Source organism: Streptomyces sp. bgisy130, from assembly GCF_057708345.1.
Map to the genome: position 1 here is coordinate 1 of NZ_JBYISA010000029.1, position 89,732 is coordinate 89,732.

An 89,732-nucleotide genomic window follows, 5' to 3' on the forward strand; every position below is an offset into this window, starting at 1 on the left:
TTGGGTGTCCAGCGCGTTCGACAGGTTGATCACCATGGCGGTCAGGGAGAGCCAGGTCTGCCTCTCCTCGGCGTTCAGCCAGCGGGGTTCATGTGTGTCCATGACCTCATCCTAGCTTGATCCTTCAAGTCAAATTCACCCCACTTCACTTGACGCTTCAAGTTTGACGCACTAGCTTCGAGGTTGAAGGTTCAAGTTACCGGATGGGGAACCCCCTGATGGGAGCCCTACGTAGCCCCAGGCTGCAACTGCGGCGAGAGCCGCCTTCTAAGGTCTCGCCCTTCCTCCGGGTGATCTCGTAGACAAGGAATCGACATGATCAACCGCCGCAAGGTCCTGAGGGGCGCGGGCGCCGCTGCCCTGGGCGCCCTCGTCCTCACCGCGGTAGCCACCGGAACCGGCCTGGCATCCGCGACCACGGGCGACTGGGAACTGTTCGGAGACCCGGCCTCCACCTCGCAGACCGAGTCGTCCTGGCCGACCAACCTGACCCATGAGGAGCGCAAGAATCTGGAGGCCTTCGACGAGCTGGACTTCAACGTCTACTCCGGTCAGAAGTGGGACCGGGTCGGTGAGAGCCACGCGCAGAACATCCGCGTCCACTGGCCCGACGGCCACTACACAGACGGCCTCGACCGGCACATCGCCGACATGAAGAGCCAGTTCGTCTGGGCGCCGGACACGCGCATCACCGAGCATCCGAACCGCATCGCCAAGGGCAATCTGACCTCGGTGACCGGCGTCATGCAGGGCACCTTCACCCGCCCCATGCCCGACGGCAAGGGCGGCTTCATCCAGCCGACGGGCAAGAAGTTCTCCATCAACATGGTCACGGTCGGCATCTGGAACAAGGACGGAGTGATGAAGGAGGAGTTCCTCTTCTGGGACAACCAGACCTTCTACCAGCAGATCGGCCTCGCCTGACCCGCGCGTGGCCCGGCGATGCAGGAACCGCCGGGCCACGCAACAACGAAGGCCCCCAACCCCTGCCCCACCGTGAAAGGCGATCGCCATGACGAACCACACCACCAACCCCGCCCAGCCCTCCACCAGACTGTCCGACCTCAGCGCCGGTCTCTGGGTCCTGGACGCGACCAAGTCATCAGTGGAGATCAAGCACAAGTCGATGTGGGGGCTGGCCACGATCAAGGCCGCCTTCATCAAGCTCAGCGGCGAAGGCGAAATCGGCCCCGACGGTTCCGCGCACGGCACGCTGACCATCGAGGCGGCGTCGATCCTCAGCAAGCAGGCCAAGCTCGACAACCACCTGCGCTCCGCGGACTTCTTCCATGTCGAGAGGTATCCGACGTTCACCTTCACCGCCGCCCGCGTCGTCGCCGACGGCGCCGGAACCGCCAAGGTCACCGGCCGCCTCACTGTGCTCGGTACGACCCGCCCACTCACCTTCACCGCGCGCGCCACTGCCGCCGGCCCGAACGATGTGACCCTCAGCGGCGAGGTCGCCATCGACCGCAACGACTTCGGGATGGGCTGGAACAGGGCCGGAATGATCAAGGGCCTCACCACCGTCACTCTCACCACCCGCTTCACCCACCGCTAACCCGCCGTTCCCGGAGCCGGACCTGTGGTTGGTCAGGATCAGCTGGTGATGGTCCGCGAGACGCTTTCGTCCAGGCGAGTCCGACGCATCGCTCGAACATGGGCTTCGGACGACGTTGTCCAGCCGGACTGCGTAGGTGTGCCAAGTCCAGGCCGGCCCCTGTCCGTCAACGGCCCGGTCGGCGCCACATTGGTTTTCGGTCTCGCGCACAGCCGGCCGGATCCCGGACGTCGCCGGGAAACCCAGGTCCGGCGACGGTCACCGGCCCGCTCCGGCCGCCATGCGGTGTGCCATCTCGTGCACCGACTGGGCGTGCAGTTCGAACAGTGCTCTCAGGTTGATGGCGTCCCCGGTGATCTCTCGCTGTACGAACAGTCCGTCGGCGCCCGCGATGGCGTACGTCGTGAGCGTATGGATCTCGGCCTCGGCCAACTCGGGGAAGAGGGTTTGCAGCATCTCGGTGACCTTCCGGCGTGCGACTTCCCTGGCCTGGAGGAACACGGTCCGGCCTCGGGGTTCGGTGGGTCGCCGCTCCAGGGCGAGCATGAGGCCGAGGCGTAGGAAGTCGGGCGCGTCGACCAGTGACTTGGCCACGTTCGCGGCCATGACGGTGACCCTCTGAAGGGACGTGCCCGTCTCCTCGCCCGGCAGTTCGACCGCGGCGAGCCAGCTGTCGAAGCTGCGCTCGATGACCGCGGCGATCAGGTCGTCCTTGTCCTTGAAATGCCAGTAGATCGAGCTCGCGGGCAGTCCGCACTTGGCGCTGACGGCCGCGATGGACGTGCCCTCGTACCCGCGCTCACCCGCGATCTCCACGGCGGCATCGAGGATGCGCTGCCGCGACTCCATTCCGTTCGCCCGCTTCCGGCGCGTCGTGTGGGGCCCGGTCATGGCATTTCCCTCCTGTTGTGTTCGCCCTTGACCGTATCCGGCGTCGAGCTTACTGTAGCGTTCATTCCAATTGGAGTGAACGCTACAGTAAGCTGCACGACGAGACGGCGACCGTCAGATCGCCGGTGAGAGAAGTCGGCGCCAGAAACGGCGCCGGAGACGCATGCGTACGACGGTGGCGGTGGGCAGCTGGGTCCCCGGCCGCGATTGGCCAGGGAAAGCGTCCTGCTGCTCTGGATGACCACCCGCCGTACGGGCGCCTTCGCCCTTGCGACCCCACGGCTGCGTCTCCGCAGCCGCTCCGCACACCCGACACCCTTCCAGCGGGCTTGGCCCCGGCCGACGCGCCCCGCCCGACCGCGAACACCAGCCAGTGAGGACGACACCATGACTCCGCATGCCGACCTGCCGATGATGCAGGAGACGACGTATGACATCGGCGGAATGAAGATCTTCGCCGCGGAGACGGGCGACGGTCCGCCCGTGCTGCTGCTGCACGGCGGCGGCCCCGGTGCCTCCGGCGTCTCCAACTACGCACGCAACATTGCCGAGTTGGCCAAGGAGTACCGGGTCATCGTGCCCGATCTGCCCGGCTACGGGCGCAGCACCAAGGGCGTCGACGGCGCCGACCCCTTCGGCTACCTGGCCAACGGTATCCGCGGCCTGATGGACGCACTCGGCCTGGACAAGGCCCATCTGGTCGGCAACTCCTACGGTGGCGCCTGTGCCCTGCGGCTGGCCCTGGACACCCCTGAGCGGGTCGACCGCATGGTGCTGATGGGCCCCGGCGGGGTCGGCAACACCCGTGCCCTGCCCACTCCCGGGCTCAACAACCTGCTGGGCTACTACACCGGCGACGGACCCTCGCGGCTGAAGCTGGAGACGTTCATCCGCAACTACCTCGTCTTCAACGCCGCCGAGGTCCCGGACTCCGCCATCGAGGAGCGCTACCAGGCCAGCATCGACCCCGAGGTGATCGCCTCCCCGCCGCTGCAACGCCCCGCCGGGCTGCGCACCTTGTGGAAGATGGACTTCACCCGCGACCCGCGCCTGAATCGACTGCCCGTGCCCACCCTCGTTCTGTGGGGCGCGGAGGACAAGGTCAACCGTCCGTCCGGCGGCCGGATGCTGGCCGACCGCATGCCCAACTGCGACCTGTACCTCGTTGCCAACACCGGGCACTGGGTGCAGTTCGAGCGCACCGATCTGTTCAACCGCCTGTGCGCAGACTTCCTGGCCGGCCGCCGATGACCACACATGACGCCTCGTCCGTCTTCGGTGCCGTCCACCTCGGATACATCGTCATCGAGACCAACCGCTTCGCCGACTGGCGCCGCTTCGGCACCGACGCCATCGGCATGCACCACGACGCCCTCTCCCGCAACCTGATGCGCTTCCGCCTCGACGACCAGGAATGCCGCTTCCTCATCCGGCGCGGCCCTGCCGAGGACGTCGTCGCCACCGGCTGGCACGTCGACGACCACGCCACCTTCGAACGCATCGAGGCCCGCATCCGTGCCCACGGTGTCCCGCTCACCGTCGGCACCGACGAGGAAGCCGCCCTGCGCGGCGTCGAGCGCCTGCTGCGTTTCCCCGGCCCCAAGGGCATCACACAGGAGATCTGCACCACCCCGGTGACGTCGGCCGAGCCGCTGCGCATGCTCGCCTCGGGCTTTGTCACCGGCGAGGGCGGCATGGGGCATATCGCGCTGACCTCCACCAAGCCGATGCAGACCCGGAGTTACTTCCACACCGTCTTTGACGCCCGCCTGACCGACTACATCGACGAGACCTTCAGCGGCGTCAAATTCAAGATTCGCTTCCTGCGCGTCAACGAACGCCACCACTCGATCGCGATCGCCGCCGCCCGCGGCCTGCCGATCGATGCGGTCCGCACCCGCGTGCAGCACCTCAACGTCCAGGCCGCCGGCCTTGACGACCTGGCCCAGAGCTACCAGCGCGTGCACGAACTCGGCTTCGACATGGCCCTGTCCGTCGGCCAGCACACCAACGACAAGGAACTCTCCTATTACGCCCGCACTCCATCGGGCTTCGAGTGGGAGGTCGGCTGGAACCCCATCGTTGTCGACGAGACCACCTGGGAGCCCACCACTCACCAGGGCATCAGCATCTGGGGTCACCTCCCGGTCGGCCGGACCATCATCGGCAAACTCGCCCAGTTTCAGGCCGCGGCCCGCTCTCTGGGCCGCCCGGAGAGCACGGTTCCGTCGCTGAGTGGCGCAGGCATTCCCGGCGGCTGACGGGTCCATCGCCCGGCAGCACCTCCTCCGCCACCCCGAGAGTTCCGTGAGGCGGAACGATCCGGCATCCGGCCGAAAGTAATCCAGGACTGCCACTGCCTTGTCCAGCATATTTCCCTGCCAGCTGTTCCGTGTCATGGAACATGTTTTGCCGTTGCTCACGATGCGCGCCTATACCTGGCATGCGTCACAGCGATGGCCCGCACGCCCGTACCGAGCCCCTCACCAGCTCCGCTCCCTTCTGGAGGTAACCCGCATGCCCATCCCGCAGCCCCTTGGCGCCGCTCCCGACAGGGGCGAAGCATGAACGACCATGAGTCCGCCGGTCCGGTGGCCGAGGTGGCGGCCGTCCTGGACAAAGCCGCCCGCGCCGGCGTCCCGTGCCCTCCGGTGCGTCATCGGCTGCCCGAGGCGGACATCGAGGCTGCCTACGCGGTGCAGCGGCTGAACGTCGATCGGGGCATCGCCGCCGGCCGGCGCCTGGCAGGCCGGAAGGTCGGCCTGACCTCGCCCGCCGTGCAACACCAGCTCGGTGTCGACCAGCCCGACTTCGGCGCCCTGTTCGCCGACATGGCGGTGCCCGAGGGGCAACTGATCGCCCCCGGCCGGCTGTTGCAGCCGAAGATCGAGGCGGAGGTCGCCCTGGTGCTCGTCGCGGATCTTCCGCACCGGGACCCGACCGTCGCCGACCTGCTGCGTGCCACGGCGTTCGCCCTGCCCGCGCTGGAGATCGTCGACAGCCGGATCGCCGGCTGGGACATCAGCATCGTCGACACGGTCGCCGACAACGCTTCCTGTGGCCTGTTCGTCCTCGGCGGCACTCCCGTACCGCTGGACCGGGTCGATCTGCGCGACGTACGGATGACCCTGACCAGGAACGGTGAGACCGTTTCACGGGGCACCGGCGCCGACTGCCTGGGCAGCCCGCTCACCGCCGCCCGCTGGCTCGCCGCCACCCTCGCCGGCCTGGGCGAGCCGCTGCGGGCCGGCGACATCGTCCTGACCGGCGCGCTCGGCCCGATGGCCGTCGCCGCCGAAGGCGACGAGTTCACCGCCCACATCGAAGGACTGGGCACGGTCACCACCGCGTTCGCTGCCTCCGCCACGGAAGGAACCGGAGCATGACCACGAAGGTCGCCGTCATCGGCTCGGGCAACATCGGCACCGACCTCATGATCAAAATTCTGCGGCTCTCCGACTCTTTGGAGATCGCCGCCATGGCCGGCATCGACCCCGCCTCCGACGGCCTGGCACGCGCCCGACGGCTGAAGGTCGCGACCACTCACGAGGGCGTGGACGGCCTGGTCGAGATGGACGAGTTCGCGGACGTGTCCCTCGTCTTCGACGCCACGTCTGCCGGCGCGCACAAGCGTCACGACGAGGTCCTGCGCACACTGGGCCGCACGGTCGTCGACCTCACCCCCGCCGCGCTCGGCCCCTACGTGGTACCGCCGGTCAACGGCGACGCCCATCTGAACGCGCCCAACGTCAACATGGTCACCTGCGGCGGGCAGGCCACCATCCCCATAGTGGCCGCCGTCGCCGCCGTGACCCCGGTCCACTACGCGGAGATCGTCGCCTCCCTCTCCTCCCGCTCGGCGGGCCCCGGCACGCGGGCCAACGTCGACGAATTCGTCGAGACCACCTCGTCGGCTCTTGAGCAGGTCGGCGGCGCGGCCCGCGGCAAAGCCATCATGGTCATCAACTCCGCCGAACCGCCCCTCATCATGCGGGACACCGTGCACTGCCTCGTCGGTGACTGTGATGACGCCGCCGTGACCGCCTCCGTGGAGGAGATGGCCGCACGCGTCCAGAACTATGTCCCCGGCTACCGCCTCAAGCAGAAGGTGCAGTTCGAACGCGTCGCCATGGACGACCCACTGCGCTCCCTTCTGCCGGCCGCCTCCCGGTCCGGCCAGGCCGCCAAGGTGTCGGTGTACCTCGAAGTGGAGGGCGCCGCCCACTACTTGCCCGCCTACGCCGGCAACCTCGACATCATGACCTCGGCCGCCCTGCGCACTGCCGAGCGCATGGCCGCCCACCGCACCACGAAGGTGGTTTCCCGATGACCGCGCCCCGGCCGAACACCCTGTACGTGCAGGATGTGACCCTTAGGGACGGCATGCACGCCGTCCGCCACCGCTACACCGTCGAACAGGCCCGCACCATCGCCGGTGCACTCGACGCCGCCGGAGTCGCCGCGATCGAGATCGCCCACGGCGACGGCCTGTCCGGCTCCAGCATCACCTACGGCGTCGGCGCCCACACGGACTGGGAGTGGATCGAGGCCGTCTGCGACGCCGTGACCCACGCGGTGCCCACCACCCTGCTCCTGCCCGGCATCGGCACCGTGCACGACCTGCGCCGGGCACACGCCCTCGGCATCCGCTCGGTGCGCGTCGCCACCCACTGCACCGAGGCCGACATCTCCGCCCAGCACATCGCCGCCGCCCGCGACCTGGGCATGGACGTGGCCGGCTTCCTGATGATGTCCCACATGGCCGAACCCGCCGAACTGGCCCAGCAGGCCAGGCTGATGGAGTCCTACGGCGCGCACTGCGTCTACGTCACCGACTCGGGCGGCCACCTCACCATGGACGGTGTACGCGACCGCGTCCGCGCCTACCGAGACGTCCTCGACCCGTCCACCGAGCTGGGAATCCACGCCCACCACAACCTCGGGCTGGGTGTGGCCAACTCGGTCGTCGCCGTCGAGAACGGCGTCACCCGGGTCGACGCCTCCCTCGCCGGCCAGGGAGCCGGAGCGGGCAACTGCCCCCTGGAGGCGTTCGTCGCGGTCGCCGACCTGATGGGCTGGGAGCCCGGCTGCGAGCTGTTCCCCCTGATGGACGCCGCCGACGACGTCGTACGCCCCCTCCAGGACCGCGAGGTGCGGGTGGACCGCGAAACCCTCACCCTCGGCTACGCGGGTGTGTACTCCAGCTTCCTGCGCCATGCCGAGACGGCCGCCCGCCGCTACGGCACCGACGCCCGCGCGATCCTCATCGAGGTCGGCCGCCGCGGGCTGGTCGGCGGTCAGGAAGACATGATCACCGACATCGCCCTCGACCTCGCCGCAGTCCGCACCACCGCCTGACGCGAAGGGACCGCACACGGTCAGCCGAGGCCGAGCCGGAAGCCAGACCTCATACTCCGGGGCTCGACCGCGGCCTGTCCGCCCGTTTCCGCCGCCCCGAAGCGTGGCCGCCCTGTGTGGTCCGCGGTTACACTCCGCCCGTGACCAGCGCGAAGGCGGGGCTCGACCGCCGGAGTCTGCTGAGGCTCGGCGTCGGCGGGCTCGCCGCCGTCCTGGCCGGGTGCGCGGCGGAATCCGATCCCGTGCAGCAGCTGCGGTTCGCCACGGGACCGCAGGGCGGGCCGTACCACGCCTTCGGCCAGGCACTGGCCGACGCCGTCGCCGCGAGCGGCCGCCGACTGAAGATCGTGCCCGTGGGCACCGCGGCGAGCGTGGACAATCTGCACCGGCTCGACCGGGGCTCGGCGGAGCTTGCGCTGGCGATGGCGGATGTCGCCGAGGACGCGGTGCACGGACGGGCCGAGTTCTCCCGGCCGGTCCCGGTCAGGGCGCTGGCCCGGGTCTATGTGAACTACACCCACCTCGTCGTCCCCGCGCACGGACCGGTCCGAACGGTCCGGGCACTCGCCGGGCGACCGGTCGCCGCGGGCGCGGCGGGGTCGGGTGTGCAGGTGCTGGCGCGGCGGTTGCTGCACGTGGCCGGGCTGACCGGGGACAGCGCGGTGCGCGAGCGGCAGCTCGGCCTCGCCGAGTCGGTACGGGCCCTGCGCGCGGGCTCGGTCGACGCGCTGATCTGGTCCGGAGGCGTACCGACGCCCGCACTGTCCGAGCTCGCGCGGACCGTCCCGTTGCGCTTTCTGCCGCTGGACGGCTTCGTGGGCCCGCTGCGCGAGCGCTACGGCCCGGTGTATTCGGCGGTCACGCTTCCCGCCGGGGTGTACGGACTGCGGGACGCGGTGGGCACCATCGGTGTCGGCAACTACCTGCTGGCTCGGGCCGATGCGCCCGAAGGCGTGGTGCGCGCACTGCTGCAGGTGGTCTTCGACCAGTGGCGCGAGCTGCTGCGGGACGTGACGGCAGGGGCGCGGCTGGAGCCCCGCTTCGCCCTCTCCACCGGAGGCGTGCCGCTCCACCCCGGCGCGGTCGCCTACTACCGCTCCGCCTACGGCTGACCGGCAACGAGACCGGGCAGCAGGAACACGACGGTCACTGCCTCCCCTCCTTCTCCGGCAGCGCGAGCTCCACCGCGAGACCGCGCGGTGCGTTGTGGCCGACGGCGAGCCGGCCGCCGCTGAGGCGGGCGATCTCGTCGGCGATGGCCAGCCCGAGCCCACTGCCGGGCGTGTTCTGATGCTGGGCGCCGCGGCCGAAACGCCGTAGCAGCGTCGGCAACTGGTCATCCGGAACGCCAAGGCCGTCGTCGGTGACACGTACGACGACCGTGCCGTCCCGCAGCGCGGCGCACACCTCGACCCGGCCGCCGGGCGGTACGAACTTGGCGGCGTTGTCCAGCAACGCGTCCAGGATGCGGCCCACGGCGTCGGGCAGGACCCGCCCCCGCAGACCGTCGCCGACGTCGGCGGTCAGCTCGATACCGGCCTTGCGGAAGACGGAGCCCCAGGCGGCCACCCGCTCACGCACCGCCGCCGACAGGTCCTGCTCGGTCAGTTCGGCGGTGCCGGACTCCACCCGGGCCAGCGCGAGCAGTCCGTCGAGCAGGTCCCCCAGTCGTTCGGCCTCGTCGAGTGCGCGGGAGACCTCGGCCCGGCCGGGGCCGGGGCGGAGGTGCGGTTCGATGTTCTCCAGCTGGAGCACGAGGGTGGCCAGAGGGTTGCGCAGCTGGTGGGAGGCGTCGGCGACGAAGTCCCGCTGGCGGTTGAGGGAGTCGGTGACCGCCTCCGCCATGGTGTTGAAGTGCTGTCGCAGGCGGCGCAGTTCGGGCGGTCCGGTGTCGTGGGCGGCGTGGCCGGAGGCTGCCGGCGGCCAGTCCCTCCACGGCCTGGTCCAGGTCACGCACCGGCCGCATCAGCCACCGGCTGATGCCCACCGCGACCAGGGCCGCCATGGCGAACGCGGCGAGCGCACCCGCGGCGATGAGCGTCGAGCGGACGGCCACATCCCGTCGCGCCGCGTCGGTGGGGGCGGCAAGCACCACTGCTCCGCTCACCCGCTCGTCCTGGCCCACCGGTTCGGCCAGCACCGCCGTGGACGGACCCCAGGGCCAGATCGTCGGCAGCTCAGCCGTCGGGCGGCCGGTCAGCGCCTGGCTCCGGGCGTCCACCGCCCGGTCGGCCGCGGCCGACCGAGCGCCCGTCCCGGCCCGTGCCACCGGATGCCCTGCCGCGTTCACGACCAGCACCCCGGCCCCGTACAGCTCGGTGTACCGGACGATTTCGGCGGACAGCTCGGCCCGGTCGGTCGGGGTGCGCACCCGGTCGGCGAGATCGGCGAACCGCGCGGCGTCGGCCCGCCGCTGGAGCAGCAGATGCTCGGTCCGGCTCCGCGCGAGGGTGCCGGCCAGCGGAACGGAGAGCAGCAGCACCGCCGCTCCCATGAGCACGATCAGCACCGCCAGCAGCCTGCGTCTCATGGGCCGTACTCCCGGCCCCCGTCACCCAGCTGGTAGCCGAACCCACGGACCGTACGGATCAGGCCCGGCCTGCCGGTCTTGGCGCGGACACCCGCCACATGGACGTCCAGGGAGCGCGAGGCGGTCAGGAACACATCGCCCCAGATACGGTCCAGGATCTCCTCGCGGGAGTGCACCTCGCCCGGCCGCGCGGCCAGGAACGCCAGCACGTCGTACTCCCGGCGCGTCAGTCGCACCTCCGCCCCCGTCACCGTGACGGAGCGGGCCGCCAGGTCGATCTCGACGTCCCCGGTGCGGACCCGCCCGCCGGATTCCCCGCCAGCTGCCTCCCTCCCGCCGGAGGGGGTGTCCGTGCGGCGGCGTACGGCATCGATGCGGGCCATCAGCTCAGCGGTCCGGAACGGCTTGACCACGTAGTCGTCGGCGCCCGCCCGCAGCCCCTGCACGATGTCGCGCTCGCCGCAGCGGGCGGTGACCACGATGACGGGTGCGCTACAGACGGCCCGCAGCCGCCGCAGCAGTTCGAGCCCGTCCAGGTCCGGCAGGCCCAGGTCGAGCAGTACGAACTCGGCTTCGTGCGCGTGCTGCAGGGCGTCCGAGGCTCGGCCGGCCCTGCGGACGGTGTGTCCGCGCTGGGCGAGGGCTGTGCCGAGGGCGTGGGCCATGCGGTCGTCGTCCTCGACCAGAAGTGCGTGCATGCGGGCCAACCCCTGTCATACCCCTGTCACCTGGGACAGTATGCCTTCTGGCATATCCCATCGGCGGCCTTCGCGGAAGAGGCCGACCTGACCGGATGCCGTGGTGCGGCCACCACCGCACCACGGCTTCGGGCCGCGTCCCGGGAAGATCACCCCCTGGCTTCCAGAGGAGCGTCCGGCACGGCGGCCGGCTCGGATGCGGCCTCCGCCCGGCTGAGCGCGACATCGCGGGTGTCCGGCATCAGCACGTACGTGATCAGGGAGACCAGCGCACACCCGGACACGTACCAGAAGAACATCGTCTCGTGGCCCGCGTCCTTGAACCACAGCGCCACGTACTCCGCCGTACCACCGAAGAGCGCGTTGGCGATCGAGTAGGGGAGTGCCACGCCCAGTGCACGCACCCCGGTGGGGAACAGCTCCGCCTTCACGGCCGCGTTGATCGAGGTGTACCCGGTGACGATCACCAGGGCGAGCAAGGACAGCCCCAGCGCCGACCAGTACGACGACGCGGACCGCAGCGCGGTCATGATCGGGTAGGTGCCGACGGTACAGCCGACCGCGAAGGTGATCAGCAGCGGCCGGCGGCCGATCCGGTCCGACAGCGCCCCGGCGAAGGGCTGGAGCACGGCGAAGACCGTCAGAGAGGTGAAGCTCACCAGCGTCGCGGTGGTCTTCTCCATGCCCGCGCTGCCGATCAGGTACTTGGTCAGATAGGTGGTGTACGTGTAGTAGGCCACCGTGCCGCCGAGGGTGAGCGCCATGACCAGAGCCGCCTGCCGGCGGTGCGCCCACAGTGCCTTCAGCGTGCCGCGGGTGTCATCCTTCCGGCCGCCGGCTCCCGCCACCTCGGTGAACGCCTCGGTCTCCTCCAGGCGCCGCCGGAGCCAGAAGACCACCACCGCGAAGAGCGCCCCCAGCACGAACGGGATCCGCCAGCCCCAGCTCGACAACTCGTCCTTGCTGAGGGTGTGCTGGAGGGTGATGAGGATGCCCAGGCCGAGCAACTGGCCGCAGGTCATCGACACATACTGCATCGACGAGCCCAGCCCCCGGCGCCCACGGGCCGACGCCTCGGTCAGATAGGTGGCGCTCGCGGCGTACTCACCGCCGATGCTCATCCCCTGCAACAGCCGCGCCAGCAACAGCACCAGCGCACCGAAGTAGCCCGCCTGCCCGTAAGTGGGTGCGACGGCGATGAGCAGGGCGGCCACCGACATCATGGCGACGGTGAGGGTGAGCGCGCTCTTGCGGCCATGACGGTCCGCGGCACGTCCGAGGATCCAGCCGCCGACCGGCCGCATCAGAAAGCCGACGGCGAAGATTCCCGCTGTATTCATCAGTTGGGCGGTCGGGCTCTCACCGGGGAAGAACGAGTCGGCGAAGTAGATCGCAAAGGTGGCGTAGACGAACCAGTCGTACCACTCGACGAGATTTCCGAGCGACCCGCCGACCAGGGCGAGACGGCGCTTGGCGCGCTCGCCGCCGGGTGGTGTTGCGCGCAGGCTGGCGGACGGTGACATGGCGGCTCCTGACGAGAAGGCCCTGGTGAGAGGGGTGATGAGGTGCCCAGAGCATGCGCGCACCGACAGCCCGGAACAAGGCCGGGCCGCCAGATCTAACCTCCCGCTAAGAAAGGGAACGGGACGCCACGGGCAGCCGGAGTCGGCGGCGGCCCCTTCCGTGAACTGCATCCGAGCCCTGCGAAGGAGCCCGGCAACACCTGGTCTCCCGTGACCAAGCAGAACAGTGACGACGGCAACAAGCCGGAGTCGCAGGACCGCATCGGCTTCATCCCTGGTAACGCCTGTTAGTGAGGCGTTATCGGTGCGCTAGCGATGTCCGTGAGAGTCATGTGCGTCAAAGGGCGCCGGCTGCGGCGCCGACCCGCGAAGCCGCTGCGCTACCTCTCTAGGTGTCCCACCTCTCTGGGCGCCTCACTCACCAGAACTTCGAACGAATGCGACGGGGACCGTTATGCGTGAATTCAGCCGCCGGAACATATTGGGACTCGGGGTAGGAGCGGCGGCCGCGCTGTCCGTCACAGGCTGCTCGTTCTCCGGGCCGTCGGGCTCTTCCGGCAAGGTCGGCACCGAGCCCGGGGCGCAGGCCAAGCCGATAGGTGACGGCTCGACCGCGTACACCGGAAAGCAGCCCAACCAGCCGCCCGCACCGGAGAAGCTGGAGCCGGGCCAGAAGCCTCCGCAGTTCGTCGTCTTCTCCTGGGACGGCGCGGGCGACGTGGGGGACGGCCTCTTCCCGCGGTTCCGCAAGCTCGCCAAGGACCACAACGCGGCGATGACGTTCTTCTTCTCCGGGCTGTACGCGCTGCCCGAGTCGAAGAGGCGGCTGTACCGGCCGCCGAACAACCCCGTCGGCGCCTCCGACATCGACTTCCTCACCGACGAGCACATCAAGGCGACGCTGAAGAACCTGCGCGCGGCGTGGCTGGAGGGCCACGAGATAGGCACCCACTTCAACGGGCACTTCGGCGGGACCGGGCCCGGTTCGGTCGCCCATTGGAAGCCCGCGCAGTGGGAATCCGAGATCCAGCAGGCCATGGACTTCGTCACCAAGTGGCGTACCAACACCGGTTTCACCGATCTCGATCCGCTGCCCTTCGACTACTCCAAGGAACTCGTCGGCGGCCGCACCCCCCAGCTGCTCGGCCAGCCGAATCTGCTGCCCACGGCCCGCAAGCTCGGCTGGCGCTACGACTCCAGCTCACCGGGCGGGCTCCAGGTGTGGCCCGGCAAGAAGCAGGGCCTCTGGGACTTTCCGCTACAGGGGATACCCTTCCCCGGCCACAGCTTCCCGGTCCTCTCGATGGACTACAACTTGGCGGCCAACCAGTCGCCGAGCAACGTCACCAAGGGTCCGCCGGCCAAGTACCCCCAGTGGCGGAAGGAGGCCACCGGCGCCTACATCGCCGGCTTCAAGCGGGCCTATGAGACCAACCGCGCTCCTCTCTTCATCGGTAACCACTTCGAGAAGTGGAACGGCGGCATCTATATGGACGCCGTCGAGGACGCGCTCAAGTACATGGCCGACGGCACACACAAGGACGTCCGGCTGGTCTCCTTCCGCCAGCTCTGCGACTGGCTGGACGCCCAGGACCCGCGGGTCCTCGCCGGCCTGCGCGGCCTCGGGGTGGGCCAGAAGTTCACCGGACGCGGCTGACGGCACGGGGAGCACGGGGGAGGGGGCAGCGGCCCCCTCCAGGGGCGTCGTGATCAGTTGACCGCGTGAATTCCAGCGGGTGGTGCCTGAGGTCCCCTCGCGGCCTCAGGGTGATGGCCGACGTCGGGCCGTCGGAGGCGACGGCCCACCGGCGTTTCTCCGAGTGGGCCGGCCTCTCAACTCTCAAGGAGGCGCCGACGCCACCACCCGCACGTACCCCACGGGTCTGCCAGCAGGAGGTGAGGGCTGAGAGGGACAAACCGGCGGTCGAATTCGGTATCGAGCCTGACGACACCACCGCCCGGCCCGGAGCTCACCCCCGCTCGGTCTCGTCCTCCGCCGGGCCGCTTATCGGTGCCGTCATCGGCAGCCGGCGCACCCCCGGGAGGAAGCCGTCGAGTTCGCCCGGCTCGAAGCGGCACATGCCGACCACGTGCCAGAACTCGCCCGCGATGTCGCCCTCGTACTTGTAGCCACCGGAAGACGTGAGCGTGGCCCAGCCGCCGGGCACCCCGATCAGGGTGGCCTGTAGGGACGGCTCGCCCTGGGCGGGCACGGTCCACAGCCGTACGGTGCCGTCCTCGCCGCCGGTGGCGAGCAGCGAGCCGTCGGGGCTGAAAGCGGCTGAGAGGATCCGGCCCGTGTGCCCGGTCAGTTCGCCGGTCTGCCGGCCGTCGCGCGGGTCCCACAGCCGTACGGTCCGGTCGTCACCGGCGGTGGCGACCAGGGGGCGGCTCGGGTGGACGGCGGCGGTCCACAGGCGGCCGGAGTGACCGCGGAGCCGCTGTTCCGGCCGGCCGTCGACCCAGATGATCGCGTCGCCGTCCCAGGACGCGCTGACGAGCCAGGCGTCACCGGGCCCGAAGGCCACCGTGTAAACCCGGTCCCGGTGCCCGTCGAGTTCGGCGGTCAGCCGGCTGTTATGGACGTCCCAGAGACGGACGACGCGGTCGTCGCAACCGGTGGCCAGGCGCCGGCTGTCGGAGCTGAACGCGATCGACCGCACCCGGCCCCGGTGCTGGGACAGCGTGGTGACATGGGTGCCCGTGGTGCGGTACCACAGGCGTACCGTGTCGTCGTCGTTCGCGGTGGCGAGCAGTTCGCCGTCGCCGCTGAAGGCCTCGGCCCACACATGGTCGGTCTCGGCGTCGATCTCCCGCTGGTACTCGCCCGTGGCGGCGTTCCACAGGTACACGTCGCCGTCGTTGCTGGAGGTCCCCAGGACGGACCGGCCGGCCCCGGCGGGGCTGAAGACCGCCGACACCAACCGGTCGCTGTGTCCGGTGAGTTCCCGGAGGCGGCGGCCGGTCGACGGCTCCCACAGCCGCACGAAGCCGTCGTTGCTGCTGGCGGCCAGGTACGAGCCGTCGGCGCTGAAGGCCAGCGTGCCGATCCGGCGGCCGTGGCCGCGCAGGATGCGCCGGCCCTGGCCACTGGCGGTATCCCACAGGCGCACCATGCCGTCGTTGCCGGCCGTCACCAGCAGGGGGCCGGACCCGGCACCGCTGAGACCGCTGCGCGGCCGGAACCGGCACGTCCACACGGAGCCGCGGTGGTCGGCGGGCTGTTGGCGCAGTGGGGTCACCGACCAGCCGGGGGCGTCGCCGGAGGGGTCGGGGCGGTCAGGGCGGCGTCCTGGGCCATCGGCACCCGCCGTGGCGGGCTGCACCCGCCACAGCCGGACCGCGCCGTCACTGTCGCCCGCCGCCAGCAGGCTGCCGTCCAGGTCGAACACCACCCGGTACACGGCACCGCCGCTCCGGCCGGGCTGCCCGACCGGGGTGCCGGACACCGGGTCCCACAGCCGCACCTGTCCGTCGGTGTCGCCACTGGCCAGCAGCGCGCCGCTCGGGTGGAAGTCCAGGGTGTAGACGCGCCCGGTGTGGCCGGTGAAGGTGTGGCGCAGCCGTCCCGACGCCACGTCCCACACCCGCACCGTGCCGCCCCGGCCGCTGCCGTTGTCGCCGGTGGCCAGCAGTGTGCCGTCCGGGCTGAACTGCGCCCGGTTGCAGACGCCTTCGTGGCCGGGCAGATCTCTGCGCAGCCGCCCCGTGCGGGTGTCCCACAGGCGGACGCCCGCGGCCGCGTCGCCGGTGGCCAGGGTGCGCCCGTCGGGACTGAAGACCGCGGTGAAGACGGGTGCCGCATGCCCGGACAGCTCGTGCCGCCGGGTGCCGGAGGCCGCGTCCCACAGGGTGACGGTGCCCTCCGCGTCACCGGTGGCGAGCAGCGTGCCGGTGGCGTCCAGGGAGACCGGCCACACCCCGCTCGGGTGGATCTCCAGCCGGTGCAGACAGGCACCCGAGACGGCGTCCCACAGCCGCACCGTGCCGTCCGCCCCGCCGGTGGCGAGCAGGCCCTGGCGGAACTTCACGGCGTAGACCCGGCCGACGTGCCCCTGGAGGGTGCGCAGCGCGGTGCCGGTCGCGGCGTCACACACCAGGACACCGCCGTCCTCGCTGCCCACAGCGAGCAGTTCGCCGTCCGGGCTGTACGAGACCGGCTCGGGCAACCGGACCGACTGCACGCCGAAGCCGTAGGGCACACCGACCGCGGAGGGGCGGAAGCCCGCGTCGACGGGCATGCCGGGAGCGGTCGCGGCGGAGCGCAGCTCGGGGCTGAGCAGGGTGTCGTCGTCGGTGGTCGTGTCGATCAGCGCGGCCCGGTTCCAGATGCTGCCCTCGGCCCGGATGCCGCGCAGGTCGGCGCGGATCAGCCGGGCCCGGCGCAGGTCCGCACCACGCAGATCGGCGCCGGTCAGATCGGCCTCGTCCATCCGTGCGCCGACCAGACGGGCCTCGCGGAGCACGGCTCCGGAGAGGTTGGCGCCGACCAGCTGGGTGTCGCTGAGGTCGGCACGGGTGAGGTCGACGCCGGAGAAGTCGCGGTGGGAGAGGTCCTCGCCTGCCAGCGCGGCACCGCGCAGGTCGGTGTGGGCGGGCACCCGGAGACGGGCGAGCACCTTGACCGCGTTGGCCCGCGCGACCTCGTCGGCCGGACCGCGCCGCCGCGTCTCCCCGTCGGCGTTCTCGTCCCCGCTGTCCAGGACCCGCTCCGCCCACTCCTGGCAGGTGCGGTGGTCGGCGAGGTCGCAGAGGAACTCGACGGTGAGCTGGCTCAACGGGCGGCGGGCCAGCAGCTCGTGCTCGCCGCGGGCGAGCCGGGACGCGGACTCGGAGGCGACCAGCCACTCCACGATGGAGCTGTGGATGAACTGGAACAGCCCCTCGTCGCTGCGCACCAGCAGACTGCCGGAGCCGATGGTGTGGGCGGCCTCCCGGGGGGACAGCTGGATGTCCGCGAGCCCTGTCAGCGTCGTCGCGACATCGGTGAGTTCGTCCAGGCTCAGGGTGCTCCGGCCGCTGGACCACAGCCGCAGCGCGAGCGTGGTGACCGCGTCCCACCGCTGGTCGAGGTTCATTCCGGGGGCGGCGCCCGCGCCGCCCTGGCCGCGCTGCTCCTCGAACTGGAGCCAGGAGGTCAGCACCTCCTCGTACAGCCCCGCCGCGCTGAGCGCGCGTCCGGCACCGGCGACGGCGCGCAGCCGGTCGTGGTCGAGGTCGGCGACGAAGCTGAGCAGCCGTGGGTTGCGGCACAGCGCCAACAGGTCGGGGATGCCTTCCAGGAGCCGTACCCGGCGGTCGGCGGACTGTGCGTCTCCGTAGCGGTTGGCCAGGTAGGTGCGGATCTGCTGCGGGGTGAACTCCTGAAGGGCGAGCACCCGGCGCTGCGGCAGCAGTCCGACCCGCTCACCGAGGGCGGTGAGCACCTGCGACTGCGACTTGAAGTGCTGGTTGCGGCTGCTGACGACGACCTTGGCGTGGTCCACGACGGCGTCGAGGAGGACCTGGAGCCGGTCGGTGGCCCGCTCGTAGCTGACGCGGTTGGCCAGTTCGTCGAAGCCGTCGAAGAGCAGGACGATCCGGCCCTGCTGGAACATGTAGCGGAAGGCCCGGAGGTTGACGGAGTCGACGCCGTGGTTGGCCAGGTGAGCGGCGACCAGGCCGTCCAGGGAGTACGCCCGGTCCAGGGTGTTCAGCTCGATGAACAGCGGTACCAGATGGGGCATCTCCTCCGGGATTCGGCGGGCGAGCTCCCGCAGCGCGAAGGTCTTGCCGTGCCCGAAGTCCCCCAGGAGCAGCAGGAACCGGCCGTGGTCGGCGTCGAGCAGCCGCAGCATGTCCTCGACCAGCCCGTCGCGCTCCTCACCGCCCGGCCGTTCGATCTCCCGGTAGCGCTGCGGGAGGTAGAGGTCGGGCCGGTAGCGCTGGTCGGTGCGCAACCGCTCGGTCTGGGCAGCGACATAGTCGCGAAGGTCCAGCAGGCCCTGGAACTCGGTGAAGCTGCGGACGCGGACGCCCCGGCGGCGGGCCCGCTCGCGCAGGTCGCGGGCCGGCGCCGGCCCGTCGTGGACGAGTTCGGCGTCGGGTTCGGTGTCGGAGGCGTGCACGTGGTCGAGGAAGCCGTCGATGTCCTCGGCGGAGGGGGTGCCGTGGCAGACCCCCACCCGCTGCTGCCGGACGAACCCGGACTCGGTCCAGGTGACCAGGAGTTGGGGCAGCCGGGCGGTGATACGACGCAGCTGGGCGCCTTCGTGGCGGGTACGGCAGACCTCGGCGACCCGGGCGACCAGCTCGTCGAGCGGGTCGCCGAGGGTCCGGGCCTCCACCCCGGGCTCATGGCCCGGCACACTCGGCTCCGCGGTGGGCGGTGCCGGCACGGCGGGCGCGCCCTCGTCGGCGCCGGGCTGCGGACGCGGCGGCCCGAACACGCGCTGGGCGCGCCGCCAGCCGGTGTCCACCTGCTCCGGTTCCGTGTCGGGCCGCTCGTGCCACCGGGTGAGGCCGTCGCGGGTGAGGCGCAGGAGCTGGTGCCGGGCGGGCCCGGCCGCGCCGTACACGGGAAGTTCCCCGGCGGTGAGAGCGAGGGATGACATGGCGGACGGCACGGACGGGCCGCGGCGGTCGCTGTCGGGGCCGTGCAGCAGGAGGTGGAGCCGGGGCGCGGTGAGCCGGGCGAGGGCGGCGGTGTCACGGAGACGGCCGGGGCCGTGCGTGGCGCCGGGGCGGTCCCCGTCCTCGTCGACCGGGTGCCGCAGCGCGCCGAGGCGCAGCCAGCCCTCCTCCTCGTACGGGCGCAGGGCCTGGGCGAACCACGCTGCCTGCTCGGGGCCGAGCCAGCCGTACTGGTCATCGGGCCGGTGGCTGTACGCCATCGAGGAGTTGAGGCCCGCGATGACCGTGCGCAGCTCCGGGACGGGGAAGAGGCTCCACGGCTGATCGCCGTCGAAGACGACATCGAGGCCCTGGTAGAGCTCGTGGAACAGCCGTGCGTAGTGCCGCCACTTGGGCCAGTAGGGCGGCTTGGGCTGCATCTCGTCGGCTTCACAGGTGCTGAAGTAGGCGCGGCAGGCGGCCTGGCTGACGTCCTGGCCGCCGGGCACGACGGCGAGGCGGTGCGGTTCGAGGCCGAGCAGCGAGCGCAGGCCGGTGAGGAAGCTGAGGGCCTGGTCGCACTCGCGGGGGCTCCCGGAGGCGGTGAGGTCGCCGGTGACGACGAGGAGGTCGGGCGCCGGCGCACCGGCGTCGGTGAGTTCGACCAGGTCGCCCCAGATGGCCGCCTGGAGTTCGGCCGGGTCCTGGCCGCGGCCGAAGGCGGGTCCGGCCAGGTGCAGCACGGTGACCGCCTCCCGGGCGTGGTGCGCACCGGACTCCTGCGGGTACTGCGGCGAAACCGCGGGGCGGCGGCGTCCCGCCCAGCCGGGGCGGCCGAGCGGCCGGCCGGATCCGGACACCGGCCGCGGGATGCCCGGTGCCGGGGCGTCGGCGCCGGTCCCCGGCCCTCCGGGGTATCCGGGCCGGCTGGTGGGCCGGGCCCGCCCGTCGAGTGCCTGGCCCACCCGGGTGAGCAGCATCTCGCGGGCGGTGCCGGTGTCGGTGACGCCGACCAGGTCGACGTAGGTGATGGTGGCGAGCAGTCCCTCGACGGGGATGTCCTCGACCCGGACGGTCAGCAGTCGGCGCTCCGGTGCATCGGGGTCGGCACGCAGCGCGGCCTGCCACTCCATGCGCCCGTAGCGGGAGCGTTCGTAGTTGCTGGAGAGGACGGCGATGACAGCGGCGGATTCACTCACGCCGCGGTCCATGAAGTCCACGAAGTTGGTGCCCGGGACGAAGTCCCAGGCCTGAAGGACCGTCCGGTAGCCCGCCTCCTCCAGCGTCCAGGCGATCCAGGCCGCCCATCGCTCGTCAGCCGGTGAATAGCTGATGAAGAAGTCCAACAGGCCGGATTCCGGGCGGGTTTCGGGGTCACCGAATTCCTGACGAGCCACCATGCCTGCCATCCTATGTTTCCTCGTCAAGCGGCTGCACAGCGTTTACCCTTTTGCCTGTGCGTGCCATACAACGCCTGCATCCGCTGGACTGGCTTGCCGCCGGGCTGCTCGCCTGCGGTCTGCTGTTCACGGCGACGGGCCTGCTTCCCATGGAGTCGGCCGGACAGGCGATGGTCCGGATCGGCCCCCTTCTCGCCTTCCTCGCCACGGTCATCGTGCTGGCCGAACTCACCAGCGAGGCCGAGGTCTTCGACGTCGTCGCCTCGGGCGTGGCCCGTGCCGGACGGGGGCACTACGCACGGCTGTTCGTGCTGTGCGTGGCCTTCGCCGCGATCACCACGATCACCCTCAACCTGGACACCACGGCGGTGCTGCTGACCCCGGTGATGCTCGCGCTGGCCTCCCGGGTGAAGATCGCCGCGGTTCCGCTGGCGATGACGACGGTATGGCTGGCCAACACCGCCAGTCTGCTGCTGCCGGTGTCCAACCTGACCAATCTGCTGGCCGCCAACCGTGTGGCGCTCCGCCCCATGGAGCTGGCCGCCACGATGTGGGCTCCGCAACTGGCCGCCATCGCGGTGACGATGGGGTGTCTGTGGCTGTTCTTCTGGCGCCGGGGGCGGCGCGGGGCGGAAGCCTACATTCCCCCGGAGCGGCACCGCCCCGGCGACCGGGTGCTCTTCCGGGTGTGCGCCGTCGCCTGTGCGGGGTTCCTGCTGGCGATGCTGCTCGCCGATGTACCGCTGTGGCTGGCCTCCGCGACGGCGGCGGTCGTGGTGGTCGTGGCCTTTGCCGTGCGCCGTCCGGCCAGCCTGCGTCCGTCACTGGTGCCGTGGCGGCTGCTCGTCATGGTGCCCGGCCTTTTCCTGGTGGTGGAGACGGTCAACGTCAACGGACTGCATGAGCTCCTGACCGCCGCGGTGGGCACGGACGGCGGGGTTCTCGGCATGTTCCGCGCCTCGGCGGTCGGCGGCGGCCTGTCGAATGTCCTCAACAACCTGCCCGTCTATCTGGCGGGGGAGTCGGCCGTCCCTCTCGGGAACCACGAGCAGCTGCTCGCCCTGCTCATCGGCACCAATGTCGGCCCGGTGGTGACACCGTGGGCGTCGCTGGCCACCCTGCTGTGGTTCGAGCGCTGCCATGCCCAGGGCGTACGGGTGCCGCTGCGCAGCTTCATGGCAACGGGCGCGGTGCTCGCGGTGGGCGCGGTGCTGGCGTCCACGGCGGCGCTCGTGGCAACGAGATGAGAGGGCACACACGCCCCCCGGTACGCCGGGCAGGCGCCTCGCCGCGCCCGCGCGCCGCGCGGCCCGTAACGGACTTCGCGAGCCGGGCGGGACTTCGCGGGACAGCACTGCGGGACGGGCCTCAGCTCCGGCGGACGAGGTCGAGCAGATAGGGCAGGTCCTCCGGGCGGCCGGCGACAAAGCTGCGGTCGCTGTCGGGCCCGGCGAGGGTGCCCCGGAACGTGCCGCCGTCCAGGGCCCGGATCTCCAGCCCCGCCTCCGCCGCGAGCAGCGCCCCGGCGGGGAAGTCGATGAGCTCGGCCCGGTAGCCGACGAACCCGTCGATGTCGCCTCGGGCGAGCATCGACCAGGTCAGCAGCGGTGCCCAGAGTTGCAGCAGCCGCCGGGAGCCCGTCTCCAGGGCCGACTTGAGGGCCCGTGCGGCCGGATCGTCGCGGGCGACAGCGTGCCCCTGGGTCCAGGCGAGCAACGGCCCGGAGGCCGCGAGCGGGCCGCTGGGCCCCGTCATCCGCCCCAGCGGTCCGTAGGCCCCACAGCCGGTCAGGGCCGACCATGTCCGGTCGGTGACCGGCTCGTGGACGACGCCGACCACCGGTGTGTCGTCCACACACAGCGCCACACCGACCACATAGGCGGGCAGCCCGATGACGACGTTGTTGCTCCCGTCGAGCGGGTCGACCAGCCAGGTTCTGCGCGGGCCCGGCCCCGCCCCGGCGTCGCCTCCCAGCGCTCCCGCCTCCTCGGCGAGAATCAGGTCGTGCGGAAAGCGCTCGCGGATGCGCTGCACGACGAGCCGCTCGGCCAGCAGGTCGAGTTCGGTGACCACATCGCCACGGTCGTCCTTCGGCCGGACGCCGTACTCACCCTGGAAGCGCGAGCGCACCAGCGCGCCGGCCTCCCGTGCGATGGCCACGGCCAGGTGCCCCTCGGCCGCGAACCGCGACATGGCAAATGCCTCCGGTGCGGACGGCCCTGCCGAAGGCGGCCCCGGCGGGTCTCCCGGGCCGGCCGGGTCATTCCGGGTGGTGCCCATGGATCCTCCTGAGGGCGGAGCGCGCGCTCCGGGCGGTCCGAACGGCGTCGCATGTCTGTCGTACCACCCGGTGCCCGGTTCCGTGCACCGGTCCGAGGGACAGGTCGGTGTGCTGCGGGACCGAGCGGCCCAGCACCAGGGTGGCCGCGGCGCTGCCGCTCGGGACGACAGTGCTGTGGAACTCCCCGGCCGGCAGCCGGTAAACCTCCCCGCAGACGCTGGTCTGCTCGGGGCCGGGCTCGCAGCGGACCAGGCGTGAAGTCGGCTGGATCTCGTCCACCCCGGAGGGGCTGCTGTGCACCTCGAAGACCCTGTGCGTGGGCTGCGCATGCTCCGGACGCACCCGGATACGCAGATTCCCGACCTCGCCGTAGAGCACGAAGCTGGTCAGTTCCCAGCTGTGGCAGTGCAGGGGAGAGGTGGTGAGGGGGACCGGGCCGGCGGTGTCGGGCTCGAAGAGGTGCACACAGACGCCCTGGTCACCGTCGCGCAGCACCGGCAGACAGAAGAAGCCCAGCGGATGGCGGACGGCGTGCAGCTCACGCCGTCCGGCGGCGACCTCTTCGAGCGCGGTGGACGCCGCGCCGAAGAGCAGCTCGGCCCCTCCGTCCCGCCCCATGGCCCGTTCGAGAGTGCCGTAGTCCATGGGGAGTTGCCCGGGGTGTCGGCTCGGCGGGCTCACCTGGCCTCCCGAAGGGTGCTGCGGTCTGCGGGCCGGGCGGGACTCTGCGGACACGCCCTGGGCCGCGCACACGAGTGGCCGGTCGCATCGGGCTCTGCGGCACGGTGCCGGGCTGTGCCTGCGGCCCCGGTGTCGGTCGGCACCACGGCCCTCCTCTCCACGGTCGGCCGGGAAACAGGAGCCCAGGGGCGCCCGGTGGTGCCGGGCGCGCCCAGGCGTGGCAAGACATCAACTCCGATACGGGTTCTCCGCGTGCAGCGCCTTGTCGATGATCTCACTGACGTCTCTGTCGGTGACGGTGGAGGACAGCGCGAGGTCCAGGCTCTCGAAGAGCTGGCGTGCCTCGTCGACCGTGGGCTCGTCGCTGAGCGGCACCGCGTGGTGCAGGCTGAGGGCGAGGGCCTGCTCCCGGGCCTGGTGCAGCTCGGTGAGGTAGTAGTCGTAGAGCGGACGCCCCCGGTCCACCACGAGGTTGACCCGGCGCAGGTCGTCCTGCGTGATGATCAGGCACGAGTCGGTCAGGTCGAACCGGAGGGTGGGCACGACCGACGACAGATGCACGTCGATCTCCAGGACGTCCAGCCGCTGCTTGTACCAGCAGGCCGCCAGGACGGTGGCGTACGCCTCCTTGCGGGTGCGCTCGGCGCTCCAGGTCTGCCGCTGCGCCGTGTCCGCCTGACCGCCGTGGAAGGTCCGCCGGAAGCGGGCGTACGCCTCACACGCCTGTAGGTCCGCCGGGTTGACGATGTCGATCTTCATCGTGAGGGAGCGGCGCTGCTCCTGCGCCTTCCGGACGCACTCGGGGAGCGTGACTGCGCGCAGATATGTGCCCGTGCCGCCCTTGAACACCCAGCGGTCGGTGTTCTGACGGGCCTCGTCCAGGGCGCGCCGGACCTCGGTTCCGGACAGCGAGCGCACCATGGCGAGGTCTTCCAGCGCCTGCTGTGTCCCGGCCGTTGCCCCCTTGATGTCGGCGACCCGGCGCCGCCGTTCGGTGAGCGAACCGAAGACCAGCGCGGCCAGCACCAGCAGCGTGGCACCGGAGGTGACGTTGTCCGAAACGGCGTCGCTGAAGATGTCCATCAGGCCGACGACCATGGCGCCGGCAATGGCGACCACCCCGTCGAGGTGTCTGAAGGTCCACGCGACCGCGGCCTCGATCCGATGTCCTGTCGATGGTCCTGGCACGTGTCCTGAAGGTGCGTTTCTGCGCGCCACTCGGTCCAACTCCTCCCCCGGGTACCGCAATCGTAGGAGCTGAACCGCGTGGTCCGCCAGCAATTACGATCATCGATGGGTGCCATCTGCGCCACAGCTGCCGCACAGCGATACGTTCCCGATACCGGGCGTGCCACTCACCTCCGGAACCCCGGTCACCTGAAGCCGGCCTGCTCGCTCGTGCGCATGGTGGCCGCCCACCTGAGCGATGCGCTGCCCCTCGCGGACCTGCCGGAACCCTTCCGCGGGGCCGGTGCGCGCACGGGACCCGCCGTGGGTAGGAAGCGGGAAACGGGAAACTGGATGACGCGAGGGCGAGTTGAGGGGCCCTCGGCCCTCGGAACAGACTCGCGGGCAGGACTTGGGACAGGAGGCACCATTATGCGTATCCCCGGACCCGAGCACCAGGAGGACGGCGGGCTGAGCGCCGTTGCGGCTGCGGGCGGGCTGCACCGGTACCAGTTACGTCTGCACGAGGCGCACGGGCCCGTCGTGCGCTTCCAACTGCCGGGCGCGGACACGGCCGTGTCGGTCGCCGATCCCGTGCTTCTGGAAGTCACGGCGCACCTCGACGCGCGGCCCGAGGAGCTGTTCGCGTTCCTGGTCCCGCTGTGCGAGGCCGGCAACCTGCAAGTGCTGCCCGCCGACGAGCACACCCCCTGGCGCCGACTACTGCTCTCGGTGCTCGCCGGACGGCCGGCTCACGAGCGGCACTTCGCGCGCTTCACCGAGCTGGCGCGGGAGCTCGCGGACCGCGCCGCCATCCCGACGCGGCCGATCGCGTCGCCGCCGAACTGGACCAGGTATTGGGGGAGCGCGCCACGCCCGATTACGGTGATCTGCGGCGGCTCACGTATCTGGACATGGTGCTCAAGGAGTCGATGCGCCTGTTCCCGCCCGGCCCGTACGGCGCACGCGAGACGACCGAGGACCTGGCTCTGGGCCCGTACGAGGTCCCGGCCGGGACGACGGTGTTCTATCCGTTCTGGGCGGTGCATCTGAACCCTGAGCACTGGCCCGAGCCGGAGCGGTTCGACCCCCAGCGGTTCACGCCGCAGGAGGTGGCCAAGCGGCCGCGGCTCGCGTACGTCCCCTTCGGGATCGGGCCACGCAGCTGCGAGGGCGCCGCTTTGGCCACGGTCGAGGCCCAGCTTGTCCTGGCCGTCCTCCTCAAGCGCCTGCGCTTTCGGCCCGCGCCGGGGCACGAGGTGACGCCGGTGGAACGGTTCGTGCTGTGGGCACGGGACGGGATCCGGATGATGGTGCGGGCACGGGACCTCTAGGGGTGTCCGCAAAGTCCCGCCTGGCTCGCGACGCCGGATGCAGCCAACACCTCGGTAGCGGCCCATCCGTGTTCGCCGTACCGATGACGAGCCTTCCAGGGCTGATGACGCCTCAGCGCCTTGACCACCTACCTGGGACGCAGGGAGGGCCGCGAGCCCTCCAGGGGTTCGTGGCTTCGCAGGGGCATGGGCGCTTTGAGCAGCCTGAGCGCGGCGCAGCAGATGAGGAACACGGTGAGGCAGCACGAGAGTCCGAGGGTTTCGATGGGGATGAGGCTGGTGGTGCCGTCGGTGAAGATGCAGTCGACGGCCGGTGGCAGAAAGCTGCGCTCGGTATGCACGATTTCGCCGGAGGGCGCGGAGTGCAGATGAGCCACTTGCCAGCGGAAGCACGCATTGTCGAGATCGACGGTCGACAGGCTCATGAGCGGGGCGACTCCGGTGGCCCAGATGGTGGCGGCGGCCGCGGGCGCGAGGACCGTGCCCGCTCTGGCCCAGCGCGGTGTACGCGAGCTGAGAGCTATCGCCCTGGCGACCGTGCCTGCGACCAGGAGGGCTGCCCCGCACCACAGCAGCCAGGTGCCCGCGGCCGTGGGGTGGCTGGGGCCGTAGGTCGATGAATCCGTCCAGTAGCACGCCAGGCGTGGGGGGAACAGGTCGACGCGGACGTGGGTCAGCGGATAGTCGTTGTCGAGGGTCCGCTGCCCGCATGCCTCTGTCGGTCGCGTCAGGGCGAAGCCGTAGGCGAGTGTGTGGAAATACCCCACGGTGCCCGTACTCATGCCCAACACCCACCAGCGCTGGTGCCGTACGGGATGGCACCGGCGCTTCCAGACCAGGTAGGCGAACACCCCGACGGTTAACCAGATGCCCAGCACCAGCCACAGGAACAGCCACGCAAACACCTTTCGCCCCCTTCGTCTCATCCCCAGACGGAAGGAGTCTCTTGGCGGTTCCGGGGCCGGACGAGACAGCCCTCCTGAGCGCCGATGTTTTCGAGGCGGCCGGGGCCCTGCGGCGTCTGGGCGAGCAGACTGCCGGTGCGGTTGCGTCCGCCCTGGGCGACGAATGACGGTGTCCGCCCAGCGGGGCGGAATGGCCCTCCAGGGCCGGGAAAGTCTGGTCATTTCCTTGGGACTGAGGCGTGGTCACCCATTGCGGTGGTTCTGTCCAGGCGCGCGTTCTAGTGTCGGGCCCTGCCGCGCCGTGAGCTACTGCTCCGCGCCGACGGCCGGCGAGGCGCGCCCGCACAGAAGCAAGGACAGGAGACCCCGCGATGATCGACGAGTTACTGCCGGAGACGGTCTCCGCGGCGGAGATCTTCGGCGAACCGCCGCCCGCGGCGCTCCTGCCCGAGGAAGAGGCCCTTGTCTCCCGCGCGGTCGACAAACGCATACGCGAGTTCGCGGCGGGCCGTTGGTGTGCCCGCCGGGCAATGGCCGAACTCGGCTCGCCGCCCGTACCGATCCTTCCGGGGCCACGCGGGGAACCGCGCTGGCCGGCTGGGCTCGTCGGAGCCATCACCCACTGCGAGGGGTACGCCGCCGCGGTCGTCGCACGGTCCACGGAGGTGCTTGCCCTCGGCATCGACGCCGAGCCGGCGGAGCCGCTGCCGGACGGGGTTATGGAAGCGGTGGCGCTGCCCGGGGAACGCGCCGGACTTCCCCGGAATCCTTACGGCGCGCCGCCGTTGCCCTGGGACCGGATGCTGTTCAGCGCCAAGGAGTCCGTCTACAAGGTGTGGTTCCCGATGACCGGGCGTCCGCTGGAATTCGAGGACGCATTCCTCTCCTTCGACCCGGACGACGGGACCTTCACCGCGCGGCTGCTGGTGCCCGGATGGCAGCTCGGCGATGCGGTACTGACCGGCTTCGAAGGACGCTGGGCCGTTCGGGCGGGCCTGGTCATGACCGCGGTCGCCGTCCACGCCGTCTTAGGGCGGGCGGACGGGCCCGACGCCCGGTGCCGCGGCACCGGCAGCGCCGTGACCGGCCGGTGCGGCACGGCCGGCGCGGACCGGAGCAGTTGGGGCGCCGGGCGGGAGACCGCTCCCCGCGGCACACTGCGCAGAAGCCCTACGGCCGGGACGTCACTTCGCGGTATTTCCGGAGCCGAAGAACCGGCCGAGGCCCCGCCGCCCGGACACCCCGACCTTGCGGTACACGGAGGTCAGATGTTGCTCGACGGTGCGCTGGGTCACGAACAGCTCCTCGGCGATCTCCCGGTTGGTGCCACCGGCCGCGGCCATCCGCGCCACCTGGGCCTCACTCGGGGTCAGCGACTCCACACCGCTCGAGGTGACCGTGCGGGGACGGGCGCCGGTGGCCAGCAGCGCGTCGTTGGCCTGGGCGTGCAGCTGGGCCGCGCCGAGCGCATACGCAAGGTCGAGCCCTTGACGCAGCGTCTCCCGCGCCGCTTCCGTGCGTCCGCACGCATGGAGGGCGGAGCCGTAGTCGACCAGCGTACGGGCCCGTTCGAGCCGCGCCGGAGAGCCGTCGAGGGCGGACAGCGACTCCTCCAGCATGCCCAGCTTCCTCGTACCGTTCTCCGTCGTTGCGAGGAGCCGCAGACCGGCGCCCAGCGCATCGGTCAGCCTCCCCTTCCGGGCTCGTTCCACGGCGCTCTCCGCGAGCTCCCGGGCAGCCGCCGGTGCGCCCAGGGCGAGGTGGGCACGACCGGCCCAGAACCACCAGGACGACACGGCCGGACTCGTCCGGGTCCACTGGACCTGCCGTCTACCGGCCTCCAGGAGGTCCTCCAGCGCCCCCTTCGGATCCAGGTGGGTGAGCCGCAGCCGTCCCCTCGCGCACAGGAACTCGTTCCACTGCCAGGTGTCCAGGCTCGTCGAAGGGAAGGTCTGCGCGGCCGCCGCATGGGCGCCGGCGAGATCACCGGAGTCGATCAACGCATGGATCTGGGTGGAGACGGGCAGCGCCAGCGTGCGGCCCCAGTCGCGGGGCGGCACCACATCCAGCGCCGACCGCGTGGCCGCCAGCGCCTCGGACAGCGCCCCCAGCCGGTAGCGCGCCTCGGCGCGCAGCGCCTGGCACAGGCCGTACAGCAGCAGCCGATGGCTCTGCCGGCTGACGTCGATGACCCGCTGATAGGCGGCATCCGCCTCGTCCGGCAGTCCCGCGTACAGCAGCGCCGTCGCCGCCGTGGTCAGGAAGAACGGCGAGTCGACACCGGGCACGCTGCTCTCCAGCATGCGGCGGGCCGCGGTGGCCGACTCCTGCGCCCGGACCGCGCGCACCGAGCACAGGCCGGCCCCCGCGGCGATCAGGGCCCGCTCACCGGGGGTGTTGCCGGGCCGGCTGATGTCGAACGGATACTCCTGCAAGGTCACCGCGAAGCTCGTCAGGTCCTCGGCCGACGCCATCAGCCGCTGCCCCTCCAGAAGGCGTTGCAGATCGGCGTCGCCGACCGTCGGCGCCTCCTCGGCGAGCAGCCGCACCGCCTGGAGGGACTGCCCGCTGCGGATCAGGCCACTGGCCAGCGAGCTGAGCAGACGGAAGCGCAGCGGTGGCTCATGCACATGCTCCAGCGCCGCCTGGAGATGCCGGACACTCGCCGGCGGGTCCACGCCCGCCTCGGCCAGACCCAGCTCCACGAGGACCGGAGTGTCCTCGGGCGTCCGCCCCTCCTCGGGCAGACAGTGCCGCAGCAGATCCACCGCCAGTGCCGGGGCACCACGGAACGACGCCTCCCGGGCGGCCTCCCGCAGCACGGTCACCGCCCAGTCCTCGGTGGCCGGCCGGGTGGTCATCAGCAGATGGCCCGCCACCTGCTCAGCACGCGCCCCCGCGTCCAGCAGCAGGCGGGCAGCGTGCTGGTGCTCCTCCGCGAGCTGTTCGGGTGGCAGGTCCGCCAGGATGACTTCCCTGATCAGCCCGTGATTGAAGGACCATCTGCGGCCGTCGTCGACCTCCGAGACCCATCCGTTGGAGCGCAGCGCCCGCATCGCGGCGGAGTGCGTCGCGTCATCCAGCCCAGCCAGCCGTGCGCACACCTCCGGCAGGGCATCGTCGCCCATCACGGCCAGTGCGCGGCCCGCCGCGGCGGACTCGGGCTGTTGCTCCAGGACGGAACGGACCGCTTCGTGGAAGAAGGCACCGTCGTGCGCGGTGACGTACGGCAGACCATCGACGGTCGGTGGCCGGCCGCCGAGCCACAGGGCGCTCAGCAGGGAGTGGACGAGCAGGGGGTTGCCGCCGGTGATCGCCAGGCAGGCTTCGTGGAACTCGTCGTCCGCCTCGTGGCCGAAGACGGTCTTCACCAGATGGCCGATCCCTTGGTGGGTCAGCGGACCGGGCCGCAGCACCCGGCAGAGCGGCTGGCCGGCGATGTCACCGAGGAGTGCGGCGTCCGTCGCTGCGTCGCCGGTGCGCTGGGACAGCACCAGCAGGATGGGAAGGCCTTCGATCCGGCGCGCGAGGTGGGTCAGGAAGCGCAGGGACGCCATGTCGGCGCAGTGCGCATCGTCGACCACGATCACGAGCGGCGCCTCCGCCGCCAGATTGCAGGTGAACCAGTACAGCCCGTGCAGCACGGCGTACGACATGTCCTCGGTGGGGAGGAGGGCGTCGCACGGCAGCTTCTCACCGCTGAGCGCCTGCGCGGCGGTACGGGCACCGTCCAGCAGCCGGGTGAGCTGCGGTTCGTCGAGGGAGGCCAGCAGCGGTTCGAAGAGCTGGCGCACGACGCCGAACGGGAAGTCCTGCTCCAGAGCGTCGCAGCGGGCCGTCAGCACATACAGACCGTCGGGAGGGAGCGTGGACACCAGCCTGTCCAGCAGCAGACTCTTCCCGATGCCGACGACGCCCTCCAGGAGCGCGATACCGCCTGATCCGGCGCGGGCGTCCTGTACGAGAGCGGTGAGGGAGGACATCTCCTCCTCGCGATTGACGAGCGTCAACCGGTCCCGCCGGCATTCGAACGTGTCGGTGTCTATCCCGTCGGTCATCGGGAGTCTCCTCTGCACGCACCTGCACCCGGCACGGTCGTTCCGGGCGGTCCGCCGTGGGCAGGGACACAGCATGCGGGTGGCCGTCGGTCGTCGGCCGGTCCGCTCCCGCGCAGGCCCCGCGTGGTACGCGGCGACGCTCGTGCGCAGGGGAATACTGCCGGTGCATTGCTGTCTCCTTGCCCTCTCCCCGTAGGGGCGCTTTCCCCAGTTTCGCCTATGTGCAGCGAACCGGAGACCGCCGGGGGTACCCCGGAGGCGAAGCTTTGGCGAAGACATCTCCCCAAAGGCCATATGGGTGCTGCGCCGGAGCACGCCACGTGCCCGTCCCGGGCCGGAAGTGAGCCCCGTGCACGTGTGGCAGGGACCGGGCGGGTGCGACAGCGGCGAGGGAGCGGCAAAACGAACGCTTCGTCAAATGAGCGTGGGGATACGGGGGATGAGTCGGCCCGCCTGGATCCATCCGCCGCCGCGCCAACGCAACACCGGCTCCGCGAGGAGAGGGGGACCGTCCTCACGGAGCCGGCGGCGGGTGCGCAGAGAAGGGGTGCCGGGGTGCCCCACCGGGGCCCCGCTGTGCTGACGGTCGTTCTGCTGCCTTATGAGGCCCGGGAGTTCGTCATGTCCGACGTGGTCCGCCGGCCGCCCGGGACGGCCGACGCCGGGGCCTCGGGGCGGGCGGCTGCGGAGCGCCGCCGGGGAGTGTCCGTGCGGCGGCCGCGGCTGCGCCGGCTGTCGGCGTCCTTCACGAACTCGGGGAGGACCCTGGGGGGCCAACTGCCGATGGTGAGCATCCCCATGGAGTGGGCCCGGGCGACCAATGCGGCTCGATTGGGTGCCTTGAGCCGACGCAGCATCAGGCCGACGTGATACTCCACGCCTTGCCTACTGAGGTAGAGCCGGGCGGCCAGCTGCACCGTGGAGGCGCCACTGGCGACGCCTTGGAGGATCTGTGCGTCGAGCTCGGAGAGCAGCTGCCTGCGCCCTGCCGGCGCGTCCTCCTGGGCGGTGAGCGAGGCCGACGCGTCGTCGGGCCGGACGACCACGACGAACGACGGAGCCTGTTCCGACTCGCTCCGCACCGCTATGCCGGTCAGTTCGCCCGAGAACGGCACCTCCTCGCCCCGGATCCCCACCATCCGTTCCACGAATCGTGCGCGCTGTCCCTCGGCCAGGCGGGCGAAGTGCCGGTTCAGCAGCCCGGGAGCGCTGGGATGCAGAAGCGAGTAGAGGCTGCGTCCACACGTTTCGGCGGAGTCCTGGTCGAACAGCCGGAAGAACTCCGCGTCGGCGGCCGTGATCGCCAGCGATTCGTTGAGGCTCGCCATACATGCGTGTGGGTGGTCGATCGGGCGCCGTCCAGCTCCGAGGGCGGGCTGGTCGGGCACTCGCGGGGGGTGGGGGGGCTGGGGGTGCGGGGGCGCCGCCAGCGGCATCAGGTCGGCGTATTGCTGGGATGTCAAGGGAGCTACCGTCTTTCTGCGGTCGACGCACCGGGAAATGCGACCGTCGAATGAGGCATTGGTCGTCCTCGCTCCACCGTTCCACTGGAGCGAAGTTCATTACTTGCATTGGTATTTCGCTGTTCAAACCCTAGGAACGCCGTATCCCGGGAGTCAACGCAACAAGTGGCGCATAGCAAAACACTGTGGTGTCTCGGTGCGGTGGTTCGGTATCAATACGGTGCGGTAGCAATAACTCTTTGTCATGGCAGGATTGTTGAGTGAGGCCGACGTCGCCATGCGACGCCGGCCCCTACGACAAAGACGAGGGTGCGGGAGGTCAGCAGGCCGCCGCCGCGCCGGGCGAGCTGGGCTGCCGGTCGAGTTCTCGCAATGCAGCGGAGAGATGCACCCGCCCTGGAATTGACATCTTTCGGTAGCAATTCGTCAGATGTTTTTCCACGGCGCGACACGTGATGTTCAGCTCGTTGGCGATCGTCTGGTTCGTCCTCCCCGAGGCGGCCAGCTCGGCGACCTTCCGCTCTGCGGGAGTCAGTTGACCGCGGGTGGCCTCCGGGTCCGGTGGTGCCTCGGCGAGCAGCACCTTCGCTCGCCGGGCCAGCCAGGGGGTATCGCACTCGACTGCCCCCGCGTAGGCCCGGCGCAGCGCCGCGCGGCCCTGGGTGTCGGCCGGGCCGAGGCGCTCGCCGAGGTCCAGCAGGGCCTGGCACAACTCGAAGCGGTTGGCGGACAGTTGCAGTACCTCCACGGCCTCTCTCAGCACATCGGTGCTGCCCGGACCCTCGACCATGTGGCTGTACACGCGCAGCGCCCGGCCGAGCGGCCCCGGCGCCCCCCAGGCACGGGCCCGTTGCACCTCCAGCGCACTCAGCTCCCTGGCCTGCTCGCGCTCACCGAGGTGGCGGTGCAGAAATGCGGCGGCCGAGGCCCAGGGGAGCAGCGCCGGGTTGAGCCATCCGCACTGCTCAAGACGCCGCCCGGCGTCGAGGAAGTGGCCCAGCGCCGCATCCGGATCGCCCTTCCGTGCCGCGCTCTGCCCCTTCAGCATGGCCAGTCCCGACCACACATACGGCTCCCCCTCCGCCCGGTACTTGACGGCGAGCAGCCGGTCGGCGAGCTGGTGGTCCCCGGTGAGGATCGAGCACGTGGCGAGGGTCATCGACGACAGGGTGAAGACTTCCTCCTGCTTCGCCCCGGCCAGTTCGAAGGCGGCGAGCGCCTGCTTCTTGGCCACCGTCAGACGGCCGCGGGCCAGCGAGACAAGTGCCTGTTCGGTGCCGATCAGCGCCTGCTCCACGCGCGTCTGCCGCCCCTCCGCGTTCTGCTGGACCGCGTCGAGCCAGGAACCCAGCTCCTCGATGGCGTCCGCTGCCACGAGGCCGGCCACCACCAGCGGCATGGTGGTGTGCACATGCGAGGGCAGAGCCGGCTCGCGCTCCAGGACACGCTTCGCGAGCTGTGCCACCTCATGGGCAGGCAGCGCGTTGGAGAACGTCGCGGCACCGATCAGCGGGGCGAGCAGCTCCCGCTCGGCCACGGTGTCGGTTTTCGGCTCGGGACCCAGACCGACGAGACGGGCCACGGAGCCGGCCAGCTTCTCCGGATCCGGCAGGGTCGAATGCCGGATGCGGGCCTCCAGGCGCAGCGCGAGTTCCCGTTCCGGTCCGTGCAGCCGGTCCTCGGGCCCCAGCTCGTCCGCCGCCTCTTGCAGCAGCTCGTGGACGGGCAGCAGAGTCGAGGGGAACGCGCTGGGCGCAAGCCGCACCACGGCCTGCGCGCGCTGCACGGGGCCGTCGCACAGCAGGACGGCCTGGGCGATGTGCCGCACGGACGTGTACGGGGCGAAGCTGCGTTCCGACGTGGCCAGGTCGACCAGCAGTTCCGCCCTTTCCTTGTCCGGTGAACTGGCCATCAGGGCCCGCCGCAGATAGCGTGCGGAGACCTCGGGCGCGCCCCTGCCCTGCGCGGTGCGGGCCGCCGCGCGCAGCACCTCGGTGGCCCACGTGTAGGTCGGTGCGGTGAGGGCCATCAGATGCCTTGCCACCTGCTCGGGAGGCCGGCCGGACCGGTGCAGCAGCTCGGCCGCCAGCGCATGCATGGCGGTCCGTTCCTCCAGGGGTATGCCCTCCGCCACCGCTTCCTGCACGAGGGCGTGCACGTACCGGGAATGCTGTCCGCCGGCCGTCAGACCGAGATCCGTCAGCTTCCGCAGGGCATGGTCCCGCCCGGTGGAGTCCACCTCGGCCAGCTTGCTCAGCAGCTCCGGGGTCATATCGTCCCCGAGCACGGCCATGGCGCGGGCAATCCTCCCGACCTCCTCCACTTGCGCGTCCAGGCGCAGCAGCAGCCGGTGTCGCAGTGCGGCGGGCCGGAGTGCGGCGGCAGTCTCCGCGTTGTCCGCGACGGGCTGGAGGTCCCGGTGCGCGGCATCCGCCAGAAGGCAATGGAGTATCAGGGGATTGCCGCCGGTGACCCGGTGGCAGGCCGCGGCGAACGCCCGGTCCGGCGCTTCGCCGTGATACCGGCGGATCAGCGCGTGAGTGTCCTGCCAAGCGAGGTTTCCCGGGCGCAGGATGTGCGTGGCATGTTCGATGACACCCTGGACCGCCGGATGTCCGGCAAGGCCGTCACCCTCGCGGACGGCACACACCAGGAGCACCGGCAGGCCGGCGAGCCGCCCGCTCAGATGCCGCAGCCAGTGGAGGGTGGCCGGGTCTGCCCACTGTAGTTCGTCGACGAGTAGCAGAACGGGCTGGTCGCGGGCCATGTTCTCGATGAGCGCGGTGAGGCTGTCCAGAACGGGCTGTGCCGGTACCGCACCAACGGGCAGGCCGGCTTCGAGCGCGCTGCGCGCATGACTCGCGCTCCCCGCGGTCCATCGCGCCATTACCTCCGGCGAAGCGTGCCGTAGCGTCGGTTCCAGGAGCTGGCGGGCCGCCCCCAGGGGGAAGTCCCGCTCCATCGGCGCCGCGTTCACCCGCAGGCGCAGGGCTCCCTGCGCCGCGCGAAGGGCGCCGATGCCGTCGAGGAGTGCTGATTTACCGACCCCCAACGGACCGGTGACCAGTACCAGAGCACCTCGCCCTCTTTCGAGGGCGGTGGCTGCCAGGTCGAGTTCCACCTCGCGGTCCAGCAACATCAGGTTCAGATCCCTTCAGACCGCGAGCTGTTTTTGCAGCGGCGTGTGCCGAGGGTTTCGCACACTGTGCGGACGAGCGGGGAGCGGTACCGGGCATCTCCCGACCGCACCGCCGTCGGTGCTCGGCGCACAGGGCGCGTACTGCTACGGCCATGCCGCCGTAGGTGGCACCGGCGGTGGGGCAGGAAGCGCAGAAATCCGGCTGGGCAGTGCGGTCGAGGCAGCCTGTCGGGTTTCTGCCGCTTACGCCGGGCGCCCGGCGTGTATTGCAGGTTTCTGTTGATTCCTGTCGGTGCTCACCTTCCAACGGCAGTGTGATGCACAGGTATTTCGTCGTTCTCCGTGTTCAAGGTTGCCACATCCGCAGGGAGTCCTCGCCGATCTCTGAAGGGCGGTAAGGAAAGACTCGGCGGTAGCGTCTCCGGAAAAGGATTTGGTGTGACAGGTATCCGTCATGAATGTTTTTGCCGGAGTTCGGGTTTGCTGCGGCTCCGAGCGGTGCAGGCACAGTGGATCGCACGGTGACGGCAAAGCAGGAATTCGCGGGGGAGCCAAGTCGTAGCGGTGTGACCAAAGTTACGCACAAATCTCAGGTGTCCTGCGAGGTTCTTGAGGAGAATCTGAGGCTTCTCCTCCGCCGGGGCCCACGGCTTGTGGCCGGGGGGAGGCGTCTCGGTCCGGCCGCCTCTTGGGGTGAGCGGGCAGCCGGAGTCGAACCCCCTCAGTCATGCCTGTCCGGCTGTCTGACAAGCTCACGAGGCATCGTGGAACCCCAGGTGAGAGGTGTCAACCGGGCCAACGGCCCTGTCTGCACCGGCGAACGTCGCGGATTGCATCGGCGCAGGTCGTGGCTGGTTCCATGCCCTGGCGGTGATCGAGTTCGGCCACTCTTCTAGGGAAATACACAGAAGTGACCCGTGGCCGTTGACGCCTCTCCTGCGGCGACCACAGGATGCGAGGCATGGCCGACCTGGACAGCGGGACAGCAGAGGTACCCTCCCAGCGCGTCGATGCGGGGGAGGCGTGCTGAGCGACCTGCGGGGCGCCATCGCTGGGCTGCCGGTGCACAGGAACCCCGGGGGCCCCGCGAACGCCGACGGGACCGGCGTCCCGGGGCGGCCCGGAACGCCGGTCACGAACGCGTCGATTTCGGCTACCGGATCGTCCTCATCCCCGCGACCAGCGTCCTGGCCTGCACATTCAGATGGTGGCTGTACTTCAGCAGTTCAGCTATTTGACAGAGCGTCACCCAACGGAAGTCCTCGGGCGCCTCGGTCGGGAAGTCCTCGTCCACCTCGATGATCAGGTAGCGACTGCGGGCATGGCGGAAGCGGCCGCCCTCCTCCGACAGCACGGCATCGAACAGCGTCCGCCCCGGACTGTGGTCCAGCACGGCATCGAGATACCGGGGACGGTCCGCGGCGGGAAGATGGGCATAGCTCTCCGGAGTGCACTGCACAGTGGGCCCGAGCTCCACCACATCGAGGAACCCCGGCTCGACCCGTGCGCTCAGCAGCGCGTGCGGCACCCCGCCGATCCGCTTCACCAGCAGCGCGGCAATCCCCAGCCCGTGCGGTTCGAGCAGCGGCTGTGACCAGGCCGGGACCTCACGCCGGTGCGAGCTGACATCGACCGCGACGATACTGAAGAAGAGCCCGCTCTCGTGCGAGATCGCCTCGTCCGAACGGCGCCAGCCCACCGCCTCGCGCAGCGGCAGCGGCTCGGTGGTGATCTCGTGCCGGGCCCGTCGCGTCGTGACCCAGCTGCGGATCTCCGTATCGGAGTGCAGGCCGGCATGGGCCGTCGACGAACCCGCGCGCCAGTCGGGGATGCAGGACAGCACCGTACGGGCATCCATGTTCACCAGATCGGGATGGCGCAGCAGCGCACCGAGCTGGCCCAGCGTGACCCAGCAGAAGTCCTCGCCCGCCTCGACCTCGGGGCCCACCTCGACCACCATGTTGCGGTTGCGCTTGCGGAAGAACCACGACCCCTGCTCGGACTGGAGCACATCGGCCAGCACCCGGCGCGGATCGGGGTCGATGAAGCAGTCCATGTACGGCACAGCGGAACCGCCGTGCACGCGCGTGTAGTTGCTCTTGGTGGCCTGCACCGTGGGGGAGAGCTGCACCCCGTTGATGTTCCCCGGCTCAGGCTTGGCCTGCATCAGACAGTGCAGCACCCCGTCGATCTCGCGGACCGCGATGCCCAGCACACCGATCTCCGGCTGGTGGATGATCGGCTGGCACCACTCGCGGACCGGCCCGTAGTCGGAGCGGACCCGGATGCCCTTGATGGAGAAGAACCGCCCGCTGTCATGCCGCAGATTCCCGCTTCCGGGAGCGAAGTTCCAGCCCCGTAGTTCCTCGAAGGCGATACGGCTGACCTCCAGCGCATGGGTACGCTGCCGCTCCTCGAACCACGCGTGAAACGCCTTGTTGCTCATCACCCCGCCATCGGTGGCGAGCGCGGAGGCAGCCAGCCGGCAGGACAGTGCCACCGCCCGCCGGGAAGACAGTGCGGGGCCGGGTGACTGCGACGGCTCCACTGTGCTGTCCAAATGCATTGCTGCACCCCTCCATGCTGATGTGTGTACGGCACCGGACGGCCGCCCTTTCCCTTCACAGCCTGCACCGGAGAGTCCTGGCATTCACCTAGTCCTTCTGCGCCTCGCCCCCGGCGGCCGGGCGGGGCGGCCAGGGCACCGAAGCGCCCGGGAAACGGGTACCGGTCCGCCTCCGAAGGCTTGCCCCAAGCGGCCGCGCGCTGGTGCGGAAGCCCTGCTCAGGGCGGTACGGAAGGACCTTCTGCCGCGCCTAGGAGTTCCCCTAGAGGTGGCCTTCGGCCCGCCTTTCGGAGCCCGCCGCTGTGGAACGGTGAACGCAAGCCGGTGCCGCTTCGCGTAGGGAGTGCGTTTGATGAACGGGTCGGAATCCGCGGGCTCCACGATTCCCTCGCCACACGGCGAGCCGATCGCGGTCATCGGCCTTTCCTGCCGCCTGCCCGGGGCGGCCGATCCCGACGCCCTCTGGGAACTCCTCCGCGACGGCAGAAGCGCCGTCACCGAGGCGCCCGCCGACCGCTGGACCACCGAACTCCTGGCGCGGTCAGGGGTGTCCGAGCCGGCCCGGGGGGGCTTCCTCGACGACGTCGCCGCCTTCGACGCCACCTTCTTCGGCGTCTCACCGCGCGAGGCGCAATCGATGGACCCGCAGCAGCGACTCGCCCTCGAACTCGGCTGGGAGGCCCTGGAAAACGCCCGCATCCGCCCCGAAAGGCTCAACGGCCACCGGACCGGGGTGTACATCGGAGCCACCGTCGAGGATTACGCCGTACTCGTCCACCAGCAGGGCCCCGCAGCACTCGACCATCACACTCCGACCGGCCTCAACCGCGGACTCATCGCCAACCGCATCTCCTACCACCTCGGTCTGCGCGGCCCCAGCATGACCCTGGACACCGCTCAGTCCTCGTCGCTCGTCGCGGTCCAGGCCGCATGCGACAGTCTGCGTCGTGGAGACTGCCAAACCGCCCTGGCCGGCGGGGTGCACCTCAATCTCGCCCCCGAGAGCACCATCGCCATGTCCCGCTTCGGCGCACTCAGCCCGAGCGGCCTCTGCTACCCCTTCGACGCCCGTGCCAATGGGTTCGTACGCGGCGAGGGAGGCGGCCTCGTCGTCCTCAAGCCGCTGGCCAGGGCACTGGCGGACGGTGACCATGTCCACTGCGTGATCCGCGGCGGAGCGGTCAACAACGACGGCGGCGGGCCCGGACTCACGACGCCGAGTGCCGCCGCGCAGGAAGAGGTGCTGCGCCTGGCCTGCGAACGTGCCGGCATCCACCCCGTCGATATCGGCTATGTGGAACTGCACGGCACCGGCACCAAAGTCGGCGACCCCATCGAGGCGGCGGCACTCGGCGCCGCTCTCGGCACCGACCCACGGCGGAGCACCCCGCTGCCGGTGGGTTCGGTCAAGTCGAACATCGGCCACCTGGAAGGGGCCGCAGGAATCGCAGGACTGCTGAAGGTGGTGCTGTGCGTGGAGCACGGACACCTCGTGCCGAGCCTGAATTTCACCACACCCCACCCCGACATTCCGCTTGATGCCCTGAACCTGCGGGTGCAGACGGAGCCTTGTGCATGGACGGCGCAGGAGGGCCGGCAACTCATCGCAGGCGTCTCCTCGTTCGGCATGGGCGGCACGAATGCGCACCTGATCGTGGGGCGGACCGAGCAGCCCGAGCGGACGGAGCCGGCCGAGGAGGAGTGCGCTGCTGCGTCGACGGCTGTGTCCTCCGGTGCGGGTGCGGGTGTGGTGGTGCCGTGGGTGGTGTCGGGCCGTTCTGCGGGTGCGTTGGCGGGGCAGGCCGAGCGGTTGGTGTCACGGGTGGCGGGGTCTGGTCTGTCGCCGGTTGATGTGGGTTGGTCGTTGGTGGCGTCGCGGACGTCGTTCGAGCACCGGGCGGTCGTCGTCGGGGCAGAGACCGGCGAACTGACCTCCGGGGTACGCGCGGTGGCAGACGGACATGCCGATGCCGCAGTGACACTCGGCGAAGTGGCCGACCGCTCTGGCGGGGCGGTGTTTGTCTTCCCTGGTCAGGGCTCGCAGTGGGTGGCGATGGCGGTCGAGTTGCTGGATTCCTCGCCGGTGTTTGCGCGTCGATTGGCGGAGTGCGGGGCGGCGCTGGAGCCGTTCACCGACTGGTCGTTGACCGGTGTGCTGCGTGGGCTGTGGGGCGCCCCGGGTCTGGACCGGGTGGATGTGGTGCAGCCGGTGTTGTGGGCGGTGATGGTGTCGTTGGCGGAGGTGTGGCGCGCCCATGGTGTGGAGCCTGCCGCGGTGGTGGGGCACAGCCAGGGAGAGATTGCCGCGGCCTGCGTCGCCGGGGCGCTGAGTTTGGCCGACGGCGCCCGGATCGTGGCGCTGCGCAGCAAGGCGATCCGTGCCCTGTCGGGTCGCGGCGGGATGGTGTCGGTGGCGTTGCCCCGGCCCGAGACGGAGGAGTTGATCAAGGCATGGAACGGTCGGGTCTCGGTTGCGGCGGTCAATGGCCCGTCGTCGGTGGTGGTGTCCGGTGATGGTGATGTTCTGGGCCGGTTGGTGGCGGCGTGCCGGGAGCGTGGGGTGCGTGCGCGACGGGTCGAGGTGGATTACGCCTCGCATTCGGCTCATGTGGAGTCGATCGAGGAGACGCTGAGGGCGGCTCTGGCGCCGGTCGCGCCCCGGACGTCGTCCGTGCCGTTGTTTTCGACGGTGACGGGGGAGTGGCTGGACACGGCGGAGATGGACGCCGGGTACTGGTTCACCAATCTGCGGCAGACGGTGGAGTTCGCGTCTGCCGTCGAAGCCCTCATCGCGGCCGGTCACCGCACGTTCGTGGAGGTCAGCCCGCATCCGGTGCTGACGATGCCGGTGCAGGAGACGGTTGAGGACGCGGGTGCCGAGGCGGTGGTGGTGGGCACGCTGCGCCGCGGTGCGGGCGGGCTCGCCCGGTTCTACCTCTCACTGGGCGAGCTGTACGTGAACGGTGTGGACGTCGACTGGTCCCCGGCCTTCGCTGCCCATCGTCCCCGGCTCGTGGATCTGCCCACCTACGCCTTCCAGCGCGAGCGGCACTGGGTGGAGCACACCGCCGAGCGCCCCAGCCGGTCCGCTTCCCAGGAGCCGATCCGGCCCGCCGATGCCACCTCCGCCGGCTCCGGGACGAGCCGGCCGACGCTCGATGTCGTACGGGACAACGCTGCCGCAGTGCTCGGCCATCGGGAGCCCTCCGCGGTCAACGTGGGCCGGACCTTCAAGGATCTGGGCTTCGACTCGGTCACCTCGGTGGAGCTGCGCAATCGGCTGAACCGGGAGCTCACGGTACGGCTGCCGTCCACGGCGCTGTACAACCATCCTTCTCCCGCCCGGCTGGCTCGCCATATCGACGCGGAATTCCTGGGCGGCAGCAACGCCGTGGAACAAGCGCACCGCCCGGCCATCGACCCCGATGAGCCGATCGCCATCGTCGCGATGGCCTGCCGCTACCCCGGTGGCGTACGGTCGCCCGAAGATCTCTGGCAGGTGCTGCGGGACCGAGTGGACGCGGTGTCGCCGTTTCCCACTGATCGGGGCTGGAACACCGACGGCCTGTACGACCCGAACCCCGAACGTTCGGGCACCAGTTACGCACGCGAGGGCGGGTTCCTGGATGCCGCGTCCTTCGACGCCGGGTTCTTCGGGATTTCGCCGCGTGAGGCCCTGGCGATGGACCCGCAGCAGCGGCTTCTCCTGGAGACCTCCTGGGAGGCGCTGGAACGGGCAGGTATCGACCCGGCGGGAATCCGCGGCAGTCTCACGGGTGTGTTCGTCGGTGCCATGGCACAGGAGTACGGCCCCCGTCTCCACCAGGCCAGCCACCAGGTCGAGGGGCATGTCCTGACCGGAACGACCACGAGCGTTGCCTCCGGACGCATCGCTTACACGCTCGGTCTCGAAGGACCGGCCATCAGCGTGGACACGGCGTGCTCGTCATCCCTGGTGGCGCTGCATCTGGCGGCGCAGGCGCTGCGCGGAGGAGAGTGCACACTCGCGCTCGCCGGTGGGGCGACGGTGATGTCCCAGCCGGGAATGTTTGTGGAGTTCAGCCGGCAGCGGGGGCTCGCGCCCGACGGACGGTGCAAGCCGTTCGCCGCCGCCGCCGACGGCACGGCCTGGGGCGAGGGCGCCGGGATCCTGCTGCTGGAGCGCCTGTCGGACGCCCGGCGCAACGGCCACCCGGTGCTGGCCGTGATGCGCGGCAGCGCCATCAATCAGGACGGCGCCTCGAACGGTCTCAGCGCCCCCAACGGGCTCTCGCAAGAGCGCGTGATCCGGGCCGCGCTCGCCGCTGCCGGGCTTCAGCCGTCCGAGGTCGACGCGGTCGAGGCGCACGGTACCGGGACGGCGCTCGGCGACCCCATCGAGGCCCAGGCGCTGCTCGCCACATACGGCAGTGACCGCGACGAGGACCGGCCGCTGTGGCTCGGCTCGCTCAAGTCCAACATCGGTCACACCCAGGCCGCCGCCGGGGTCGCGGGGGTCATCAAGATGGTGCTCGCGCTGCAACATCGCGTGCTGCCGGAAACTCTGCACCTCGATGCACCGTCCCCGCATGTGGACTGGTCGGCAGGCGCGGTACGGCTGCTCACCGCGGCGCAGCCGTGGGAGGAGAACGGGCAGGTGCGCCGGGCCGGTGTCTCGTCCTTCGGCATCAGTGGCACCAATGCGCATGTGATCGTGGAACAGCGTCCGTCGGAAGCCCCGCACGGGCCGGGCGGCGACGAGGACCAGGGCGGCGACGAAACGGGTGACGGCGCCATCGAGCGTCCGGTTGTGCCATGGGTCGTGCATGGCCGCACCCCGAACGCACTGCGCGCACAGGCAGCCGCGCTCGCCACCCATCTCGATTCCCTCCCCGACGCCGCACCGTACGACGTGGCGCACTCCCTGCTCACGACCCGCGCGGCACTGGAACACCGAGCGGTGCTCATCGGCGCCGACCGCGCCGCGCTGCTCTCGGAGCTGCACGCCGTGACCGAGGGCGACCCCGGCCCCCGTACTGCCACGGGCTCCGTACCCGCTGCCCCTGGGTCAGGAACGGTGTTCGTGTTCCCTGGTCAGGGGGCGCAGTGGGTGGGGATGGCGGTGGAGTTGCTGGACTCCTCGCCGGTGTTCGCGGCCCGGTTGGCGGAGTGTGAGGCGGCGTTGGAGCCGTTCACCGACTGGTCGCTACGCGAGGTGCTGCGTGCGGTCGAGGGCTCCCCGGGTCTGGATCGGGTGGATGTGGTGCAGCCGGTGTTGTGGGCGGTGATGGTGTCGTTGGCGGAGGTGTGGCGGGCTCATGGTGTGGAGCCTGCGGCGGTTGTGGGTCACAGTCAGGGGGAGATCGCGGCGGCCTGTGTTGCCGGGGCGTTGAGTCTGGACGATGGCGCTCGGGTGGTGGCGCTGCGGAGCAGGGCGATCCGTGCGCTGTCGGGTCGTGGCGGGATGGTGTCGGTGGCGCTGTCCTCTTCCGAGATATCGGGGTTGATCGAGCCGTGGGACGGTCGGGTTTCGGTGGCGGCGGTCAATGGCCCGTCGTCCGTTGTGGTCTCCGGTGACGCGGATGCACTCGATGAGCTGAGGGAGGTTTGCCGGGAGCGCGGGGTCCGGGCTCGTCGTATCGAGGTGGATTACGCCTCGCATTCGGCTCATGTGGAGTCGATCCGCGAGGAGTTGCTGGAGGTCTTGGCGCCCCTCGCGCCCCGGACGTCGTCCGTGCCGTTGTTTTCGACGGTGACGGGGGAGTGGCTGGACACGGCGGAGATGGACGCCGGGTACTGGTTCACCAACCTGCGGCAGACGGTGGAGTTCGCGCCTGCCGTCGAAGCCCTCATCGCGGCCGGTCACCGCACGTTCGTGGAGGTCAGTCCGCATCCCGTGCTCACCGTGCCGCTTCAGGAGACCGTCGAGGCTGCCGGTGTGGAGGCGGTGGTGACGGGCACCCTGCGCCGGGACGACGGTGGTCTCTCGCGGCTCTACACCTCACTCGCTGAGCTGTATGCGCACGGTGTCGACGTCGACTGGTCCCCCGTGTTCGCCGACCGGCGCCCGCACCGGGTGGAGCTGCCGACGTATGCATTCCAGCGGCAGCGCTTCTGGCTGGAGCCGGATGCTCCGGCCGTGGCCGTATCCCCTGAGGAAGAGGCGTTCTGGACGGCCGTCGGGGACCAGGACGCGGAAGCGCTGGTGGGCACGCTCGGGCTGCCCGGCGTCGAGACCCTGAACGAGGTGCTTCCTGCGCTGTCGTCGTGGCACCGGAGTCGGCGGCAGCGGGACACAGCGGACGGCTGGCGCTACCGCATTGTGTGGCGGCCCCTCACCGAGCCGGCCGCCCGGCAACTTGACGGCAGTTGGCTCGTGGTGGTTCCGGCCGGGTACGGGGACGACGTGCTGGTGCGGGGTGCCCGGGAGGCGTTGGAGGAAGCGGGCGCACGCGCACACTCACTGACGGTGGACGACGGCGCCGAGCTGGCGGATCTGCTGCGCGCCGAGTCCGCTCCGTACGCCGGAGTGCTGTCACTACTGGCCCTGGATGAACGGCCGGACCGTACTCACCCCTGCGTTCCCACCGGTCTTTCGCTCACCCTCGCACTGCTCCAGGCGCTCGGAGAAGCCGGGATCGGCGCCCCGCTGTGGTGCGTCACCCGAGGTGCGGTCGCCACCGGCAGCGCCACCGGCGAGGACGGTGCGCCGGTGAATCCCGACCAGGCCGGGATCTGGGGGCTCGGCCGGGTCGCCGCGCTGGAGCACCCGGAGCGCTGGGGCGGCCTCATCGACATGCCCGCCCAGGCCGGTGGTCAGCCGGCGGCGGACGGCCGGCCGGCGGCACTGGTGGCGCGGATCCTGGCAGCCGGTGACGACGAGGACCAGCTCGCTGTCCGCGGGGCCGCCCTGTTCGGGCGGCGGCTGATTCCCGCACCGGTCGTCGGTGTGACGCCGCGGCACTCCTGGCGGCCCCGCGGCACCGTTCTCGTCACCGGCGGTACCGGAGCGCTGGGCGCCCATATCGCCCGTTGGCTCGCCGCCCATGGCGCGGAACATCTCGTCCTCACCGGCCGTCGTGGCGCCGATGTCCCCGGCGTGGCCGCACTGTGCTCCGAACTCCGTGACCAGGGCGTCCAGGTCACCGTGGCGGGGTGCGACATGGGCGATCAGCAGGCGGTGGCGGACCTCGTGCGGCAGATCGAGCAGGACGGGGAACCGGTGCGGGCCGTTGTGCACGCCGCCGGTGTCAGCGTCCTCGGTCCGCTGGCCGGAGCCGGTCCGGAAGACCTCGCGGCGGCGCTCGTGGGCAAGGTCGCCGGAGCCGGCCATCTGGCCTCCGTACTCGACCCCGCAGAACTCGACGCGGTCGTCTACTTCTCTTCCATATCCGGCACCTGGGGAGTGGCCGACCACGGCGCATACGCCGCGGCCAACGCCCTCCTCGACGCCCGTGCCGAACGCGGCCGGGCCGACGGGCTGCCGGTACTGTCGGTCGCCTGGGGCCCCTGGGCCGGCGGCGGCATGATCGCCGACTCGGTTCACGAGGTACTGCGGCGCCGCGGAGTGCCCGTCATCGACCCGGACACCGCGCTCACCGCGCTCCAGCAGGCGCTCGACCACGGCGACACCTCGATCGCGGTCGCCGAGGTGGACTGGCAGCGCTTCAGCAGCGTCTTCACCTCGGTACGGCCCAGTCACCTGCTCACGGAGATCCCGCAACTCGCTGCGGACGAGAACGAGGCCGGAGACGGAGACGGAGACGGGGATGGGGACGGGGGCGGCGGCGACGGCAGCGACAGCACGGCGCGCGGATCCGCCCGGTCGCTGCTCGCTCAGCGGCTCGCCGGACTCGATGTCCGGCAACGCACCGCCGTACTGCTGGATCTCGTCCGTGAACAGATCGCCGCCGTGCTCGGTCACGACAAGACGACGACCCCCGTGGACTCCGAACGCCCCTTCAAGGAGCTGGGTTTTGATTCCCTGACCGCCGTCGAGCTGCGCAACCGCCTGAGCCGTGCCACCGGGCTGCGGCTGCCACGGACTGTTGTGTTCGACCACCCCAGCCCGGCCGCGCTCGCCGGCTACGTCGGCGCCGAGATGACAGGCGAGGAGGAACCCGCCGCGAAGCCGTCCGCGGCGCCCGCGTCCGCGCCCATCTCCGCAGACGCAGACGCAGACGCAGACGCCGACCCGATCGCGATCGTGTCCATGGCCTGCCGTTACCCGGGGGGCGTCCAGTCGCCGGAGGACCTGTGGCAGCTGGTGCGGGAAGGCATCGATGCGATGTCCGCCTTCCCCACCGACCGCGGATGGGACCTGGAGGGCCTCTACGACCCCGATGCCGACCAGCCGGGCAGCAGCTACGTCCGGGAGTCAGGATTCCTGCGCGACGCCGGTGACTTCGACGCCGGTTTCTTCGGGATCTCGCCGCGTGAGGCCCTGGCGATGGACCCGCAGCAGCGGCTTCTTCTGGAGACCTCCTGGGAGGTCTTCGAGCGTGCGGGCATCGACCCCAAGTCCCTGCGGGGCAGCGGGACCGGTGTCTACATGGGCGTCACCGACCAGGAGTACGGGAACCGCCTTCGCGCGGCGGATCCTGGGCACATCGAGGGATATCTCGCGACCGGGGCGGCCACCAGCGTCGCCTCCGGCCGGGTCGCCTACACACTGGGACTGGAAGGCCCGGCCGTAACGGTCGATACGGCATGCTCGTCCGCACTGGTCGCCTTGCACATGGCAGTGCGAGCACTCCGCTCGGGGGAGTGCTCGCTCGCCGTCGCGGGAGCCGCGATGATCATGGCTGATCCCGGGCCGTTCATCGGTTTCAGCCGTCAGCGGGGGCTGGCACGGGACGGGCGGTGCAAGCCGTTCTCGGCGGCGGCCGACGGCTTTGCACTCTCCGAGGGTGTCGGTGTCCTGCTGGTGGAACGCCTGTCCGACGCCCGCCGCAACGGGCACCCGGTGCTGGCGGTCGTCCGCGGAACGGCGATCAATCAGGACGGTGCGTCGAACGGTTTGACCGCGCCGAACGGGCCTTCGCAGCAGCGGGTGATCCGGGCCGCGCTGGCCGATGCCGGTCTGTCGGCCGGTGAGGTGGACGTGGTGGAGGCGCACGGCACGGGCACGTCGCTCGGTGATCCGATCGAGGCGCAGGCGCTGCTGGCCACCTACGGGCAGGAGCGGGAGGCGGACCGGCCGCTGTGGCTCGGCTCGGTCAAGTCGAACATCGGGCATACCCAGACCGCTTCCGGGATGGCCGGTGTCATGAAGACGGTGCTCGCCATGCGGTGTGCCGAATTGCCGGCGACCTTGTACGTGGACGAGCCGTCGCCGCAGGTGGAGTGGTCGTCGGGCGCGGTGGAGCTGCTGACCGAGGCCCGGCCGTGGACGGTGGAGGACGACCGTCCGCGCCGCGCCGGAATCTCCGCCTTCGGGATCAGCGGGACCAATGCGCATGTGATCGTCGAGCAGGCGGAGGAGCCTGAGCAGGAACAGGAGTCGGCTTCGATTTCGTCTCCCGCCTCCGGCGGCGTGCTCGTGCCGTGGGTGGTGTCCGGTCGTTCTGCCGATGCGCTGGTGGCGCAGGCGGAGCGGTTGGTGTCGCGGGTGACGGGCTCTGGCTGGTCGCCGGTCGATGTGGGGTGGTCGTTGGCGGCATCGCGGTCGTCGTTCGAGCATCGAGCGGTGGTCGTGGGCTCGGAGTCCGGTGAACTCATCACAAAGTTGGGGCAGTTGAGCCCGGCCGCTGCGGCGGCCGACCCGGGCAGGACCGTGTTCGTCTTCCCGGGGCAGGGGTCGCAGTGGGTGGGGATGGCGGTGGAGTTGCTGGATTCTTCGCCGGTGTTCTCGGGCCGGTTGGCGGAGTGTGAGGCGGCGTTGGGGCCGTTCATCGACTGGTCGTTGACCGCGGTGCTGCGTGGGGCTGAGGGCGCGCCGGGGCTGGACCGGGTGGATGTGGTGCAGCCGGTGTTGTGGGCCGTGATGGTGTCGTTGGCGGAGGTCTGGCGTGCCCACGGCGTAGAGCCCGCGGCGGTCGTCGGCCACAGCCAGGGAGAGATTGCCGCGGCCTGTGTCGCCGGAGCGTTGAGCTTGACGGACGGCGCGCGGGTGGTCGCCCTTCGCAGCAAGGCGATCCGTGCGTTGTCCGGCCGTGGCGGAATGGTGTCGGTAGCGCTGTCCCCGCCCGATGCATCGGACCTGATCAAGCCGTGGAACGGTCGGATTTCGGTGGCGGCGGTCAACGGGCCGTCGTCCGTGGTGGTCAGTGGCGATGCGGACGCACTCGATGAACTGATGGGGAGGTGTCGGGAGCGCGAGGTCCGTGCTCGCCGCATTGAGGTGGATTACGCCTCGCATTCGGCTCATGTGGAGTCGATCGAGGAGACGCTGCGGGAGGTCCTGGCGCCGGTCGCGCCCCGGAAGTCGTCCGTGCCGTTGTTTTCGACGGTGACGGGGGAGTGGCTGGACACGGCGGAGATGGACGCCGGGTATTGGTTCACCAACCTGCGGCAGACGGTGGAGTTCGCGCCCGCCATTGAAGCCCTCACCGTGGCCGGCCACCGCACCTTCGTGGAGGTCAGTCCGCATCCCGTGCTCACCGTGCCGCTTCAGGAGACCGTCGAGGTTGTGGGTGGGGATGCGGTGGTGACGGGCACCTTGCGTCGTGACGACGGTGGTCTGTCGCGGCTCTACACCTCACTCGCTGAGCTGTATGTGAAGGGCGTGGAGGTGGATTGGTCGGTGGCGTTTGCCGGGCATCGTCCGCAGCTCGTGGACCTGCCCACCTACGCCTTCCAGCGCCGCCGTTACTGGCTGGAGTCCGGGCGGTCGTCTGTGGACGGTGCGGTCGATCCGGTGGATGCGCGGTTCTGGGACGCGGTGGAGCGTGCGGATCTGGAGGGTCTGGCGGCGACGTTGGGGCTGGCGGAGCCGGGGGCTTTGCGTGAGGTGTTGCCGGCGTTGTCGTCGTGGCGGCAGGGCCGTCAGCGGCGGAGCACGGTCGACGGGTGGCGCTACCGGATCGTCTGGCGGCCCCAACCCGAGCCGGAGCAGGGTGAGTTGGCCGGACGTTGGCTGATCGCTGTTCCCGCCGACCACCTGGACGACGACCTCGTGCAGGCGACCTCCCAGGGTCTCGGCGACCGGGCCCGCATCATGTCCGTATCGGCCACTGCCGACCGTGCGGAACTGGTGGCACAGCTGGCGGCGCTGCGCGGTGAGGCTGATACCCCGCTGCACGTGGTGTCGCTGCTCGCGCTGGACGACCGGGATGCCGGCGGCCACCGAGGAGTGCCCAGCAGTCTGCTCAGCACCCTGGCACTCACCCAGGCACTGGCCGACACGGAGATGAACGCCCGTCTGTGGGCGGTCACCCAGGGCGCGGTCTCCACCGATGCCTTCACCCGGGGACCGGAAACCCACCAGGGGTCCGACCCGATAGGCAACCCCGGCCAGGCTGCCATCTGGGGTCTGGCCCGGGTCTTCGGCCTCGATCACCGTGATCGCTGGGGTGGCCTGATCGATCTGCCGGGGACTCTCGACGAGCAAGCGCTGCGCCGTTTCCTGGCCCTGCTCGGCGGTGACGGCGGCAGCGAGGACGAGTATGCCGTCCGGCCTTCCGGCGTTCATGTCCGGCGTATGGTGCGTGCGCCCCTCGCCCCGTCGGCTGTGGCCGAGCCGTGGCAGCCGCGCGGCACCGTTCTCGTCACCGGCGGCACCGGAGCCCTCGGCGCCCATGTGGCGCGGGCGCTCGCGGCCGGCGGTGCGGAGCACGTGGTACTCGCCGGCAGGCGCGGCCCGGATGCCCCCGGTGCATCCGAGTTGTCCGCCGAGCTGACCGCCCTCGGTACGCGCGTCACCGTGGCCGCATGCGATGTGACCGACCGGGCCGCGGTGGCCAAGCTGCTGGACTCGTTCACCGGCGAGGCTCCGCTGACCGCCGTCGTGCACACCGCGGGCGTCGTCGGCGAGGCCCGTCCACTGGGCGAGACTTCCCTCGACGACGCCATGGCCGCCGTACACGCCAAGGTTTCCGGTGCCTGTCACCTCGACGAGTTGCTGGCGGATCACCCGCTGGACGCCTTCGTGCTGTTCTCCTCCGGCGCCGGAGTGTGGGGCAACGGCGGACAGGGACCCTACGCGGCAGCCAACGCTGCTCTTGACGCGCTCGCCGAATGGCGCCGGGCGCAGGGCCGCCCGGCCACCTCCATCGCCTGGGGTGCCTGGGCCGGAGGCGGCATGGTCGACGAGGCCGTGGCCGAGCAGCTGCGGCGCCGCGGTGTCCCCGCAATGGACCCCGGCCTGGCCGTACATGCGCTGCGGGAAGCCATCGACCACGGGGAGACCACCCTCGTCGTCGCCGACATCCGATGGGACCGCTTCCTCCCCGCCTACACGGTGAGCGGGCCCCGTCCGCTTCTGGACGAGCTGCCGGACGTACGGCAACTGCTCGCCGGCCAGAAGGACAAGGCGGACGAGGCCGACGAGAAGGGTTCGGGCCTGCCGGGGAGGCTGGCCGCGCTTCCGGAGGCCAAGCGCAAGCGGATGCTCCTGGACCTTGTCCGCACCCATGCGTCCGCCGTACTGGGGCACTCCTCGACCGACGCGGTCCGGCCCGCTCGGGCCTTCCGTGAGTTGGGCTTCGACTCACTGACCGGAGTGGAGCTGCGCAACCGGCTCAATGCGGTCACCGCGCTCATGCTCCCCGCCACTCTGGTCTTCGACCACCCCACACCGACCGCGCTCGCCGAATATCTGCGGGGCGAACTCCTGCCCCCGGAACCGGAACCGGGGAGCGCAACCGCCGTGCTCCCCGAGCTGCAACAGGTCGCGAGCGCACTGCAAGCGGCCACCGACGACGCCCGGCGGGCGCTCACCGAAGGGCTGCGCGGCCTGCTCGCCGACTGGGAAGGCCAGGCGCCGCCACCGGTGGAGACCGTTGACGACGAACTCGCGGAAGCGAGCGATGAGGACATGTTCGACCTGATCGACAGGGAACTCGGGACCGGCTGATCCGGAACGCACACCGACCGCCGGTTTCTTGAAGGGCTGACGCTACATGGACAACGAGGACAAGCTCCGCGACTACCTCAAGCGGGTCACCACGGACCTGCGACAGACCCGCCGCAGGCTACAGGAGGTGGAGTCGCGGGAGCACGATCCCATCGCGATCGTCGCAATGGCCTGCCGCCTTCCGGGAGGAGTGCGCTCCCCCGAGGAACTGTGGCGGCTGGTGGCCGAAGGCACCGACGCCATCGGGCCCATGCCGACCGATCGCGGCTGGGACGTGGACAAGCTGTACGACCCGGACCCCGACCGGGTGGGCAGCAGCTATGTCCGCCAGGGCGGCTTCCTCTACGACGCCCCTGAGTTCGACGCCGGCTTCTTCGAGATTTCCCCGCGCGAGGCCCTCGCCATGGACCCGCAGCAGCGGCTTCTTCTGGAGACCTCCTGGGAGGTCTTCGAGCGTGCGGGCATCGACCCGACATCGGTACGCGGCAGCGAAGCCGGCGTCTTCGTCGGGTCGAGCAATCAGGGCTATGCCGCTGCCGCCGACGGGAGCACCGCCCCGGAGGGCGTCGAGGGCCATCTGCTGACCGGAGGATCGGCAGCCGTCCTCTCCGGACGGCTTGCCTACAGCTTCGGGCTGGAGGGGCCGGCGGTCACCGTCGACACCATGTGCTCGTCCTCGCTGGTCGCTCTGCACCTGGCCGTCCAGGCGCTGCGGCACGGAGAGTGCGAGATGGCGCTCGCGTGCGGAGCGACCGTGATGTCCTCGGCACGGAACTTCGTGGAGTTCAGCCGTCAGCGGGGGCTCGCGCGGGACGGGCGGTGCAAGCCGTTCGCCGCGGCCGCCGACGGCACCGCGTGGGGCGAAGGTGTCGGCATCCTGCTGCTGGAGCGCCTGTCGGAGGCCCGCCGCAGTGGCCATCCGGTGCTGGCGGTGATTCGCGGCAGCGCCACCAACCAGGACGGTGCGTCGAACGGTTTGACCGCGCCGAACGGGCCCTCGCAGCAGCGGGTGATCCGGGCTGCGCTGGCCGATGCCGGTCTGTCGGCCGGTGAGGTGGACGTGGTGGAGGCGCACGGCACGGGCACGTCGCTGGGCGATCCGATCGAGGCTCAGGCGTTGCTGGCCACCTACGGACGGGAGCGGGAGGCGGACCGGCCGCTGTGGCTCGGCTCGGTCAAGTCGAACATCGGGCATGCGCAGGCAGCCTCCGGCATCGCCGGAGTGATGAAGATGGTGCAGGCGATACGCCATGGCGTGCTGCCCGCGACGCTCCATGTCGACTCGCCCTCACCGCATGTGGACTGGTCGAAGGGGAACGTCCGGCTGCTCACCGACGAGACGGCGTGGCCCGAGACGGACGCGCCCCGGCGGGCCGGTGTGTCGTCATTCGGCGGTAGCGGCACCAACGCCCATGTCCTGCTCGAACAGGCGCCCGCGGAGGAACCTGCCGACGAGCAGCCCGCAGCGGCGGCCCCCGCAGCGGAGGCTGCGCCCGCCGCAGTGCCCTGGATGGTTTCCGCGCGCTCCGCGACGGCCTTGCGGGCGCAGGCGGACCGACTGGCATCGTGGGCATCGGCCGCCGGAAAGTCGCCGGTGGACACGGGGCATTCGCTGGTGGCCTCGCGTGCGGCTCTCGAGCACCGGGCCGTGGTGGTGGGCGCTGACCAAGAGGCACTGGTCGCCGGACTGCGTGCCGTGGCGGAGGGCGAGACGCCCGCCGGTGCGGTGGTGGGCGATGCGGGAGCCTTCGAGGGCGACGCCGATGTGGTGTTCGTGTTCCCGGGGCAGGGGTCGCAGTGGGTGGGGATGGCGGTGGAGTTGCTGGACTCCTCGCCGGTGTTCGCGGCCCGGTTGGCGGAGTGTGAGGCGGCGTTGGAGCCGTTCACCGACTGGTCGCTACGCGAGGTGCTGCGTGCGGCAGACGGAGCCCCGGGTCTGGATCGGGTGGATGTGGTGCAGCCGGTGTTGTGGGCGGTGATGGTGTCGTTGGCGGAGGTGTGGCGGGCTCATGGCGTGGAGCCTGCGGCGGTTGTGGGTCACAGTCAGGGGGAGATCGCGGCGGCCTGTGTTGCCGGGGCGTTGAGTCTGGACGATGGCGCTCGGGTGGTGGCGCTGCGGAGCAAGGCGATCCGTGCGTTGTCGGGTCGTGGCGGGATGGTGTCGGTGGCGCTGTCCTCTTCCGGGGTCGCGGAGCTGATCGAGCCGTGGGACGGTCGGGTTTCGGTGGCGGCGGTCAATGGTCCGTCGTCGGTGGTGGTGTCCGGTGACGCGGACGCGCTCGATGAGCTGAGGGAGGTTTGCCGGGAGCGTGGGGTCCGGGCTCGTCGTATCGAGGTGGATTACGCCTCGCATTCGGCTCATGTGGAGTCGATCCGCGAGGAGTTGCTGGGGGTCTTGGCGCCGCTTGTGCCCCGGACGTCGTCCGTGCCGTTCTTTTCGACGGTGACGGGGGAGTGGCTGGACACGGCGGAGATGGACGCCGGGTACTGGTTCACGAATCTGCGGCAGACGGTGCGGCTGGAGCCTGCGGTGCGTGAGCTGTTGGCGTCGGATCATCGGGTGTTCGTGGAGGTCAGCCCGCACCCTGTCCTGACGGTGCCGGTGCAGGAGACCGCTGAGGCGGCGAGTGCGGATGCCGTGGTGACGGGCACCCTGCGCCGGGACGACGGTGGTCTGTCGCGGCTCTACACCTCACTCGCTGAGCTGTATGTGAAGGGCGTGGACGTGGATTGGTCCCCGGCGTTTGTCGGGCATCGTCCGCAGCTCGTGGACCTGCCCACCTACGCCTTCCAGCGCCGCCGTTACTGGCTGGAGTCCGGGCGGTCGTCGGTGGACGGTGCGGTCGATCCGGTGGATGCGCGGTTCTGGGACGCGGTGGAGCGTGCGGATCTGGAGGGTCTGGCGGCGACGTTGGGGCTGGCGGAGCCGGGGGCTTTGCGTGAGGTGTTGCCGGCGTTGTCGTCGTGGCGGCAGGGCCGTCAGCGGCGGAGCACGGTCGACGGGTGGCGCTACCGGATCGCCTGGCGTCCCCAACCCGAGCTGGAACAGGACGAGTTGGATGGCACCTGGCTCGTCGTCGTGCCCGCTGGCCACCTGGACAACGAGCTCGTGCGCGCCACTCTCCAGGGCATGGGGGACCGCGGCGCCGAGACCGCGCTCCTCGTCCTGGAGGAGTCGACCACAGACCGTCAGGGCGTGGCCGACCAGGTGCGCGGCTCCCTCACCACTGCCGCCCCCAGCGGCGTCGTCTCCTTCCTCGCACTGGACGAGCGGCCGCTGACCGAGCACCCCGAGGTCACCGTAGGACTGGTCCAGTCCGTGGCCCTGATGCAGGCACTCCTCGATACCGACGTCGAGGCTCCGCTGTGGCTGCTCACGACGGAGTCCGCGGCCACCGGTTTCGCCGACGACGCGGTCCGGCATCCGCTCCAGGCAGCCGTCTGGGGCCTGGCCCGCGTGTTCGCCCTGGAGCACCCCAAGCTGTGGGGCGGCCTCGTCGACCTGCCCGCCGCACTGGACGACCACGGGGCGGCCCTGCTGGCCGGGGTCCTCGCCGTGGGAGGGGAAGAGGATCAGCTTGCGCTCCGTGGCGCCGCACTCCTCACCCGCCGGCTCACCCGTGCCCCACTGGACGGCGGCGAGCCGGTCGCCCCCTGGCGTACCAGCGGAACAGCCCTGGTCACCGGCGGTACCGGTGGGCTCGGTGCGCACTCCGCCCGGCTGCTCGCCCGTAAGGGCGCCGAGCATCTGGTGCTGACGAGCCGACGCGGCCCGGACGCGCCGGGCGCGGCCGAACTACGCGACGAACTGGCCAAGTTGGGTGTGCGAGTCACCATCGCCGCCTGCGATGTGACGGACGCCGACGCGCTGGCCGAGCTGGTCACCCAGGTCGAGGCCGACGGCCCGGCCATCCGTTCCGTCGTGCACACGGCCGGAGTCGGTCTGCTCGTGCCGCTGGCCGACACCACGCCGGCAGAGTTCGCCGAGGGCGCCCGCGCCAAGCTGCTCGGTGCCCGCAACCTCGACGCGCTCTTCGACCGCGACGGACTGGACGCCTTCGTGCTGTACTCGTCCGTCGCCGGCACCTGGGGCAGTGGAGACCACGGGGCCTACGCCGCGTCGAACGCCTATGTCGACGCACTCGCGGCGCAGCGCCGCGCCCGCGGTCTGACGGGCACCTCGATCGCCTGGGGCATCTGGAGCCCGGAAGGCGGCGGGATGGGCGTCGACGTGGTCCAGGAGCAGCTGCGCTGGCGCGGTATCCCGTTCATGCCGGCGCACCTGGCCGTGCTGGGACTCCAGCAGGCGCTCGACCACGATGAGACCTTCCTCGCCGTGGCGGATATCGACTGGGAACGCTTCGTCCCCGTCTTCACCGCCGCGCATCGCCGTCCGCTGCTGCACGAGATCCCCGAGGTGCTGCGGGCACTGGAGGCCGACGAGGCCGACACGGACGCCGCCGAGAGCACCTCCGAGTCGCTCCGCTCCCAGCTCGCCGGGCTGGCACCCGCCGAACGCCAGCGGCAGCTCTCCGACCTCGTGCGCAAGCAGGTCGCGGCCGTGCTCGGATACGCGGACACATCGGAGGTCGAGGCCGGCCGTGCCTTCCGTGAGCTGGGCTTCGATTCCCTCACTGCGGTCGAGCTGCGCAACCGGCTCAACACAGCCACCGGACAGAAGCTCCCCGCCACCGTGGTCTTCGACCATCCGAACGTGAAGGCGCTCGCCGGGCATCTGGAGACCACCCTGGCCGGCGCCGGCGGCCCGCCGTCCGTACCGTCCGCCGTCCCGGACACCGCGGCCTCGGTCGCTCCCGCAGACGACGACCCGATCGCGATCGTGTCCATGGCCTGCCGCTATCCGGGAGGCGTACGGTCGCCCGAGGACCTGTGGCAGCTGGTGCGGGACCGGACGGATGCGATCTCGGAGTTCCCCGCCGACCGAGGCTGGGACCTCGATGGCCTCTACGACCCGGACCCGGACCGCACCGGTACCTGCTATGTCCGCGAAGGCGGATTCCTCGACGCAGCCGGTGACTTCGACGCCGAGTTCTTCGGGATCTCGCCGCGTGAGGCCCTGGCGATGGACCCGCAGCAGCGGCTTCTCCTGGAGACCACCTGGGAGGCGATCGAGCGCGGTGGCATCGACCCCGGATCCCTGCGTGGCACCCCGACCGGCGTCTTCTTCGGAGCCGCCCACCAGGGATACGGCAACGGTGATGCCCCGGAAGGGTTGGAGGGGCACCTCATCACCGGAACGGTGACCAGCATCGCCTCCGGCCGTATCTCCTACACGCTCGGACTGGAAGGCCCCGCGATCACGCTGGACACGGGCTGTTCGTCCTCGCTGGTGTCGCTGCATCTGGCCGTACGGGCGCTTCGCTCGGGTGAGTGCTCCCTGGCGATCGCCGGAGCCGCGGCGGTGATGAGCGAACCGATCGGTCTCGTGGGCTTCAGCCGTCAGCGGGGGCTGGCGAAGGACGGACGGTGCAAGCCGTTCTCGGCGGCGGCCGACGGTATGGGCATGGCCGAGGGCGTCGGCGTGCTGCTGGTGGAACGCCTGTCGGACGCCCGCCGCAACGGGCACCCGGTGCTGGCGGTCGTCCCCGGAACGGCGATCAACCAGGACGGTGCCTCCAACGGTCTCACCGCACCCAATGGCCTCTCCCAACAGCGGGTGATCCGGGCCGCGCTGGCCGATGCCGGTCTGTCGGCCGGTGAGGTGGACGTCGTGGAGGCGCACGGCACGGGCACGTCGCTGGGCGATCCGATCGAGGCGCAGGCGCTGCTGGCCACCTACGGACGGGAGCGGGAGGCGGACTGGCCGCTGTGGCTCGGCTCGGTCAAGTCGAACATCGGGCACTCCCAGGCAGCCTCCGGCATGGCCGGGATCATGAAGATGGTGCAGGCGCTACGCCACGGCGAGATGCCGGCGACGCTCCATGCCGATGAGCCGTCGCCGCACGTGGAGTGGCCGTCGGGCGCGGTGGAGCTGCTGACCGAGGCCCGGCCATGGACGGTGGAACACGGCCGTCCGCGCCGCGCCGGTGTCTCGTCCTTCGGTGTGAGTGGCACCAATGCGCATGTGATCGTCGAGCAGGCGGAGGAACGCGAACAGGCGGAGTCCGAAGACGGGGAGCCTGTTTCGCTGTCCTCGTCCTCGGGTGGCGTGCTCGTGCCGTGGCTGGTGTCCGGGCGTTCTGCCGATGCGTTGGTGGCGCAGGCGGAGCGGTTGGCGTCGCGGGTGGCGGGGACGGGGCTGTCGCCGATTGATGTGGGTTGGTCGTTGGTGGCGTCGCGGTCGTCGTTCGAGCATCGGGCGGTCGTCGTGGGCTCGGAGGCCGATGAACTGGCCGCAAAGCTAAGGCAGTTGAACCCGGCTGCTGCGGTGGGTGATCCGGGCAGGACGGTGTTCGTCTTCCCGGGGCAGGGTTCGCAGTGGGTCGGTATGGCGGTGGAGTTGTTGGATTCTTCGCCGGTGTTTGCGGGTCGGTTGGCGGAGTGTGAGGGGGCGTTGGAGCCGTTCACGGAGTGGTCGCTGAGCGGTGTGTTGCGTGGGGCTGAGGGTGCGCCGGGTCTGGACCGGGTGGATGTGGTGCAGCCGGTGTTGTGGGCGGTGATGGTGTCGTTGGCGGAGGTGTGGCGTGCCCACGGCGTAGAGCCCGCGGCGGTCGTCGGTCACAGCCAGGGGGAGATTGCTGCGGCATGTGTGGCCGGGGCGTTGAGCCTGGCGGACGGCGCCCGGGTAGTGGCACTGCGCAGTAAGGCGATCCGTGCGCTGTCCGGCCGTGGCGGAATGGTGTCGGTGGCGCTGCCCTCGTCTGACGTATCGGACCTGATCAAGCCGTGGAACGGTCGGATTTCGGTTGCGGCGGTCAATGGCCCGTCGTCCGTGGTGGTCTCCGGTGATGCGGATGCGCTCGATGAGCTGATGGACGGGTGCAAGGAGCACGAGGTCCGTGCGCGCCGCATCGAGGTGGATTACGCCTCGCATTCGGCTCATGTGGAGTCGATTCGCGAGGAGTTGCTTGAGGTTCTGGCGCCGGTCGCGCCTCGTCCTGCTGAGGTGCCGTTCTTCTCGACGGTGACGGGGGAGTGGCTGGACACGACGGAGATGGACGCCGGGTACTGGTTCACCAACCTGCGCCAGACGGTGCGGCTGGAGCCTGCCGTGCGTGCGCTGCTGGCTGCGGATCACCGGGTGTTCGTGGAGGTCAGCTCGCATCCGGTGCTGACGATGCCGGTACAGGAGACCGTCGAGGCCGTGGGTGCGGATGCGGTGGTGACCGGCACTCTCCGCCGGGACGACGGTGGTCTGTCGCGCCTCTACACCTCCCTCGGCGAGCTGTACGTACACGGCGTGGAGGTGGACTGGTCCCCGGCCTTCGCCGCCGCTCGGCCGCAGCTCGTGGACCTGCCCACCTACGCCTTCCAGCACCGCCGCTACTGGATCGAATCGCACAAGCCCGCAGCAGGGTCGGCCGCTTCGGGAGTCGTCGACGCCGGATTCTGGGAGACCATCGAGCGCGAGGATGCGGACGCCCTCGCCGAGACGCTCGGGCTGTCCGGCAACGGTGCGCTGCGTGAGGTCCTCCCCGCGCTCTCGCTGTGGCACAAGCAACGGCAGCGGCGGAGCACGGTCGACGGGTGGCGCTACCGGATCGTCTGGCGGCCCCAACCGGAGCCCGAGCGCACAGGTCTGGACGGCACATGGCTGGTCGTCATACCCGACGGTCACCAGGACGCCCCCGTGGTCGAGGGCGTGGTCCGCGCGCTCGGGTCGGGCGCCGCGGACATCAGGACCCTGACCGTCGGTGCGGCGGACGGCGACCGGGAACGGCTGGCGGGCCGACTGCGCGACGAGGCCGGGGCGGCGGCCGGGCCGATCGCCGGGGTGCTCTCCCTCGTGGCTCTGGACGAGCAGCCGTGGGCCGCGACGGAGACCCTGCCGGCCGGGCTGGCCCTGATGACGTCGCTGTTGCAGGCGCTTGGTGACGCCGGGATCGACGCTCCGCTGTGGTGTGCGACCCGCGGCGCGGTGTCGGTGAACCGAGCCGATGTCCTTGACCATCCGGTGCAGGCAATGGCGTGGGGGCTGGGCCGGATCGCCGCCTTCGAATATCCGCAGCGGTGGGGCGGACTCGTCGACCTGCCGGGCGAGTTGGACGACCGGGCCGGCCGACGGCTGGTCGCGCTGCTGGCGCAGAACACCGGCGAGGACCAGCTCGCTCTGCGCGGTTCCGGAGTCTTCACCCGCCGGATGCTGCGGTCGCTCCCTGGGGAGCGGCCGGCCGGGGAGGGCTGGCGGCCGCGTGGCACCGTCCTGGTCACCGGTGGGACGGGCGCGTTGGGCGGGCACCTCGCCCGCTGGCTCGCCCGCAACGGCGCGGAGCATCTCGTACTCGTCAGCCGTAGGGGCCCCGAGGCGCCGGGTGCCACCGAACTCGTCGAGGAGCTGGCCGCGCTCGGAGCGCAGACAACCGTGCGGGCGTGCGATGTCAGCGACCGGGCGGCGGTGACGGCACTCATCGCGAACCTGCCGGAGGAGCAGCCGCTGACCGCGGTGGTGCACACGGCAGCAGTCCTCGACGACGGGGTGATCGACCAGCTCACCCCGGACCGCGCCGAGACCGTGTGGGAGCCGAAGGCGGGGGCCGCGTTCGTCCTCCACGAGGCGACCCGGCACCTGGACCTGTCGGCGTTCATCCTGTTCTCCTCCATGGCGGGCTCGCTCGGCGGCTCCGGCCAGGGCAGCTATGCGGCGGCAAACGCCTGTCTGGACGCGCTCGCCCTGCGGCGCCGCGCCGAGGGACTGCCCGCGACGTCGATCGCCTGGGGAGCCTGGGACGGCGGCGGTCTGGTGGGAGAGGAACTGGCGCAGCGGCTCCGGCGTGACGGCGTGCCGCCGATGGATCCCGACCTGGCCGTCTCCGCCCTACAGACGGCCCTGGACCAGGGCGAGACGTTCCTGGTCGTCGCGGACGTCGACTGGCGCAGGGCCACGGCCCGGCGGGTCGCCGCGGTGAGTGAACTGCCCGAGGTCCAGGCGTCGGTCGACGACCGCACCGGGGAGGCCGCGGTGCGGGGCGACGCCGCGCCGCTCGTTGTACGGCTGCGGGAACTCGCGTCGGGGGAGCGGAGTGCGGCGCTGCTGGACGAGGTACGGGCCGTGGCCGCCATCGTCCTCGGCCACGACCGACCCGACGCGATCCCCGCCGACCGGGCGTTCCGGGAGCTGGGCTATGACTCGCTGACCGCCGTCGAGCTGCGCAACCGGCTTGCCGAGGCGACCGGCCTGCGACTGCCGGTCACCCTGGTGTTCGATCATCCGACGGCGGCCGCGCTCACGGCGTTCCTCCACGACGGACTCTTCGGCGCGGTGCCGGAAAGCACAGCCCCGGCTGCACCTGCCGTTCCGGTGGACGACGATCCGGTCGTCATCGTCGGGATGAGCTGCCGCTACCCGGGCGGGGCCGACTCACCTGAGGAGTTGTGGCGGCTGCTCGACGAGGGCACCGACGCCGTCTCTGGCTTCCCCACCAACCGCGGCTGGGACATCGAGCGGCTCTACGACCCGGACCCCGACAAGCCGGGCACTTTCTACGCCCGCGACGGTGGGTTCCTCTACGACGCCGACCACTTCGACCCGGCATTCTTCGGGATCTCGCCGCGTGAGGCGGTCGCCACCGACCCCCAGCAGCGGCTCCTCCTGGAGACTTCCTGGGAAGCGGTCGAACGCGCGGGCATCGACCCGGAGACGCTCCGTGGCACGGCGGCCGGCGTCTTCGTCGGTTCGAATTACCACGACTACGGCTCCCGTGCGCGCACCGCCCCGGAGGGCATGGAGGGACATCTGGCGACGGGCAGCGCGAGCAGTGTCGCCTCCGGCCGTATCGCCTACACCTTCGGTCTGGAGGGACCGGCCGTCACGGTGGACACGGCGTGTTCGTCGTCGCTGGTCGCCCTGCATCTGGCGGCCCAGGCCGTGCGGTCCGGGGAATGCACGCTCGCGCTGGCCGCCGGTGTGACGGTGATCTCGACCCCGCAGACCTTCATCGAGTTCAGCAGGCAGCGGGCGCTCGCTCCCGACGGCCGCTGCAAGGCGTTCTCGGCGGATGCCGACGGCGCCGGGTGGGCCGAGGGCGTCGGTGTCGTCCTGCTGGAGCGGCTGTCCGAGGCCCGTCGGCGTGGACATCCGGTGCTGGCCGTCGTCAAGGGCACGGCCGTCAACCAGGACGGTGCCTCCAACGGCCTGACGGCACCCAACGGGCCGTCCCAACAGCGGGTCATCCGCCAGGCGTTGACCAACGCCGGGCTGGCTGCCGGGGACATCGACGCCGTCGAGGCGCACGGGACCGGCACCCGGCTCGGCGACCCGATCGAGGCACAGGCGCTCCTCGCCACCTACGGCCAGGAACGGCCCGCGGAACGCCCGTTGTGGCTCGGCTCGGTCAAGTCGAACATCGGCCACACCCAGGCCGCGGCCGGTGTCGCCGGAGTCATCAAGATGGTGCAGGCGATGCGGCACGGTGTGCTGCCCCGCACCCTCCACGCCGCGCGGCCGTCGCCGCACATCGACTGGTCGGCGGGGAACGTGCGGCTGCTGAGTGAGCCGCAGGAGTGGGCCCCGGGCGACGTCCCGCGCCGGGCCGGCGTCTCCGCCTTCGGCATCAGCGGGACCAACGCCCATGTGATCCTGGAGGAGCCCGAGCCGGTGGCCGTCGAGCCCGACGCCGCGCCGCAGAGCCGCTTGCCGGAGACCGCCGACGCCCCGACGGCCGTCGTCCCCTGGCTGCTGTCCGCCCGGGGCGCCCCGGCCCTGCGGGCCCAGGCCCGGCGGCTGGCGGAACACCTCGCCCGCAACCCCGAGCTCACCCCTGCCGATATCGCGCTGTCCCTGGCGGCCTCGCGCACCGGATTCGAGGACCGGGCAGCCTTCCTCGGCCAGGACACCGGTGAACTGACCGCGGCGCTCCGGGCGTTCGCCGACGGCCGGGAGCACCCACGGGTCGCTGTGGGCCGCGCCCGCCCCGGAAAGCTGGCCTTCCTCTTCCCGGGGCAGGGATCGCAGCGCGCCGGGAGCGGACAGAGTCTCTACGCGACCCATGACGCCTTCGCCGACGCCCTGGACGCGGTCTGCGTACATCTGGACGGCCACCTCGACCGGCCCCTGCGCGAGGTGCTGTTCGCCCGGCCCGGCACACCCGAGGCGGACCTCCTCGACCGGACCGTCTACACCCAGGCCGGTCTTTTCGCCCTCGAAGTCGCCCTGTTCCGGCTGCTCGAAAGCTACGGGGTGCATCCGGACCTGCTGCTCGGCCACTCGATCGGTGAACTGGCCGCCGCACATGTCGCCGGGGTGTTCTCCCTGGCGGACGCCTGCCGTCTGGTCGCCGCCCGCGGCCGGCTGATGCAGGCCCTGCCCGCCGGCGGAGCCATGGTGTCCGTCGATGCGGCTGAGAAGGACGTACTGCCGCTGCTCGCACCGTACGAGGGCAGGGTCGCGATCGCCGCGGTCAACGGACCGGCCGCCACCGTCCTGAGCGGCGACGAGGACGCCGTCACCGAGGTCGCCGGACACCTGGCCGCCGCGGGACACCGGACCAAGCGGTTGCGGGTCAGCCATGCCTTCCACTCGGCCCGCATGGATGCGATGCTCGACGAATTCGCGTCCGTGGCAGCGGAGTTGAGCTATCAGCCGCCGGCCGTGCCCGTGGTGTCGAACGTCACGGGCCGCCCGGCCACGGCCGAGGAGCTGTGCAGCCCCGACTACTGGGTGCGCCATGTACGGCAGGCGGTCCGCTTCCACGACGGGGCCCGCGCCCTGGAAGAGCTGGGCGCGCACACACTTCTCGACCTCGGGTCCGGGGCGCTGTCCGCCATGGCGGACGAGTGCCTGACCACGACGGACGGGATCTTCCTCGGTGCGTTGCTGCGCCGGGACACCGAGGAACCGGAGTCGCTCACCACCGCCCTCGCCCAGCTGCATCTACAGGGCCACGGCCCGGACTGGGAGCTCTGCTTCGCATCCTCGGGCGCCCGGCGGGTGCCGCTGCCGACCTACCCGTTCCAGCGGCAGCGGTACTGGCTGGAGGCTTCGGACCCGACCGACGTCTTTACCGTCGGGCTGGAGGCGGCCGGGCATCCGCTGCTCGGTGCGGCGGTGCCGCTCGCCGGTTCCGGCGGTGCCCTGTACACCGGGCTGCTCTCGGCGGGGCGTCAGCAGTGGCTGGCCGACCACGCCCTGGACGGCACGCTGCTGTTCCCCGGCACCGGAATCCTGGAACTGGCCCTCCATGCCTGCGAACGGACCGGCGCCGGCCACGTGGAGGAACTCACCCTGCAAACACCGCTGGTGGTCCCGGAGGACGGCACGGTGCAGCTTCAGGTGACCGTCGGGGAGGCGGACGAGTCGGGCCGTCGCCCGCTGTCCGTGCACTCGCGCTCGGCGACCCGCACCGACGACGAGGAGCAGCCCTGGACCCGGCACGCCGAGGGGACCCTCGCCGACGGCCCGCCCGGGACCGGGACGCCCGCCGACCTCACCGCCTGGCCCCCGCCGGGGGCCGACCCGGTCGACCTCTCCGACCTGTACGAGCGCACCGCCGCGAACGGCTTCGACTACGGACCGGCCTTCCGCGGTCTGCACACCGCCTGGCGCCGGGGCGACGAAGTGTTCGCCGAGGTCACCCTGCCCGAGCAGTACCGCGACACCGGTTTCGTCCTGCATCCGGCGCTGCTGGACGCCGCGCTGCACACGGTCGCCCTGGCCGCACCCGACACCGACCGGGCCGTGCTGCCCTTCAGCTTCCGGGCGGTCACCGCGGCAGCCGCGGCCTGCCCGGACACGGTGCGGGTCCGTCTCGTCCGGCAGGCCGACGACACCTATGGAGTGCAGCTGGCGGATGCGTCGGGCACCCTGCTCGCCGCGATACCGGCATGCGTCCTGCGGCCGGTCGACCCCGCACAGCTGGCCGCCGCCGGACCGAAGCCGGCCGATCTGTACCGGATGGACTGGGCGGACCTGGCGTTGAGCGAACCTCCGGCCGAGCCGTATGCGGTCATCGGCACGGAGGTACCCCAGGCCCCCGGTGACCACAACGCCCGGCACCCGGATCTGTCCGCGCTGACCGCGGCCGTCGACGCCGGGGCCGAGGTGCCCGCAACGGTCCTCATCGGCTGCCTGCCGGCCGAGGGCGATCCGGCCGGGGCCACCCGCCGGGCCGTACACCACGCACTGGACCTGGCACAGACCTGGCTCCGCGACGAGCGGTTCAGCGCCTCGCGGCTGGTCCTGTGTACCCGCAACGCCGTGGCGGACCGGGCCGGCGCGGCGGTTCCCGGACTGGCGCAGTCCGCCGTCTGGGGCCTCATCCGCACCGCCAAGGCCGAGAACCCGGGCCGCTTCGCCCTGCTCGACCACGACGGCACCGCACGGTCAGCAGCCGCGCTGCCCGCTGCCCTGGCGACCGGCGAACCGGAGATCGCCCTGCGCGAGGGCGGTGCCCGGGTGCCGCGTCTGGTCCGGGCCCGGGTGGCCGAGCCGTTCCGGGGCCTTGGCGCCGACGGCACGGTGCTGATCACCGGGGGCAGCGGCATGCTCGGCCGGCTCGTCGCCCGTCATCTGGTGGCGGTCCATGGCGTACGCAGTCTGCTGCTCGCCAGCCGTCGTGGGCGGACGGCGGAGGGGATGCCCGAACTGGAGAAGGAGCTGCGGGAGCTGGGCGCCGAGGTCGATATCGCCGCCTGCGATCTGACCGACCGGGCCGACACCGCCCGGCTGCTGGCCTCCGTATCCGCCGAACGTCCGCTCAGCGCGGTGATCCACACCGCGGGCGTCCTCGACGACGGGGTGCTCGGTTCCCTGACCGCGGACCGTATGGACACCGTGCTGCGGGCCAAGACCGATGCCGTACTCCACCTCGACGAGCTGACCCGTGACCTCGACCTGACCGCGTTCGTCCTGTTCTCCTCGCTCGCCGGGACCTTCGGCGGGGTCGGACAGGGCAACTATGCGGCGGCCAACGCGTTCCTCGATGCCTTCGCCCACGCCCGGCGGGCCGCGGGCCGTCCCGCCGTCTCCCTTGCGTGGGGCCTGTGGGCCGAACGCAGCGGGATGACCACCAAGCTGGACGAGACCGACCTCCACCGGATGGCCAGGGGCGGGGTGCGTCCCATGCCGTCGGACCAGGCACTGGCGCTGCTCGATGCCGCACTCGCCACGGGCGAGCCGTTCCTCGTCCCCGCCCGGCTCGATATGGCGGCGCTGCGGGCCGCGGCCGGCGAAGTGTCCCCGCTGCTGCGGTCGTTGGCCGGTACGCGGCACCGGCCTGCGGCCGGCCGGCCGGGCCCCGCGCCTGCCGCCGAAGCCGATCAGCTCGGCGCCCGCCTCGCCGCGCTGCCGGAGACGGACCGGCGTCAGGCGGTGCTCGATGCCGTCCTGGGCCAGGCCGCGCTGGTGCTGGGCCATACCTCGGCCGACGCGGTCGACCCCGAGCGAGGCTTCCTGGAGCTGGGCTTCGACTCGCTGACCGCCGTCGAGCTGCGCAACCGTCTCACCACCGTGACCGGAATCAGGCTGCCCGCGACCCTGCTGTTCGACTACCCGGAACCGGGCGGCCTCGCCGACCATCTGCTCGGCAGGCTGGGCCCCTTGGTGGAGCAGCGGTCGGCCAACGGGGACCCGGCACCCGGCCCTCTCGACGCCTGGGAGGCACAGACCGAGCGGCTCATGGACGACACGGCCGCCAGGGCCTCGCTGCGCAGTCGGCTCCAGGGACTCATGGACCGGCTCGACAGCCTCCCCGAGGACCCGGACGCCGCGCTGGAGAGCCGGCTGCACCAGGCGTCGGACGACGAGCTGTTCGACTTCATCGAGCAGGAACTCGGCGGATCATGACGGGCTGATCGCCCGCACACCCACTCCGGCCGCCCGCTGAGGTGCTGCCGGAGCCGGTGTGGTCCGGCAGCACCTCAGCGGGCGGCCGCAAGCCGGGACCACCGCTTCCCGCAGGACACCCTGAGCCGGTGCCGGCGGACTCCCGGGCATGCCGTCGAGGCCGCCGGAGCACGTCCTAGGGGTTCTCTTAGAGTCACCGGCCGACGCGCTGATCGGCCGATCCGCGCCCACAGAATGTGATCAGCGAGTAGAGGATTCGAGCGTGGCGGCCGCCGGTGTGCGGCAGGCCGCCGGTCCGCCGAGCGGCCCGGGGAAGGGAGCTGAACTGTGAGCGAGGGAAAGCTCCGCGACTATCTGAAACGGGTGACAGCGGATCTCCACCGCACCGGCAAGCGTCTGCGGGAGATGGAGGCCCGCGAACGCGAACCCATCGCGATCGTGGCCATGAGCTGCCGCTACCCCGGCGGAGTGCGTTCGCCGGAAGACCTGTGGCAGCTGGTCGCCGACGGCACCGACGGCATCTCGCCGTTCCCGGAGGACCGCGGCTGGCAGGTGGACTCCCTCTACCACCCGGACCCCGCCCACCCCGGCACCTGCTACACGCGGGAAGGCGGCTTCCTCCACGACGCCGCCGACTTCGACCCGGACTTCTTCGCCATGTCGCCCCGCGAGGCGCTGGCGACCGACCCGCAGCAGCGCCTGCTCCTCGAAACGTCCTGGGAGGCGTTCGAACGCGCAGGTCTGCGGCGGCAGATGCTCAAGGGCAGCCCCACCGGGGTCTTCACCGGCGTCATGTACAACGACTACGGCTCGCGGTTCACCGAGCCGCCCGCCGGCCTCGAAGGACACCTGGGCAACGGCAGCGCCGCCAGCATCGCCTCCGGTCGGATCGCCTACACCTTCGGCCTCGAAGGCCCGGCGGTGACCGTCGACACCGCCTGCTCCTCCTCACTGGTCGCTCTGCATCTGGCCTGCAACGCGCTGCGCCAGGGGGAGTGCTCCCTCGCCCTCGCCGGCGGTGTGACGGTGATGTCCACCCCCGTCACCTTCCTGGAGTTCAGCCGTCAGCGCGGGCTGTCCGCCGACGGCCGCTGCAAGGCCTTCTCCGACGACTCCGACGGCACGGGCTGGGGCGAGGGCACCGGCCTGCTCCTGCTCGAACGGCTCTCCGACGCCCGCCGCAACGCCCGTCGCATCCTCGGACTCGTACGGGGCACCGCGGTGAACCAGGACGGCGCGAGCAGCGGACTGACGGCCCCCAACGGACCCTCCCAGCAGCGCGTCATCCGCGCGGCGCTCACCGCCGCAGGGCTGACCGCGTCCGACGTGGACGCCGTGGAGGCACACGGCACCGGCACCACCCTCGGCGACCCCATCGAGGCGCAGGCGCTGCTGGCCACCTACGGCCAGGAACGGGAAGCCGGCCACCCGCTGTGGCTCGGCACGGTCAAATCCAACATCGGCCACACCCAGGCCGCGGCCGGTGTCGCCGGAGTCATCAAGATGGTGCAGGCGATGCAGCACGGTGTGCTGCCCCGCACCCTGCACGCCGAGCGGCCCTCCACCCACGTCGACTGGAGCGAAGGCGAGGTCCGGCTGCTCACCGGCGCCGTGGACTGGCCGGACACCGGCCGGCCGCGGCGCGCCGGGGTCTCGGCCTTCGGGGTCAGCGGGACCAACGCCCACGCCGTGCTCGAACAGGCCCCGCCCGCCGGAACGGAGCCGCAGGCCCCCGGCACCGACGCGGCGGAGCCCGAACGGCCCGGGGAGCATCCTGACCAGGCGCCGCGGCCCGGTGTGCCGCTTCCGGTGGTGCCCTGGGTGCTCTCGGCCCGCAGCGAACCGGCCCTCAGGGCCCAGGCGCATCAACTGCTCTCCCACGCGGGTGAGTTGCCGGAGACCGTCGGCACCGTGGAGATCGGTGCTTCGCTGGCGACCACCCGTACCGCCTTCGAGGAACGCGCGGTGGTGCTGGGCGAGAACCGCGAGGAACTGCTAGGGCGACTCGCCCGGTTCGCGCAGGGCGACGACACCGCAGCCGTCCGGGGAACGGCCGACCGCGGCAGGACGGCGTTCCTCTTCGCGGGCCAGGGAGCCCAGCGACTCGGGATGGGCCGTGACCTGCACGAGGCGTTCCCCGTCTTCGCGGAGGTCTTCGACGAGATCTCTGACCGTCTCGACCCGGAGCTGCCACAGCCGCTCGGGGACATCGTCTTCGGCCAGGACGCAGCGGCGCTGGACCGGACGGAATTCACCCAGCCCGCCCTGTTCGCCTTCGAGGTGGCACTCTTCCGGCTCGTCGAATCCTGGGGCCTCGTGCCCGATTTCCTGCTCGGCCACTCCATCGGGGAGCTGGCCGCCGCGCACGCCGCCGGAGTTCTCTCGCTCCCGGACGCCTGCCGGCTCGTGGCCGCCCGGGGACGTCTGATGCAGGCGCTGCCGGCCGACGGCGCGATGTTCTCCCTCCGGGCCGCCGAGGCCGAGGTACTGCCGCTGCTGGCCGACGCCGGCGAACGGCTGGGCATCGCCGCCGTCAACGGGCCCCGGACGACGGTCGTGGCCGGCGACGAGGACGCCCTCGCCCGGATCGTCCGGCACTTCGAGCAGCAGGGTGGCAAGGCGAAACGACTCCGGGTCAGCCATGCCTTCCACTCCCCGCTGATGGCCCCCATGCTCGACGAATTCCGGTCCGTTGCAGAAGGTGTGACGTTCCATCAGCCAAGCCTCCCGGTCATCTCGAACGTGACCGGGGAGCCGGCCACCGAGCTGGGGACCGCCGATTACTGGGTGCGGCACGTCCGCGAGGCCGTACGGTTCGCGGACGGCATCCGGGCACTGGAGCAGCGCGGCGTCACCCGCTTCCTCGAACTCGGCCCCGACGCCACCCTCACCGCCCTGGCCCAGGGCTGTCTCGACGCGGACACCGGCCACCTTCTCGTACCCGCCCTGCGCAAGGAGCGGGCCGAAACCCACAGCGTCCTCACTGCCCTGAGCGCACTGCACACCCGCGGCGCGAGCCCCGACTGGGACCGGCTCTTCCCTGTCGCTGACCGAGTCGACCTGCCCACCTACGCCTTTCAACGCGAGCGCTACTGGCTGGCCCCTGAGGCGGCCGCCGCGCACCGCAAGGGCGAACACCCCCTGCTTCCGACGGCCATCACGCTGGCGGACCGCAGCGCCGTCGTCTCCACCGGACGCCTCACCCCCTCCACACACCCCTGGCTCGCCGACCGGGCGGCCGACGGCCTCGTCCAGCTCCCCACGAGCGCCTTCCTCGACCTCGCCCTGCACCTCGGCGCGGTCGCCGGCTGTGAGCACCTCGCCGAACTCAGGGTGGACACCCCCCTCGTCCTGCCCGAGCAGTCCGCCGTCGACCTCCAGGTGGTACTCGGCGCCGCCGGGGAAACGGACGGACAGCGAACCCTCACGGTGCACTCCCGCCCCGCCGACCGGCCGGACGAAGAGACGCCGTGGACCCGGCACGCCCACGGTGTGCTCAGCCCACAGCCGCCGCAGCGGCCCGGCCACGACCTCCGGGTCTGGCCCCCCGCCGGCGCCCGGACCGTGGACCCGGACACGGGGCACCCGGCGCGGGAAGGCGACGCGCCACCGCACGGTCAGCCGTCCGACGGGCCGGTCGGCGTATGGCGGCACGGTGACACGGTGTTCGCCGAGGCCGTGCTGCCCGAGGAGTATCGCGGTGACGCAGCCCGGTTCGCCCTGCACCCGGCGCTGCTCGACGCGGTGCTCCAGGCGCTCCCTGCCGCGGGGCACCCCGACGCCGTCGCCGTGTCCTGGCGCGACTGTGTGCTGCACGCGGCGGCCGCGGAGTCGGTGCGTGCCCGCCTCACTCCCGCGGACGACGGCGGCCTGGACATCCACCTCACCGACGAACTCGGCGAGCCTGTCGCCTCGTTCGGCTCCGTCACCCCGGTGCCCGCCGCCGAGGTCGCACTGCCCCAGATACCCTCCGGCCGCGACGATCTCTTCACCGTCGAATGGACCGAACTGCGGCCGCCCGCCCCTCAGCAGCTGCCCCATCGGGTCGTTGTCCTCGGCGAGGACAGTCCCGGGACCGACGCGGAAGCACTCCCGCTCCCCAGCGAACTGGACGCGCTCGCCACGGCCGTCGAACAGGGCGCCGACGTCCCCGACCTCGTCGTCGTCCCCTGGCGGACCGCGGAGACCGGCGAACCGGCCGAGACCGCCCATGTCTGGGCCGGGAACGCCCTGGCACTGCTCCAGACCTGGCTCGGCCGGCCGGGCCTCGCCGACGCACGCCTGGTCTTCCTCACCCGGGGCGCCGTCGCCACCTCCCCGGACGAGACCGTCACGGACCTGCCCGCCGCCGCGGTATGGGGCCTGGTGCGCTCGGCGCAGTCGGAGAACCCCGACCGTTTCCTGCTTGTGGACACCGACGATGGCGCCGATGCCGATGCCGATGCCGATGCCGATGCCGATGCCGACTCCGACGCCCTGCTCATTGCAGCGGTCAGCGCGGCCGTGGGGACCGGGGAGACACAGCTCGCCGTCCGCGCCGCGCGCCTCCTGGCCCCTCGTCTGACCCGGCTTCCCCAGCCCTCCCGGGCCACCGAGCCCCCCACAGCCGCAGCCCGTTTCGATGCCTTCCGCACCGTTCTGGTGACCGGAGCCACCGGGACCGTGGGCGCCGCCGTGACCCGACACCTGGTGACCGGACACGGTGTACGGCATCTGCTGCTGGTCGGCCGACGCGGCGCGGACGCGCCCGGCGCCCTACAGCTGGCCGCGGAGCTCCGGGAGCTCGGCGCCCGGGTGACCCTCGCCGCCTGCGACGTCGCCGATCGCGGGGCCCTGGCCGACCTGCTGGCCACCCTTCCCGAAGCACACCCCCTGGGGGCAGTCGTGCACGCCGCGGGTGTGCTCGACGACGGGGTGATCTCCTCCCTCACCCCCGAGCGGATGGCCACCGTCCTGCGCCCCAAGGCCGATGCCGCGGTCAACCTCGACCGGCTCACCCGGGACCTCGATCTGTCGGCCTTCGTCCTGTTCTCCTCGGCAGCCGCCACCTTCGGCGGTCCCGGCCAGGGCAACTACGCCGCCGGCAATGCCTTCCTGGAAGCGCTCACCCACCGCCGCCGCGCCGAGGGCCGCCCGGCCCTCGCCCTCGGCTGGGGAATGTGGGCGGAGCGCAGCGAGATGAGTGCCCGCCTGGACGAGACGGACCGGCGGCGGATGGACCGGGCCGGCGTCGGTGCGCTGTCCACCGAGGCGGCACTCGCCCTCTTCGACCGCTGTCTGTCGCAGGACCGGGCGGTACCCATCCCGGTGCCGCTCGATGTCGCCGCGATCCGCAGGAGCGGCCCTACGGTTGCCCCCCTGCTCCGGGAACTCGCCGGCCGCCCCGCCAAGCGGACCGCGGCCCCCGCGCGCGGACCGGGCACGGGCGCCGGGGTCTCGGCGGCCCAGGCACTGGCCGCCCTGGCTCCGGAAGAGCGCCACGCCCAGGTTCTCGACCTCGTACGCACCGAGATCGCCGCCGTCCTCGGCCACAGCTCGGCGGGCCGGGTCGACGCCGACCGGGCCTTCGAGGACCTTGGCCTGGACTCCCTGACCGCCCTCGAACTGCGCCATGCGCTCGGCCGCCGGACCGGACTCCGGTTGCCGGCCACCCTGGTCTTCGACCACCCCACACCCTCGGCCGTCGCGCAGCACCTTCTGGCGGAACTCCTCGGCACCGGTCAGGAGTTGCAGGGTCCCGGGTCCGACACCACGACAGCCGGTGAGCCCGTCGCCATCGTGGCGATGAGCTGCCGCTTCCCGGGCGGCATCCGGACACCGGACGCATTCTGGGAGTTCCTGGCCGCCGGCGGCGATGCCACCGGGGAGTTCCCCGAGGACCGTGGCTGGGACACCGCGGCACTGTACGACCCCGACCCGGAACACGAGGGAACGACCTACACCCGCCGGGGCGGCTTCCTCACCGAAGTCGACCGCTTCGACGCCGGATTCTTCGGTGTCTCGCCCCGCGAGGCCCTGGCCATGGACCCACAGCAGCGGATCCTGCTGGAGGTCTGCTGGGAGGCGTTCGAGCGGGCCGGCATCGACCCGCTGTCCCTGCGCGGCAGCCGTACGGGCGTCTACGCCGGCACCAACGGGCAGGACTACACCACCGTCCTGGGCAACGCCGCCGAAGCCGTGGGCGGATACCTCGGAACGGGCAACGCGGCGAGCGTGGTCTCCGGCCGGATCGCCTACTCCTTCGGTCTCGAAGGCCCGGCCGTCACCGTCGACACGGCATGCTCCTCCTCCCTCGTCGCCCTGCACTGGGCCGTACGCGCCCTCCAGTCGGGGGAGTGCTCGCTCGCCCTGGCGGGCGGTGTCACGGTGATGTCGACCCCTGCCGCGTTCCTGGAGTTCAGCCGCCAGCGCGGACTGTCCGCCGACGGCCGCTGCAAGGCGTTCGCCGACGGTGCCGATGGCACCGGCTGGGGCGAGGGTGCCGGCATGCTGCTGGTCGAGCGGCTGTCCGACGCCCGGCGCAACGGGCACCCGGTACTGGCCGTCGTCCGCGGCAGCGCCATCAACTCCGACGGCGCGAGCAACGGCCTCACGGCGCCCAACGGCCCCTCCCAGCAACGGGTGATCAGGGCGGCGCTCGCCGACGCCCGGCTCACGGCCGGTGAGATCGACGCCGTCGAAGCACATGGCACCGGCACCACCCTCGGCGACCCGATCGAGGCACAGGCCCTCCTCGCCACCTACGGCCGGGACCGCCCCGCGGACCGGCCGCTCCGGCTCGGATCGGTGAAGTCCAACATCGGGCACACCCAGGCCGCGTCCGGCGTGGCCGGAGTGATCAAAATGGTGCTGGCCATGCGCCATGGCCTGCTGCCGCGGACGCTGCACCTCGATGCGCCCTCGTCCCACGTGGACTGGGCCGAAGGCGCCGTGGAACTGCTGGACGAACCCCTCACGTGGCCCGACCACGGGCGCCTCCGCAGGGCCGGGGTCTCCTCCTTCGGCTTCAGCGGCACCAACGCGCACCTCATCCTCGAACAGGCCACCCCGGAACCGGCCGAGCCCGCCGGGCCGGTGGACGGCGCGCAGGCGGACACACCGGAGGCCGCCGACGCCACCCCGCTGCCCGTCGTATGGCCGCTGTCCGCCCGCAGCCCCGAGGCACTCCGCGCCCTCGCCACGGCCCTGCGCACACACGCCGAAAGCCACGAAGAACTGCCCGTCGCAGCCGTCGGCCACGCACTGGCCACCACCCGCGCCTCCTTCGAGCACCGCGCGGTCGCCCACGGCACCGACCGCGCCACCCTGCTGTCCGCCCTGGGCGGACTGGCCTCCAGCGAGGAGCCGGCAACCGGAGCCGCCCACGGCGTGGTCCGTCCCGGCGCGCGCACCGCCTTCCTGTTCAGCGGGCAGGGCGCACAACGAGTCGGAATGGGAAGGGAGTTGTACGAGGGCTTCCCGGTGTTCGCCCGCGCCCTCGACGAGGTCTGCGAGCACTTCGCCGACGCTCTCGACCGACCGCTGCGCGACGTCATGTTCCACGACACCGACGGTCTGCTCCACCGGACGGAGTACACCCAGCCCGCACTCTTCGCCATGGAGACCGCCCTCCACCGCCTGGCCGAAAGCACCGGCCTGCGCGCCGACTACCTGCTGGGCCATTCCATCGGCGAGGTGACCGCCGCGCATATCGCCGGGGTGTTCTCCCTGCCCGACGCCGGTGCCCTGGTCGCCGCCCGCGGCCGGCTCATGCAGGAGCTCCCGGAGACCGGTGCCATGGTCGCGCTCCAGGCGACGGAGGCCGAGGTGCTGGCGCTGCTCGACGGGCTCGGCCGGCACGTATGCATCGCCGCCGTCAACGGCCCCGACTCCGTCGTGATCTCCGGCGACCGTCCCGCGGTGACCCGGATCGCCGAACGGCTCGCCGCCGACGGCCGCAGGACCAAGCAGCTCCGGGTCAGCCATGCATTCCACTCACCGCACATGGCCCCGATGCTCGCCGCGTTCCGCACGGCCGCCGAGGCGCTCACCTACCACGAGCCGCGCATCCCCGTGGTGTCCAACCTGACCGGCGAGGTCGCCACCGAACTGCCGTGCCCCGACTACTGGGTGCGGCAGGTCCGGCAGGCCGTCCGGTTCCATGACAGCGTCCGCGGACTCGCCGGGCAGGGCGTACAGCGCTATGTCGAACTCGGCCCCGACGGCACCCTCTCGGCCATGGCAGCCGGCTGTCTGCCCCCCGACTCCACCGGCACGGCAGTCATCCCGCTGCTCCGCCACCGGACGTCGGAGTCCCGCTCGCTGCTGGACGGCCTCGCCCGCGCCCATGTCCACGGCGCGGACCTCGACTGGTCCGCCGTAGCCAACGCCCGCCCTGGCCGCACGGCCGTCACCGACCTGCCCACCTACCCCTTCCAGCGGCAGCGTTACTGGCCGACTCCCCGCACTCCCGCCACCGTGGGAATCAGCCCGGCCGGCCACCCGCTGCTGAGCGCGGCCGTCGAACTCGCCGACGGCAGCCATCTGTTCACTGGCCGACTCTCGGTACGCGACCAGCCGTGGCTCGCCGACCACACCCTCGCGGGCACAGTCGTCGTCCCCGGCACGGCCTTGCTCGAACTCGCACTTCTGGCGGGCGACCGGGCCGGCTGCCCCCGCGTCGGGGACCTGACCTTGGTCAGCCCGCTGATCCTGCCCGAGCAGGATGCGCTGGACCTTCAGGCGGCCCTCGCTGCCGAGGACGGGCAGGGCCACCGGCCGTTCACCGTCCATGCGCGCCGTGCCGACCCGGCTCCCGGAGAGTCTTGGACGCTGCACGCCACCGGAACCCTCACCGCCGCCCACGCGGAGCCCACGGCACCGGCCCCGTCGGCATGGCCGCCGCCCGGCTCCGAGCCGCTGCCGGTCGAAGACATCTATGAGCAGTTGAGCGCGGGCGGGTTCGGCTACGGACCGCTCTTCCAAGGACTGCATGCCGCCTGGCGCGACGGCGACCAGGTACACGCCGAAGTGATCCTGCCCCGGATGGCACACCAGGACGCGGACCGCTTCGCACTGCACCCGGCACTGCTCGACGCCGCCCTCCACGCGACCGCATACCTTCCGACGGGGGACACCGAGAGCGGACGACTGCCCTTTTCCTGGCGCGGAGTGCAGATCCACGCCACCGGGGCGACGCGGCTGCGGGTCCGCCTCGACCTGCCCGCACCCGACACCGTGTCCCTCACCCTTGCCGACGCCGACGGCCGGCCCGTCGCCGACATCGAGGCGCTGACGCTGCGCGAGATCTCCACCGACCTGACAGCGCTCTCCGCCCGGCCCTCCGGCCCCCTCTACCACCTCGACTGGCCCGTGGCCCCCGTGCCCACGACACCCCCCGAGGAGCCGGCCCGCCTCCTCGTTCTGGACAGTGCTCACCTCGCCGCCGGCCTGGACGAAGCGGGCCTGCCCCTCGCCCGGCTGACCAGCCCCGCCGACCTCCAAGAGGCCTGCGGCACCGTCCTCGTGGAACTCCCGGCCGCCGACCCGCACGAGGCGGCGACCGGCGCACTGGCACTGATCCAGACCTGGCTGGCGGAAGCACCCGCCGAGGCCCGGCTCGCTTTCGTCACCCGGGGAGCGGTCGATGCCCCCGGCACCACCCGCCACGCTGCGGCGGCCGCCCCGATCTGGGGCCTGGTGCGCTCGGCACAGTCCGAGCACCCCGGCCGGTTCGTCCTCGCCGACCTCGACGGCCAGGACACCTCGTACGCCGCGCTACCCGTGGCACTGGCCACGAACGAGCCCCAATTCGCCCTCCGCGGGGGCACCGTGCACCTGCCGAAGGCCGCCCCGGTCCAGGCCGGCACCGCGTTGCGCGAGCCGGTCGACGGCACCTGCTGGCGCCTCGGCATGACCGGCAAGGGCACTCTCGATCACCTCGCCCTGCTGCCCCACGACGCTGCCGCGCGGCCGCTGGAACCAGGCGAAGTGCGCATCGCGGTGCGGGCCGCCGGGGTGAACTTCCGCGATGTGCTCAACGTCCTCGGCATGTACCCCGGCGACGCGGGAGCCTTCGGCCTTGAGGGCGCGGGGGTGGTCACGGAGACCGGTCCGGGTGTGGTCGGTTTTGCTCCGGGGGATCGGGTGATGGGGTTGTTCCCGGGTGCCTTTGGTCCGGTGGCGGTGGCTGATGAGCGCATGGTGATCCGGATTCCGGAGGGGTGGTCGTTCGCGCAGGCGGCGTCGGTTCCGGTGGTGTTTTTGACGGCGTATTACGCGTTGGTGGAGCTGGGGGAGCTCCAGGCGGGCGAGTCGGTGCTGGTGCATTCCGCCGCGGGTGGTGTGGGGATGGCCGCGGTGCAGTTGGCGCGGCATCTGGGTGCGGAGGTGTTCGGCACCGCGAGCCCGGGGAAGTGGGAGACCCTGCGCAGGCTGGGTCTGGACGATGCGCATATCGCGTCGTCGCGTGATCTGGATTTCGAGGGGGCGTTCCTGGCGGAGACCGCCGGCCGGGGTGTGGATGTGGTGCTGGATTCCCTGGCGCGGGAGTTCGTGGATGCCTCGCTGCGGTTGCTGCCGCGGGGCGGGCGGTTCCTGGAGATGGGCAAGACCGATATCCGTGAACCCGCACAGGTGGCTGCCGCGCACGAGGGTGTGCAGTACCAGGCGTTCGATCTGATCGAGGCGGGACCCGACCGGATCAGGGAGATGTTTGCGCAGGTCCGTGAGCTGTTCGACGGCGGTGTGCTGGAGCCGTTGCCGGTGACGGCGTGGGATGTGCGCAAGGCTCCGGAGGCGTTCCGGTTCCTGAGTCAGGCCCGGCATGTGGGCAAGGTGGTGCTGACGATGCCGGTTCCCCTCGACTTGGAGGGGACGGTCCTGGTCACGGGTGGTACGGGTGGTCTGGGCGCGCTGGTGGCGCGGCATCTGGTGGCCGAGCACGGAGTGCGTCACCTCTTGTTGGCCAGCCGCCGCGGGCCCCAGGCCCCGGGCGCCGAGGCGCTGCGGGAGGAACTGGCGGCTCTCGGCGCCGAGGTCACCGTCGCCGCCTGTGACACCGCCGACCGAGAGGCCCTGCGCGGCCTGCTGGACTCGGTACCGAAGCAACACCCCCTCACCGCCGTCGTGCACACCGCAGGCGTACTCGACGACACCGTCGTCACCTCGCTCACCCCGCAGCGGCTCCGCGCGGTCCTGCGCCCCAAGACCGACGCGACGGCCCATCTGCACGAACTCACCCGCGATGAGGACCTGGCGGCGTTCCTCATCTTCTCCTCGACCGCCGGCGTGTTCGGCGCTCCCGGTCAGGCCAACTACGCCGCCGCCAACGCCTTCTGCGATACCTTCGCCGCCGAGCGCAGGGCCGCCGGGCTGCCCGCCACCTCGCTCGCCTGGGGACCGTGGTCCCGGACGACGGGCATGACCAGCGGACTCACGGAAGCCGATCGGCAACGCATGGCACGCGCGGGACTGCCCGCCCTGCCCCCCGACCGCGGACTCGCCCTCTACGACGCGGCACTCGGCCGGCCCGAGGCAGCCCTGCTGCCGATGCTGGTCGATCCCAGTGCCCTGGCCTCGGGCGGGCCCGTCCCGCCGCTGCTGAGCGGACTCCTGCCGACCGCGCCCCGCCGGACGGCGGCCGAGGACCCGGCGGCACCGGCCGGAACGGGCCCCGCCGAGACACTGGCCCGTACGCTCGCCACACTGAACCGCGACGAGGCACACCATGCCCTGCTCGACGTGGTGTGCACCCAGGTCGCCGCCGTACTCGGCCACGCCTCCGCGGCCGAGGTCGGTGACCAGCAGTCCTTCAAGGACCTCGGCTTCGACTCGCTGACCGCGGTGGAGCTGCGCAACCGGCTCGGCACCGCGACCGGAGCCCTGCTGCCCGCCACCCTCGTCTTCGACCACCCCACGCCGCTGGCCCTCGCCGAACACCTCTGCACGACACTCGCCCCCGGCCCGCCCGTGGGGGAAGCCCCCACCCCCGAGGACGAAGCAGGGGTACGGCAGGCACTGGCCGCCATCCCCCTCGAACGCCTGCGGGCGGCCGGGCTCCTTGATGCTCTGCTGGCACTGGCGGAGCCGGTGACCGCGCACGCGGACCGCGAGCTCGGGGCCGACGCCGCCCCCGACGCCATCGAAAGCATGGAAGTCGACGACCTGGTGCGCCTCGCCTTCGGCGCAGCCGACGGCTGAGCACCGCCGACGAAGCCACACCTGACGAAGCCGGAATGATGGAGAGCTGACCAATGGCCATGTCCGCGGATCAGATCGTCGAAGCCCTCCGGGCCTCGCTGCGGGAGAACGACCGGCTGCGCAAACAGAACCAGCAGCTGGTCGATGCAGCGGGTGAACCCCTCGCCATCGTCGCCATGAGCTGTCGCTTCCCCGGAGGTGTGCAGACACCCGAGGAGTACTGGCAGCTGCTTGCCGGGGGCGTCGATGCACTGTCGGAGTTCCCCGCCGACCGGGGCTGGGACCCGAGCGCACTCGATGTGGCGACCACCCGCGGCGGCTTCGTCCACACCGCCGATGAATTCGATCCGCAGTTCTTCGGGATGAGCCCCCGCGAGGCACTGGCCACCGACCCGCAGCAGCGGCTGCTCCTGGAGGTGTCCTGGGAGGCACTGGAGAGGGCGGGGATCGACCCGAAGACGCTGCGCGGCAGCAGGACAGCGGTCTTCGCCGGATGCAGCAATCAGGAGTACGGCTCCGGTCTGCGCGGCAACATCCCCGAGGGCGCCGAAGGGCACATCCTCACCGGCACCACGGGCAGCGTCGTCTCGGGCCGGGTCGCCTACGTTCTGGGCCTCGAAGGCCCCGCCGTCACCGTGGACACCGCCTGCTCCTCCTCGCTGGTCACCCTGCACCTCGCCGCTCAGTCCCTCCGGGCCGGCGAATGCGATCTCGCCCTTGCGGGCGGCGTCGCGATCATGTCCACCCCCGCCGCCTTCGTCGAGTTCGGCCGGCAGGGCGGACTCGCCCGCGACGGCCGGTGCAAGCCGTTCTCCGACGACGCCGACGGAACGGGCTGGGGCGAAGGCGCCGGGATGCTGCTCGTCGAACGGCTCTCCGACGCCCGGCGCAACGGCCATCCCGTGCTGGCCCTGGTACGTGGCAGCGCCCTCAACCAGGACGGCGCGTCCAATGGCCTCACCGCCCCCAACGGGCCCGCACAACAACGTGTGATCCGTTCTGCGCTCACCGGCGCCGGGCTGTCCGCCGCCGACGTGGACGCCGTCGAGGCACATGGCACTGGTACGACGCTGGGCGACCCGATCGAGGCACAGGCGCTGCTCGCCACCTACGGCCAGGACCGCCCGGCCGACCGGCCGTTGTGGCTGGGTTCGGTGAAGTCCAACATCGGGCACACCCAGGCGGCCGCAGGCGTGGCCGGCGTGATCAAGATGGTGCTCGCCCTGCGGCATGGCGTCCTGCCGCAAAGCCTGCACACCACCCAGCCTTCCACCCACGTGGACTGGTCGGCGGGCAATGTCCGGCTGCTGACCGAGCCCGTCGCCTGGCCGGACGTCGCCCGGCCGCGCCGCGCCGCCGTCTCCTCGTTCAGCATCAGCGGCACCAACGCCCACACCATCCTGGAACAGGTCCCGGACCACCGCGAACAGGCACCGGACGACCACGAACAGGCACCGGACCACCGCGAACAGGCCACCGAAGCCGCCGCCTCCCACGACGCCCCAGCACGCCTCCCGCACATCCCGTGGGTGCTCTCCGCCCGCAGCGAGGACGCGCTGCGGGCACAAGCCGGCCGGCTGCTGTCGCACCTGGACACCCACACCGACCTGGACCCGCACGATCTGGCCTACTCGCTCGCCACCAGCCGGTCGGCCTTCGAACACCGCGCGGTGCTGCTCGGCACGGACCTGGCCGAGCTGCGGAGCCGGCTGACCGCACTGGCCGAGGATGGCCCGGTCGCCGCAGAGGCGGTGACCGGCTCACCCGTACGCGGCAAGACCGCGTTCCTGTTCACCGGCCAGGGCGCACAGCGCCTTGGCATGGGCCGTGAGCTGTACGAGGCGTTCCCCGCCTTCAGGGACGCCTTCGACACCGTCTGCGAGCACCTCGACAGGGAGCTCGACCGGCCGCTGCGCGCCAGCGTCTTCGGCGACGACGCGGCTGCGCTGGACCAAACAGCGCACACCCAGCCTGCGCTCTTCGCCTTCGAAGTGGCCCTCTTCCGGCTCCTCACCTCGTGGGGCGTCAAGCCCGACTTCATGATGGGCCACTCGATCGGTGAACTCGCGGCCGCGCACACCGCCGCGGTGCTGTCCCTTCAGGACGCCTGCCGACTGGTGGCGGCCCGCGGACGGCTGATGCAGTCCCTCCCGCCCGGCGGCGCCATGGTCTCCCTCCAGGCAGCCGAAGCCGAGGTGCTGCCGCTGCTGGCCGACACCGGTGACCGAGTGGGCATCGCGGCGGTCAACGGCCCCGAAACCACCGTCATCGCAGGTGACGAAGCAACCGTGGACCTCATCGCCGACCACTTCCGAGACCTGCGGCGCAAGGTCTCCCGACTGCGGGTCAGCCACGCCTTCCACTCGCCGCTCATGGAGCCCATGCTGGAAGAGCTGCGGGCCACGGCCCGCGACCTGACCTACCAGCAGCCGCAGATCCCCCTCGTCTCCAATGTCACCGGCCGCCTCGCCACGCCCCACGAACTCTGCAGCCCCGACTACTGGGTGCGCCACGCCCGCCAGAGCGTACGCTTCGCCGACGGCGTAGGTGCCCTCGCCGAGCGCAACGTCACCCGGCTCGTCGAGCTCGGCCCCGACGGCACCCTGACCGCGATGGCCGCGGCCTGTCTGCCCGACGGCGACCGGCTGCTGACACCCCTCCTCCGCAAGGACACCCCCGAGGCCGCAAGCCTGCTCACCGCGATCGGCAGGCTCCACGCCGCCGGTGCCCCCCTCGACTGGGCCGCCCTGCTGCCCGGCGCGCACCGCGTCGACCTGCCCACCTACGCCTTTCAACGCACCCGCTACTGGCTCAACGCCACGGCACCCGAGGATGCCCCCGACAGCCGGCCGGCCGACTCCGCTTTCTGGACCGCCGTCGAGCGGCAGAACGTGCCGGAACTCGCCGACAGCCTCCGCCTTGACCACTCCCTCCTCGAACCGGTCGTCCCCGCACTCGCGGCATTCCACCGCGACCAGCAACAGCACTCCACCGCCCGGACCTGGCGCTACGCAGAGCAGTGGGACCCGGTCACCCCCCGCCCCGCCACGACCGCACCGGCCCACTGGCTGCTCGTCGTCCCCACCACGGACCCGGAGCACCATCAGCCCGTCGCCGACGCCCTCACCACCGCGCTGGCCGGACACGGCACGACCGTCACGACCGTGAGCCTGTCGCCGGACGCCGGACCCGACCACATCGCGCAACGGATCGAGGAGACCCGCGACCGGGACCGCGAACCGGACGAGATCAACGTCCTCTCCCTCCTCGGCCTCGGCACCGCCCGCGACCCCCACCACCCCGACGCCCCCGCCGCCCTCGTCCTGACCGCTGCGCTCCTCCAGGCGCTCCTCCGCGCCGACGCCCCCGTCCGGCTGTGGACCGCAACCCGGGGCGCCGTCAGCACCGGCCGCTCCGACCGGCTCAGCACCCCTTCGCAGGCCGCCCTCTGGGGCCTCGGCCGAACCGCGGCCATCGAACACCCCGACCACTGGACCGGCCTCGTCGACCTGCCGGAACATCTCGACGGCCGCGCCCTGGACCGACTGTGTGCGGTGCTCAACGCCCCTGGCCACGACAGCGAGAACGGCAATGAGTTCGCCATCCGTGCCTCCGGCCTGTTCGCCCGCAGGCTGATCCGGCCCGCCCGCCCCGAACAGTCCCGCGGGCCCGCCTGGGCCCCGTCCGGCACCACGCTGATCACCGGCGGCACCGGCACCATCGGCTCCGCCCTCGCCCGCCAACTGGCCCACGACGGCGCCGAACATCTGCTGCTCGTCAGCAGGCGGGGCCCCGACGCACCAGGAGCCCAGGACCTCGTCGCCGAGCTCGCCGCCCACGGCACCCGGGTCACGCTCGCCGCCTGCGACCCCGCAGACCGCGGCGCACTGGCACAGCTTCTCGCCTCCGTCCCCGAAGACCAGCCGCTGACCAGCGTCTTCCACACGGCAGGCGTCCTCGACGACGGCACGCTGGCCGGCATGGACGCCGAGCGGTTCGCCACCGTGCTCCGCCCCAAGACCGAGGCCGCGGCCAACCTCCACGAGCTGACCCGCGCACACGACCTGACCGCGTTTGTGCTGTTCTCCTCCATCGCCGGCGCTCTTGGAGCAGCCGGCCAGGCGAACTACGCGGCGGCCAACGCGTACCTGGACGCACTTGCCCAGCACCGGCGCGGCGAGGGTCTGCCGGCGACCAGCATCGCCTGGGGCCCCTGGGCGCACGAGGGGATGGCCGCCGACCCCACCCTGCGCGCCAAACTCAGCCGGTCGGGCCTGCCGCCCATGGAGCCGGAAACCGCGCTCGTCGCCTTGCACCAGGCACTCCACCACGACGACACACACCTCGTCATCGCCGATATCGACTGGGCCCTGTTCCCCGCGGGCCGCAGCGCGCTCTTCAGCAAGCTGCCCGAAGCCGCCGCCCGGAACTCCGGCCAGGACACCGGGACCGAGGGCGTCCGCAGCCTCCTCGCAGCGCTGCGTACCCCGGCTGAACAGGAACATCACCTGCTCCGCCTGGTGCGGCAGACCACCGCCACCGTGCTGGGCTACCCGGGCCCCGAATCCGTCGACGCCGCACGGACTTTCCAGGAACTCGGCGTCGATTCCCTCACCGCGGTCGACCTGCGCAACACCTTGTCCGCGACGGTTGCCCTGCCGATGTCCCCGACGCTCGCCTTCGACCACCCGACGCCGCTGGCACTCGCGCGTCATCTGCGGGCCGAACTGCTGGGAGACCTCGGGGAACAGCACACGGCCGCACTCGCGTACCCCGTACAGGAAGACGGGGAGCCGATCGCCATTGTGGGAATGGGCTGCCGCTACCCCGGAGACGTACGGTCACCCGACGACCTCTGGAAGCTGATCGTCGACGGCGGCGACGCCATTACGCCCTTCCCCGAGGACCGTGGCTGGAACATCGATGCCGTCTATGACCCCAACTACGTCCGTCCGGGGACCAGTTACGTAAACGAGGGCGGTTTCGTCCGGAGCGCCGGCGATTTCGACCCCGGCTTCTTCGGCATCTCACCACGCGAAGCCCTGGCCATGGACCCCCAGCAGCGGATGTTGCTGGAGGTCTCCTGGGAGGCCGTCGAACAGGCCGGAATCGCTCCGCTGTCACTACGAGGCAGCCGCAGCGGTCTCTTCGTGGGCTGCGGCTACCAGGGCTACGGGTCGGGCGCCGGCGAAATGCCCGACGACCTCCAGGGCCACCTGCTCACCGGAAGCTCCGGTGCTGTGGTCTCGGGCCGCGTAGCGTATGCGCTGGGTCTTGAGGGCCCTGCGGTGACCGTGGACACGGCGTGCTCGTCCTCGCTGGTCTCCTTGCACCTGGCGGTCCAGTCCCTGCGCTCGGGCGACTGCGACCTCGCCCTGGCCGGTGGTGTCACCGTGATGTCGACTCCGGGGGCATTCATCGCGTTCAGCAGGCAGCGCGGCCTCGCCGCGGACGCTCGCTGCAAGGCGTTCGCGGAGGCCGCGGACGGCACCAGTTGGGGTGAGGGCGCCGGCGTCCTCGTGGTGGAGCGACTCTCGGATGCCCGCCGGAACGGCCACCGGGTACTGGCCGTGGTGCGTGGCAGTGCGGTGAACCAGGACGGTGCGTCAAACGGTCTGACCGCGCCGAATGGCCCCTCCCAGCAGCGGGTGATCCGACAGGCGCTGGCCGGCGCGGGTCTTTCGGCCTCGGACGTGGATGCGGTCGAGGGGCATGGCACCGGTACGTCGCTCGGCGACCCGATCGAGGCGCAGGCCCTGATGGCGACGTACGGTCAGGACCGCGACGAGGACCGGCCGTTGTGGCTGGGTTCGGTGAAGTCGAACATCGGTCACACCCAAGTGGCGGCCGGCGTGGCCGGAGTCATCAAGATGGTGCTGGCCCTCCAACACGGCGTTCTGCCAAGGACGTTGTACGCGGATGAGCCGTCATCGCATGTGGACTGGTCGGCGGGCAGCGTACGGCTGCTGGCCGAGGACGTGGCGTGGCCGGCGGGCGACCGGCCCCGCCGGGCAGGTGTGTCGTCATTCGGTGTGAGTGGCACCAACGCACATGTGGTGATCGAACAGCCCCCGGTGGACGAACCGCAGGATGCACCCTCCCGGGCATCCGGACCGGCCCTGGTGCCCTGGGTACTGTCCGGACGTAGCGAGGCGGCACTGAGGTCGCAGGCCGAGCGGTTGTCGGCGCACATGAACGCCCGGCCCGAACTGGGCCTGCGGGATGTGGGACGGTCGCTCGCCACCACCCGATCGACCTTCGAACACCGCGCCGTCGTGCTCGGCGAGGACCGGGAAACGCTGCTGGACGGCTTGAATGCGCTCGGCCGGGGCGAACCGCAGGGGAACATGCCCCAGGGCATGGCCACATCCGCAGGCGCCCTTGCCTTCCTGTTCACGGGGCAGGGTGCGCAGCGTCTTGGAATGGGCCGGGAGTTGTACGACACCTTCCCGGTTTTCGCGGATGCTTTTGATGCGGTCTGTGCGTACTTCGATGGTGAGTTGGAGTTGCCGCTGCGGGGTGTGGTGTTCGGCGAGGATGCCGATGGCGAGGTGCTGAATCAGACGGGATATACCCAACCGGCGTTGTTCGCCGTTGAGGTGGCGTTGTTCCGGTTGGTGGAGTCGTTCGGTGTCCGGCCCGACTACCTGGTGGGCCATTCCATCGGTGAGTTGGTAGCTGCACATGTGGCGGGCGTTTTGTCGCTGGAGGATGCGTGTCGTCTGGTGGCGGCGCGTGGTCGGTTGATGCAGGCGTTGCCGGCGGGTGGCGCGATGGTCTCCCTCCAAGCCGCCGAGAACGAGGTACTGCCGCTGCTGGAAGGCCATGAACAGCGGGTGAGCATCGCCGCGGTGAACGGCCCGAAGTCGGTCGTGATAGCCGGTGAGGAGTCCGCGGTCGCGGAGGTCGCCGGGCGTTTCGAGTCCGAGGGCCGGAAGGTGAAGCGGCTGCGGGTGAGTCATGCCTTCCACTCGCCGTTGATGGAGCCGATGCTGGATGATTTCCGGGCGGTGGCGGAGAGCGTGGTGTATGCGGAGCCGCGTATCCCGGTGGTCTCGAATGTGACCGGTGCTCTCGCTACGGCGGAGGATCTCACGTCCCCCGATTACTGGGTGCGGCATGTCCGCGAGGCTGTCCGTTTCGCCGACGGTATCCGGTGGTTGGAGGAGCACGAGGTCACCCGGTTCCTGGAGATCGGGCCGGACGGCACCTTGACCGCCATGGCACAGGACTGCCTGACCGGATCCGACCACCTCCTCGTGCCCGCCCTGCGCAAGGACCGGCCCGCGGCGACCGGCCTCCTGACCGCTCTCGGCCACGCCTACGCCCACGGTGTCCCAGTCCAGTGGGCCACACTCTTCGCCGACACCAGCGCCCGCCACGTCGATCTGCCGACCTACGCCTTCCAGCACCAGCGTTACTGGCTCGAGCTCGCCCACACCGACGCCACAAACCTCGGATCGGCCGGACTGCAAGCCGCCGAGCACCCACTGCTCGCGGCCACCATGACGCTCGCCGATTCCCACTCCGTCGTCTTCACCGGCCGGCTCTCCGTGCAGCAGCACCCGTGGCTGGGGGACCATGTCATCGACGGGACAACCCTCGTGCCCGGCACGGCCTTCCTGGAACTCGCGCTCCGCGCTGCGGACCAGGCCGGTTGCGACCACATCGAGTCGCTGGCCATCGAAGCCCCCCTGGTGCTCCCGGCGCATGAAACCGTCCAGCTGCAAATGCGCATTCAGGAGCCGGACCTCCACGGCGCCCGCGCACTCACCATCCACTCCTGCCGCATCGGGAGCACCGGTGTCGCGGAAGGAGCCTGGATCCGGCACGCCACGGGTCTGCTCGGAGCGGCCGGTCACCGGGAAACTTTCGATTTTGCCGTCTGGCCCCCGGAAGGAGCGCAGCCTGTCCCCGTGGACGGCCTGTACCAGGCGTTCGCCGACGCCGGGGTCGAATATGGTCCTGCCTTTCGCGGCCTGCGAGCCGTATGGCGGCGTGAGGCCGATCTCTTCGCCACGGTGGAGCTCCCCGAAGCTACCGAGGCATCGTCATTCGGCCTGCACCCCGCGTTGCTGGACACCGTCCTTCATGCGCCGGAGCTCGGAGCGGACGGGAATTCCGTACTCGCACAGCTGCCGCTTTCCTGGCAGGGCGTGAAGCTGTACGCCTCAGGAGCCACCGTGCTCCGGGCATGCATTTCAGCGTCTACGGACGGCGGCCTTTCGCTGAAGCTGGCGGATGCTGTCGGACAGCCGGTGGCGGAAATCGATTCCCTCACCCGCCGGCCAATGTCCGCTGAGATGTTCAACCGTGCCTGGCAGGGCACCACCCACGCCGACGCGCTGCACAGGGTCGACTGGATTCCGGCGCCCGAGACGACCGCGGACGCCGTTGAGCTCGCTGATCTCAATGACCTCGGCGCTGCACCGGTCGAAGACATTCCCCCGTACATCGTGCTGCGGCTCGATGAAGCCACTGAAGAATCCGCCGGAACTCCTGCGGCCGCACGGGCCGCAACGTATCGGGCGCTGTCCTGCATACAGCAATGGACGGACTCCGAGCGCTACTCCGCCGCACGACTCGTGGTGGTGACGCGGAACGCCGTCCCGGCGGAGTTGCCACAGCCAGAACCCGCGCAGGCCATGGTCTGGGGACTCGTCCGAGCCGCACGCGTAGAACACCCGGATCGATTCGTCCTCGTGGACGTGGACGGGACAAAAGCCTCGCTGGCGGCACTGCCGACCGCCCTTGCCACCGGAGAACTCGAACTCGCCCTGAGGACGGGTACGGCCTATCTGCCGAGGCTGAGTTCGAACATCCGGCGGGACGAACTGCCGATGCCGGACCGGTCGCACGACGCGTGGTGTCTCGACAACCCCGACGAGCACGGGTTGGAGAGCTTGCGCCTGGTGAAGCGCCCCGAGGCGAATAATGAATTGGGTGCCGGCCAGGTACGTATCGCGGTGCGGTCCGCCGGGGTGAACTTCCGCGATGTGCTGAACGTCCTCGGGACGTATCCGGGTGACCCGGGATCATTGGGCCTTGAGGGCGCGGGGGTGGTCACGGAGACCGGTCCGGGTGTGGTCGGTTTTGCTCCGGGGGATCGGGTGATGGGGTTGTTCCCGGGTGCCTTTGGTCCGGTGGCGGTGGCTGATGAGCGCATGGTGATCCGGATTCCGGAGGGGTGGTCGTTCGCGCAGGCGGCGTCGGTTCCGGTGGTGTTTTTGACGGCGTATTACGCGTTGGTGGACCTGGGGGAGCTCCAGGCGGGCGAGTCGGTGCTGGTGCATGCCGCCGCGGGTGGTGTGGGGATGGCCGCGGTGCAGTTGGCGCGGCATCTGGGTGCGGAGGTGTTCGGTACCGCGAGTCCGGGGAAGTGGGAGACCCTGCGGAGCGCGGGGCTGGACGAGGCCCATCTCGCCTCGTCCCGCGACCTGGACTTTGAGCGGTCCTTCCTGGCGGAGACGGCCGGCCGGGGTGTGGATGTGGTGCTGGATTCCCTGGCGCGGGAGTTCGTGGATGCCTCGCTGCGGTTGCTGCCGCGGGGCGGGCGGTTCCTGGAGATGGGCAAGACCGATGTCCGTGAGCCGGCGCGGGTGGCCGTGGAGCACGAGGGTGTGCGTTACCAGGCGTTCGATCTGTGGGAGGCCGGTCCTGAGCGGATCGGGGAGATGCTGGCCGTGCTCCTCGACCTGTTCGAGCGGGGTGTGCTGGAGCCGTTGCCGGTGACGGCGTGGGATGTGCGCAAGGCTCCGGAGGCGTTCCGGTATCTGAGTCAGGCCCGGCATGTGGGCAAGGTGGTGCTGACGATGCCGGTTCCCCTCGACTTGGAGGGGACGGTCCTGGTCACGGGTGGTACGGGTGGTCTGGGTGCGCTGGTGGCGCGGCATCTGGTGGCCGAGCAGGGGGTGCGCCGTCTGCTGTTGGTCAGCCGCCGTGGGCTCCAGGCCCCGGGCGCCGAGGCGCTGTGTGAAGAACTGGCGGCACTGGGCGCTGAGGTCACTGTCGCTGCCTGCGATGTTGCCGATCGTGAGGCGTTGCGTGGGTTGTTGGGCTCGGTGTCGCGGGAGCACCCGCTGACCGCGGTGGTGCATGCGGCCGGTGTGCTGGATGACGGTGTGGTGTCCTCGCTGTCGTCGGAGAGGCTGGACCGGGTGCTGGCGCCGAAGGTGGATGCGCTGATGTTCCTGGACGAGCTGACTCGGGGTGAGGATCTGGCGGAGTTTGTGGTGTTCTCGTCGGTGGCGGGGACGTTTGGCAGCGCCGGGCAGGCCAATTATGCGGCGGCGAATGCGTTTGTGGATGCTTTTGCGTGCCGGCGTAGTGGGTCTGGTTTGGCGACGAAGTCCTTGGCGTGGGGGGCGTGGTCTCCGGACGCGGGTATGACGGGTGATTTGAGCGAAGGTGACTTGCAGCGTATGGCGCGCGGCGGGATTGTGCCTTTCACTGTGGGGCGGGGTGTGGAGGCGTTCGATGCCGCTCGGCGTACCGCGGTTCCTGTGGTTGTTCCGGTTCAGTTGAATCATGCGATGTTGCGGGGGCAGCATTCTGCGGATGCTGTTCCTCCTTTGTTGCGAGGTCTTCTGGGGGGAGGTTCTCGGCGTGCGGCTGTTTCCTCTTCGGCTGAAAAGGATCCGTCGGATGTCTTGCGGTCCCGGCTTTCCTCTTTGTCGCAGGATGAGCGGCAGGAAGTGCTCTTGGAGTTGGTCCGTGCTCAAGCGGCGCTGGTCCTTGGTCACCCGGGGCCCGAGCAGGTCGAGCCCACACGCGATTTCCGGGGGCTCGGCGTCGACTCACTCACCGCTGTGGAATTGCGGAACCAGCTGAATGCGGCCACCGGACTGCGGCTGCCCGCCACCCTCGTCTTCGACTACCCGACCTGCGCGGTGCTCGCGGACTTCCTGCTCGCCGAGTTGTCCGGCACGACTGCTGACGACGGGTCTGTGGTGGTGCCGGCTGTCGTGTCGGCGGGGCAGGGGGAGTATGACGAGCCGGTGGCGATTGTGGCGATGAGTTGTCGGTTCCCGGGTGGGGTGGGGTCGCCGGAGGAGTTGTGGGGGTTGCTGGCTGAGGGTGGGGATGGTGTGGTGCCGTTCCCGGTGGATCGTGGTTGGGATGTTGAGGGGTTGTATGACCCGGAGCCGGGTGTGCCGGGGAGGGTGTCGACTCGTGAGGGTGGGTTTTTGCCGGGGGTTGATGAGTTCGATCCTGGGTTTTTTGGGATTTCGCCGCGTGAGGCGGTGGCGATGGATCCGCAGCAGCGGTTGTTGTTGGAGGTGTCGTGGGAGGCGTTTGAGCGGGCGGGGATTGTTCCGGGGTCGCTTCGGGGGTCCCGGACGGGGGTGTTTGCGGGGACGAATGGTCAGGATTATGCGGGGTTGTTGGTGGCGTCGGGTGAGGAGGATTCGGGGGGTTATATCGGTACGGGTAATGCGGCGAGTGTGGTGTCGGGCCGGGTGTCGTACACGTTTGGCCTTGAGGGCCCGGCGGTGACCGTGGACACGGCGTGC

At 71.1% G+C, this 89,732-nt stretch carries 27 protein-coding genes and 2 pseudogenes; 16 read left to right on the plus strand and 13 right to left on the minus strand.

Going from position 1 to position 89,732, the window contains the following annotated elements; translation table 11 throughout:
• Positions 1-315 precede the first annotated feature (315 nt).
• Positions 316-924 (plus strand): ester cyclase, encoded by a 609-nt coding sequence (locus AC3EUV_RS28770; RefSeq protein ID WP_435604198.1) that lies wholly within the window; start codon positions 316-318, stop codon positions 922-924.
• Between the two features lie 88 nt (positions 925-1,012).
• Positions 1,013-1,561: a YceI family protein gene (locus tag AC3EUV_RS28775; protein ID WP_435604199.1), complete on the plus strand. Its 549-nt coding sequence runs from the start codon at positions 1,013-1,015 to the stop codon at positions 1,559-1,561.
• Between the two features lie 258 nt (positions 1,562-1,819).
• Here the strand turns inward: AC3EUV_RS28775 and AC3EUV_RS28780 are convergent, their stop codons facing one another.
• On the minus strand, positions 1,820-2,452 hold the full coding sequence (locus AC3EUV_RS28780; protein WP_432142542.1) for a TetR family transcriptional regulator: 633 nt from the start codon (positions 2,450-2,452) through the stop codon (positions 1,820-1,822).
• A 387-nt stretch (positions 2,453-2,839) separates the two neighbouring features.
• On the opposite strand from AC3EUV_RS28780, the gene AC3EUV_RS28785 reads away from it, so the two are divergent.
• From AC3EUV_RS28785 to AC3EUV_RS28810, 6 genes are all read left to right on the plus strand, one after another.
• Positions 2,840-3,703, plus strand: a complete 864-nt coding sequence (locus AC3EUV_RS28785; RefSeq protein ID WP_435604200.1) for an alpha/beta fold hydrolase — start codon at positions 2,840-2,842, stop codon at positions 3,701-3,703.
• A complete protein-coding gene (locus AC3EUV_RS28790) occupies positions 3,700-4,713 on the plus strand; it encodes a VOC family protein (protein WP_432142544.1) in 1,014 nt (337 codons plus the stop codon). Before AC3EUV_RS28785 ends, AC3EUV_RS28790 begins: the two co-directional genes overlap by 4 nt.
• Before the next feature lie 303 nt (positions 4,714-5,016).
• A complete protein-coding gene (gene mhpD / locus AC3EUV_RS28795; protein WP_432142545.1) occupies positions 5,017-5,838 on the plus strand; it encodes a 2-keto-4-pentenoate hydratase in 822 nt (273 codons plus the stop codon).
• Positions 5,835-6,782 (plus strand): acetaldehyde dehydrogenase (acetylating), encoded by a 948-nt coding sequence (locus tag AC3EUV_RS28800; protein WP_435604201.1) that lies wholly within the window; start codon positions 5,835-5,837, stop codon positions 6,780-6,782. The genes mhpD and AC3EUV_RS28800 overlap by 4 nt, the downstream gene beginning before the upstream one ends.
• Positions 6,779-7,810, plus strand: coding sequence for a 4-hydroxy-2-oxovalerate aldolase (gene dmpG / locus AC3EUV_RS28805; protein WP_435604202.1), 1,032 nt, complete (start codon positions 6,779-6,781; stop codon positions 7,808-7,810). The genes AC3EUV_RS28800 and dmpG overlap by 4 nt, the downstream gene beginning before the upstream one ends.
• A gap of 140 nt (positions 7,811-7,950) precedes the next feature.
• Positions 7,951-8,922, plus strand: coding sequence for a TAXI family TRAP transporter solute-binding subunit (locus tag AC3EUV_RS28810; protein WP_435604203.1), 972 nt, complete (start codon positions 7,951-7,953; stop codon positions 8,920-8,922).
• Between the two features lie 34 nt (positions 8,923-8,956).
• Here the strand turns inward: AC3EUV_RS28810 and AC3EUV_RS28815 are convergent, their stop codons facing one another.
• From AC3EUV_RS28815 to AC3EUV_RS28825, 3 genes are all read right to left on the minus strand, one after another.
• On the minus strand, positions 8,957-9,763 hold the full coding sequence (locus tag AC3EUV_RS28815) for a sensor histidine kinase (protein WP_435604204.1): 807 nt from the start codon (positions 9,761-9,763) through the stop codon (positions 8,957-8,959).
• A 573-nt stretch (positions 9,764-10,336) separates the two neighbouring features.
• The gene (locus AC3EUV_RS28820; protein ID WP_432142549.1) at positions 10,337-11,038 is read right to left on the minus strand and encodes a response regulator transcription factor; all 702 of its coding nucleotides are present in this window, start codon (positions 11,036-11,038) and stop codon (positions 10,337-10,339) included.
• Between the two features lie 149 nt (positions 11,039-11,187).
• Entirely contained in the window at positions 11,188-12,561 is a 1,374-nt protein-coding gene (locus tag AC3EUV_RS28825) for an MFS transporter (protein WP_432142550.1), read from the minus strand.
• A gap of 454 nt (positions 12,562-13,015) precedes the next feature.
• Here AC3EUV_RS28825 and AC3EUV_RS28830 point away from each other — a divergent pair, with 454 nt between their 5' ends.
• Positions 13,016-14,218 (plus strand): polysaccharide deacetylase family protein, encoded by a 1,203-nt coding sequence (locus tag AC3EUV_RS28830; protein ID WP_432142551.1) that lies wholly within the window; start codon positions 13,016-13,018, stop codon positions 14,216-14,218.
• 313 nt (positions 14,219-14,531) lie between these two features.
• On the opposite strand, the gene AC3EUV_RS28835 is transcribed toward AC3EUV_RS28830, so the two are convergent.
• Positions 14,532-20,552: a WD40 domain-containing protein gene (locus tag AC3EUV_RS28835; RefSeq protein WP_435604205.1), complete on the minus strand. Its 6,021-nt coding sequence runs from the start codon at positions 20,550-20,552 to the stop codon at positions 14,532-14,534.
• A 56-nt stretch (positions 20,553-20,608) separates the two neighbouring features.
• Between AC3EUV_RS28835 and AC3EUV_RS28840 the strand changes: the two genes are divergently transcribed.
• A complete protein-coding gene (locus AC3EUV_RS28840; protein WP_432142553.1) occupies positions 20,609-21,799 on the plus strand; it encodes an SLC13 family permease in 1,191 nt (396 codons plus the stop codon).
• A gap of 121 nt (positions 21,800-21,920) precedes the next feature.
• Here AC3EUV_RS28840 and AC3EUV_RS28845 read toward each other — a convergent pair whose 3' ends face one another.
• The 3 genes from AC3EUV_RS28845 to AC3EUV_RS28855 form a co-directional block, all read right to left on the minus strand.
• Positions 21,921-22,745: an inositol monophosphatase family protein gene (locus AC3EUV_RS28845; protein WP_432142554.1), complete on the minus strand. Its 825-nt coding sequence runs from the start codon at positions 22,743-22,745 to the stop codon at positions 21,921-21,923.
• Positions 22,746-22,812: 67 nt separating this feature from the next.
• Positions 22,813-23,514 (minus strand): hypothetical protein, encoded by a 702-nt coding sequence (locus tag AC3EUV_RS28850; RefSeq protein ID WP_435604206.1) that lies wholly within the window; start codon positions 23,512-23,514, stop codon positions 22,813-22,815.
• A gap of 228 nt (positions 23,515-23,742) precedes the next feature.
• On the minus strand, positions 23,743-24,702 hold the full coding sequence (locus tag AC3EUV_RS28855) for a hypothetical protein (RefSeq protein ID WP_432142556.1): 960 nt from the start codon (positions 24,700-24,702) through the stop codon (positions 23,743-23,745).
• A 411-nt stretch (positions 24,703-25,113) separates the two neighbouring features.
• Between AC3EUV_RS28855 and AC3EUV_RS28860 the strand changes: the two are divergent.
• A pseudogene (locus AC3EUV_RS28860) lies at positions 25,114-26,015 on the plus strand (cytochrome P450).
• A gap of 128 nt (positions 26,016-26,143) precedes the next feature.
• Here the strand turns inward: AC3EUV_RS28860 and AC3EUV_RS28865 are convergent.
• On the minus strand, positions 26,144-26,920 hold the full coding sequence (locus AC3EUV_RS28865) for a hypothetical protein (protein ID WP_432142557.1): 777 nt from the start codon (positions 26,918-26,920) through the stop codon (positions 26,144-26,146).
• Positions 26,921-27,291: 371 nt separating this feature from the next.
• On the opposite strand from AC3EUV_RS28865, the pseudogene AC3EUV_RS28870 reads away from it, so the two are divergent.
• Positions 27,292-27,780, plus strand: a pseudogene (locus tag AC3EUV_RS28870) (4'-phosphopantetheinyl transferase family protein); the annotation flags it as partial.
• Between the two features lie 324 nt (positions 27,781-28,104).
• Here AC3EUV_RS28870 and AC3EUV_RS28875 read toward each other — a convergent pair.
• The 4 genes from AC3EUV_RS28875 to AC3EUV_RS28890 all read right to left on the minus strand — a co-directional run bounded on the left by AC3EUV_RS28875 (position 28,105) and on the right by AC3EUV_RS28890 (position 38,140).
• Positions 28,105-30,978 (minus strand): helix-turn-helix transcriptional regulator, encoded by a 2,874-nt coding sequence (locus AC3EUV_RS28875; RefSeq protein ID WP_435604207.1) that lies wholly within the window; start codon positions 30,976-30,978, stop codon positions 28,105-28,107.
• A gap of 599 nt (positions 30,979-31,577) precedes the next feature.
• Complete coding sequence (locus AC3EUV_RS28880; RefSeq protein WP_432142560.1) at positions 31,578-32,306, minus strand: helix-turn-helix transcriptional regulator; 729 nt, start codon at positions 32,304-32,306, stop codon at positions 31,578-31,580.
• A gap of 454 nt (positions 32,307-32,760) precedes the next feature.
• A complete protein-coding gene (locus AC3EUV_RS28885) occupies positions 32,761-35,580 on the minus strand; it encodes a helix-turn-helix transcriptional regulator (RefSeq protein ID WP_435604208.1) in 2,820 nt (939 codons plus the stop codon).
• A 1,153-nt stretch (positions 35,581-36,733) separates the two neighbouring features.
• The gene (locus AC3EUV_RS28890) at positions 36,734-38,140 is read right to left on the minus strand and encodes an NDP-hexose 2,3-dehydratase family protein (RefSeq protein WP_432142571.1); all 1,407 of its coding nucleotides are present in this window, start codon (positions 38,138-38,140) and stop codon (positions 36,734-36,736) included.
• A 358-nt stretch (positions 38,141-38,498) separates the two neighbouring features.
• Between AC3EUV_RS28890 and AC3EUV_RS28895 the strand changes: the two genes are divergently transcribed.
• The 4 genes from AC3EUV_RS28895 to AC3EUV_RS28910 all read left to right on the plus strand — a co-directional run.
• The gene (locus AC3EUV_RS28895) at positions 38,499-51,140 is read left to right on the plus strand and encodes a type I polyketide synthase (protein ID WP_435604209.1); all 12,642 of its coding nucleotides are present in this window, start codon (positions 38,499-38,501) and stop codon (positions 51,138-51,140) included.
• A gap of 46 nt (positions 51,141-51,186) precedes the next feature.
• Positions 51,187-66,039, plus strand: a complete 14,853-nt coding sequence (locus AC3EUV_RS28900) for a type I polyketide synthase (protein WP_435604210.1) — start codon at positions 51,187-51,189, stop codon at positions 66,037-66,039.
• A 327-nt stretch (positions 66,040-66,366) separates the two neighbouring features.
• The gene (locus AC3EUV_RS28905) at positions 66,367-78,219 is read left to right on the plus strand and encodes an SDR family NAD(P)-dependent oxidoreductase (RefSeq protein WP_435604211.1); all 11,853 of its coding nucleotides are present in this window, start codon (positions 66,367-66,369) and stop codon (positions 78,217-78,219) included.
• Between the two features lie 59 nt (positions 78,220-78,278).
• Positions 78,279-89,732 (plus strand): type I polyketide synthase (locus AC3EUV_RS28910; protein WP_488187986.1); only part of this gene is annotated, 11,454 nt, incomplete at its 3' end.

Excerpts from the sequence above, each read along its gene's own strand:
- AC3EUV_RS28780 (WP_432142542.1), bottom strand. The coding sequence starts at position 2,452 with ATGACCGGGCCCCACACGACGCGCCGGAAGCGGGCGAACGGAATGGAG.
- AC3EUV_RS28800 (WP_435604201.1), top strand. The coding sequence starts at position 5,835 with ATGACCACGAAGGTCGCCGTCATCGGCTCGGGCAACATCGGCACCGAC.
- AC3EUV_RS28875 (WP_435604207.1), bottom strand. The coding sequence starts at position 30,978 with ATGACCGACGGGATAGACACCGACACGTTCGAATGCCGGCGGGACCGG.
- AC3EUV_RS28790 (WP_432142544.1), top strand. The coding sequence starts at position 3,700 with ATGACCACACATGACGCCTCGTCCGTCTTCGGTGCCGTCCACCTCGGA.
- AC3EUV_RS28825 (WP_432142550.1), bottom strand. The coding sequence starts at position 12,561 with ATGTCACCGTCCGCCAGCCTGCGCGCAACACCACCCGGCGGCGAGCGC.
- AC3EUV_RS28785 (WP_435604200.1), top strand. The coding sequence starts at position 2,840 with ATGACTCCGCATGCCGACCTGCCGATGATGCAGGAGACGACGTATGAC.
- AC3EUV_RS28880 (WP_432142560.1), bottom strand. The coding sequence starts at position 32,306 with ATGGCGAGCCTCAACGAATCGCTGGCGATCACGGCCGCCGACGCGGAG.
- AC3EUV_RS28900 (WP_435604210.1), top strand. The coding sequence starts at position 51,187 with ATGGACAACGAGGACAAGCTCCGCGACTACCTCAAGCGGGTCACCACG.
- AC3EUV_RS28830 (WP_432142551.1), top strand. The coding sequence starts at position 13,016 with ATGCGTGAATTCAGCCGCCGGAACATATTGGGACTCGGGGTAGGAGCG.
- AC3EUV_RS28835 (WP_435604205.1), bottom strand. The coding sequence starts at position 20,552 with ATGGTGGCTCGTCAGGAATTCGGTGACCCCGAAACCCGCCCGGAATCC.
- AC3EUV_RS28885 (WP_435604208.1), bottom strand. The coding sequence starts at position 35,580 with ATGTTGCTGGACCGCGAGGTGGAACTCGACCTGGCAGCCACCGCCCTC.
- mhpD (WP_432142545.1), top strand. The coding sequence starts at position 5,017 with ATGAACGACCATGAGTCCGCCGGTCCGGTGGCCGAGGTGGCGGCCGTC.
- AC3EUV_RS28895 (WP_435604209.1), top strand. The coding sequence starts at position 38,499 with ATGAACGGGTCGGAATCCGCGGGCTCCACGATTCCCTCGCCACACGGC.
- AC3EUV_RS28775 (WP_435604199.1), top strand. The coding sequence starts at position 1,013 with ATGACGAACCACACCACCAACCCCGCCCAGCCCTCCACCAGACTGTCC.
- AC3EUV_RS28820 (WP_432142549.1), bottom strand. The coding sequence starts at position 11,038 with ATGCACGCACTTCTGGTCGAGGACGACGACCGCATGGCCCACGCCCTC.
- AC3EUV_RS28845 (WP_432142554.1), bottom strand. The coding sequence starts at position 22,745 with ATGTCGCGGTTCGCGGCCGAGGGGCACCTGGCCGTGGCCATCGCACGG.
- dmpG (WP_435604202.1), top strand. The coding sequence starts at position 6,779 with ATGACCGCGCCCCGGCCGAACACCCTGTACGTGCAGGATGTGACCCTT.
- AC3EUV_RS28770 (WP_435604198.1), top strand. The coding sequence starts at position 316 with ATGATCAACCGCCGCAAGGTCCTGAGGGGCGCGGGCGCCGCTGCCCTG.